The following is a 115,343-nucleotide window of genomic DNA, read 5'->3' as shown; positions in this document are numbered from 1 at the left end:
AGGTGGGCGCGGGCCTCCGCGGCGAGGGGCCGCACGGGGATCCCGACTGCGCCGCCCGGAGGAAGCGGTCGAGCACCCTCGGCGGTCACCACCCACGAGCCGAGCCGTGCCGGATGCACGATGTGCGTGGTGAGCCCGAGGTCGGAGACGAGCGCCTCGACGGCTCCCCCACGGGTTGCGAATGCCTCAGCGCCGACGTCGAACGGCGCGCCGCAGAGCGCCGCTCCGCGCACCCTCCCCCCGAGGTGCTCGTCGCGCTCGATGACCGTGACGGCCGCTCCCGCGCGCGCGAGCTCGCGTGCGGCGACGAGCCCCGAGACCCCTCCGCCGACGACGGCAACCCGCGGCTCGCGAAGGGTGCTACCGTGCATGCGCGAGCTGCACGATGCGGGTGAGCACATCGGGGTCGGTCTCGGGCGGCACCCCGTGGCCGAGATTCAGGATGTGGGCTGGGGCGTGCTCCCCGCGCTCCAAGACGTCTGCCACATGGGCCTCGAGCGCGGCAGCGGGAGCTCCGAGGAAAGCCGGATCGATGTTGCCCTGCAGCGGCATCCTGCCGCCGAGGCGCGCGCTCGCCTCGTCCAGCGGCGTGCGCCAGTCGACGCCGACGGCATCTGGATCCAGCGCCGTGAGTTCCTCGAGCAGGTGCCCGGAGCCGACAGCGAAGTGGATGACAGGGACACGCGCCTGCGCCCCGGCTTCCCACGGATGCGGGTATGCGAGCTCTCGCGCGAGCCGAAGCGCCTGCCTCGACGCGGGTGCAACGTGATCCCTGTACGCGGCGGCGCTCAGGGAACCGGCCCACGAGTCGAAGAGCTGCACGGCGCTTGCCCCGGCCTCGATCTGCGCTTCGAGAAACACGGCGCTGAGCTCAGCAGTCCACGCGAGCAGCTCCCGCCAGGTCTCCGGATCGGACTGCATGAGCGTTCGCGCACGGAGGTGTTCGCGCGACGGCCGCCCCTCGACGAGGTACGCGGCGAGCGTGAAGGGGGCGCCCGCGAAACCGATGAGCGGGGTCTCACCGAGCTCTGCGACCGTCAGACCGACGGCCTCGCGGATCGGCTCGAGTGCCTCTCGGAGCCGCTCGGGAGTGTACTCGGCACGGCACCGCGCCACATCCTCGGCGGTATGCACGGGTTCCGCAAAGACGGGCCCGACGCCGGCGACAAGGTCAACGTCGACGCCAGCGAGCAGCAGCGGAACCACAATGTCACTGAAGAACACCGCGGCATCGACGCCGTGCCGGCGCACAGGCTGCAGCGTGATCTCGCTCGCAAGTTCGGGGTTCAAACAGGCGTCGAGCATACGATGCTCGGAGCGGAGCGCGCGGTATTCGGGCAGCGAGCGCCCTGCCTGACGCATGAACCAGACTGGCACGCGTTCGGGCCGCTCGGCGCGGAGGGCCCGAACAAGTGAGGAGTTGCTTGTACGCCCGGCGACGAGCGGGTGGGTTTCACTGAGAAGTTTCATCGCCGAGATAGTAACCCATAGATCTGATGTGATAAATCTGATGTGCTCAGGTTCGCGTGATTTGCTTGCTTTTCGTCAGCCAGATCACCCACACGATCACAGAAACGCGCATGCTTCTTTCCCTTTCTTTCAGCCTCGAACGCGCGCCGTTCGAGCTCCTTGAGGCCCTCTCCAAGCGCTCCGAGGACATCGCGGCGGGGCTCGACGACCCCACGCTCACCGTTGGATCTGTCGTGCTCGCGACGTGCAACCGCTTCGAGGTGTACGCCGAGACGGGCCAAGGCAGGCCAGAGCCTGTGCTCGCGCGCATCGCTGCGGCCTCGGGGATCGAAGTTGCAGAACTTGCGGCCGCCGCAAGCAGCACCACCGATCACGACACCGCAGCGCACCTCTTCGCCGTCGCCGCCGGCCTGCAGTCAGCCGTGGTCGGCGAAAGCGAGATCGCGGGTCAGGTGAGGCGGGCCCACGATGACGCACGGGCACGCGGCACGCTCACCCACGACCTTGAGCACCTCTTCAGAACCGCAACACGTACCTCACGTGAGGTGGGGCACCGCACCGACATCCGCTCGGCTGGCAGGTCGCTCGTACGCCTCGCGCTGCGGATGGCGGAGGCCCGCGTGGCCGACTGGGGCTCCGCACGCGTGCTGCTCATCGGCACGGGCGCCTACGCTGGCGCGACGGTGGCCGCGCTGCGGGCGCGCGGGGCAGGCACGATTCGGGTGTACTCCCCCTCGGGCAGGGCCGAAACCTACGCCGCAGAGCACGACCTCGTCGTCGTACCCCAGGGCGGACTCGCGGAGGCGCTCAACGCCGCCGACGTCGTCATCGCTTGCACCCGCGCGGAGGAGCCCGTGCTCACGGCCGAGCTGCTGCGACAAGAAGCGGCCGCATCGAACGAGCGACTGCTCATCGACCTCGGGATGCCCCGGAACATCGAGCACGCAGTCGCCGAGCTCCCTGGGATCGAACTGCTCGACCTCGAGACGGTCTCAAAGCATGCCCCCGTCGAAGAGCTCAGCACCGCCGCCGAGGCCCACGAGATCGTGCGGCAGGCCGCCGACGAGTTCTCCGCTTCCCGGGCTGAACGGGACGCGCTGCCCGCGCTGCTTGCCCTCCGCAAGCACGTCATGGGCATCCTTGAAGACGAGCTCTGCCGGGCCCGGACCGCCTCGCAGGCGACTGCCGCTGCGGGGTCGAGCGTTGGCCCAGGATTGCCCGCGAGCACGGCCTCCGCCACTGTCGCCGGTTCAGTCGCTGGTGCGCGTGCGGATACTGGCGTGGACTCCGGCACTGCCGGCTCCGATGCTTCCTTCGTCACGGCCGACTACGAGGCCGCGCTGCGAAGGTTCACCGGCAAGCTGCTGCACACGCCAATGACGCGGATCCGCACACTCGGGCGTGAGGGCCGAGTGCCTGCCGCTGCCGAGGCACTCGAGACGCTCTTCGGCATCGAAACTGAGGCCGGCGGCCACACTCACGCGGAATGAGCACGGCACAGCCTCACGCCCCTCGCCCAACAGGGAGCTCCCCACCAAACAGGTAGTTCCCCACCAAACAGTCCCTTCCCACCAAAGAGTCCTTTTCCCGCCAAACAGGTAGTTCCCCACTGCGAGAAAAGTGCTGTCTTGCAGAGAAGTGCCTCGCTCGCGGTATCAACCGGCATCAACCGGCATCGACCCGTATCGACCGGCATCAACCCGTATCACCCTGCATCGACCCGTATCGACCGGCAGATAACGGAAGTCAGGCGGCGGCGAGGCGCTGCGCGACCCGGGCGCGAACGACGGCGTGGATCTCGTCTGGGGTTCCCGAGGCGTCGACCACAAGGAAACGCTCCGGCGATGCCGCAGCCAGCTGGTGATACGCCGCACGGACCGCGACATGGAACTCCTGCCGCTCCGACTCCAGCCTGTCGTCCTCGCGCGACGAGCGTCTGGCAGCCGCGATCTCTGGCGCGAGATCGAACAGCACCGTGACGTCTGGCCACAGCCCCCCGACCGCCCACTCGCTGATGCGGCGAACCTCATCAACATCGAGCACACGGCCGGCGCCCTGGTATGCGAGGGAGGAGTCGATGTACCGATCCTGCACGACGACCGCACCCCGCTCGATCGCGGGCAGAACGACCTTCGCGACGTGCTGTGCGCGGTCCGCCGCGTAGAGCAGCGCCTCGGCGCGCGGATCGACCGCGCCGATCTCGTCGCCGCCGTGCAGCAGCAGCCGGCGCACTTCGACTCCGAGCGGCGTGCCGCCGGGTTCCCGGGTGCGCACGACCTCACGGCCCTCGCCTGTCAGCCACGCGTCGAGCAGCGCCGCCTGCGTCGTCTTGCCGACGCTATCCCCGCCTTCGAGGGTAATGAACACGCCGGGCCTACTCTGCGGTCTCGGCCGCAGCGGCAGCCTCCGCTGCCTTCTTCGCGGCGTTGGCCTTGCGGGTCTCGGCTGCCTTCTTCGCCGCGGCGGAGCGGGCCGGATCCACGTCCTTCTTCGCTGCCGTGGACTTCTTCGCGGCTGGCTTCTTCGCGGCTGGCTTCTTCGCTGCAGGCTTCTTCGCTGGCGCCTTCTTCTTGGCCGGCGCTTTCTTCTTCGCCGGGCCCTTCGCGCGCTTGATCGCGAGCAGGTCGATCGCGCGCTCGAACGTGATCTCATCGACGGAGTCGCCGCGCGGGATCGTCGCGTTCGTCTCGCCGTCAGTGACGTACGGGCCGAACCTGCCGTCCTTCACCTTCACGGGCTTGCCGCTCACGGGGTCGGCGTCGAATTCCTTCAGCGCCGAGCTCGCCTTGCGTGCGCCGTACTTCGGCTGAGCAAGCACCTCGAGGGCGCCGGGGAGGTCGATCGAGAAGATCGAATCTTCGCTCGGCAGCGTGCGGGTCTCCGTGCCCTTCTTGAGGTAGGGGCCGTAGCGACCGTTCTGCGCGGTGATCGGGTCGCCAGACTCCGGGTCGTTGCCGACAATGCGGGGCAGGTCGAGAAGCGCCACGGCGGTATCGAGGTCGACAGTCGCAGGATCCATCGATTTGAAGAGCGACGCGGTACGAGGCTTCTCGCCCTTCGGTAGCTCCTCGTCGTCGTTCGGCAGCTCCTGCACGTACGGCCCGAAGCGGCCATTCTTCGCGATGACGCGCTTGCCAGTGACAGGGTGCAGGCCGACAACGCGATCCTCAGCGGGCTCGGCGTCAGCGAGCTCGTGGGCGCGTTCGGGGGTGAGCTCGTCGGGGGCCATCCCGTCGGGGATGTTCACGCTGCGGGGCTTCAGCTCACCGTTCTCGTCAACCTCGCTCTTCTCGTCGAAGACCTCGAGATACGGGCCGTACTTGCCATTGCGAAGCGAAATCTGGTCGTCGATTCGGATCGTGTTGATCGCGCGCGCATCGATCTCACCGAGATTGTCAACGACGCCGCGAAGACCCGGATGATTGTCGGTGCCGAAGTAGAACTCCTTCAGCCACTCCGAACGGTCAGTCTGGCCGGCGGCGATCTCGTCGAGGTCGCTCTCCATCTCGGCGGTGAAGTCGTAGTCGACGAGCGCCGCGAAGTGTTCTTCGAGCAGGCGCACCACTGAGAACGCGATCCAGCTCGGCACGAGCGCTTGGCCCTGCTTCGAGACGTAGCCGCGATCCATAATCGTTGAGATCGTCGACGAGTAGGTCGACGGTCGCCCGATCCCGAGCTCCTCGAAGCGCTTCGTGAGGCTCGCCTCGGTGTAGCGCGGCGGCGGGCTCGTCTCGTGCTGCTTAGCGAGCGGCTCGCTGATCCCGAGTGCCTGCCCCTCGGTGAGCTGCGGGAGCGACACGTTCGACTTCTCCGCGTCGCCGCGCTTCTCGTCCTTGCCCTCTTCGTATGCGAGGAGGAACCCTGGGAACGTAATCACAGTGCCGCTGGCGGTGAACTCGGCATCTGTCGCCGCAGACCCCTCGGCGACCGCGACGCCGAGGGTGACCGTGGCTGTCGAGCCCTTCGCGTCTGCCATCTGGCTCGCGACAGTGCGCTTCCAGATGAGGTCGTAGAGCGAGAACTCGCCCTGAGTGAGTTTGCCCTTGAGCTCGCTCGGCCGCACAAACGTGTCGCCAGCTGGACGGATCGCCTCGTGCGCCTCCTGCGCGCCCTTCGCCTTACCCGTGTAGACACGCGGCTTGTCGGGAACTGTCTCGGCGCCGTACAACGAGGCTGCCTGGCTGCGGGCCGCCTCAAGCGCCTGCTGCGAGAGCGTCGGCGAGTCGGTACGCATATACGTGATGTAGCCGTTCTCGTAGAGCGACTGCGCAAACGACATCGTCTGGCGCGAACTGAAGCGGAGCTTACGTGACGCCTCCTGCTGCAGCGTCGACGTCGTGAACGGCGCCGCAGGGCGGCGCGTGTGCGGCTTCGTTTCGAGCGCGCGCACGAGTGCAGCCGGCCCATCGCCGAGCGCTGCGGCGAGCGCATCTGCACGGGTACCGTCAAGCGCGATGACTCCCGCATCTGTCGCCTTCGCGGTCAGCTTGCCGGCGTCGTCAAAATCGCCGCCCGACGCGACACGGTTGCCATCGAGCCTCACAAGCTTTGCCTCGAACGGCACGCGATCAGGCGCATCTTCAGCCGGGCTGAAGCGTGCGGCGATGCTCCAATATTCTGCGGTCTTGAAGGCGAGACGCTCGCGCTCGCGATCAACGACGAGACGCGTCGCAGCCGACTGCACACGGCCTGCCGAGAGCTTCGGCGCGACCTTGCGCCAGAGCACCGGGGAAATGTCGTAGCCGTAGAGACGGTCGAGGATACGGCGGGTCTCCTGCGCGTCGACGAGAGCGGTGTCGAGCTCGCGGGTGTTCCGCTGCGCCTCTGCGATTGCGTCCTTGGTGATCTCGTGGAACACCATCCGGTGCACAGGAACTTTCGGCTTCAGCACCTCAAGCAGGTGCCACGCGATTGCCTCACCCTCGCGGTCCTCATCAGTTGCGAGGAAGAGCTCGTCGGCGCCCTTCAACGCCCGCTTGAGCTCAGCGACTGTCTTCTTCTTATTGTCGTTAACGACGTAGTAGGGGGCGAAACCGTTATCGACGTCGACACCGAACTTGCCGAATGGCCCCTTCTTGAGCTCGGCGGGGAGCTCGGACGGTTCGGCGAGATCGCGAACGTGTCCGACCGATGACAGCACCTCGTAATCATCACCGAGGTAACCACCAATCGTGCGCGCCTTTGTCGGCGACTCCACGATGACTAGCTTTTTCCCCACGGCACTCCAATTCTCGCCTTTGTATCCCGTACACGCGATTCGTCGCGCAGGGCTCCCTGCACCGCAACGATACACACAGTCACGTGAGAATCCGTCATTCCTAGCGACTTCCGTCTTCCCTTCGGGTTTCGTTCCCCGCACGGGTTATCCTGATTCTCAATTCGTTCCCCTTACATAGAGGCACCACACGTGAGCGCTAGTTTCTTCGCACTGCTTGACGATATTGCCGTGCTCGCCCGAGCTGCAGCGGCATCGATCGACGACGTCGTCGCCGGGGCCGCGAAGGCCTCCGCAAAGGCCGCGGGCGTCGTCATCGACGACGCGGCAGTATCGCCCCAGTACGTGCAGGGGCTTACCCCCAAGCGGGAACTCCCGGTCGTCTGGAAGATTACGCGCGGCTCATTACTCAACAAAGCAATCATCATCGTAGGGATCATGGTGCTGAGCGCGTGGGCTCCGTGGATCTTCCCGTGGCTTCTCATTCTCGGTGGAACGTACCTCGCATACGAGGGCACCGAAAAGGTGTGGCACTGGATTCGCCTGAGCCACGGCGACGCTGGGGGCGTCGAACAGGTCGTCGAACGCACGCAGACCGACGAAAAGCAGATGGTGTCAAGCGCGGTACGCACCGACCTCGTGCTCAGCATTGAGATCATGCTCATCTCCCTCGCAAACATCGAAGCCACCTCGTGGGGTCTTCGACTTGCGACGCTCATCGTCGTTGGTCTCCTCATGACAGTCGCCGTTTACGGGACCGTAGCGCTCCTCATCAGGATGGACGATGTCGGGTTCTGGCTCATCAAGCGTCCAGCGCGCTGGCTGCAGGCAACGGGCCGCGGCCTCGTGCGGGCAATGCCGTGGGTGTTTCGGGCACTCACAGTCGTCGGGGCGCTTGCCATGCTCTGGGTGGGCGGTCATATCCTCCTCGTCAATCTCGCAGAAGTGGGATTTAGCGCTCCCTACGACCTCGTGAGCTCGATCGTTCACGCCGCAACGCTTCCCGGCCTTGTCACCTGGTTCATCGACTCTGGCCTGTCAGCGGTGTTCGGCCTCGCCTGGGGCGCTGTCGTGATGCTCGGCCTCGGGCTGTTTGCGCGACTCAGGTTTCAAAAACCTGTCACGCACTAGGCTTTTGGCATGTCCAAGCACGATAGTGCCACCACGCCTCGGGTGCGCCCGCGTGACCGCAAGCAACGTATTGAGCACGCTGCCGCGACCGCGTTCTCGCGTCGCGGCTACCATGCAGTCAGCATGCAAGATATTGCTGACTCGGTCGGCATCTCGGCTCCCGCGCTGTATCGGCATTTCCCGAGCAAGTACGCGCTCTTCGTCAGCGCTGCCATGCTCCTCGTTGACCAACTCGCTGTGGTCACCGCAGATGCGGCGGAGCTTCCGTTGTCAACCGAAGACGAGGGCCGCGTCGCTCTCGGCGAACTCATCAGGGTCGTTACCGACCTTACGATCGAACTGCGCGCGACGAGCGGGATCTACAAGTGGGAAGGCCGCTACCTCGAGCAAGCTGACCGGGAGCGGTTGAACGCTGGGTTCGAGCTGAACGGCGACCGTTTCATCGCCGCGCACCGAAGCTACAGGCCCGATGTCGACGAGCTCGAACGGGCCTACATGGCGCTCGGCACGTTTGCGGTGTTCGGGAGCATCTCCGCACACGACACCATTCTCGCTCGGCCCCGACTGCGAGCACTTCTCACGGCTGCGGCGTGGGCTGTGCTGAACGTCGATGTCTCGACGTACTTGTCGCACATCTCGCCATCTGCTGACTCGGCAGGCGAAGGCGGTCCAGCGGGTGACGGCCCAGCGGTTCAGAGCTCCTCAGTTGAGGGCTCAACACCTGCGGGCTCTAAAGCTGCGGCCTCTACGGCTGCGGGCTCAACGCCGCCGTTCTCTCGGCGAGAGCAGCTCCTCGAGGCAAGCGTGCGACTCTTCGGGGAGCGCGGATACAACGAGACAACGATCGAGGAGATCGCAACCGAGGTCGACCTCACACCGTCAGGCGTGTACAGGCACTTTGACGGCAAACACGCACTGCTGCTCGCAGTGTACGAGCGTGCGACGCAATGGCTCTACCCACATCAGACCGAGGTCGAAGGGTCACCGCTCTCATCAGTTGATCTGCTGCGCTCGCTCATCCACACCTACATCGAGCACTCCTTTCGAAGCCCGGAACTCATGCGGGTGTTTTTTGCCGAGAAGGGCAATCTCACCCCGCAGGAATTGCGCGGAGTCCAGGCGTCACAGGCAGCCTCCCTCCAGGCCTGGGTCGATTGCCTGCTTGACCTCCGCCCGGAGCTGAACGCCCGCGAGGCGACAGTGTTGGTGCACGCTGCGCTGGGGCTCATCACAGACCAGCTTGCGATCCTGCCGCGGTTTGACGATGAAGCGATGGCTCGGCTCATCGCGTTTACCGACGCGCTGCTCGGGATCGGGCCGGCGGACGAGAGCCCCGACGCGCAGTGACGGCGGAGGCGCTCGGCCACTAGCCGCACTACCAGGTAAGCGATCCGTTAGCGACGTTCGTTCACTCCGGCGGGCCAGCCCTGGCATGCCGTTCGACCGCGAATAGCCCGACCCGTGACCTCACTGTCACCCGCACCTCGGCAACACCCGGCCCAACCGCACACTCGCCGAGCTCCGCACGGTTCTCCGCGGCGATTCGGTGTGCGAGTTCGCACGGCTCCTCACTCGTTCCGCCGTACACGAGTCCCACGACCGCATCAGCGGCGGCAAGGGCTGCCGCGTCAGCGGCGTTGGACGCCTGCACCCCAGCGACAAGCAACTGCGAGGCCGCGAGTATCGGGAGTGCGAGCACGACCGAGCCTGCGGCAATTGCGGCAGCAACCGGCACGCTCATGTCGACCCCGCACTCGCCGCCCTGTCTGAGAGCGCAGCGCATCCTCTCCCGCTCACCGAGAGTGGCGACAGCAGCCCCGTCCGTTGCCGAGACGTCACCACAATGCACAGCACCCCGCTTTCCACAGTCCTGTTGACGCTCGGGGAACCTCCGTGCTCGTCGAGACGCGCCTGCGCCACACCCATGTCTCCGCGCGCCTGCAGTCGGGCAAGGTCGCCCGCGAGCGCTGTCAGTGCAACACGTTCAGCCGACAGTTGGACAGTGCCGATCACGAGACCAAGCACGAGCAGAACTGCTGGCAGACCAACCGCGAACTCAGCGGTCACAGAGCCACGACGGTCTGCAATAAACGTGTGCACCATCAGCGTCTCACCCAGCTAGCCTGCGCTGCCGAGCGCGTTCTGCACGAGCCCAAGCAGCGCGCCACGGATCTCCTCTGAGCGCATAATGACAATCAGCAATCCCGCGAACGCGACCGCCGCCATGATGACAAGCGCATATTCGGCAGTGACCGCACCACGCTCGTCAGCGCGAAACCTGACGCGAAGTGAAGCACCACGGCGAGTCCAGCCGATACGGCGCCCACGGTTATTGCTTGTCCGTGAAGCTCCCTCTTCCGATCCGTTGAGTGGGGCGGGCTCCGAGCCCTCGAGTCTGGTCCGCTGATCGCGATCCGCCTCGCTCGCCGTATGCACGGCCTGGACCGGAAACCCCAAATCGTGGAGCACCTCGCGTTCGGTTCGCGCGTCATTCGCGCGCGCTTCTGCCCGCACAACTCCTTCTCTTGCTGTCGTAGTCATCCTTGCCTCCTTCTCAGTTGCGGGGCCGTGCGACGAATTGCCGCCTGCGACTTCCGCGGTGGTAGTTCCATGGTGAGCGTGGGGGCATCGTTGCGGCGGGCGCAGGGCAATCATGTGTAGAGATTGCCGCCTCGGACGCCTGCAAGGCGGGGTGTGGACGACGACGGAGCCTTGCTGAGAACGCGCGGCCCCTCACACAACGCAACGCGCCGCTCAGCGCCGCAGTCTGAGATGACTGAGCGGGTGTCTCGCCTGCGCGGGGTCACGACGGAAACAGGTCACCAACGAGCGCAACAACAATTGGCACGACTCCTACCGCGATGAATGCGGGCAACACACACGCGGCGAGGGGCAACAGAATGCGAACCCCGAGCTTTTCGGCCTCGCGTTCCAATGCGGCCTGCGTCTTCGCACGCTCGTCGCTCGCGACTTCAAGCAAGAGTCCGGAGGCTGGCACACCGGCGGCGGTCGCAACAGCCAGGGCGTGAGCGAGCGGCTCGCCCGCCCGAAGGCTGTCCAACTGCACCCATTCGGCGCGCGCTTCTGACACCGCATCGGCCACCCGCCTGAGCGCGAGCCTCGGCGGGGCCCCGCCTGCAAGGGCGACCCAAGCGAGCTCGCATTCAAGCCCAGCGACTCGGTCTTGCCGTTCTACCTGTGCGGTCAGCCTTGCCGTCCATTTCGCGCCGACGACCTGGAGGAGCACCCCGATACTGAGCAGTAGCGCTCCCACCGGGGAGAAGAACACCGGAACTGGGTTGAACCCGAGTATGAAGCTCACAGCCACGGAGGCAAGTGGGAGCCACATGACGAGCGTGGCAGTCATCTTCGGTCCTGCAAGCAGCACCGAACGTTTTCGAGCCCCGTCTGAGATGCTCTGCAACGCAGCAGCGATCCGCTCGAGCGCGGGCGCAAACGGGGCGCCGCTCGTCTCTGCGAGCTGCCAGGCAGCTCCAAGCACCCGCCAGTCAGGCCCATCAACCCCGGCAAATGCCGAACCGATGCTGGCGCCACCACGCACCGATTCCGCAATCTCCTGGATCGGTTCGCTGGAGAACTCATCGGCGATTGACCGCACGACTTGCGAAGGCGACATCCCTCCCCGGAGCAGCGCAGCACAGCGGCCTGCGACAACGGCCGAGCCAGCACCCTCGGCGGCGACAACATCTGTGCTCGCGCGGGACAGCACGCGATTCACACGGCCTCGGATCCGGCTCGCGAGGCGACTGTCCCCGCCCTGCGCGCCGAGCCTAGTACGCCTCGGCCGCACGGGTTGCCACCTCCAACGTGCCCCTACTTCCAACCCGCAACCTGCCGAGCTGGGAGACACGATGCACACCGCCCTCGCGGCTCACGTGCACGATGAGATCAAGCACAGTCGCTTGGCGGGCGAGCATCTCGGGGCTCAGCCCGGCAAGCGTTCCAAGCGCTTCAAGCCTCGCCGGCACATCCTCGATTCCATTCGCGTGAAGCGTCCCTGCGCCACCCTCATGCCCGGTATTGAGTGCCGCGAGCAATGTCGCAATCTCAGCGCCCCGACACTCTCCGAGCACGATCCGGTCGGGGCGCATCCTGAGCGCCTCCCGCAGTAGTCGGTCAAGGCTCACCTCGCCGGCGCCCTCAATGTTCGGCTGGCGCGACTCCAATGCAATGTGGTGCCGGTGGTCCGGGCGAAGCTCCGCCACATCTTCAATCGTCAGGAGCCTCTGATGCCCTGGGACAAGCGAAAGCAAAGCTGACAACAAGGTCGTCTTTCCGCTCCCTGCCCCGCCAGTGACAAGGAGGTTTCGTCGGCCGACAACGCTTTCAGTCAGCAGCCGCGCGACCCTGTGTGAACAGCTCCCTGACCTGACAAGGTCATCGAGGCTTTGCGCACGTTGCGCGGGCAATCGAATCGAGATTGCTGTGCCCGCCACCGCCACGGGAGCAAGCACCGCGTGCACACGTATCGCGTCCCCAAGGCGCACATCCGCGATGGGGTTGAGCTCGTCAAGGTGCCTACCGCCAGCGGCGATGAGCGCCACCGCGAGCTTTCGGAGCTCGGCAGCTGGGGATTCCCAGCCTTCCACAATCTCCGCACCCCGTCCCCTGTCCACCCATAACTCACCCTTTCCCGCGACCGCGTGCAACATAATGTCGCGCACGTCAGGATCGTCGATGAGCGGGATCAAGCCCCCAAACGATCGCCGGGCGTCAATTCCGAGCGCGGCCGACCTGGGTGAGTCACTGCGAGACGCTCCCGGGTTCATGCGTCACAGCGAACCCGCTGGAATCTCGTCACGCAAGACGCCGAGCCGAACTGTGGAGAGCCGATGCCGCTCCCCTCTTTCGGGGGGCCTGGGGACGAAGCCGCCGGGTCTACCATTGAGCGAGACAATGATGTTTCCTGATTGAAAGGGTAGCCATGAGCGACGATCACGGCACTATTGAAAGTCTTTCTGCCCTCGCCCACGACGCCGGTGAGAGCTACCCGCCTTCGCCGGAATTCCGCGAGCAAGCAAACCAGAACTCTTCAGAGATCTACCTTCGCGCCGCAGCCGATCCAGAAGCATACTGGGCTGAGCAGGCGCAGAATCGACTCGCCTGGAAGAAGCCGTTCACCGAGGTTCTCGACTGGACAAACCCACCGTTCGCCCGGTGGTTCGCAGACGGCGAGCTCAACGTTGCAGAGAACTGCCTCGACAGGCATGTAGCAAACGGCCTCGGTGACCGCGTCGCGATCCACTTTGAGGGCGAACCAGGCGACACCCGCACGCTCACCTACGCCGAGCTCACCCACGAGGTCAAGCGCGCAGCCAATATGCTCGCGAGCCTCGGGGTCACCGCAGGCGACCGCGTCGCGATCTACATGCCGATGATTCCAGAGACAGTCATCGCAATGCTGGCAGTGGTTCGACTCGGTGCGGCTCACTCGGTCGTCTTCGGCGGGTTCAGCGCCGAGAGCCTCCGGGCGCGCATTGATGACGTTGAGGCAGAGGTAGTTATTACCGCTGACGGTGGGTACCGGAAGGGACGAGTGTCACCGCTCAAGCCCGTCGTTGATCAGGCCCTCGAGCTCGACGACGCAGACGGCAAGCCGACCACCGTGAAGCACGTGCTCGTAGTCAACCGGGGTGGCAACGAGGTCAACATGGTCGACGGCCGAGACCTCTGGTGGCACGAAGAGATTACCGCGTACGACGGCGACCACACGGCGCAGGGTTTCCCCGCAGAGAACCCGCTCTTCATCCTCTACACCTCAGGCACGACAGGCAAGCCGAAGGGCATCCTGCACACCACGGGCGGCTACCTCACTCAGGCGACCACGACTTTCAGCGACGTCTTCGATATCAAGCCAGAGAGCGACGTCTTCTGGTGCACTGCAGACGTTGGCTGGGTGACAGGCCACTCCTACATCGTGTACGGCCCGCTCTCCAATGGCGCAACGCAGGTGATGTACGAAGGCACGCCCGACACCCCAGACTGGGGCCGCTGGTGGCGGATCATCGAGAAGTACAAGGTGTCAATCTTCTACACCGCGCCCACCGCAATTCGCTCGTGCATGAAGGTCGGACGCCAAGTACCCGAGCAGTATGACCTTTCAAGCCTCCGGCTGCTTGGCAGCGTCGGCGAGCCGATCAACCCCGAGGCGTGGCGCTGGTACCGCGACGTGATCGGCGCCGGCAAGACGCCAATCGTCGACACGTGGTGGCAGACAGAGACCGGCGCCATGATGGTCGCGCCGCTTCCCGGACTCACCTCGCTCAAGCCCGGCAGCTCGCAGATCGCTCAGCCAGGCATCTCGATCGCCGTCGTCGACGACGAGGGCAACCCCGTGGAGAATGGCCAGGGCGGCCTGCTCGTCGTCGAACGGCCATGGCCGTCGATGGTGCGAAACGTCTGGGGCGATCCGCAGCGATTCATCGACACCTACTGGGACAAGTTCGGCGACAAGTACTTCGCTGGCGACGGCGCACGCCTAGATGAGGATGGGGACATCTGGTTCCTCGGACGCGTCGACGACGTCATGAACGTCTCTGGCCACCGACTGTCCACGACAGAAATCGAGTCGGCACTCGTTGGCCATCACGCGGTCGCCGAGGCGGCAGTCGTCGGTGCCGATGACGAGACGACTGGCCAGGCGGTTGTCGCATTCGTGATCTTGAAGTCGCAGCAGCATCTCATCACCGAGGCAGAAGCTGAGCAAGAGCTCCGCTCGCATGTCGCGTCGCACATCGGCGCGATCGCTCGCCCGCGGAACGTCTATGTCGTGAACGAGCTGCCGAAGACTCGCTCGGGCAAGATCATGCGCCGGCTACTCAAAGACGCGGCCGAGGGACGGAAGATCGGCGACACCACCACCCTTGCAGACACGATGGTGATGCAGCTCATCTCTGACCGCGTGGTTGCAGAGCGCGGCGCGAAGTAACGCGCCACGACGAAACGGGGGCGGCGGATCCAAATCGGATCCGCCGCCCCCATCGCGTATCGCGAGACGCCGCGAAGGCGCTTAGTCGCGAACGCGGAAGATGAACTCCACCTCGACGGGTGCATCAAGCGGCAGTACTGCGACGCCAACCGCCGAGCGTGCGTGGATTCCCTGGTCAGCAAAGACCTTGCCGAGGAACACCGATGCGCCGTTTGCGACGATCGGCTGGCCGGTGAAGTTCGGCTCTGACGCGACGAACGCCGTTACCTTCACGACCTGCTCGACCTTGTCCAGCGAGCCGAGCACACCGCGGACCGCAGCGAGAGCGTTCAGCGCGCACAGCTGCGCGAGCTCCTGAGCCTGCTCAGGGCTCACGAGCCCCTCCCCTTCGCCGACCTTGCCTGTCGCGACGAGCGAGCCGTTCGCAATGGGAAGCTGGCCCGACGTGTACACGTAGTCGCCGTCGCGGACGGCGGGGACGTACGCCGCGACCGCCGGGACGATTTCAGGAATTTCAAATCCGAGCTCGTTGATGCGCTCTTCGATAACTGATGACATATCAGGCCTTCCTCTTGAGATATGCGACGTTCCCACCTGCAGGGCCCTCGATGATCTGCACGAGTTCCCAGCCCTGTGCTCCCCAGTTATTGAGGATCTGGGCTTCGTTGTGCAGCAACAGCGGAGTCACGAAGTACTCCCATTTCGGTGCTTCTGGGGCATCACTCACGTGAAACTCCTCCTTGGAATTAGCGGGTGAAAACGCCTGGATTGGGCGCGAGCGGCGCTGATTACCAGCTTTTTCGCCTACCCTTGAGTCTATGACCCCAAAGGCCCCAAAGTCTTCGCGCGTGCCCACAGCCAAACCTCGTTCGGTTGGTGGCGTCGTCGGCGGAATCCTCGGCGCAGTAGCAATGAGCGCTATTGCAGGCATTCTTGTCACCGCTGCAGTCACCCCGGTAGTCGCCCTCTCGGGTGCTGCCGCGACGTCCGCAGTGAGCATTTTCGAGAACCTTCCCAGCAACCTCAAGCCAGGACAGCTCGCCGAGCCGAGCACCCTGTATGCGAAGCAGGGCGACAAGAACGTCAAGATCGCCGAGTTCTACGAGCAGGATCGCATCCCGGTCGGCTGGGACGATATTTCCCCATACGCCAAGGACGCCCTCGTCGCCATTGAGGATCCGCGCTTCTACACCCACGGCGGAGTCGACGCGCTTGCAGCGTCGCGTGCCGTGCTGCAGAACGCCGCTGGCGGCAACATGTCCGGTGCCTCGACGATCACCATGCAGTACGTGCGCAACGTGCTCGTGCAGGAGTCGACGGCGGTGCCTGACCCCGAGGAGCAGAAGAAGGCGTACGAAGACGCCATGCAGCAGACCATGGATCGCAAGCTCAAGGAGATGAAGCTCGCGATCGGCGTCGAGAAGAAGTTCACGAAGGACGAGATCCTTACCGGCTACATGAACATCGCACTGTTCGGTCGCCAGGTGTACGGCATCGAGTCTGCCGCGCACTACTTCTACAACACCACGGCAAAAGACCTCACGCTCCCGCAGGCCGCGAGCCTCATCGCGATTGTGAACCAGCCGACCGCGTACCAGCTCGATATCGAGGAGAACATCGAGGCGAACAAGACCCGCCGCGACCTGATCCTGAATCAGATGTACAAGCACGGCAAGATCACCGAGGCGCAGCGTGACGAGGCGATCGCTACTCCCGTCGAGCCGAAGATCACCCCGCGCGTGCAGGGTTGCGCCGCTGCCGAGTCGACGTACGGCCTCGGCCACTTCTGCGACTTCGTGCAGAACCAGATGAAGAAGGACGAAAGCTTCGGCCCCGATGCCGAGACGCGCGACTTCAACATGCGCCGCGGTGGCTACGACATCTACACGACGATCGATCTCGACCTGCAGAAGGCAGCGACCGACGCGGTTCGCGCCGAGGTGCCGAAGACGATGGAGGGCATCGACGTCGGTGGTGCAACGGTCAGCACCGAGGTCGGCACCGGCCGCGTGCTCGCGATGGCGCAAAACCGGCCCTACAGCAACGATGAAGCGCTGATGAGCCAGGGCTACACGGCCATCAACTACAGCACGGACCAGAGCGACGGTGGCTCCTCGGGCTTCCAGGTCGGATCGACGTTCAAAGCGATCACGCTCGCAGAGTGGATTCGCTCGGGCCATTCGGTGCGCGACGTGGTGAACGTGAACGGCCGTACCGTGCAGCTGCAGAGCTTCGGTGCGAGCTGCATGGACGGTGGCGTTTATGACTACGGCTCGTGGGAGTTCAAGAACGACAACCTCGGAGTGCGCGGCAACCAGTCGGTACTGACCGCGGTCGCCCAGTCACTTAACGGTGGCTTCGTCTCGATGCAGCAGCAGATGGACCTCTGCGACACGTTCGCGCTCGCGAAGAAGCTCGGCCTCCACCGCGCGTCTCCCGCGACGCACCCCGATTTCCCGAACAATGGCACTCTCGAGCTCACGATGAACCCGTCGAACACGTTCGGCGGCACCGACGAGATGTCGCCGCTCACCATGTCGACCGCCTTCGGGGCCTTCGCAGGCAAGGGCAAGGTGTGCACCCCGGTCGCCATCGACTCGATCACGGGGCCAACCGGCGAGGCAGTGCCGTTCAAGAAGAGCGAGTGCTCTGAGGCGCTCTCCCCCGAGGTCGCAGCCGGCGTCGCGTACGCCCTCGAGTACACGATCAACAACGGCATCGCTGGCCACGCGCGCTCGCAGTTCGGCATCCCGCACCTCGCGAAGACGGGCACCACAGATGAGTACATCGACAACTGGACCGTCGGCGCCTCAAGCAAGGTTTCGACTGCCACCTGGGTCGGCAACGTCGGCCCGAACCCGCAGTGCCTCGGGCAGCCCGACTGCTCGCGCGTCGATACCCGCAACTTCGGCGGATACCAGGGTCTCACCGCGGCTGACAGCCGCATCTGGCCTGCAGTAATGTACGTCGCTGACGAGAAGTTCGGCGGCGAAGGCTTCGGCGACCCGGCAGCGACGGCACTGCGCCAGACCATGGTCAACGTACCCGACGTGACAGGCAAGTCGTTCGACGAGGCCGCAGGCATTCTTGAGAACGCCCGCTTCTCGTACCGCGATGGCGGCGAGGTCGACTCGTCAGTTCCGAAGGGCATGATCGCCCGGACCGATCCCGGCGCAGGCGCAGCAACTGGCCTCGGTACCGAGATCACCCTCTACCGTTCGCGCGGCAACGCCGCGAAGGTTCCGGGTGGCCTCGGCGGCATGACAGCGAAGGAAGCTGAGAGCGCGCTCAAGTCTGCGGGCTTCACCTCGGTGACCACGAGCTGCACGGGTGGCGGCAAGGTCGATGGGGGCAAGGACAAGGTTGAGTCGGTCTCCCCTGCAGCTGGCGAGGAAGTCGCACTGAACTCCCGCGTGACGCTCAGCGTGAAGTGCTCGTAACCTCATATGGCACGTAGCTCACGCTGTTGCTCTCCCGCTGCGGTCCTTGGATGGACCGCAGCGGGAGTGCTGCTCTGGTCAACCGTTGTCGAGCGCCGGCTCTTCACGATCCGCAGGCACGACATTCCGATCTTGCCCGAGGGCGCGGCACCGATTCGAGTGCTGCAGCTGTCAGACCTCCACCTCGCGCCCTGGCAGACGAACAAGATGAACTGGGTGCGCTCCCTCACCGAGCTGAAGCCCGACCTCGTCGTGCTCACTGGCGACCTCATGGGGCACGTCGGCGCGCGGCCGTCACTGCTGCATACGCTCAAAGCGTTCTCCGGAATTTCGACAGTGTTTGTGCACGGTTCGAACGACTACTACGGGCCGAGGCTCAAAAATCCACTGAAGTATCTTCGCGAACCGAGCAGGCTTGCTACACGCGAGCAGGACATTGACAACGCTCAGCTCACCGCGGGGATGACTGCCCTCGGGTTCACCGACCTGAACAACTCGGCGACCTCGCTCGAAGTGCGTGGCACGAAACTTCACTTCTTCGGCCTCAACGATCCACACATCAAACTCGACGACGGCGACGCGATGCGCGCGGCGATCGCATCAGCAGAGATCACCGATCCCGACCCCTCAGCCCCACGGATCGGCGTCGTTCACGCCCCCTACCAATCGGCGCTCGGCGAGCTGCTCGACGAGGGAGCCGACCTGATACTCGCGGGTCACACGCACGGCGGACAGGTTCGCGTGCCTGGCGTGGGCGCGCTCACCTCGAACAGCGACCTCCCGACGAACCAGGCTCGCGGTTTGAGCGTCTGGTACGACGCGCACCGCGCCGCATACCTCAACGTGAGTGCGGGCCTCGGGAACTCGATCTATGCGCCAGTCCGATTCGCCTGCCGGCCCGAGGCAAGTCTCATCACGCTAACGTCGCCCACGGCCTGATCTCCGTGCCGAGGGCTGCAGGTGCTGGCTGCCGCCCGGCCGAGAGCGCTGCCCTCAGACACACGAACTGTGATCTGCAGAAGATATGCCTGCTCCGCGAGGCGGAGGACATTCGAACTGCAGATCACAGTTCTAGCGTGTTGGACCTGGCGTAGGAGGTCCTAGGCACCCCCAAAGGATCCCCACGGGAAGCCCCAGGGGATCCTCAGAAAGCCCCAAGCAAGCCCCAGAGCCCCCAAAGGAGAGCCCAGCGGGGCCCGCCCCTATACGAGCGTCGGAAGCAGCTTTGAGAGCCGCTCAGCGGCCTCCCGGGTGGCCTCTGCCGTGTTGAATGCGCTCAGCCTGAAGTGGCCCGCACCCGTCGGGCCGAATCCGACCCCCGGAGTACCCACGATCTGCGCCCGCTCGAGCAGTGCATCGAAGAACGCCCACGAGTCCATTCCCCCAGGGCACCTGAACCAGACGTAGGGCGAGTGCTCGCCACCGACCGCGCTCACGCCGGCGTTCTCGAGTGTCGCGCGGATGAGGCGCGCGTTCTGCAGGTAGTAGTCGACGTCTGCCTGAACCTGTTCACGCCCGTCTGCGCTGTAGACGGCCTCGGCGGCCCGCTGCACGATGTACGGGGTGCCGTTGAACTTCGTCGACTGCCTGCGCAGCCACATCGCGTTCAGTGAGGCGCCGTCTCGCATGAGCTTCTTCGGCACCACTGTCCACGAGCACCTCAGGCCTGTGAAGCCAGCGGTCTTTGAGAACGAGCCCAGCTCGATTGCGACCTCGTCTGCGCCCTCGATCTCGTAGATCGACCGTGGGACGTCGTCGCCAGTGATGAACGCGCGATAGGCCACGTCAAAAAGAATCACCGCGCCAGTTCGCCGCGCGTACTGCACCCACTCCTCGAGCTCACCTCGGCTCATCGTCGTGCCTGTCGGGTTTCCGGGCGAGCACAGGTAGATGAGTTCAACTGGTTCGGACGGGAGCGGCGGCCGGTACTCGTTCGTGTCGTCACACGGCAGGTAGGTGAGACCCGTCCAGCGTTCGCCGTTGAACGAGCCAAGCCTGCCCGCCATCGCGTTCGAATCGACGTACACCGGGTACACGGGGTCGGTCACTGCGACGCGTGCGGCCTCAGAGAAGAGTTCTTGGATGTTCGCGGAGTCAGACTTCGAGCCGTCTCCAATGAAGATCTCGTCGGCAGCGACGCCTACACCGATTGCCGCGTACTCCCCCTCCGCGATCGCTTCCCGGAGAAACTCGTAGCCTGCCTCTGGGCCATATCCTTGGAACCCTTCGGCGGTTGCCTGCTCATCGACGGCCGCGTGCAGCGCCGCGATGACCGCGGGCGCGAGCGGCCTGGTCACGTCGCCGATACCGAGCCGCAAGACCCGCGCGTCAGGGTGCTGCTGTTCGAAGCGCCGCACGCGCTCGGCGACCTCGCTGAAAAGGTACGACTGGGGAATCTCCCCGAAGTGTGTGTTGATGATCATCGGGGAGATCCTGTCCGTTCCGTGTGTTAGTCGGTGAGCTTGGCTGCGACGACCTCGGCGAGCTGCACAGTGTTGAGTGCAGCGCCCTTGCGCAGGTTGTCGTTGGAGACGAAGAAAACGAGCCCGCGGCCCTCGGGGGCGGACTGGTCGGCGCGGATTCGACCAACGTAGCTGGGGTCGTTTCCTGCCGCTTCGAGCGGTGTGGGGACGTCGCTGAGCGCGACGCCGGGGGCTGAGCTGAGAACTTCGCGGGCCCGCTCAGGGGTGATGGGGTTCGCGAACTCTGCGTGGATCGCCAGTGAGTGTCCGGTGAACACGGGAACACGCACGCAGGTCCCCGCGACGAGCAGATCTGGCAGACCGAGAATCTTCCGGCTCTCGTTGCGCAGCTTCTTCTCTTCGTCGGTCTCGCCCTCGCCGTCTTCAACGATCGAGCCAGCGAGCGGGATCACATCGAACGCAATCGTCTTCGTGTAGACGGCCGGTTCGACAAAGTCGACAGCCTTGCCGTCGTGCACGAGTCCTTCGATGTTGCCGGTCTCCACCGCGGCCGTGACCTGACCCGCGAGTTCTGCAACACCGGCGAGGCCCGAGCCCGACACTGCCTGGAACGTCGTCACCTTCATCCGCTCGAGGCCTGCCTCGGCGTCGAGCACCTTCATCACAGGCATCGCGGCCATCGTGGTGCAGTTCGGGTTCGCAACGATTCCCTTGCGAGCCGCGACTGTCGCGTCAAGGTCGGCTGGGTTGACCTCACTCACGACGAGCGGGATCGCAGGATCCATGCGCCAGGCACTCGAGTTGTCGATGACGATCGCGCCGGCCTCGGCGAACTGCGGTGCGTATTCCTTGGAAGCGGCGCCGCCTGCCGAGAAGAGCACGATGTCGAGCCCGGCCTTGTCGGCTGTCGCTACATCTTCAACAGTGATGTCGGCGCCCCGGAAGCTTAACGTGCTCCCAGCTGATCGCGCGCTCGAGAAGAGGCGCAGTGAGGCGACGGGGAAGTCACGCTCCTGAAGGAGCGTACGAATCACAGCGCCGACCTGCCCCGTGGCGCCAACGATGGCGACGGCAAAACCCTGCTGTTCAGTCATGTGAATGGATCCTGTCTGAGTGCTTCAAGTATGTGTGTTTGCTAGCCGCGGCAGCGCTACCGGCCAGTGCCTGCGTAGACCGTTGCTGTCTCTTCAGCGTCGAGGCCGAACGCAGTGTGGAGCACGCGCACAGCCTTTTCCATGAGGTCGGCGCGGGTCACGACCGAGATTCGGATCTCAGATGTCGAGATCATCTCGATGTTGATGCCTGCCTCATACAGAGCTCGGAAGAGCTGCGCTGAGACTCCCGAGCTCGTGCGCATTCCCGCACCGACGACTGCGATCTTCGCGATCTGGTCGTCATACAGCAGGGTCTCGAATCCGAGATCGTCGCGCGCAGCCTCGAGCGCCTCAGTCACCTTGCGGCCCTCGCCCATCGGAACCGTGAACGAGATGTCGGTGCGGTTCGTGTCTACGGCGGAGATATTCTGCACGATGATGTCGATGTTGGCGTCGGTCTTCGCGACGACCTCGAAGATCTGCGCGGCCTTCCCTGGAATGTCTGGTACTCCGCCGACAGTAATCTTCGCTTCGCTTGCCTCGGCTGCGACGCCAGTGATGACCGAGTCTTCCACAAGATCTCCCTTCGGGTGCCCAGTTTTGGGCGTGTACACAACAGTTCCTGGTTCGCCGGAGAACGATGAGCGCACATGCAGCTCGACTCCGTGGCGGCGCGCGTATTCGACGGCGCGAAGGTGCAGCACCTTCGCGCCCGACGCGGCAAGCTCAAGCATTTCTTCGGACGAGATCGCGTCGATCTTCCGAGCGAGCGGGGCGACGCGAGGGTCGGTCGTGAAGACGCCGTCGACGTCAGTGTAGATCTCACACCGATCTGCGTTGAGTGCGGCCGCGAGCGCGACAGCGGTCGTGTCTGAGCCGCCGCGTCCGAGCGTCGTGATGTCTCGCGAGTCACGGCTGAAGCCCTGGAAGCCTGCAACAATTGCGACGGCGCCCTCGTCAAGCGCCTCGCGCACGCGGCCCGGGGTGACGTCGACGATCTTCGCCGAACCGTGGTCGGGCGTCGTGATCATGCCGGCCTGGCTGCCGGTGAACGACAGGGCTTCAACACCCATTCCCTTGATCGTCATCGCCAGCAACGCCATTGAGATGCGCTCACCCGAGGTGAGCAACATGTCAAGCTCGCGGGGTGCAGGGATCGGCGTGCAGTCAGCGGCAAGATCGAGAAGCTCGTCGGTGGTGTCACCCATCGCGCTCACGACGACAACGACCTCGTTGCCCGTGCGACGAGTCTCGACGATGCGCTTCGCGACGCGCTTAATGCTCTCTGCGTCCGCGACAGACGACCCCCCGAATTTCTGCACGATCAATGCCACGAGGGTCCTCCTTGGTTCTGGGCCAGCTTCTAGTCTAGCGCGAGGCGTATTCCCCGGCTTCGCGTGGCGCTGGCGTTACGTCGCGTTACTCGACGACGCGACGGCCCTCAAAGGCTCGGCCGAGCGTCACCTCGTCAGCGAATTCGAGATCTCCGCCGACGGGGAGCCCCGATGCGAGGCGCGAGACAGGCACGTCGATACTTGTGAGCAGGCGGGAGAGGTAGGCCGCCGTTGCCTCACCCTCGAGGTTCGGGTCGGTCGCGATGATCACCTCGCGGATCCTGTCCTCTCCCGTCGCTTCCCCGAGTCTGCGCATAAGCGCTGGGATGCTGAGATCGTCAGGGCCGATGCCGTCGATCGGGCTGATGGCCCCTCCAAGTACGTGGTAGAGGCCGCGGAACTGACGGGTGCGCTCGATGGCGACGACGTCTTTGGGCTCCTCGACAACGCAGATGAGGGTGTGGTCGCGCCTCGCATCAGAGCAGATGCTGCAGCGAGTCTGCTCAGTAATGTTGCCGCAGACCTCGCAGAAGCGGACGCGCTCGCGCACCTCAGTCAACAGCTCGGCGAGCTTGGACACGTCGAAGCTTTGCGTCTGCAGGATGTGAAATGCAATGCGCTGGGCCGACTTCGGCCCGATGCCAGGGAGCCTGCCAAACTCGTCGATCAGGTCTTGCACGATTCCGTCGTACATCGACTACCTCCTGGGCTCTGGGAGCGGTCGCTCCTCAACGAACACGGCGCCAAGCACCTCACGCACGACTGCTTCGCCGTAGCGGGTGAACTTCGGCGCTACCTTTGCTCCTCCTGCCGCGGACCCGCCGGCGTCAGCCGATGACTCTGCCGGCTGCGGTGCAGCTATCGGGGTGGGGCTCATCGGAGCCGCAGCGCTCGCCTGCGTCGCAGGGACCGCCGCGCTAGCGGACTCGGCCGGCCGGGTTGCCGCGGCCTGCTGTGCTGCCGGGTACTCCGGAGCGGGTGCCACCTTCTGCACTGCCGACCGGGCCTGCGGGACCGGTGCAGCGGCCTGGGCCTGTGGCGCGGGCGCGGGCCGTGATGCTGATGCTGCACTCGCGTATGGGTCGCCCTCTGGGTAGCCGTACTCGTCGTCGCTGTAGCTCGGTCCATCGCCGTACGGGGAGTTGTCGTCGTACCCGTCGTCGTCGCGCGTTCCGGCCCCGGAGCTGCTTGTTGCGGCAGGAGGATGTTCAGCCTGCATTGCCGCCTGAGGCGCAGGCTGCTGAGGCGCGGACTGCTGAGGCGCGGGCTGCTGGGGTGCAGGCTGCTGGGGTGCAGACGACTGGGACGCCGGCGGCTCCCCCACTGCATCCGGGCTCGGCTGTTGCGGCGTTTCGTGTGCGGCAGGCTGCCCGACAGGTGCGGGGTCGCTGGGTGTGACGGGCTCGGGAATGGGGTCTGCCCATGCTGGCGCCGCGAGCTTCGGGCCGAGTGAACTGAGTCGCGCTGCAGCCCGTTCCGCCAGGTCGTCGACCGGTGGTGTGGAGGCTTTGGGAGACCCTCGATGAGGCTCCTCTGAGTCGGCGGTGCCGACCGACGGCTGTGACTGCTCCTGCGACTCACGGGCGGCGGTCACCTGACGGGGGGCGTAGCGAACGCGAATGCCTGTCGCTTCGAGGATCGTCTCGCGGAGCGGCCCTGCACCCGTTGTCTTGAACGCGTCGAGGTCAGAACGGCTCGCCACCCCAACGATCAGTAGGTCGTCTTCGAGGCCGAGCGGCTCAATCGCGCGAACCGCGTTCCAGGCCTCCCGGTTTGATTCGAGTAGCTCCTCGAGCAGGTCGGGCCACATCTCGCGGAGGTCTTCAAACCCGGCGAGCTCCTCGCTCTGTTCTGCGGCGGTGCCCTCTGGCCCTGCGGCGGCTGCGGGTGAGGGAGTTGCTCCAGGGGCGGGCGTCTCTGACGGCTGCGGCCCGCCGGGCACAGACTGTTTCGCGGGGTGCTGCGCACCAGCGGGCTGCCCTGCAGGGGCGGCCTGGGCCTGAGCAGCCGGAGCGGGAGCAGCCGGAGCGGGAGTCGTCGGCTCTGTACCGATCGACGCAATCTGCGCTGCGCTCAACACGTCTGAAATTGGGCGGCCAAACCCGGCCGCGCCCTCGTTCGGGTGCGTGTCACGCTCGCCATCCGTGCGCTGGCTCTGCACCGGGGGTGTGGCCGGCCCCGCGTCCTCATTGCGGAGGAACTCGCGAATCGACGCGGCAGTCTCCGCCGCGTTTGCCACGCGTTCGGGCTTCGGCGCTGCGGGCGCCGGGGCTCCTGGGTTGTGGTCTGGGGCGGGCGGCATCTGCTTCGGGGCGCCCTGCCCGGCTGGAGCCTGCGACACCGGGTGCGGCGCAGCGGCCTGAACAGGCATCGGGCCGCCTGCACGGGGAGGCTGGGCACCGGGAACAGCGCTCTGGTACGGAACCCCACCGGGGGCCTCAGCCGCCGTCGCCCCCTGAGGCGACTGCAGCATGCCGAGCCCAGGCACGAGGGCCTGCATGTCGTGCGCTGCACTCCCAGACAGCTCAACGAGCGCGCGCGCGATCATGAGTTCGAGGTGCAGCCTCGGCGGCGTCGCACCTGTCATTTGATCGAGCGCCTCGCTCACGGTGTCGGCCGTGCGGGAGAGCTCGCGGGCCCCAAACGCACGTGCCTGCTCGAACATGCGGTCGAGCTGGTCTTGCGGGACCCCTCGGAGTACTGCGGCAGCGCCGTCGATTGACGTCGCGTTGACGATGATGAGGTCGCGGAGCCGTTCGAGCAGGTCCTCAACGAACCTCCGAGGATCTTGCCCCGTCTGGATCACCCGATCAGTCGCGGTGAATGCGGCTGCAGGATCGCCAGACCCAAGCGCCACGACAACGTCGTCGAGCAGTTCCGTGTGGGTAAAGCCAAGCAGCCCGGCAGCACGTTCGGCTGAGACACTGTTGCCCTCTGAACCGGCAATGAGCTGGTCGAGGATTGAGAGCGTGTCACGCGCCGACCCACCACCCGAGCGCACGACGAGCGGAAGCACGCCTGGTTCGACTACGACGCCCTCGCTGTCGCACAGCTGCTGCACATAATCGATCAGAGCGGCAGGCGGGATCAGGCGGAACGGGTAGTGGTGGGTGCGGGAGCGGATGGTGCCGATGACCTTCTCTGGCTCGGTCGTCGCGAAGATGAACTTCACGTGAGGCGGCGGTTCTTCCACGATCTTCAGCAGGGCGTTGAAGCCGCCAGCTGTGACCATGTGCGCCTCATCAATAATGAAGATCTTGAAACGGTCGCGAGCGGGGGCGAACACTGCCCGCTCACGCAGGTCGCGGGCGTCATCGACACCACCGTGGCTCGCAGCGTCAATCTCGACAACGTCAAGCGAGCCGCCACCGGCGCGGCTCAGCTCGACGCAGCTCGGGCAGGTGCCGCACGGAGTGTCGGTTGGCCCCTCAACACAGTTGAGGCACCGTGCAAGGATTCGGGCGCTTGTGGTCTTGCCGCAGCCGCGTGGGCCGCTGAACAGGTACGCGTGCCCGGCCCTGCCTGTGCGCAACGCAGTCATGAGCGGATCGGTCACTTGAGACTGCCCAATCATTTCCGAGAATGACTCTGGCCGATACCGCCGATACAGTGCTGCTACCACGACACCAATGCTACCGCCGGGCACCGACATTTGCGTGGGCGTTACCCAGGCTGGGGATAACTCACCCGAGTTCGTAGGTGAGCCCGATGCGTCGGTTCTCGAGAGCTGGGAGCACGCCGCGCGCCCGAGCGACCGCTGCCGGGTCGACGTCGGCGATCGCGATCCCCTCGCCGCGCGGGCCGAGGCCGGCGACGACGGCACCGAGCGGGTCAACGATCCTGCTGAGACCCGTCGTCGCCGCGTCGCGCGGCCCCCCGCCGACGGCCGCGCTCGCGACGAGCCAGCTCACACTTTCAAGCGCGCGTGCGCGAGTCAGGATCGACCAGTGGTCTTCCTTCCCAGGCCCCGATGCCCACGCCGCGACGACAACGAGCGTGTCCGCTCCCCGATCCACGAGCGAGCGGAAGAGCTCGGGGAAACGGAGGTCGTAGCAGTTCGCGAGGCCGAGGTTCAGGCTCTCACCGTCCGCCTCCACGTTGAATACTGGCGGGAGCTCATCGCCAGGTTGGGTGTGCGCGAACTCGCTCTGCGCAAACGCCTCGTAGAGGTGGAGCTTACGGTAGCGGGCGAGCTCTGATCCATCAGGCCCGACGGCGAGCACAGTGTTGAACGGGAGACCGTCGGGCGAGGGTTCAAACCCCGCCGAGATCACGACGACACGGTGCTCGACGGCAAGCTCTGCAGTCAGTGCCGCAAACGCATCCCACCACTTCGCAGCAATACCTGTCAGCCCGTCGACTGTCACCGACTGCAAAAGCACCATCGCCTGCTCTGGGAACACGATCACTCTGGCCCCATCGGCGGCCGCCTCAGCCGCGCGCGCTCGCATCGCCTGAAAGTTCTCGCTCGGCTCGACCGACGGGGTGAACTGGATGGCTGCGATTTTCACGGTGAGTCTCCTGTCGTCTCTAGCTGGACGCTATCAGGGCAATCGACTGCTGCGCGATCTCGGCTTCCTCGTCAGTCGGGACAACGAGCACAGTAATCGCCGAGTCGTCGGCGCTAATAACCCTGGCGCCCGAGCCTGTAGCCGCGTTGCGCGACGGGTCGAGTTTCAGACCGCACCATTCAAAGCCAGCGCAGATGAGCTCGCGCAAATCGGGCCCGTTTTCTCCGAGGCCTGCCGTGAACACGACTGTGTCCGTGCCGCCAAGTACCGCGAGATAGGCGCCAAGGTAGTGCCTGGCGCGATGCACGTACACCTCGATCGCGAGGTTCGCCGCCTCGTCACCGCTCGCCGCCGCAGCGCGGACGTCGCGGAAGTCGTTCGACCCGGTCATGCCGAGAAAACCCGCGCGCTTGTTGAGTTGCTCGTCGACCTCGTCGACGCTCACGCCACGGCGCAGCAGGTGAAAGATTGCCCCGGCGTCAATGTTTCCGGATCGGGTTCCCATCACGAGCCCCTCAAGCGGCGTCAGCCCCATCGAGGTGTCCACGGATCTGCCACCATCGATGGCACAGATTGAGGCCCCATTTCCAAGGTGCAGCACGATCTGCTTGAGCGATTCGAGTGGCATGCCGAGGTGGCTGGCGGCGCGCCGCGAGACGACCTGATGTGAGATCCCGTGGAACCCGTACCGCCGAATGCCATGGTCGGCCGCGAGGTCTCGGTCGAGCGCATACGTGTATGCGCGTTCGGGCATGCTCTGGTGAAACGCGGTGTCGAAGACGGCGATGTGTGGAAGCTCGGGGAACACTGCGCGTGCCGCGACGATGGCAGCGTAGTGCCCTGGGTTGTGCAGCGGCGCGAGCTCCGCGAGCTCAAGAATCCGCTCGGCGACGGCATCATCGATGAGTGTCGGCGCAATGAAGTCTCTGCCTCCGTGCACGACACGGTGACCGACAGCCACGATGCCAAGCTCATCAATCGGCGTGCCGGCGGCCCTGAACTCCTCGACGATCGCCGCGAATGCCGCAGAGTGGTCGGGAATGTCTTGCTCAGTCGCCGAGTCACCGGCAGTACCCTTGTAGACCACCCGGCCGCGACCGCTCTCGCCGATACGCTCGACGAGCCCCTGAGCGAGCCTGGCTCCGCTCCGCTCGTCGATCACCTGGTATTTGATTGACGATGAACCAGAGTTCACCACGAGTACGGCGTTCATCGTTCTCCCGCCTGCACTGCCGTGATGGCAACCGTGTTCAAGATGTCTTGAACTGTCGCCCCACGGGAGAGGTCGTTGACTGGCTTGTTTAGGCCCTGAAGCACGGGCCCGACGGCGACCGCCCCGGCTGAGCGCTGCACGGCCTTATACGTGTTGTTTCCCGTATTCAGGTCTGGGAATATGAATACGGTTGCGTGCCCAGCAACCTGCGAACCAGGGAGCTTGGAGGCGCCAGTCTCGGGGTCAATTGCAGCGTCGTACTGCAGCGGCCCCTCAACGAGCAGCTCGGGATGGGCATCCCGCACGAGCGCGGTTGCCTCACGTACCTTGTCGACCTCAGCGCCAGATCCTGATTCGCCAGTCGAATACGAGAGCATCGCGATTCGCGGGTCGACACCGAACTGCGCTGCCGTCTCAGCTGACGAGGCGGCGATGTCGGCGAGCTGCGCGGCGTTCGGATCCGGGTTCACTGCACAGTCGCCGTAGACGAGTACCCTGTCTGCAAGCGCCATGAAGAACACGCTCGACACAACTGAGACACCCGGCTTCGTCTTGATGAACTCGAGGCTCGGTCGGATCGTGTGCGCAGTCGTGTTGGCGGCGCCCGAGACCATTCCGTCGGCGAGGCCGAGGTGCACGAGCATCGTGCCGAAGTAGCTCACGTCGACCATGCGATCCCGCGCATCCTCGAGCGTGACTCCCTTGTGGGCGCGGAGCTTCGCATACTCCGCAGCGAACTCCTCGAGCAGCGGCGATGTCGCCGGATCGATGACTGTCGCGCCGTCGATGGCCAGGCCAAGCTCTGCTCCGCGCTTGCGGATCGCGCTCTCCTCACCAAGCAGGGTGAGCCTTGCGATCCCGCGGGCGAGCAGGGTGCTCGTCGCACGGAGAATTCGATCGTCGTGTCCTTCGGGAAGCACGATGTGTGCGTTCGCCTGCGCCGCCCGTGCGAACAGATCGTAGGCAAACATCGCCGGCGTCCGCACACTCCCACGATGCAGCCGCAGCCGCTCACGCAGGTCGGCGGTGTCGACGTGGGCGTGAAAAAGCGCGAGAGCAGTATCGAACTTGACTGGCGACTCCTCAGTGAGCAGCCCACGCGCGTGCACCACCCGCTGGGCGGTCTCAAATGTGCCGTGCGGGGTGCGGATCACGGGAAGTACCGCACCCACACCGTCAAGCAGTCGCTCAACGTCTGCTGACATCTCGAAGTCGCCGTTCAGCACCACGGCGCCAAGCGTCGGGAACCCCTCAGCCTCGTGTGCGATTGAAACAGCGAGCAGCGTCTCTGCGCGGTCCGCGGCGATGATCACGACCGCGCCCTCCAACAGCCGCGGCAGCACGTTTGTCATAGACATGCCTGCCACCACGATCTGGCTCACCTCGCGGCTCAGCAGCTCTTCGCTCCCTCGAACCAGCTGGCCGTCAACGGCGCGCATCACCTCGGCGACAGGCGGGGCGACGAGCATCGGCTCCTCAGGGATTGCCCACACCGCGCTGCCGTCAGGTACCACCGCCGAGACCGCACCAACAATCGCCTCAAGCTCGTCGCTGTCTGCGCGGTTGATGAGGGTCGCGAGCACGCTTGCATGTTCTTCGTGCAGTTCAGCGACGCTCAACTCGACGACCTTCGCAAGCTCAATTGCCGACCGGGCACTCGATTGCCCGAGCACCTCCTGCTCAGCCATGTCTCGACCGCCGACCACAAGAAGCACCGGAGAATCTAGGTTCGCGGCGATCCGCGCATTCGTGGCGAGCTCGGTCGGAGCGGCAACATCGGTGTAGTCGGACCCCACGACGACAATGGCGTCGCACTCCTCACGAAGCGCACGGTAGGCGCTGACGATACTCGCCATTGCCTCTTCTGAATTTCGCGACAGCTCTTCGTATGTGGCGCCGATGCAGGCGTCGTACGACGCGTGAGCTGTCGCCCTGCCTCGCAGCATCTCAAGCACGCGGTCACGCTCGTCGCGAGACCTGATCACAGGGCGGAATACACCCACACGCGGGACGTCGGCCTTCAACGCATCTAGCACGCCGAGCGCCACAGCGCTCTTGCCCGTGCGACCTTCGGGGGACGTGAGATAGATACTTACTGCCACACCCTCAGTGTATTCCTCGGCCCCTCCCGACGGGCCTCGGATGTACAAGCTGCAGCATTCTCCTGGAAATACCGAAGGGCCGGCCTCCCCGCTCGGGGAAACCGGCCCGGTTGCGGGTGGTTGTGCGCCACAATGCGCACGCACAACCACCCGCGGATCACGCTAGTCGCGCGAACGCGCAGCCATCACGCCCGCAGTGAAGCCGCGTTCAAACCCGCTAACTCGTCCATGCCCGTGTGCATGCCCGCGGCCGTATCCGCGGCCGTCATGCCGGTCGCGGCCGCGACCGGAGTCCGCACCAGCGCCTGGGCCGAAGCCGCGTTCCATATGGAAGCTGCGTTCGCCACCCTTGCCGCGCCCGTGGTCGCGACAGTGATCCTGGTCGTGTCCATATCCGCGCCCGTGGCCGTGGCCGTGTCCATACCCATGCCCATGCCCATGCCCATGCCCATGTCCATGTCCATGTCCACGGCCACGCCGCGGGTCCCACGCCCTTCGGCCTCCCCGTCGGCGAGCGCGCAACTCCTCGGTCCAGCCGAGTTCGTTGGCAATTGCCTCAAGAGAGTCGGTCGTTATCGAGAGGTCTTCGTCGGAGACTGAGCTCTCGATCCGATCCTGAACGTCCTTGGCGATCTGCTGCAGGCGCTCTCGCGCCGCCTCGCCGGCTCCGGTGAGAATCCAGCCTGTGGGCGACACAGCGCCCTCGGCTCGCCTGTCTCTCGTGATCCACCCGCGGTCAGCGAGGGCCCAGAGGCGCGGGCTGCGGCGGTCGAGACGGGCGCGCTGCTTGTCAGACAGTTTGCTGCCAGACGAGATCAGGCTCAGCATTCGAAGATCACGCCGGGAGGCGCCAGCCTCTGCGAACCGGGCATCGACCTCTCGAGTGACGAGCGTGTCGACGGCGCGCAGCCAGTATCGAATCGAGCGAACCTGGCCTACCTCCTGGTTGGGAGCCGACTCTGCCGAAGCCTTCGCGTCGGCGTTCTGTGCGTCTGATGGGTTGAAGTCTTGAGTGTTACTCATGGTGAAGTCCTTTCGTGCGGGATCAGACCCGCTCAGCATGCCTCGTTCGTGAGCCGTAACTTTCCATGTCACCTTGCATGCATATGTATAGTGACATGCATTTCATTCCATGTCAAGAGACATGTAAACTTTTCTCATGACTTCCCCGCCCGGCTCACAGCCGAACCAACCGAACCAGCCCGGGCTCCCAACCACGGCAGACGCGGATGCACTCATCGATGCCCTCGCACGCATGCGTGGACGGCGAGGGAGGCGAGGGGGCCACCGACCCGGCGGACCCGGCGGACCCGGGGATAGGCACGGCGACTTCGCAGACTGGGGCGGCCACGAGGCCCGCGGTGTCAACGAGCACGCCCCACCTGGCGACGCGGAACGCACCGGGCTCCACCCTGGCGGCGCCGCACATCGGGAGCACTGGGGTGGCCACGGCGGCCCACCCAGCGAGGGTCGGCGCGGCCGCGGTGGGCCGGGTGGGCGCGCAGGCGGCGCAGCGCTCATGCGAATGCTCGGCGTGCTTGCGCATTCCCCCGAACCGCTGTCAATCAGCGAACTCGCTGAGCACATTGGCGTCGACCAGCCCCGCGCCTCCCGCCTCGTTCAACAGGCAGTGGCGCTCGGGCATGCTGAACGCGAAGCCGATCCGGCGGACGCCAGGCGCACGAGGGTGCGGCTGACTGGCGCTGGGGAACAGCTCGTACATGGCATACGGAACCGACAGCGCGACGAGGCGACCACAGCGCTCGCCGCACTTGACGACGCCGAACGGGTAGAGCTCCTCAGGTTGGTCCAGAAACTCGCTGACGCCTGGCCCACGCCCTAGCGACCCGCCGCCAGAAACGAAAGCGCCCCCCACGCACCCGATAGAGCTCCGCTACCCTTGCTCCGTTTCCGGCCTGGGGGAGTTCACAAAGATATCGCCACGTGAGGGGCACCAACTAGTCTAGCGGATTACGAAGCACCCTTCGAGCCATCCTCGGCGACCGCATCGGCAGCGGCCGACGAGTCCCCAGCACCAGCACCGGGCACTGGGATCGCGCCTGTCGCAGCGACAGGCTCACCCGTCAACAGCTCTTCGGCGTGTTCCTCGTCGACCTCGCCCGCGAACTGCGACTGGTAGAGGTCGTAGTACGCTCCGCGCTGCTCGAGGAGTTCAACGTGCAACCCCTGCTCGACGATGCGGCCTGCCTCCATCATGAGGATGGTGTCTGCGTCGCGAATCGTCGAGAGCCGGTGCGCGATGACGAACGACGTGCGGTCGCTACGGAGCGCCCGCATTGCCTGCTGCACGAGCACCTCGGTACGCGTATCGACAGACGAGGTTGCCTCGTCGAGGATGAGCAGCGAGGGGTTCGCAATGAAGGCGCGTGCAATGGTGAGCAGCTGACGCTCGCCCGCCGAAAGCGACGACGCGTTCTCTGAGATTACGGTGTCGTAGCCCTCAGGAAGCTGGCGCACGAAGCGATCCACCATCGTCGCCTTGGCCGCCTCGACGACCTCCTCATCGGTTGCGTCGAGTCTGCCGTAGCGGATGTTCTCACGGATGGTGCCGTCGAACAGCCACGCATCCTGGAGCACCATACCGACGTGGGAGCGGAGCTCCTCACGCGACAGCCGAGTGATGTCGGCGTCGTCAAGCAGAATCCGGCCGCCGTCGATCTCGTAGAACCGCATGATGAGGTTCACGAGGGTCGTCTTGCCAGCGCCCGTCGGGCCGACGATCGCGATCGTGTGGCCGGGGCGAGCCTCGAGCGACAGGTTCTCGATGAGCGGCTTCTCGGGGTCGTAGCTGAACGAGACCCCTTCGAAACGGACGTGACCATCGGTTCGGTCAGGCAGGTCGAGTTCGGCGTTCTCGGGCTCCTGCTCGTCGGCATCGAGAAGCTCAAACGTGCGTTCGGCCGAGGCGACACCAGACTGCAGCATGTTCGCCATGCTGGCGATTTCGCCGACAGGCTGCGCGAACTCTCGCGAGTACTGGATGAAGGCGGTCACGTCGCCGAGCGTCATCGTGCCGCTCGTCACCCGGAGCGCACCGACGACAGCGATGAGCACGTAGATGAGCGACTGCACGAAGTTCATCGACGGCATGATCGCACCCGAGAGCGCCTGCGCCTTGAACGATGCGGTAAACAGGCCGTCGTTGCGGCGGTCGAACTCCTGAGCCATCTCCGCGTCACGGTTGAAGATACGAACGAGCTCGTGGCCGGTGAACGACTCCTCAATGTGCCCATTGAGTTCACCCGTGTGCTTCCATTGGGCCGCGAACAGCTTCTGCGCGCGCACGCCAACGATACCGACGATCACGCCGGACAGGGGCAGGGCGATGAGCGCGATCAGTGCGAGCTGCCACGACACAACGAACATCATGGCCATAATGCCGACGATCATGAGGAACGACTGCACGAGCTGCGAGAACGCCTGCTGGAGTGCCTGCTGGATGTTGTCGACGTCGTTCGTGACGCGCGAGAGCACGTCACCACGCTGGCGACCGTCGAAGTACGACAGCGGGAGACGGTTGATCTTCGCTTCGATGTCGGCACGGAGCTTGTAGACGACGCGCATCACAAGCTTGTTGAGGATGAACCCTTGCAACCACATAAGGAGCGACGACACGAGGTACAGCCCGAGGACGACGAGGATCAGCATGCCGAGGAGGCCGAAGTCGATTCCCTGCCCGGGTACGACGTCCGCGCCCTGCAGCATGTCTGCGAACTGGGTGTTGCCCTCGGCTCGAAGCTGAGCAATGATCTGGTCGAGCGGCACGCCAGCGGGGAGCTGCTTGCCGAGGATGCCGTTGAAGATAACGTCAGTCGCGCGACCCAGCACCTTTGGCGCAATGACGGACAGGATGACCGAGCCGACCACGAGCACGACAACGAAGGCGAACTTGCCTTTCTCAGGCGCAAGCAGCCCGACGAGTCGCTTCGCAGACGGCCAGAATGCCTTCGCCTTGCGCGGCGGGGCGCCCTCGCCGAACATGTCGCCCCCGTTTCCGGGCTCGAAGTTCTCCCAGTCCTCTTCTACTTCTTCGACCGGGGTGTTCTTGGCCTTCACGGCCTTCTCTCGTTTTGCCATTACGCGGCCTCCGCTTCCTCAAGCTGCGAGCGGACGATTTCTTGGTAGACCTCGTTATCGGCGAGCAGTTCGTCGTGCGTCCCGCGGCCGACGATTTCACCGCCTTCCATGACGAGGATCTGGTCTGCTTCGGTGATTGTCGATACGCGCTGGGCGACGATGATCGTAGTCGCTCCCTCAGTCGCATCGGGCAGCGCGGCCCGCAGCCGCGCATCGGTTGCAACGTCGAGCGCCGAAAACGAGTCGTCGAAGAGGTAGACGAGCGGCTTGGCAACGAGCGCACGCGCGATCGAGAGCCGCTGACGCTGACCGCCCGAAACGTTGGTGCCACCCTGCGACACCGGTTCTTCAAGCCCGAGCTCCTTGTCGCGCACAAAGTCTTCACCCTGTGCGATACGCAGCGCCTCCCAGAGTTCCTCATCAGTCGCCTCGGTGCGACCAAAACGCAGGTTCGAGGCGATCGTTCCCCCGAACAGGTACGGGCGCTGCGGCACGAGGCTGATCGAATCTGCGAGCTGCGCCCGGGTGAGCTTGTCAACCGGGGCGCCGTCAATCGTCACCGAGCCCTGCTGCGGGTCGTAGAGACGGAGCATAAGGTTCAAAAGCACGGTCTTGCCTGCCCCGGTCGACCCGATGATCGCAGTCGTCTTACCGGGCTCGGCAACGAAGCTCGCGTTGTTGATTACGGGAGCTTCGGCACCAGGGAAGCCGAATGTGACGTTCGCGAATTCGATCCTGCCAGCTGCCGGCGTCTGAACTGTCTCGCGGTCGGGGAAGGCCTGCGATGACTTCGTGTCAAGGAGCTCCTTGATGCGCTCCGCACACACGACGGCGCGCGGAATCATCATTGTCATGAAGACGCCCATCATCACTGCCATGAGGATCTGCATGAGGTACTGGAGGAACGCGGTGAGCGAGCCGACCTGGATGTCGCCGGCTTCAACGCGGTACCCGCCGAACCACAGCACGGCGGCGGTTGCGAGGTGCAGCACCATCATGATGATTGGGAACATGAGCACAAAGATGTTGCCGACCTTCACCGAGACGTCGGTGATATCGCGGTTCGCGACGTCGTAGCGCTTCGCTTCGAACGGTTCGCGCACGAACGCGCGCACGACGCGGATGCCCATGATCTGCTCGCGCAGTACGCCGTTGATATTGTCGACCTTCTCCTGCATCACGCGGAAGAGGGGCAACAGGCGCCACACGAGCAGGCTCACGATGACCGCGAGCACAGCGACGGACACCCACACGAGCCAGGCGAGGCCTGCGTCCTCGCGGAGCGCCATGACGATGCCGCCGATCATCATGATGGGTGCAGAGACCATGAAGTTCAGCGTCATGAGGACGAGCATCTGGATCTGCTGCACGTCATTCGTGCCGCGGGTGATGAGCGTTCCCGCGCCGAACTTCGTGGCTTCGAGGGTCGAGAGCGAATCAACCTTGCGGTAGACCTCGCGGCGAAGGTCGCGACCAACGCCCATCGCGGTGCGCGCGCCGAAGTAGACGGCAGCCACTGCGACGAGCACCTGGCCGAAGGCGGCGAGCAGCATGATGCCACCCGTTCGCCAGATGAAGTCGGTGTCGCCGACGGCGATGCCTTGGTCGATGATTTGCGCGTTCAGGCTTGGCAGCCAGAGTGTCGCGATTGTCGAGAGTGTCTGCAGCACGAGTACTGCAACGATGAACACCCAGTACTTTTTGGCATGTCTGAGTGCGAGAGAAATGAGGGCCACGGGATTCCTTCCGTCGCTAAAACTGCAGAAAGCCAGGGGATGGATTTCCCACAGCAGATGGCAGAATCAGCCGGACAAACGTAGCAGGAACCGCGCGCAAATGCCAGAGCCCCTGGTACCGTTCCTCGTGAATCAGTAGCCCAGGCCAAGATTTCGGTGCTGACTTGGAATTTCTGAGGGCTAGAAGTTCTCCGTCAACTCATGTACTACTTGATAGGTCAGGGTGTTCGCATGCGCCGGTCTGAACGAACAGATCAGTGTGCTGCGCCGCCAGGCATTCGTCGCACACCGTTACGGGACCCGTTTCGGTGCACCCCCTCCGCAGCGCGCTACCCAAGTTTGGTGGCACCTGGCGCGCGGGACCAGTTCGAAAGGAAATAGCCCTATCTCCGTCTTGCAACGCTTTGGCGCAGCATCGACTCCCTCGCGCACACCGTCCAGTTCCCCGTTCTACATATTCCGCTTCCCCACCTAGCTGCTTTCTTCCGCATTCGGTCTCCCGGCCTCGGCCGATCCGCAATCTGAAAGGAAGCACAATTGCAAGAACAGCTCCAGCAACTCTCGGGCCCCATCGTTGTCGCCCTCTTTCTCGCATTCTTTGGAGCGAGTCTCATCATTTCCCTCCGCATCAGCAAGAAGCGTGAGAACGCCGACGGCTACATGACGGGTGGCGGCCGAATCGGTTTCGGCATTTCCGCAGCGTCAATGACTGCGACATGGATTTGGGCAGCGTCAATGTATGCCTCTGCCACCTCGGGCTACACCTACGGCTTATCTGGCCCCATCCATTACGGACTCTGGGGCGCCCTCATGATCCTGCTCATCTATCCGTTCGGGCGCAGGATCAGGCAGGTGGCACCCCGGGCTCACACGATCGCAGAGGTAATGTTCGCCCGCCACGGCCGCTCGAGCCAGCTCATGCTCGCTGGCTCCAACGTGCTCGGCTCAATCATCAGCCTGACCTCGAACCTCATCGCGGGTGGAGCGCTCATCTCGATGCTCTCTCCGTTCACTTTCGGTCAGGGCGTCCTTGCGATCGGCGCAGGTGTGCTGCTCTACACGCTCTGGTCAGGGTTCAGAGCGTCAGTACTCACCGACTTCATGCAGGTCCTCTTCATGCTCGGCGCGGTGATCATCATCATCCCCGTCGTGTTTTTCGCGGCCGGCGGGCCTGACCTCTTTGTGTCGGGCGCAGACAATCTCACTGCCCAGCAGTCGAACTTCTTCTCATCCGACGCGTTCTTCAATCAGGGAGCGCCATACATTGCTGCCGTGCTCGCCTACGCGATCGGAAATCAGACGATCGCGCAGCGGCTCTTCGCGGTGCGAGAGGATCTCATCAAGAAGACCTTTGTCACTGCAACCTTCGGGTACGGCGCGACGATCATCGGTGTCGGCATGCTCGGAGTCATCGCGTTGTATGCCGGGATCGACCCGATCGGCGGCGACGTGAACAATCTCATCCCGCAGATGGCAGCAACCTATCTGCCGCCCGCCCTCCTCGCCCTGTTCTTCATCATGATCATCGGCTCACTGTCGTCGACGGCAGACGCCGACCTCACTGCGCTCTCGTCGATCGTGATGGCCGACATTTACGGCCAGAACATTGCGAAGGGCAAGCCCAACCCGCGCACGATGGTGCTTGTTGGGCGCATCACGATGGTTGTCGCCATGACCGCGGGGATGTACTTCGCGGGCTCGCAGCTCAACATCCTCGACCTGCTCGTTTTTGTCGGCGCGCTCTGGGGCGCACTCGTGTTCCCCGTGATCGCGAGCTTCTATTGGAACCGGGTGACGAACCTCGCTTTCAGTGTGTCCGTCGTTGTCGCGCTCGCAGCGTTCCTGCCCGTGCGGTTTGAGTGGCTCCCGATGACGGGCTGGGTAGCGATTGCGTTCGACGTGCTCGCGACGATCGGGATCGGCGTGGTGCTCGGGCTCATGGCGTTCGGGTTCTTCGGCAAGCGCGTCGCCTACTGGGTTGGTGGGATCGCGATAGTCGCGGCAGCCCCGTTCGCGATCGGCTTCCTGCACACCTACCCGGTGCTGTCGGGCTCCCTCGTTGCCTACTCGGTGTCGACGATCCTGTGCACGCTCATCACGCTCGGCTCAAACAAGCGCTTCGACTTCGACCTCATCAAACTGCGCACTGGCGATTTTGATCCTGTCGAGGAGATCGCGGCGAGGGCCACCGTGTCGTCAGATTCGGCAGACTCGGCAGAGACTGCGTCGTCAGCCACGCGACCGAGCACCAAATAGCAGGTCAAGGTAGGAAAGGAATACCAATGAACCTCGGAGTTGTTCTCTTAACCGCGTACGTACTCGTGTGGCCGGTCATCGTCACCGGCACGCTGTTCGTCATCGTGCGGGCCTTCATCAGGGACTCGCGTGAGGCCAAGCGCGAAGGGCGCCAGATCATCTAGGGCGCGGGGTGGGCGGTGCTGCAGCTACAGCAGGTCGAGCTGCTGCACCGTCTCCTCGATCCGCGCCATCCGCTCGCGGGCTGGGCTGCCGATCTTCGCAACGAGCCCTTCGAATAGCGCCTCGATGAGCGCCATCACAGGCACGACCGAATCGAATGGGCCGCGCTCGGCCGCGACGCTCGTGAGCACCGTGTCAGCATCCGATGCGCACGGCGACACCCATTTGTCGGTGATGAGTACGACGAAGGCCTTGCGCGACTTCGCGAATCGAACGAGGTCGCGCGTCGCGTCCTCGTATCGCCTGAAGTCGAACGCGATGAGCACGTCTTTCGGGCCGAAGTCTGCCATCGCGGCACCGCGCACACTCGCCATGTTCGGCACCATCTGCACTGCCGGCCTGAGCTGCTGCAGACTTGCCCCGAGGTATTCAGCGAGGAAGTGGCTGTAGCGCCCCCCGGTGATCCACACCCGCCGCTTGTCTTGCGCGAGCGTCGCTATTGTGGTCTCGAAGTCGTGAGCCGGAACACCGGCGAAGGTCGCACGCACGTCTTCAGCGGGGGCCTCACCGAGTGCCGCGAGGTCGTCGGGGGACGCGGCCCTGCGGCTCCTACTCGTCCGCTCGTAGAGCGACATCGGGGAGGCGCTGCGATGCTCGAACTCGTCGCGAAGGGCACGTTGAAAGTCGGGGAAGCCGAGGTAACCGAGCTTCGTCGCGAACCTCACGACTGTCGCCCCGCTCACACCGGCGATGTCTGCGAGTCCAGCGACGGTCTCGAACCCCGCGACGGGGTAGGCGGCAAGGAGCGCTCGGGCGACCTTGCGCTCCCCGGGAGTGCACTCTCCCATTCGCTCGCGGATTCGAGTCGCGGGCGAGTCCTCAGTGCGCCGTTCGTGCTGGGCATCGCCTGACCGCGGCGAGTCGGGCTCGGCACCGTCGCGTTGCACGTGGTGTTCAGTCGGCACTCGGCCCACCTCCCGTCGGCGTTGATGACTGTCTACGAACACTATCGACAGGGCCCCGATCAGACAACGCTGCTAGTCCGATCCACCGATGTCGTCGATGAGCGCGGCCAGGAGGCTCACCCTGTCAGGCACTGAGGCGAGGTCGAGCCACTCGTTTTCTGAATGGTCGCCGCCGCCAACTGGCCCGAGCCCGTCGAGTGTGACGATACCGCGCGCCGCGATCCTGTTCGAGTCCGACACCCCGCCCGTGCGGGCGAGACCCGGCGTAAACCCGAGCTCTCGCGCGATGGCGAGCGCGCGCTGTGCGAGTGCCGAACCGGCGGCTGTCTCTTCCATGGGCGGGCAGTGGTCGATTGCGGCGAGCGTGAGCTCTGTGCCGCCGGTCACCGGCGCCTCGAGCCGCTCGCGAATCTTGTCGAGCGTTGAATCGAGCGCAACCGCCGTGATTGCGCGTACCTCGACGTGCAGCACTGCGCGGTCGGGCACGATGTTCAGCCGTTCCCCTGCACGCAGCATTCCGACGTTCACGGTGACGCCTGTCACTGGGTCGGCGAGCCCCTGGAGAAACAGGGTGAGGTGCGCTGCCTCAAGGCCCGCGTGAGCTCCCCGCTCGGGCTCGATGCCCGAGTGTGCCGCTTTGCCCTTCACCGCAATCTCTAGGTCTGCGACGCCCTTGCGCGAGGTGACGAGGTCGCCGTTCTCTCGAGCGCACTCCATGCAGAGGGCGACGTCGATCCCTGCGGTCGCGTCGCGAAGCACCGACGCGCCAAACGGCGAGCCGATTTCTTCGTCGGGCGTGAAGATGAGGATGAGCTCGCCGAAGCGTTCGGCACCAGCTGCGCGGAGATGTGCGGCCGCGTGCAGGCTCGCGATGACTCCGGCCTTGTCGTCAGTGACGCCGGGGCCGCGGCCATACCCACGCTCGTCAACGCGAAATGGGCGGCGGGTCGCGTCGCCGGCTTCGAAGACAGTGTCCATGTGGGCGAATAGGGCGATTCGTTTGGTGCCGGTTCCGCGTCGACGGCCGATGACGGCGTCGCCTGTCTGCCCGTCTGGCGATGCGACGCGCTCGACGGCGAATCCGTCGCTCGCGAGTCGGGCGCTCACCCAGTCGGCGACCCTGTTCACTCCGGCAGGATCGTATGAGCCTGAGTCGAGTGCGACAACCTCAGACAGGTCGCGCTCGTACGCGGGCCCTGCCTCGAGTGCCAGCGCGTGCAGCTGCGTGATGAGCGCCGCCGAAACGTCGCGTACAGAGGTGTTCATTTCAGTTCCTGTTCCAGATGCACAGTTGTGAACTCAAGGTTTCAGCCTGATGGCCCGTAACGCGGGAGTTGTTGCCGTGTGGGACCCTGCGTGAAGCCTGTCGTCTCAACGATGAGATGCGACCTGGCGTCAGCCGGGAGCCGGTACCGAAACCCTACCCACATTTCGAGAGATTGTGAAATATTCATTTCAGACTTGCACCAGGATTTGATCCATGAAATGATTTCGACACTTCATTGACGAGGCCTCGGGAGGGGAACGTGAACGCACACTCACCAGCTATGCCACGCCCCGCAGCGCCCAGCGCGACGCACTCCGCAGACGCAACCGGGGCACGCGCGGGAACGCTCGTGCTCATCGGCGGCGCACTCGACGAACACCCTGAGATCATTCGCAAGATCGTCGCGCTCGCGGGCGAGCGCCGAAGGACTGGGGCGCCCCGCATCGCGATCCTCACGACGGCCTCGGAGCCCGCAGGGTCGCAGACACTTGCCCAGGACCCGACAGCCGAGAACGACGAGGCAGACGGCCGCTACTACGCCGAGCTCTTCGCTCGCCACGGCGCCGTGGGCGTCCCCATCCCGATTGGGGTCAGCGAGGCCCCGGCCTACCCTGGCTCCAGCTACTCCAGGGCGCAGGCCGACGCCGCCGACACCGCCGAACTCATTCGGAGCACCGATGGCGTCTTTCTCGGCGGCGGGGACCAGACCCACTACGTGTTGGCGCTGTTTCGCGCGACGACGCCGGGAGCACAGCCCTTCACCTCGCGCACAGCAACACCCGCGCTCACGGCGATCCTCGACGTACTCGGGCGCGGTGGCGTCGTCGCTGGAACAAGTGCCGGCCTAGCGATCCAGCAAGCCGAAGACATGGTGAGCGGCGGGGCAGACATTCACAACGCGTGGAAGTTTGGCGCCTTCGCGGGCTACGATCTCGCGCGCGACGGCCGTGACGCGCTCACGCACATCCCCGCCGGCGGGCTTGGGATCTTCCCAGAGGCGCTCCTCGACTCGCACTTCTCCGAGTGGGGCAGGCACGCACGTGCGATCCGGCTCGCCCATTCCCTCGGCCGCAGCCTCGCCGTCGGTGTCGACGAGCACACCGCGCTCGTTTACGACCGCGATACTCGGGTGGCGGAGGTAATTGGCGACCGCGGAGTCTCCATCCTCAACCTCGATGGCTGCGAGGTCCCCGACGCAGACGAGTCGGCCGCAGGCTCCCAGGCCGCAATCCTCGGCACGCGGTGGAGCTACCTCGTTCCTGGCGACACGCACGACTTCGCATCTGCCGCCACCACCCGGGGCACCAGAGTCGCAGACCTCGCGTTCGGCTCCGACGTCGAGGATTCACGCGCCCGCGACATCTGGTCAGACGACGGCTCTCGCCCGCTCCTCGCGCTCGCCGAGCGCCTGCTCGACTCAGACTCCCTCAGCGCGAGCGGGGAGAGCTCGGCAGACAGGCAGCCCCGCTACCGCACGAGCCTGCACCGCGACGAGCGCACACACGCGCTCGCCACTGGCGGGTTCTCAGACCTCATCATCTCGATCACTCCAACCCCAACCAACCACTGAGGAGCCATTCAATGACCACTCAAGCACCAAGATCGTGGCGCGCCGGCGCGCTTCGACGCGTTGGCAGCGCGACCGCCGCGATCGCCATTGGCGCACTTGTCCTCTCGGGTTGCTCGCCGTCGAGCAGCTCCGAGGGCGGCAGCGACGCGGCGAAGGACACGGTGAACCTCGTGACTCCGGCGCAGCCCGAGAGCCTCGACCCGCAGATCTCGACTGACTCGATCATGGGCGAGATCACCGGCCCCGTCTTCGAGACCCTCGTCACTGCAGACGCCGATCTCAAGGTGCAGCCGATGCTCGCCGAGTCGTTCGAGCAGAGCGCAGACGCGCTCGAGTACACGTTCACCCTCCGCGAGGGCGTGAAGTTCCAAGACGGCAGCGACCTCGACGCAGACGACGTCGTCGACTCGATGAACCGCTGGACGCGTGTGTCTGTTGCAGCGCAGGAGGCATTTGCCGGCTCGGAGTGGACGAAGGTCGACGACCGCACAGTCAAGCTCAACGTCACGAACCCGAGCTTCCTGCACCTGCTCTACCTCTCGCAGGTGTCGACAGCGTACCCGGCGATCCTGCCGAGCGAGGTCATCGCGAAGGTCGGCGACCAGCCGATCGAGGCGCTTGAGGATCTCGTGGGCACCGGCCCGTTCAAGCTCGCCGAGTGGGACGCTGACCAGAAGATCGTGATCGAGAAGTGGGACGACTACGTGCCTGTCGACGCGCCGTCGAGCGGCCGCGCGGGCGCGAAGGACGCGACCCTCAGCGAGGTCGTGTTCAACTTCGTGCCCGACGCTTCAACCCGCACACTCGGCCTGCAGTCGGGCCAGTACGACGCAACGACCGAGCTGCCGTTTGACAGCCTCGACCAGTTCAAGGACGACGAGAACCTGCAGCTCGACACCTACATGGTTGGCCCGATCAACCTCGTCTACTCAGACGCAGAGACGAGCCCGTTCTCGAAGGTCGAGAACCGCCAGGCGATCAACACCGGCCTCGACCGCGACCCGATCATGCTCGCGGCTGTCGGTTCGAAGGATCTCTACGACCTCGTGCACCACAACATGACGCTCGGCCAGAAGTCGATCTGGGACACCGAGGTTGGCAAGGCCGACTTCAACCAGGCTGACCCTGCCAAGGCGAAGGAAATGCTGGCTGCCGGCGGCTACACCGGCCAGCCCGTCATCGTGCTCGCAAACAAGGACTACTCCGAGGCATACAACTCGGCCGTCGTCGTCGTCGAGCAGCTCAAGGGCATGGGCGTTGACGCCACCCTCGACGCGTACGAGTGGGGCGCGTTCAGCGAAAAGTACCGCGAGCGCCGCGACGAGTGGGATCTTGTAGTGTTCCCGTTCGGCACCGAGCTCGACCCGACGCAAACAATCGGCTTCCTGCCGACCCGCGCCGGCTACTTCGACGGCCCAGAACTGCAAAAGCTGCTCGCAGACTTCCGCAGCGCACCCACCCAGGCAGACGCAAGCGCACTGTTCAGCGACATGCAGCAGTGGATCGAAGATACCCGCCCGATGAGCCGCATCGGCGACGCGCACAACGTCTACGCTGCGAACAAGGATCTCGATCTCGCTTGGTTCGACGGCCACTTTGTGTGGTGGAACGCCAAGTGGAAGAACTAACCGGGGCAGCGTAGCGCAATCACGCCCCACCGGATTGGGCCGGTCGCCTCGCGCGGCCGGCCCTGATCCACCCCGCTTCACCGCTTTTCTCACCCCGCTCACCCCGACCCCGGAACGCAGATGCTTAGATTTATCTTTCGCAGGCTCCTGAGCCTCATCCCAGTGTTGTTCGTGGTGTCGGTGGTGATCTTCTCGCTCATTCACCTCACTCCTGGCGACCCAGCCCGCCGCATCCTCGGCGAGAAGGCCGCAGACGACCAGGTCGCTGCGCTCCGCGAGAGCATGGGCCTGAACGAGCCGATCGTCATGCAGTACCTCAATTGGGTCGGCGGTATCTTCCGCGGCGACCTCGGCGACTCCTACTTCCTGCGCAAGAGCGTTGTAGAGGCGATCGGTGACAACGCAGTGCCAACGATCCAGCTCGCCGTTATCGCGATCATCGTCGCGGTCGTGCTCTCGGTACCGTTTGGCACCATCGCCGCCCGGTTCCGCGGACGAGCCTTCGACAAGATGGTCACCGGCTTCACACTTCTCGGTATGACTGTGCCAAGCTTCGTGCTTGCGATCGGCATGATGCTGCTCTTCGGCCTCACGCTGCGCTGGCTGCCAATCTCGGGCTACGTGAACCCGTTCGAAAGCTTCGGCGACGGCATCAAGACGCTGCTCATGCCTGGCATCGCGCTCGGTGCGATCACCGCGGCGCTCATCACCCGCACGACCCGCGCCGCCGTGCTTGATGTGCTCTCAGCCGACTACATCGACGCGGCCCGCTCGCGCGGCGTCGCCGAGCGCAGGCTGCTCTTCAGCCACACCCTGAAGAACGCGAGCCTCCCGATCCTCACGATCGTCGGCCTCTCGCTCGGCGGCCTCGTCACCGGCGCAGCCGTCACCGAGACGATCTTCAACATCCCGGGTCTCGGTCAACTGCTCGTCACCTCAATCTCGCGCCGCGACTACCCGGTGATCCAGGGCGTCATCCTGTTTGTCACCCTCATCTACCTCCTCACCAACCTGCTCATCGACCTGCTCTACGGCATCGTCGACCCGCGGGTTCGCGTCGGAAAGGCCTGAGCGTCATGACCGCACCCAACACGCACAACCTGCCAGTCCCGAACACGACCGTGCTCTCAATGCGCCCAGAGGCACCGAAGAACACGCTGTGGCGCCGGGCGCTCTCGAACACCGGGTTCATGGCAGGCATCATCATCATCCTCGCGATCTTCGTGATCTCGTACGTGCTGCCGCCTGTGCTCGGACTCGACCCCTACGCGGTCGACCCGGTGAACCGCCTCGCAGAGCCGTCTGCAGAGCACATCTTCGGCACCGACAACTTCGGCCGTGACCTCTTCACGCGCATCATCTCCGGCGCTTCGACGTCGCTGCTCGTCGGCTTCGTTGTTGCCCTCGTGAGTGGCGTGATCGGCGCGCTCATCGGCATCCTCGCGGTGTTCAACCCGGTGCTCGACGCGATCCTCATGCGCATCTGCGACGGCCTCATGGCGATCCCCGCCATCCTGCTCGCTGTCGCCCTCGCTGCGGCGCTCGGCCCGAGCGTCACGAACCTCATCATCGCCCTCGCGATCGTCTACACGCCGGGCATTGCACGCCTCGTGCGCGCACGAGCGCTCGCTGTCACCTCCGAGACCTTTGTGACCGCCGCGACGATGCAGGGCGCGGGCATGTTCCACATCATGATCCGCCACATTCTTCCCAACGTGCTCTCGGTGCTCGTGGTGCAGGCGACATTCACTTTCGCGGAGTCGGTCATCACCGAGGCCGCGATGAGCTTCCTCGGTGCTGGCGTGCCTGCACCCCACGCGAGCTGGGGCAACATCCTCTACGACGGCAAGGCAGTCATCATGCAGGCACCGCAGATGATCATCATCACGAGCGCGTTCCTCATCATCACGGTGCTCGCCCTCAACCTCGTGGGCGACGGCCTGCGCGACCTCGTCGACCAGCGCTCACGCGAGTTCACCGGCCGCCCGGGCATCTTCGCCCGCGCCGTCGCAGTGTTCGCGCCGGGCCGCATGAAGAAGGAGTTCAACGGATGAGCACCGCGACAACCGCACCCCAGGCGCACACCGCAGCGCCGCTCGCGATCGAGCAGCTCACGCTGAACATCGACACCGCCCACGGCACCGTGCACGCGGTGAACAACGTGTCGCTCGAACTTACGCAGGGCGAGATCCTTGCAATCGTCGGCGAATCGGGCTCGGGCAAGACCCTCACCGCGCGCGCCGCCCTCGGGCTGTTCCCGCCGCGCACCAGGCGCTCAGGCGTTGTGCTGCTCTCGGGCACCGATGTGCTCAGCGCGTCTGACGCTGAGCTGCGCGAGATCCGCGGCGGCAAGGCCGCGATGATCTTCCAGGAGCCGTCAACTGCACTCAACCCTGTCTTCACTATCGGCTGGCAGATCGAGGAGGGCCTGCGGGCCCACGGCATGAGCGACGGCCGCGAGCGCAAGGAGCGCGCGCTCGCGATGCTCCGCGCGGTCGGCATTCCCGACCCCGAGCGCCGCTACAGCGACTACCCGCACCAGTTCTCCGGCGGACAGAAGCAGCGAATCATCATCGCGATGGCGCTCGCGCTACGCCCGTCGGTGATCATCGCCGACGAGCCCACAACCGCGCTCGACGTCACCGTGCAGGCCGAGATTCTCGACCTGCTGCGCGAGTGCCGCGACGAGTTTGGTGCGTCGATCGTGCTCATCACGCACAACATGGGCGTCGTCGCTGACCTCGCAGACCGTGTCGCCGTGATGTACCGCGGTGACCTCGTCGAGGAGGCGCCGGTCGAGGAGCTCTTCGCAAACCCGAAGCAGGAGTACACGCGCCAGCTACTCGCCGCGGTGCCGAGGCTCGGCAGCGGATCCCGCGTCAGCTCGGCGACGATTGCCGATGCGGCCGTCGCGACACACTCAGCGGAACAGTTCGACACCGCGGATTCGGCGACTGCTGCGGCAGACGCCGTTTCAGCAAGCGCAGTTTCAGCAAGCGCCGTCGAGCTCCGCGGCGTCGATATCGTCTACAAGAGCGGCTTTGGCACGAACCCGGTGAAGGCTGTGCACGCGGTCGACCTCACGATCGCGCGCGGCGAGGTCGTTGGCCTCGTTGGTGAGTCGGGATCGGGCAAGTCGACGATCGGGCGCGCGATTGGCGGCCTCGAGCAGATCGCCGCAGGGTCGCTGACTGTGTTTGGCAGCGAACTCAAGCGCCTGAAGCGCCGCGAGCTGCGCGAACTGCGCCGCCGCGTCGGCTTCGTGTTCCAAGACCCTGCAGCCTCGTTCAACTCGTTCATGACTGTTGAGCAGTGCATCACCGAGCCGATGCGGATCCACCGCGCGCCCGGCGGCGCACGCGCGCATCGAGCCCGCGCGCTCGAGCTGCTTGACGCAGTCGAACTGCCTGCCACGTTTGCAGAGCGGCAGCCGTTCGAGCTCTCGGGCGGCCAGCGCCAGCGCATCGGTCTCGCCCGCGCGCTCGCGCTGCAGCCCGAGCTCGTGATCGCAGACGAGCCGACGAGCGCCCTCGATGTGTCTGTGCAGGCGAAGGTGCTCGACATTTTCACGGGCCTGCAGCGCGAGCTCGGCTTTGCGTCGCTGTTCATCAGCCACGACCTCGCGATCGTCGAGCTGCTCGCCCACCGCGTTGGCGTACTGCAGCGGGGCAGGCTCGTCGAGATCGGCGAGACCGAGCAGGTGCTGCACCACCCGCAGCACGAGTACACGCAGCGGCTCATTGCCGCGGTTCCCGTGCCCGACCCCGCGGTGCAGCGGCTGCGCCGAGCGCAAACTACAGACTTGGCTCAACCGATCCTCTCGGTCGAGCAGGAAGGACCCGCGACATGATGTCTGAGCCGCAGATCTCATCAGGCGCGATTGCCGCTTCCGTCACTGGATCAGGATCCGGGTCGACGACCCAGCTTCGTGCCGACCTCGTCGTGCTCGGCGGGCGCGTGCACACGGGAGCGCCTGCAGAGCCGCTGTCGTCGGTGAACGGGCCGCGTGCAGACGCCGTCGCGATCACCGATGGGGTCATCGTTGCGGTCGGGTCGCGGGCAGACGCCACCGCCTGGGATGTGGCTGCCGGGGAGACGATCGACCTCGGCGACGCGACAATCACCGCTGGCTTCGTCGACGCTCACGTGCACCCGCTCTCGGGTGCCGAGTCGCGACACGAGGCGCTCATGCTTCACGGCTGCACCTCAATCGCGGAGGTCGCCGACCGCATCGCCGAGTTCGCCGCGTCCCGCGGGGAAGACGAGTGGATTCGCGGGTTCGGTCTCTCATTCGACATGTTTGTCGGGGGCGAACTCACGAACGCGCCGTTCGCCGAGGCGTTCGGTGGCCGCCCGGGGTACCTGCTGCTGTTCGACGGCCACTCAGTGATCGCCAGCCCGCGCGCCCTTGAGCTCGCCGGCATCGACGGCCCCCGAGACTTTGGCAACAACGCTTCCATAGAGGTGTACGAGGACGGCACCCCGACCGGCTACCTCATCGAGTCAGACGCCGAGCTCCTCGTCACCGACCTCTACCCGCGAATGCCGTTCGCAGAACGCGTCGCCGCGGTCAGAGCGAAGCTCGCCGACTTCGCGGCCACCGGATACACGTCGCTTCACCAGATGAACATGGAAGAGGGCGACATCGAGGTGCTGCGGGCGATTGAGGAGACCGGGGAGCTCGCAACCCGCGTGCGCGTCTCACCGCTCTGGCGGGCGAGCGACCCGTGGGATGAGACGCTTGAGCGCATCGTCGCACTGCAGGGCACGGGCGGCCGCCGCTGGCACGTCGAAGGCGTGAAGTTCATGCTCGACGGCAGCATCGACAACGGCTCAGCCTGGCTGTTCGAGGCAGATACCAGAGGCGGCGGGCTCGAACCGTACTGGTCGCCGACCGAGCTGTTCACCCGCACGATACACACGCTGTCTGCGCGCGGAATCCAGACCGCAACGCACGCGATCGGCGACCGCGCCGTCGAGTTCGTGCTCGACGCCGTCGCCTCACTGCCAGCAGACGCCCGCGGTGTAACGCATCGTATCGAACACGTTGAGACGATCCCCGATCACCTCGTGCCACGGTTCGCTGAGCTCGGTGTGCCCGCGAGCATGCAGCCGATTCACGCGTTCTGCAAGCGCCCCGACGGGCTCGACATGTGGACGACCCTGCTGGGCGCTGGATCTGAGCGCGCACACAACGCCTGGCGCGTTGCCGACCTCGACAACGCCGGGGCAATCGTCGCCCTCGGCTCGGATTGGCCCGTCGAGGAGTTCGACGCGCGCCGCGTCTTCGCGGCAGCGGTGAATCGGAAGCGGCACGGGGCCGGTACCCCAGCCGTCGACGAGCACCAGGCGCTCACGCCGGAGCGCGCGCTCGCCGCCATCACCCACAACTGCTGGGCAGCGATCGATAGGCCAGCCGATGGCTTCGTGCGGGTCGGCGCTGTCGCGGATCTCGCTGCGTTCGGGCTTGACCCGCTCACCGCAGACGCCGCTGAGTTCGCCGAAGCCCCCGTCCTGCTCACCGTGCTCGGCGGCGCAGTCGCGCACCGCGCGACGACGTAGGCTTACCTGATGCATGACGCCGCAATCCAGCTCATCCAAGGGGCTCGCTTCCCTGGGTCGAGCACGGTCACTGACGTCTGGATCGGAGGCGATGGCGTCATCTCGGCCGTCACCCCAGCCGGGGCCCTCACCGAGCTCGACGGAGTGAGCGCTGCGTCGGCGCGGACGCTCCGCGCCGACGGCCGGGTGCTGACGTCGGGGCTGTGGGACGAGCACGTGCACCTCGGGCAGTGGGCCCAGCAGTCGAGCCGCCCAGACTTTGTCACTGCGGACTCGCCGGCGGCCGCACTCGAGCTCGCGGCGGGCTACCTTGCTCCTGACCTGTCGGGAAGCGCGCCGACCGAGCTCATCGGCATGCGCGTGCGAGGCGGCGACTGGGGCGGGCTCTCCCGCGAGCAGCTCGACTCCGTGAGCAGCCGTGTGCCCATCGTGCTCGTCGGGCTCGATCTCCACGGTGCCTGGCTCAACAGCGCGGCGCTTGCCAAGTACGGCTTTTCTCCCGACCACTCTGCGCACGTCGTTGAAGACGAGTGCTTTGGGCTTGTCGCCGAGCTCGACCGCACCACCGATGAGGCGCTCGACGCAGCGGTGGATCTCGCGGCACGACGTGCAGCGGCGCTCGGCGTCGTCGGGGTTGTCGACTTTGAGATCAGGTGGAGCTTCGACGACTGGACGCGGCGAGAGCTCGGCGGCTTTCGCGCGCTGCGCGTCGAGAGCGCAATCTACCCAGAGCACCTTGATCGCGCCATCGACTGCGGTCTGGGCTCGGGCTCGCCGATTGGAACAAACGGGCTCGTCTCCGTCGGGCCACTCAAAGTGATCACCGATGGGTCCCTCGGAACTCGCACTGCGCTCTGCTGCGAGCCCTACGACGGCGGCGGGCACGGTCGCGAGCTTGTTGCGCCAGCGGAGCTCTCCTCGCTCCTCGCGCGGGCGAAACGGGCAGGGTATTGGGCCGCGGTACACGCGATCGGTGACCGCGCGAACGCGCAGGCGCTCGACTCCTTCGGGGCAACCGGGGCGGCTGGCAGGATCGAGCACGCCCAGCTGCTTCGCAGCTCGGACATTGCTCGCTTCGCCGCGCTTGGCGTGGGCGCGAGCGTTCAGCCAGCGCACCTCATCGACGACGTCCCAAGCATGCGTGCCGAGTGGGCTGACCGGGCGGATCGCGCGTTCCCGCTCGCGTCCCTCCTCGCAAGTGGGGCGAACGTCGTGCTGGGGTCTGACGCCCCTGTCGCGCCGCTTGACCCATGGCACGCGATCGCCGCCGCCGTCACGCGCGCCAGCGCAGGAAGCCCGGCCTGGGTTCCCGAGGAGCGCATCTCGGTAGCTGCAGCTCTCACGTGTTCGATGCGCGGTCCGCTCGCTCCGGGCGTGGGCGATCACGCCGATCTCGTGCTGCTCGACTCAGATCCACTCACCGCTGCACTCCCAATAGGCCCGGCCGGGTTCCGGCCGCCGGGCGTCGCTGCGACACTGCTCGGCGGCGTTCCAACGCATCTCACCGCCGACCTCGCGCACACGGCGACGGGAGAGCTCGCATAGGGATCTCGCGCGGTTTCCCTCGCGCGTGCACGCGCGTTGCACAACTGCATCATTCCTTTTTTACGCTTCATCGGGCAAGGTAGGGGCTAAGGATCCCACGGGAGTTTCCCACAGGGATTCTCTCACGTGGGGCGCGAACCCGCTGTCCCGCGACGACGTTGAAGGGGGATCGCCCATGCACACCGATATTCCGCTCCGTTCAGAGATCGAGCAGCTCGCTGCGGTTGAGCGCCCGAACCTCATCACCATCGTGCTACGAACGTCACCGGTGACGACAGATGCCGAGGCGAACCGAATAAGCTTCGGAAACCTCGTGAGCGAAGCCGTCGCAGAACACACCGCGCACGGTGGAGACGCTGCGGAAATCGCTGCAACCGAGGCCGGGCTACGCGCCCTGCTTGAAGACACCCAGCTCTGGCGATACCTATCGCACAGCCTCGTCGTCTTCGCGAGCCCCGAGCGCACCGTCGCCTACAGGCTCCCCAACGAGCTCGAGTCTGAGTGGTTTTCCGGTAACCACTTCAGGGTCGTGCCGCTTCTTCGCACGATCACGTTCGCCCACGACGCGACAGTGCTCGCGCTCAGCCAAAAAGACGTGAGGCTCATCGTCATCGGGCCAGACCATCGCGGCTCCGAGCTGCCAGTCCCCGAGCTGCCAAGCGACCTCCTCGACACGTTCAACGTCGAAGACCCTGGAGTGGACTCTCACCGCCGCCGGCTGCACGGGCCAGAGGGCCACGACGCACGTCTCCTCGGCTACGCACGGGCAGTCGACCGCGCGATCGCGCCCGTGCTTCGAAGCACGCGCGGCCCACTGATCCTGGCGGCGGCGCAACCCCTCGACAGCGTCTTCAGGTCAGTGACCCGCAACGCGAAACTGCTTGACGCTGGCATCTCGGGAAACCCCGACAACCTGAGCTCCACGGAGATCGACACTGCCGCGCGTGAGATCCTCGACGCCTACTACGCCGACGAGCTTGCTGAGCGCCAGGAAAAGTTCGGAAACCTCCAGTCTGCCGGCCGCGCGGTGATCGACCTGACCGACATCTCCCGCGCAGCCGTGGCGGGCGCCATCTCAACGCTCTACGTCGACATGGATGCCCACCCCGAAGGCACACTCGACGACCAGGTTGGCGGACTCGTGGCCGACAGCACCCCGGGGTACAGCCTCGTCGACCAGCTCGCCTCGAAGGTGCTCGCGAGCGGCGGGCGCGTCCTCGCGCTGCGCGGCAGCGAGGTGCCTGGCGGAGCACAGCTCGCGGCCGAGGTACGGTTCAGCGTCTAACGAACCCCGCTCCACAAACACAGGTGGGCCGCCCCAATCGGGACGGCCCACCTTCAGTTCGCTAGAGCGAAAACTTACGCAAGCTTTACGCCAGCGCCAGCTTCCTCGAGCTTAGCCTTTGCCTCTTCAGCTGCGTCCTTCTTTGCAGCCTCGAGAACGGTCTTCGGTGCCTCTTCGACGAGAGCCTTAGCCTCGCCGAGGCCCAGGCCGGTGAGCTCGCGCACAACCTTGATGACCTGGATCTTCTTGTCGCCAGCCGACTCGAGGACGACGTCGAACTCGTCCTTCTCCTCGACAGCCTCAGCTGCGCCAGCAGCCGGAGCAGCAGCAACTGCAACCGGAGCAGCAGCCGAAACGTCGAACTCTTCCTCGAACGCCTTGACGAACTCCGAGAGCTCGATGAGGGTCAGGCCCTTGAACTGCTCAAGCAGCTCTTCAGTCGAAAGCTTAGCCATGATGATTCTCCTTGATGTTTGCCCTGCACATCGCGCAGGAACAGATTGTTTGCGGTCGGCGAATGCCGATCCTTAAGCGTTCTGCTTCTCCTGCAGCGCACCGAAGCCGCGAGCGGCCTTGGCGGGCAGAGCGTTGAACAGCTGTGCAGCACCGATCAGCGAAGCCTTCATGGCGCCGGCAGCCTTGGCCAGCAGCACCTCGCGGCTCTCGAGATCGGCAAGCTTGCCTACCTCAGCGGCGGTCAGAGGCTTGCCATCGAAGTAGCCAGCCTTGATCACCAAAAGAGGGTTTGCCTTGGCGAAGTCACGCAGCGCCTTCGCGACGGCGACAGTGTCACCGTGCACGAATGCGAGTGCCGACGGGCCAGCAAGCTCGTCGTCAAACGCAGTGATTCCGGCCTTGTTGGCCGCAATCTTGGTCAGCGTGTTCTTCGCCACAGCGTACGTCGCGTGCTCGCGGATGCTGTTGCGGAGTTCCTGCAACTGAGCAACCGTGAGACCGCGGTACTCAGTCAGCAGAACGGCGCCCGACTCTTCAAACTGCTTCTGAAGATCGGCGACCGTAGCGTCCTTCGTAGCCATGGCGCTCCCTTGATTGTCGTAGCCGTGAAGCGAGTGCCTCACGGGTGGCCGTGCCGCACGAAGCGATTCCCAGAAACTGAAAAAGCTCCGGCGCGCACGCACGGAGCTTCAAATCCATGGAACAAGTTCGCATGTCAAGGAGTTCTGTACCTGCGCTGGTCCTCGCACTTTCCATTACTGGAGGCTGCGAGCGTTCCGGAGTTCTTGCGAACTCTACCGGCGGTCTTGGGCCAGCTAGAAGAATAGCACACCCTTACGGGTAGCAAAAATCAGCGCAACAGTGGGCCGTTCTCCCAGGAAGCCAGGCGAGGGTGGAGATGGCGCGAACTCCCCGCCACACTCCCGGAGCAAAGGAGCTTCCCATGCACGCACCAACGAGCAGTGCCGCAACAATCGAGATCAACGGCGCAGTCGCCACGCTCACACTCAACCGCCCAAACAAGCGAAACTCGTTCAGCGACGACCTCGTGAGCGATGTGCGCTCTGCGCTCGAGCACCTCACCGATTCAACAGAAGTTCGCGTGCTCGTGCTTACCGGCGCTGGCGCCCACTTCAGCGTCGGGGGCGATCTCGACAAGTTCTCGGCAGGAGGATTCACGAAGGGCGGCGCCGCGCGCGAGACGAGCGTTCGCGAACTGCTCGGCGCGACGCAGATCTCAGTGCTCCTGCGCGAGAGCCCACTCATCACCATCGCCGCCATCCGCGGCGCCTGCGCAGGCGCTGGTCTCTCGATCGCCGCGGCCTGCGATCTGCGACTCGCGTCAGACACAGCAGTGTTCCGCACCGCGTTCCTTGACGCTGGCCTCTCGGGCGACTTCGGAGGCACTTGGCTCCTGACCCGCCTGCTCGGTGAGGCGAAAGCGAAGGAGCTGTTCTTCCTCAACGAGAAAGTGGGTGCGCGCGAAGCGCTCCGGATCGGCCTCGTTACCCGCGTCGTTGCCGACGATGAACTTCACACTGAGGCACACGTTATGGCCGAGGGGCTCGCAGCGAAGCCCCCGATTGCCCTGCGGAACGTGAAGGCAAACCTCACCGAGACCACCCCTGAGTTCCAGCTCGCGATCGCGCGCGAGGCTCGGAGAAACATCGCGAGTGGGCGCACGAGCGACGCCATCGAAGCAGCGTCAGCCTTCCTCGAGAAGCGGCGCCCGGTTTTTATCGGACACTAACGCCCTAATCGGCAGGCTTCAGGCCCTAGTCGGCAGGCTTCAGCATGTATCCGGCACCGCGCACGGTGTGGATCATGGCCGGACGCCCGGCGTCGATCTTTCGCCTGAGGTACGAGATGTACAACTCGACGACAGTCGGCTTCCCGTCGAAGTCGTAGCTCCACACACGGTCAAGGATCTGCGCCTTCGACAGCACACGCCCAGAGTTGCGCATGAGGTAGCGCAGCAGCTCGAACTCGGTATTCGTCAGCTGCATCAGCTCGCCGCCACGCGACACCTCATAGCTATCTTCGTTGAGCTCGAGGTCGCCGACCCGGAGAATTGGGTTGGGTTGCGACGCGAGACGTAGTTGCGAGCGGCGCACAAGGCCGCGAAGCCTGGCGAGGAGCTCTTCGAGGCTGAACGGCTTGACGACGTAGTCGTCGCCGCCAGCGGTGAGGCCGGCGACCCGCTCTTCGACAGAGTCGAGGGCAGTCAAGAAGAGGACCGGGAAGATCTCACCTTTCGCGCGCACCTGAGAGAGGAGCCGCATTCCATCGAAATCGGGGAGCATGATGTCAAAGACAGCAACATCTGGCTGAAACTCTGCGACTGCCTGAAGCGCTTCTTCTCCGGATGCGGCAGAGCGCACCTCCCACCCCTCGTAGCGAAGTGCCATCGCAATGAGTTGGGTTATCGACTCCTCATCGTCCACGACGAGGGCGCGCACCATTGTTCCATCTTGTCTCGTGAGCGTCTCGGCAGTCATACATATATAGTGCCTGGCGCGTCTGGGGGCACGCTGGGGGCGAACTTTTGCAAACACATGTATACTCTTGAGCCGACATAAGCTTAAGCTTTGGCACACGCGCGCCATTTGGTCGACTACGCGGCTCGCCTCCACAGAAGCTTCGGGGGTCGTGCGACAATGATTCGGTGCTTATCTCCGAGTCAGAACGCCCCACGGCCCGCTCTGGAGCACACCTCTCGCGCATCGTCACCGACGGCTCCGATCGGGCCGCGTGGATGCGCGCGCGGGCCCGCGGCATTACCGCGACCGACGTCGCAAAGCTTTCGACTCCTCGCTCAATCGAAACTGCGGCGCGCGAAAAGATGTACGGCAGCAGCTTCATCGGCAACGCCTACACGGAGCACGGCAAGGCGCGCGAGCCCGAGATCGCTGCGTGGGTCGAGCGTGAGCACGGGATCCGCCCAAGCTCGGCGCTCTTCCACGCGGCGACAGATCTCCGCCATCTTGCGACGCCTGATGGCCTAGTCGAGCGCGCGACTGGCGCCCTTGAACTTGCCGAGATCAAGACGACGAACAAGGAATGGCGAGTCATTCCTCGAAACTACCTACGGCAGATCTGGTGGCAGCAGTACGTGCTTGGGGCTGAACGAACGCTCATGGTCTGGGAGCGCCACGAGAACTTTGTTCCCGTTGGCGACCCGGAGTTCAGGTGGATCGACCGCGACGAATCAGAGATCGAACGCCTCGTGAAGCTCGCGAGTGAGCTCATAGACGTACTCATCGCGCGCACAACCTAGGTGTTGCGGCTGCGGCTACATTCCGAAGGCTGTCGCCCGCACCTGCTCGTCGTAGCTTCGCTCGGAGAGTTCCTGGAGCGCAACGTGCAGCAGTTTCACACCAGGAGCGTCAGGGATCCGGGTGGCCTCGGCCCCGACGAGCAGATCGATGTCGCCAGACCCCCAGATGCGCTGGACTGGGTTCTGCTTTGACCGAACCTCACGCACGCGAGCGAGCGAAATCTCGCTGCGATGCCTGACGAAGAAGCCGTGATGCAAGATCACGCGCCTCGTCGTCACGACCGCACGCCGCGCGAGCCAGCCGAGAAGCGGACCAATCACGCCGAACGCGATGAGCACGGCTGCCCCGCCCGCGGCGGCGAGATTCATCCACGCTTCAGGAAGCGTGCCGATAAAAAACCCACCGAACCCGGCCACCACGAACAACAGCAGCACGGGAATGGTGAGATGCCTGCCATGCCGCCGCACGCGCACGACAATCTCCTCAGGTTGCTGCGGCGCCGCTCCTGCCTGGTGGCTGGCTCCCGCAGGGTGGCCCGGGAGTGTCCCGGGATCACCCGCGCCCCTGAGCACCTGCTCGGCCCCCTGCGAGGGGAGCACCGTGGTCTCCTGAGTATTTCGGGTACGCCGCATACCCCTATTCTGCCCTGTCAGCCTGCGCCTCGTCGGTGCAGCTTTAGCGAGTCGGCTCCTCGTCGGCGTTGGCGACGCCAGTCGCCCCATCGCTCGCGGGTCGCTCGTCAACCGCAGCTGTCAGGTCGGCACCCGAGGTCTCCTCCTCGGCGCCGCGCTCAGCGACGGCGAAGGCGGGCTCGTCAGAGCTCGAGGACGACGCAGCGCGCCCGGCTGCGGCTCCTGCCGCGCTACCCGTGACGACGCCGTTGAGCATGCCGACGAGGTCGACCCCAACCGTTTCTCGCGCCATCTCCAGGAGGCCCTTCAGGTTGCCCATAGCGTCGCCCGCGACCCGCGAAGTGCCGTCGGCTGAAACGACAGTCATGCTGTCGATGCCGGCGATAGCCTGCGCGTACTCGCCCGCGATCTCCGGGAGCCTGTGGATGAGCTCCTGGGCAAGCACAGCCTGCGACTGGGTCTCGAGGGCGCGTGCGCGGGCCTCGACCGCGATCGCCTCTGCCGTTCCCTTCGCCTGGATGGCCTCGGCCTCTGCCCGGCCCTCGGCCGCGACAGCCTCAGACGCGGCGATACGCGCCGCACGAGCTGCAAGACCCTCGCGCTCAACAGCCTGCGCACGACCGTCCGCCGCCGACACCGCGGCAGCGGCTTCGGCCTTCGCGAGCGCCTCGACCTTGTACGCCTCGGCCTCGGCGACCGCGCGAACGTCTGCGTTCAGCTTCTCGGTGCGCAGCGCGACCTCGCGCTGAGCCGTGATCTGCTGCTGTTCAACAATTGCTTGCTGCTGGATTGCCTGCTCGAGCGGATCCGCCGCCTGCGCCTGCGCGTTCGCCTTGTCAGTCTCGGCCTGAATCTCAGCCTGGCGGAGCTTCAGCTCTCGGTTGCGGTCAAGCAGGACCTTCTCTGCAGCAATCTTTGCTTCTTCAGAAGCCTGGTAGGCATTGGTCTCGGCGATGTCTGCCGCCTGGCGAACCTTCGCTGCCTCCGGGCGGCCAATATTTGCGATGTAGTCGGCGCCGTCGCGGATCTCTTGGATCTGCAACGTGTCGACAACGAGGCCCTGCTTCGTCAGTGCCTCCTCTGCAGCCTCGAGCACGCTCTGCGCAACAACGGCGCGGTCGCGAATGATCTGCAGGACTGTCAGCCCACCGATAATCGAGCGAAGCGAGCCCGAGAGTACTTCCTGGGTCGACTCGTCAATTTCGTCAGAGTTTGACAGGAATCGCTGCGCTGCGGCGCGGATCATCTCCTGCGTCCCGCCGACTTTCACAACCGCCACTGCCTGCGCCTGCATCGTGATGCCGTCGGTCGTCTGCGCCTCGGTGGTGATTGAGAGGCGGCGCGAGCGCAGCGAGATTGTGAACGACTTCTGCACGAACGGCAGCACAAAGACACCGCCGCCCGTCACAACCTTCTGGCCAGACATGTCGCGAACTGTCGCGCCGTCAGCCGACTTGATCTCTTTCCCCTTGCCTCCGGTGACGATGATCGCCTCGTCAGGCTTCGCAATGCGGTAGCGCTTGATAATGACAAGCGCGATAAGCACGAGCGCAACCACCGCGCCGAACACGCCGACGATTGCTGGGGTAATGAAGAACATTTTCCCTCCCGGGGAAGTTCAGTTGTGAATGAAGCCGACACCAATGCCGGCACGGACGAGTTAGGTGGGCTGTGCGCTCGGGTCAGCCGTCGCGGCGACGGGTTCAACCCGCACCGATGTCGCGGTGATTGTCTGGGCGATGCGCACCTGCGTGCCCCGCGCGATGGCGGTGTCTGCGGTCGCCGAGAGCGAGACGCGCTCACCGTGCCGCACGAGCGCGACCTCGCCGAGACCACCGGCAGGGATCGCAAGCACCACGCCTGCGACTGAGCCGACAAGCTCATCGCCACTCACCGCCGTTGACGATTCAGCGCTTCTGATGACCTTGCTCAACCACCACGCAGCTGCGCCGCCGAGCACGCCCGCGAGCGCACCGAGGAGCCCCGCGAGCGGGGTGGGGAGGCCCGCGCCAACAAGCGCAAAAGCCGTAAAGCCGAAGATCGCGGTAAACGCTGCGATTGTCGTGAGGCTCAGCGGGCCATCGCCGAAATCGAATGCATCGAAGATTCCGTCGAGCACGAGCGAAAGCAGCAGGAGGATGCCGCCGACGACGCCAATGATGAGAAAGATGCCGCCCGCGATGAGCGACCCGTCGAGCAGGCCATTCAGCCAGTCCATGATCGCTCCCATAGCGCACCTCGTTCAACAGTTGTCGGGATCCCCTCCAGCGTAGCAAGGCCACGCACGCCCCGAAAGGACGCCGTTGCGAGCTCGAGGTGGCGGAGGGCGACTACGAGATGAGTCGCGAGCGGATGAGGAACCGCTTGCCTTCCGGGGCCTCGAGCGAGAATCCCGACCCTCGCCCTGGCACTGCATCGATCGTCAGATGCGTGTGCGCCCACACTGCGAACTGCTCACGAGACATCCAGAACCCGATCTCGCGCGGCGCGTTCTCACCGGCGCTTGGCGGCAGCTCGAGCGTGCCGAGTTTCAGATCCTGCCCGCCCGTCTTGAACTCGCCTTCCTGGTAACACATGGGGGCACTGCCATCACAGCACCCGCCGGACTGGTGGAACATGAGGGGGCCGTGCATCGCCCAGAGCCGCTCGATGAGCTCGATCGCGGCTGGTGTGAAAGCGAGCCTGCTCGCATGCTCACCCGCGATCTCCGGGCGCGCATCGACGACGCCGAGAATCGAAGCTGTGTCTTCTGGCCCAGGCGCGACAGCGCCGCCCACCTCACACGCGTCGACGGCCCCACGGGTTTCGTCCCCAAGCACTTCGGCCGGATCGGGCGTTGACTCCGGTGTCATCATCGTCTCCATCCTGAAAACTGAGTTGGCCTCGGGAGGCGGTGAGCCGCCTCCCGAGGCCTATGAGTTAGGCGCTCGCGAGCCTGAGAACGACGCGGCCGTCAATCTTGCCTGCACGCATCTCGTCGAGCACATCGTTGACGTCGTCGAGCGGGCGCTCGGAGACTGTCGGGTGGATAAGGCCCCTCGCGTAGAAGTCAAGTGCCTCGATCATGTCTTGCCTGGTGCCGACGATTGACCCCCTGATCGTCAGGCCCTTGAGCACGATGTCAAAGATCGGCGCGGGGAAGTCCCCGGGAGGTAGGCCGTTGAAGACGATCGTGCCGCCGCGCCTCGTCATACCGATCGCCTGCCCGAACGCCGACGGGTGCACGGCTGTCACGAGCACACCGTGCGCTCCACCTGTCTCGCGCTGGATGGCTTCGACCGGATCCTCACTCAACGCGTTCACAGTCACCTCAGCGCCGTGCTTCTTCGCAAGCGCAAGCTTGTCGTCGGCAATATCGACGGCGGCGACGCGCATCCCCATCGCAACCGCGTACTGCACTGCGATGTGGCCGAGGCCACCGATTCCCGAGATCACTACCCACTGCCCGGGAAGCACGCCAGTCACCTTCAGGCCCTTGTACACAGTGACCCCTGCGCAGAGCACGGGCGCAACCTCGACAGGGTCTGACCCCGCGGGCACAACGGCGGCGTAGGTCGCGTCGACGAGCATGTACTCAGCGAAAGAGCCGTCGACCGAGTAGCCACCGTTCTGCTGCTGCTCGCAGAGCGTCTCCCAGCCTGTGCGGCAGAACTCGCAGTGCCCGCATGCGGACCACAGCCACGCATTACCGACGAGATCTCCGACTGCGACGTTTGTGACGCCCTCGCCGACGGCCTCGACAAGTCCGACGCCCTCGTGGCCCGGAATGAACGGTGGGCTCGGCTTCACAGGCCAGTCGCCCTCGACGGCGTGCAGATCTGTGTGGCAGACGCCAGTAGTGAGCACCCGAACGAGCGCCTGCCCGGGACCGGGCGTCGGGACGCTCTGGTCGCCGACGTCGAGCGGCTTGCCGAATGCCGGCACGGAGGCGGCACGCATAGTGGTTGTTGTCATTGTCGTATTCCTTTCGTGGGCTGCCACGCTGCAACCCGTTGTGAATCTGGGGTGTGTGTTCGGGAGGTCGAACGAGCTGACCTAGGGAGGGCCTAGAAGAAGCCCTGCGCGTTCTGGCTGTAGCTCACGAGCAGGTTCTTGGTCTGCTGGTAGTGGTCGAGCATCATGAGGTGGTTCTCGCGCCCGATGCCGCTCGACTTGTAGCCACCGAACGCCGCATGCGCCGGGTACGCGTGATAGTTATTCACCCAGACACGACCCGCCTCAATCGCCCGGCCCGCACGGTACGCGGTGTTACCATCGCGGCTCCAGACACCGGCCCCCAGGCCGTACAGTGTGTCGTTCGCGATGCGAATCGCGTCGTCGAAGTCGGTGAATGTTGTCGCCGAGACCACAGGGCCGAAGATCTCTTCCTGGAAGATGCGCATCGAGTTGTCGCCGCGGAAGATTGTCGGCTGAATGTAGAAGCCGCCGGAGAGATCCCCGCCGAGGTCGTCGACTCCCCCACCCGTCAGCACCTTCGCACCCTCTTGGCGGCCGATGTCGAGGTACGACTTAATCTTCTCGAACTGGTCGTTCGATGCCTGCGCACCCATCATCGTGTCGGTGTCGAGCGGGTTGCCGCGCTTGATGAGCTCGGTACGCGCGACAACTGCGTCGAGGAAGTCGTCGGCGAACGATTCCTGAATGAGGGCGCGTGACGGGCACGTGCACACCTCGCCCTGGTTGAGGGCGAACATCGTGAACCCCTCTTTTGCCTTGTCGAAGTACGCGTCGTCTTTCGCCGCAACGTCATCGAAGAAGATGTTGGGGCTCTTACCGCCGAGCTCGAGCGTCACCGGGATGATGTTCTCTGAGGCGTACTGCATGATGAGCCGACCAGTGGTCGTCTCGCCTGTAAACGCGATCTTGCGGATACGTTTGTTCGACGCGAGGGGCTTCCCTGCCTCCGCGCCGAAGCCGTTAACGATGTTCACCACGCCGGCCGGCAGCAGGTCACCGATGAGTTCAAACAGCACGAGAATCGACGCCGGGGTCTGCTCGGCAGGCTTCAAGACGACCACGTTGCCTGCGGCGAGCGCAGGGGCAAGTTTCCACACCGCCATGAGGATGGGGAAGTTCCACGGGATGATCTGGCCGACAACCCCGAGTGGCTCGTGGAAATGGTAGGCGACAGTGTCGTCGTCGATCTGGGAGAGGCCGCCCTCTTGCGCGCGGATCGCGCCGGCGAAGTAGCGGAAGTGGTCGATCGCGAGTGGGATGTCGGCGTTCAGCGTCTCGCGCACAGCCTTTCCGTTGTCCCACGTCTCGGCGACGGCGATCATCTCGAGGTTCGCCTCCATACGGTCGGCGATCTTGTTCAAGATCACGGCACGCTCGGCCGGGCTCGTCTTTCCCCACGCGGGAGCTGCCGCGTGTGCCGCGTCGAGGGCCACCTCAATGTCTTCAGCGGTGCCACGGGCGACCTCGCAGAACGCCTGCCCGGTCACCGGGGTGATGTTCTCGAAGTATTGGCCTTTCACAGGCGGGACCCACTCGCCCCCGATGTAGTGCTCGTAGCGGCCTTTGAAGGTCACGAGCGAATCGGGCTGTCCTGGGAATGCGTAGACAGTCATGGTGCTACCTCTCTCTGACGTCGTTGTCGAAGTGCCGAAGCCGGGAGTACCCGCGCTTCGTGGTGTCAGAGTAGGTCTGCGAAGGTTGCATTTAGGTTGCGCCGGGTCCGCAGCACCGCCGTCATCGCCCGGCTTCGATGGTCTCGAGCCTCGCAACTACGCGCGTGCGTTTCGGCGAGAGCGGGGGGAGCGCGTGCAGCAGCGCCTCCCACACCTGCGCGTCATCGACCGCCCAGTTCTGGGCGTACTCGAAGAGCAGCGGAGCGGCCGCTGTTTGCAGCATTGACTCGCGCAGCGTCGAGTCCACCTCGTGTCGCAGCCGCTCGATGACGGGCGCATCTGAGGATGGCAACACGGGCCCCTCGTACGCTGCGAGTGCGAGCCTGTGCGCGCCCCGCTCGAGCGCTTCAAGTGTTTCAAGCGCGTCGAGCCTGAGCGGGCCGCTCAGCCGGTATGGGCGAGACAGCAGTTCGAAACCGACTCTGTGTTGAATCAACCATTTGCGAAGACGAACGACCTCGGGTCTGAGGCTGTGCTCCGCACCAGGCTCGCCGTAGACCTGATCCGCGAGCGCCGCGGCAGACAGCCCGTTCGGCGCCTCAGCAAGTGCCGCGAGGATCTCGGCATGGCGTCTACTGACGCTCACGAACCCGCCGCTGTGTTCAAACAGCGCAGGGTCGCGCCCGAGGAGCATGAGCCGCGGCGTTGCCTGCTTCGGCTCGCGTTTGGGCGGTGGATGAGCAGTCGACGTGACGCGTCGCTCGCTCGAACGTTCGTGACTGCGCTCAAGTGCCGCGCGCATGGCGACAAGTTTGAGCTCGGCCTCGACCGCAGCCCGCGTGGCTTCCACGAGCGGCAGGATGTGCGGCGAGGCTGCAGCGTCATTGCCTGTCACGTCAATGACACCGATGATCGCGCCGCTCTCGGGCTCGTGTACCGGGACCGCGGTGCAGCTCCACTGGTGCACGGCGCGGTTGTAGTGCTCAGCGCCGAGCACCTGGATCGAGTCGCCGAGCAGCAGCGCCGAGCCCGGCGCCGACGTGCCGACAGCATTCTCAGACCAGTCGGCGCCAGCGGCGAACCCCATCTCCTCGGCTTCCGACCGCAGCCGCCTGTCGCCATCGACCCACAGCAGCCTGCCCGCGGCGTCGCCGATGGCAACGACGAATCCAGCCTGAGTCGCCTCGTCGAGCAGGAGCCTGTTCACGACTGGAAGTACTCGTGCGATCGGATGGAGGCGCTGCAGCTCCTCGAGCTCGTCAGGCGACAGTGGCCTCGCGCCCGGGGTCACGTTCGGGTCGATCGAGTGCCGCTTCGAGCGCACCCACGATTCGAGCACGACCGGGCGAAGATCGCTCTGAGCAGCGAAGGTGCGCCGGGAGTCCGGGTCCTCGGCGAGCGAATGGTCGGCAACGAAGCGCTCGTGCGCACGCTCGAGCAGCAGGCGGCGCTGCCTCACTGATTCGCCGCGCTGGAGTGCGTGTCGACTGTTGCGCACCTGGGACCTCCCTTGGCTCAGGTGATCCGAGAGTACAGGATCTGGCTAGGAGGAGCCATCGAACGATCCGGCAGGCAGCTGCACGACCGCGTCGAGCAGTTCTCGCGTGTAGGCCTGCTGCGGGTCAAGGAGGGCCCGCGGCCCCTGCTCGACAATGGCGCCGGCGCGCAGCACGACGACATCGTCGCACAGCGCGTGGACAACGGCGAGGTCGTGGGAGATCACGATGAGGGCGAGGCCGCGCTCCCTGCGAAGCCGCGCGAGCAGGTCGAGAATTGCGGCCTGCACTGACACATCGAGCGCGCTTGTCGCCTCGTCAGCGACGAGCACTTTCGGCTCGGCGGCAAGCGCCCTCGCGATCGCGACACGTTGCCGTTGCCCGCCCGAGAGCTCGTGCGGGTAGCGCCTCGCGTGTTCAGGGGCGAGGCCGACTTCCGAGAGGAGCGCCGCGACGCGTCCCTCGGTCGAGCCGCGCGGGGAGCGCGCGAGATCGCCTCCTCTGGCTCGAGCGCGGCGATCGTGTGCGCGCACAACCTCGCCGAGCGTCGCACCGACTGTGCGGCGCGGGTTGAGTGACGACGAGGGATCCTGTGGGATGAGCTGGATCTCCTCCCGCTCGCCCGCGAAGCTGAATGCTCCGTGCGCGCGCGGTAGCTCCCCGACGATCGCACGCGCGATCGTCGTCTTTCCCGAACCCGACTCGCCGATGATGCCCAGCGCGCCGCGTACGTCGAAGGAGACGCCACCAACCGCCTCGCGGCCGCCATACCTCACGCGCAGGTCCTTGACGGCGAGCACGGGCGCGCCGTCAGACGTCGCTGCCGCTGGCGCGGCGGCCGTCTCGATGCTGGGCGGGGCGGTCTTCTCGACGCCGGGCGCACCCGTCGTGTGTATGCTGATCGCGCCTGCGCTTGGCGCGAGGGCAACGCGATCGTTGATCCTTTCCGCGGGGCGGGGGGCACGAGGGATCGCGCTGAGCAGCTCCCGAGTGTACGGGTGTTCTGGTCGGGCGAGGACCGCGGCCGTTGCCCCTTCCTCGACGACGCACCCTCCGCGCATGACCGCGATCCGCTCGCACATTGCGGCGACAACAGCGACGTCATGGCTCACGAACACGAGAGTCAGGCCGCGTTCCCGCCGGAGGGCTTTCAGCAGCTCGAGTACCTCACGCTGCACTGTCGCATCCAGCGCCGTCGTCGGCTCGTCAGCGAGCAGAATCGCCGGCCTCCCAGCGAGCGCCATCGCGATCACGATGCGCTGGCGCTGTCCACCCGAGAGTTCATGCGGGTACGCGCGGGCGATGCGTTCTGGGTCACCGAGCCGGACAGCACCGAGTAGCTCGCGCACCCGTGCCACCGGGTCTGGCTCCCCCGCCGCGACGCACGCTTCGCGCAGCTGGGTGCCAACTCGCGTCAGCGGATCGAGTGCGCTCAGTGGATCCTGGAACACCATGCCAACGGCGCCCCCGATGGCGACTTCGCCGTGAGTGTGCACCACACCGTTCGGGAGCAGGCCGGCGATGGCGCGGAGGGTGAGGCTCTTGCCCGATCCTGATTCGCCGACAATGCCGAGTGCCTCGCCTGGGGTGAGATCGAAACTCACGCCCTGGGCGCTGTGCCCCTCGCTGCCACCCGGCGCCCTGCCCTCTGCCCTGCCCGGCGCCCTGCCCGGCGCCCCGCCGACAAGCGCGGGAGCTGGCAGTTGTTGTCGCTTGGGCGCACGCGAAGCGACAACAGCTGCCAACTCGAGGGTGAGCCCGCGGACGTGGAGCGACCCGAGAGGCACCCCCGCAGTCGCCGGGCGTGGGCCCCGACGCCCGCCGCGGGCCCTGCCGGTTTTGCGCGGCTCACCCGTCACTCGCAGCGTGTCACCGATGCCGTCGCCAAGCAGCGAGAGTGCGACGCCAGTCACCACGACGGCAAGTCCCGGCAACGCCGAGAGCCACCAGTGACTCGTCACGAACGCCTGTCCATCGGCGATCATCGTGCCCCAGTCTGGCGTTGGCGGCTGGATGCCGAGCCCGAGAAACCCGAGAGTGACGATCGCAACCATGATGAGCACAATCTCAGTCGCGAGCAGCACGACAGCCTGCGGCAGCACGTTGGGCAGGAGGTGCCTGACAAGGATCTGCCCGTGCGACAGGCCCGCCCCTCGCGCCGCGCGCACCCAGCCATGATCGCGCATCGACGCGGTAAGAGCGCGGATCACCCGGGCATACCCGACCCACCCGACGAGCGCGAACGCGGCGATGATGCCCGGTCCCCCCGCCCCGACCGCGAACACGATTGCGATGACGAGCACATAAAACGGGAACGCGATGACAGTGTCGGTGACACGCGAGATCGCCCAGTCGGTGCCGCGTCCGAAGTAGCCAGCGACGAGGCCAAGCGTCACGCCAACGACGAACGGGGTGATCGCCGCGATGGCAGCGATCCCGAGATCAGTGCGCGCTGCAAAGAGCACCCGTGAGAACACGTCACGACCGAGCTGGTCCGTACCAAACGGGTGCGCGAACGAGGGAGGGAGCAGGCCGGCCGACAAATCCTGCGCGGTCGGCGAGTACGGCGCGAGCGCGGGGGCGAGCACCGCGACAAACACGATCACCGAGAGAAGCAGCGCGCCTGCGACAAAGCTCCGCGACCCGAGCGCGCGCCGCGCACCACTCATCGCGCACCCCGCAACCTCGGGTCGATGAGCGCCGACAGCAGCTGGGCCACGAGCGTCACGAGTACGACAAGGATCGCGCAGTACAACGCGATCGTCTGCACCACAGGAAAGTCTCGGGTCGAGATCGACTGGAACAGGAGCGTGCCAAGGCCGTTGATGCCAAACACCTTCTCGACAACCAGCGTCCCGCCGATGAGGTATGCAAGGTTCACGCTCAGAAGATTCAGCGTCGGCAACGCCGCGCCGCGCAGCACGTGGCGCCAACGAATCTGCCGCTCCGGGATGCGCGCAGCCCGCAACGTCGTCACGAACTCGGCCTCCGTCACCTCGAGCAGTTGAGCCCGAAGCGAGCGGATAAGCGGCGGCGCCATACCCAGGGCGACCGCAAGCGCAGGCAACACCAGCGAACGCACCGGCTCGAACGGGGCCGACCCCGCCGCGCCGACACCCCCGACCGGAAACCACCCAAGGTTCACGGCGAACACGATGATGAGCAGGAGTCCGATCCAGAACAGCGGCATTCCGAGCGTGATCGTCGGCACGATGCGCACAAGCTGATCCACGAAGCCATCGGGTCGATTCGCCGCCGCGAGCGCAAGCGGCACGGCAATCGCAAGCACAAGCATGAGCGCGAGCGCGACGATGCCGAGGCTCACAGGCGCGCGAGACAGTACAAGCTCTGCGGTTGGCACGCCAGTCACGAGCGAGTCGCCAGTATCACCGCGCGTGAGCACCCCTGAGACAAAGTCGGTGTACTGCTGCCAGAGCGGGGCGTCGAGCCCAAGCTTGGCGCGGAGCTCGGCGAGCGCCTGCGGCGTCGCGCGATCCCCGAGGATCATCACGGCAGGATCGCCGGGCACCAGGCGCAGCAGAAAGAACACAGCTGTGACGACGCCGAGCATGACCGGCAGCACCGTTCCCGCGACGCGCAGGGCCTGGCGCAGCACCTGGCGCGGGAGGGATCGCAGAGCCGCTGACACTCGCCTACTCTATCCGCTGCGCAGGCGCGCCCCGCCAGACCCTGTTGGGCCCCGCAGGGCGTGCCCGCGGACGCGCGGTTCTTCCGCCGGCTACTTTGCTTCGACCCACGCGTCCTGGAACCTGACGCTCCCGTTCGGCAGCGATTCGAGGCCGTGCACCTTCGCCGTCGTGCCGTGCAGGTTCGGCGAGTAGTAGACGGGAATGTAGGGCACGTCGCCAGCAAGGATCCGCTGGATGTCTGTGTAGATCTGCTCCCGCTCGGGCCCGTCTGCGGTCGTGCGGCCCTCGTGCATGAGCTTCGTGACCTCGGGGTTCGTGTAGTGGGTCCAGAACGAGTTGCTGAAGCCCTCGGGATCGGCCTGGAACGTCACGAGCCCGTTGGGGTCGGGGGCGTCGGACTGCCCCGAGTTGATCATGAAGTCGTAGTCGAACGCCTTGAAGCGCTCGCGGAATGAGGCGAGGTCGATGGACTCGATCTGCACGTCGATGCCGAGGGGCGCGAGCGATTCCTGCACAACCTGGGCGATCTGGGCGCGAGCTGAGTTCCCGCTCGGGATGAGCATCGTCGCCTCGAAGCCGTCCGCGAAGTCCGACTTCGCGAGCTCCTGCTTCGCCGCGTCGACGTCGTGTGTGAGCACCGGCTTCGCGTCGAACGCGTCGGCCGCGCTGTACTCGATCGCCGGCGGAATGAGCGAGGACGCCGCACGGGCGGTGCCAAACGTGGTCGCCTGCGTGATGCCGGGCAGGTCGAGCGCCTGCGCGACCGCGCGGCGGACGTGCACGTCTGCGAACTCGGGCTTCTGCGTGTTGAAGAAGACCTGCTCGATCGCCCACGAATCGCTCTTCAAAAGCTTCGTTGCTTCCCCGTTCTCGACCGCGTCTGCGTTCGCCGCAGGCACCTGCTCGACAGCGTCGATCTGGCCAGCGTTCAGCCGCTGGAGCAGCTGGTTGTCGTCGGCAACGAAGACGTAGTCGAGGCCGTCAAGGAGCGGCTTCCCGTCCTGCCAGTAGTGCTCGTTCTTCACGAAATTCAGGTCACCCGCAGGGTCCCACTCGCTGACCGCGAACGGCCCGGTACCAACCGGGGCCTTGAAGAAGTCCTCCTCGTTCTTGCCGCCGAAGTCCGTGGGCAGAACGCCCGCGGAGAAGCTCGTGAGCTCCGACAGGAACGGCGTGTACGCCTCACCGAGCGTGATGACGACGGTACCGGCAGCGTCATCGGTCACGATTTCCGAGATCGGGGCGGTGAGAGTGAGGGGCCCCTGCTTCGCGAGGTTGCGTTCGAGCGAAAATTTCACGTCAGAGGCCTGCACGTCAGACCCATCGGAGTACTTGAGCCCCTCGCGCAGCGTAAATGTATAGGTCAGTCCGTCTGCCGAGATCTCGTGGCTCTTCGCCAACCAGTCGATGATCTTGCCGTGCTCATCGAACGAGACGAGCGACTCGAAGATCTTGTCAATCGCGAATGCGTTGTTCGCGGTGATCTGCGTGTGCAGGTCGAGATCGTTCGCGCTCGCGAGCCTGCCATAGGTGAGCGTGCCGCCGGCGGTCGGCGCTGGCTCGGAGCCCCCGCCCTGTGCAGCGGGGGCGCAGCCCGCAAGTCCGAGCGTTGCGGCGAGCGCGAGTGCGACAAGTGCTCGCTGTGAGTTCGGGGTCATTGGTTCCTCTCGGCAGCGGGGTGGCAGCGGCGGCAGGTGCCGCGCGCTCCGGCTGGTCTATGTAGTTAGGCTACGATCTGGCCGCGTAGTGGACCACATTGTCGACGCTGGGGTGAACCACAGGCTGGGGTGGGGCTGGCTGCGAGCTTCAGGACTGCGGGATCCGGGCATCGCTCCTCGGGACTCCGGGGTGGGCCGCCACACCGACGCACCTCGCACCCACGAGACCGGGAATCGGCCGCCCGGGGAGGGCCGGGTAGACTTGACCGAGTGACTAGCCCTACTCCATCAGACTCGCAGGCCCGCTCTCAGACGATCCAGCAGGCGGTGCGCGGACTCTTCCATCTCATCGCAATCATCGCGATCACTGTGTGGGGCTTCATGAGCTGGGAAATGCCATTTCCTGGCATCTTCGCGGGCCTCGGTTTGCTCGCGCTGAGCTTGCTGCTCTGGGCACTCTTCCTGTCACCCAAGCCCGTGCTCGCGACCGACCGCTTCGGGCGCGCGCTGATCGAGCTTCTGCTACTCGCCGCCGGTGTCGGAGCCATGCTCGGACTCGGCATCAACTGGATCGTCGCTGTCGTCTTCGGACTCGCTGGCGCGACGCTCGGCTTCGTCACCTCGCTTCGCAGCAAGTAGTCGGTGGCGCGGCGTCTGTGAATCGCTGAGCTGCCAAATCTGCGGCTGCGGTCCAGTAGTACGCGCCTCTCAGCACACCCCCGCTCCGCTGCACGCAGTAGGCCCGGGATCAACAGAACCAATGCCACCAACCTAAGGATCCGGGCATATCTTCTGCCGATCACATTGGAAGCGCCGGCAGCGCGGCTCGTCGCCGGCAGCGAGGGTCACCGGCAGCGAGGCACGTCACCGGCGGCCAGGCTCCTCACCGGCAGCCAGGCTCGGCATCGGCGCAGAGCCAACCCCAGGAATAGCCACCCTAGGGCCGCTGTTGCATAGAGCATGACCACATCACAGCACAGCGGCGGCACAGCCGGCAGCAATGTAGCCCTGGGGCTCGACACGTTTGGCGACATCTCCCAGCAGCCCGATGGCAGCCGCACTCACCCCGCACAGGTGCTGCGTGACGTCGTCGAGCAGGCGAGGCTCGCTGACTCCCTCGGCGTAGACGCGATCACTCTCGGCGAGCATCACCGAGACGACTTCGCGATCTCGTCACCTGAGATCGTGCTCGGCGCAATCGCCGGCGCAACCGAGCAGATCCTGCTCGGCACTGGCGTGACAGTGCTCTCAAGCGATGACCCAGTCAGGGTGTACGAGCGCTTCGCGACACTCGACGGCGTGAGCAGCGGCCGCGCCGAGGTGATTCTGGGTCGAGGGTCCTTCACCGAGTCCTTTCCACTTTTCGGATACGACCTGAACGACTACGACGCTCTCTTCAGCGAGAAGCTCGACCTGTTTGCAAAGCTTCGCAGCGAGGGCCCAGTCACCTGGGCGGGCAAACACCGCACGCCGCTCGTCAACCAAGAGGTGCACCCCAAGACCGAGCACCCGGGCGGCGTCCCCGCCTGGATCGGTGTCGGCGGCAGCCCCCAGTCAGTCGTGCGGTCAGTTCAGGTCGGCATCCCCATGATGCTCGCAATCATCGGCGGCGACCCGGCGAGATTTCTCCCATTCGCTGACCTATACCGCAGCGCCCAGCAGGAACTCGAGCGTGACCCGATGCCGCTCGGCGTCCACTCGCCCGGGCACGTGGCGGCGACCGACGAGCTCGCCCGCGAAGAACTCTGGGAGCACTTCGCGGCGAACCGCAACCGCATCGGGCGTGAGCGCGGCTGGCCCGAGGCGTCACGCGCCGAGTTTGACGCCGAGGTCGAGTCAGGATCCCTCTACGTCGGATCTCCCGAGACCGTCGCACGGAAGATCGCGAACACCGTGCGCACACTCAGCGCTGACCGATTCGATCTCAAGTATGCGAACGGCACGATGCCACACGACATGCTCATGACGAGCATTGAACTCTACGGCCGCGACGTGATCCCACGGGTCCGCGAACTACTCAGCGAGTAGGCCAGGCGCGGGCCCGAGCACTGGGCCCGCGAGAGGCGGAAGCGTCGCCTCTGAACCACGTCCCAGGGGCGGCAGCGCCCGCGGGACGTGGTTCTCTGCTGGGCTCACCGCTTGTTCTTGAAGAACCTATCGACGAGTTCGAGCGTTGTGCCGTCAGAAAGGGCGCCCTCGCTCAGCTCGGGCTCGCCGACGAGAATGTCACCAACGTTCACCGCAGCGGCAGCCTGCGCGATCCGCTTCGTAATTCGCAGCGATCTAAAGTCTTTTCCGCGTAGTTCGTTCACCTGCGCGAGCGCGGCCTCCATGAGTTCGCCCCGCGGGGAGACAGCGTTCACGAGCCCGTGTCGCAGCGCGTCGGCCGCGGGCATGTCACGCGCAAACATCACGAACTCTTTCGCAGCGCTCGCCCCCATGACCGACACGAGTCGCGGTGTCGCGCCGTAGGTGAGAAACATTCCGAGGTTCGTCTCTGGCAGATTCAGCACCGCATCTGCCTCCATAAGCCGAAAGTCGGCGGTCATTGCGATCGCGACACCGGCCCCGTAGGCAGATCCTTGAATCACCGCGAACGCAATCTGCTCGAGACCCTCGAGCTTGTGCATCACCTCCTGCGCGAGCCGCTGCAGTGCGCGCATTGCCGCGCGTGTCTGAGACTCGTCCGAGAGCGGTTCGCGCATCTCTTGCAGGTCTTGTCCGGCGGCGAAGATCGGACCGTCACCGGTGAGGATCAGGAATCGCACCGCCTCATTGCCGTCGAGCCAGTCGGCAAGCTCGATGAGCTCACGAAGCATCTGCCGGCTCACCGCGTTGGCTCGGCTCGGTCGCGAGAGCGTCGCGATGAGCAGGTCACCGTCAAGCTCGAAGCGTATCGTGTCGAGTGCTGGCACGTCTGTCATGAAGCGGCTCTCCCTTCACGGGCGGCGGCTCCGCCGCGCGCGTATCCTGGCCAGGCTACGCACATGTGCGACATTCGTCAACCAATACGCCACGAACGATGCGCAAATCCTTGCGTTGCAGATCAGCGGCGCGGCAGCCATATGCCCCTCCGCGCTCAGGCGTCGCGTGTCCGCCAGAGCAACCACACGAAGTACGGGGCGCCGAGCAGCGCGACCATGAGGCCGGCGGGGAGCTGCGCGGGCGCGATGACCGTGCGCCCGACGGCATCGGCCACCCCGACAAGGACCGCACCGAGCACGGCGGCTGTTGGCAGGAACCGAGCTGTCCGAGCGCCCACCAGCGCTCGGGCTGCGTGCGGGGCGAGGAGACCAACGAACCCGACGACGCCGACCGCTGTGACGCTCGCAGCGGCGAGTACTGCGGCGAGCGCGAGCAGGCCAAGCCGCGTGCGCTCGAGGCGCACCCCGAGCGCACGCGGGGTGTCTTCGTCAAGCGCAATGAGGTCGACCTCGCGGCGAGCGGCGAGCACGAGCGGTAGCCCAATCGCGAGCACAATGAGCACTGGAAGCACCTGTGCGAAGCTGCGCCCGTAGGTCGTGCCTGAAAGCCAGGTATAGATCGCCGGCGTATTCCACGGGTCGGCGCGCAGCAGGAAGAATGTCGTGAGCGCTGTTGCACCGGCCGAGACACCGATGCCGATGAGCACGAGCCTGTCTGCGCTCAGGCCGCCGCGCCAGCTCAGGCCGTAAACGAGGGCGAACGCGAGCAGGGATCCGACGGTCGCGGCCACCGTGATCCCGACAGTGTTTGCAAGCCCGCCAGTGACGACGAGCACCGCGCCGAGGCCGGCACCGCCTGTGATGCCCAGTAGGCCCGGATCGGCGAGGGGGTTTCGGCTGATCGACTGTGTGATGCCACCGGCAACCGCGAGCGCCGCGCCCGCGAGGATGGCCGCGATCACGCGAGGCGCGCGCTCGTCGAGGGCGAGCGCGATTGGGGGCGGCGCGGCCCCCTGAAGCCACAGCGCGAGGTCGCCTGTGCGCAACAGTGTGTTGCCGGAGAGCGCGCCAAGCACAACGACCGCGACGAGCGCAGCGGCGAGGATGACGATCGTAATCCAGAACCTGCGCGCGCTCCTCGCCGCCGCACGCACCCGTGCGGCCTGTGTGGAGCCACCGCGCAGTCCCCGCGCGAGAATCACGAGCACGATTGCGCCGGCGAGCGTCGTCGCGACGCCAGTTGGTACCGACACTGCCGCCGCCGCGCCGAGCACTGCCCTGAGCACGGCGTCTGCACCGAGCACGAGCACGGCGCCAATGAGCCCGGCGGCTGGCAGCCTGAACGCGTGCCGTTCGAGCGCGGGAACCCAGCGAGCGAGCAGTCGCGCGAGCACCGGGGCGCAGAGGCCGACAAAGCCGATGGGCCCGGCAAGCGTGACGGCGGTCGCGGAGAGCGTGACGGCGATCAGGATCCCGGATACCCGAGTCGCGCGAAGCGGAACGCCGAGGCTTTTCGCGAGATCGTCGCCAAGACTGAACACGTCAAGGCGGTGCGACAGCAGGAGGCCGGCCACAACCGCGACCGCAATGAGCGGCAGCGCGCGCAGCGCAGCATCGAGGTTGAGCTGGGCGAGGCTCCCACTCCCCCACGCAAGGAGACCCTTCGTCTCCTCTTGGAAGAGGATCAGGAGCGCAGACGTGAGCGCCTGAAAGGCGAGCGCAAGTGCGGAGCCAGCGAGCACGAGCCTGGTACTTGAGGTGCCGGCGCCGCCTGCGAGGCCGAGCACGAGGACCGCGGCGGCGAGCCCGCCGGCGAAGGCGAGCAGTCCCGAAGCCCACAGGGGCACGGCGATCCCGAACGCTGCGACAGCAGTCACCGCGAGATACGACCCCGCCGTGACGCCGAGGGTGTCGGGCGAGGCGAGTGGGTTCCGGGCAAGCGTCTGCATGAGCACGCCCGCGACGCCGAGAGCAACACCGACGGCGACGCCGGCCGCGAGGCGCGGGAGCCGGGAACCCCACAGCACGTTGCTGGCGTCGTCAGTACCGCCGCCGGTAAGCACCTGGAGCAGTTCACCCGCACCGACGCCAGACGTTCCCTGCGAGAGATGCCAAGCCGCAACGACGGCGAGCGAGGCGGCGATGACCGCGATCGCGGCCCCGCCCCCGAACGCGCGGGCGCGGGGGCGCGCCTCGGCGCCCGCGACGGCGAGCTCGGAGGCGGTGCGGGTCACTCGCCCGCGCCGGGTTCAGCCAGCACCGACACGTAGGCGTCGATGATCTGCTGCGCCGACCGGGGGCCACCAAACGTCCAGATGCCAGTCGGGAACGCGTACAGGCGACCGTCGGCGACGGCAGGCAGCGCCGCCCATACCGGGTTCGTCTCGAGCGCAGTCGCGAACTCGTCTTCCGACTTCTCTTCTGTCGCGGTGTGCAGCAGCGTCGCGTCACCGACGGCCTTCATTCCCTCGATGTCGGTCTGGCCGAGGCCATAAGCGGGGTCGACCTCGCCCGTCCAGGCGTTCGTGAGGCCCAGCTCTTCGCCGATCTCACCGACGAGCGATCCTTGCCCGAAGGGACGCAGCGCGACGTTGCCGCCGTCGATCCAGCCGTCGAAGTAGACGAAATCGGTCGTCTTCAGGCCAGCATCGGCGAGGCTGCCCTTCGCCTCAGCGAGGTGCGCGTCGAACTCGTCGAGCACCACGGCGGCGCGCTCCTCGCGGCCTGTCGCGTCGGCGATGAGCGAGAATGTGTTCTTCATGTTCGCGATCGGATCTGCGGCGTCTGCGCCCTTCGTCGCGAGCACAGGGACGCCGTACTTCTCGAGCTTGCCGATGATCTCATCGTCCGCTGTGTATGCCTCCACAATCACGAGGTCGGGGTTCGTTCCGAAGAGGGCGTCGAGGTTCGGCTCCTGCCTGGATCCGACGTCGGTCGCGCCCTCGGGAAGCTCAACCGCGGTGTCCCAGGTGGTGAATCCGTCGGCGTCAGCAACGGCGACCGGGGCGACGCACAGGGTGATCACGTCTTCAATCTGCTGCCATTCGAGCACGGCGACTCGCTTCGCTGGCGCGTCAAGGCTGACGGTGCGCCCAAACGAGTCGGTGAGTTCGACTGCGCCAGTGCTCGTCGTTGTCGAGTCGTTCTCACAGCCAGCGATCGACGAGGCCGGGGCGGTCTCGGTCTCACCTGTAGGCGCTGCGGTCGTGCCGCACCCCGAGAGCGCGAGCGCGAGAGCGGCGGCTGGGGCGGCGATCGCCGCGAGGCGGGACGTACGACGACGAGTGGTCGAGGGGCTGATACTCATGCGGTGCAGACTTCCGGTTCAAGGCGGCGCTGGCGCTGCCGGTGGCGTGCGCGCGGGAACACCCGAACGCGTTTCGTTTCCTCGTCGACGGTCGTGTCGATGGGAAGTCCGTAGACAGCCGAGAGATGCTCGCCAGTGAGCACCTCTTCGGGGGCACCGCAGGCGAGCACGCTCCCGCCCGCGAGCAGCACAACCTCGTCAGCGACGCCCGCGGCCTGGTCGAGGTCGTGCAGCACGACGCCGACAGCTGTGCCTCGGGCGGCGAGGTCGCAGATCAGGTCGAGCGTATCCATCTGGTGCTTGAGATCAAGGTGGTTCGTTGGCTCGTCGAGCAGCAGCACACCGGTGTCCTGCGCGAGCGCCGTGCCCAGCCAGACTCGCTGGAGTTCGCCGCCCGAGAGCTGGTCTGCTGAACGGTCGGCCATCTGCGTGAGACCGGTGAGCTCGAGGGCTGTGTCGACGGCCGCGCGATCCTGATCTTGCAGGCCCGAAAACCGTCCGCGATGCGGGTGACGACCGTAGGTGACGATGTCGCGCACCGAGAGGCCCGACGGGTGCGGCCGCGACTGCGACAGCATCGCGACTTCGCGGGCAAACTCTTTGGCGCTCAGCGCGCTCGCTCTCCTCGGCTCAGCGTTCGCCGAGGAGAGCGTCACATCGCCGGAGTTTGTGTCGTGGAGACGGGCGATCGCCCTCAGCAGCGTCGACTTGCCGCTGCCGTTCGGGCCAACGAGCGCGGTCACCCTGCCGGGCCGCAGCGTGAGGCTCGCGCAGTGCACGACCTCGGTGCCCCGATAGCCCAGGCACAGTTCTGTTCCGCAAAGAGTCGATGCTTTCACAGTTAAGTAAGCCTAGCCTAACATTGATCTGATGAATAGAGTGGGTGTGGATTCGCGCCGTTCTCCCAGCTCGCGCAAGCCGCGCAACACCGATCACCTAGCGCATCGTGCGCGCCAGACCGGCACGAACGCCCACCCGCCACCTACCGCCCCAAAGGAGCCCTTCCGAATGACCTCCCGCCAGCCGTACGACGCCTTCCTCACCCGGGTACTGCGCATCACGCAGCTCTCACCCCACTTCACGCGGATCACGTTCGGCGGCGACGACCTTCAGCACTTTGGCATCGACGGCCTCGATCAGCGCATCAAGCTGCTCCTGCCCCTCCCTGACGGCACGTTCCCCGAGCTCGGGCTCTTCAGCGATGAGAGCCCCGCGATGCTCGATTGGTACCGCAAGTGGCGGGAGCTACCCGACGACGAGCGCAACCCGATCCGCACCTATACGATCCGCGCTGTACGCCCAGAGCTCGCGGAGATCGACGTCGACTTCGTGCTGCATGGCACCGAAGGACCCGCTTCCGCCTGGGCACAGGCAGCCACGCCCGGAGACGAGCTCATCATCGTCGGCCCGGACTCGCGTGCCCAGGAACCAGCGGGCGGCATCGAGTGGAACCCGGGCCCCGCCCGACGCGTCCTCCTCGCAGGCGACGAGACCGCGGCGCCGGCGATCTGCGCCATCCTCGAGTCTCTCCCCAGCGACTTCACCGGGGAAGCGTTCATCGAGGTGCCCGAGGCCGGCGACGCACTCGAACTCTCGCACCCGAGCGGCGTCACCGTGACCTGGCTCGGACGCGACGGCGCCCCGCACGGCACGTTCCTTGAGCCCGCCATCGCGGAGTGGGGCGCGCGGCGACTTCCGGGGGCGGGCGCGCGGGCGGGCGATCCAGAGCAGGGGGTCGTCGCTGGCGCCAGAACCGACTCTGGCGCCAATGCCGACGCCGATGCCAGTACCGACGCCGAGGCGGTCGATTCAGACGAGGTCCTGTGGGACGTTCCTGAGCACGTCGTCGGCGAAGACTACGCCTGGCTCGCCGGCGAAGCGGGCGTCGTTACGCGCATGCGCCGCCACCTAGTGCGCGACCTCGGGATCGACCGCAAGGCCGTCGCGTTCATGGGTTACTGGCGAATCGGGCGCGCAGAGGGCTAGGCGCCCGCGACGCCACCCTTCCGGTTGCGGTTTGTGCACTCTTCGGCCGGCGAGGGCACCCCTCCAGGCTCGAGACCGCCTACGACCGCCGAGACCGCACGCCCTGTCACAACAGGGGATGCGGTCTCGGCGGAAAGGTGCGGTCTCGGCCGGCGCCGGCGACGGATCGGGTGCGCAGAGGGCTAGGCGCCTGCGACGCCGCCCTCGTACGCCGCGATAACGAGCTGCGCACGATCACGGGCATGCAGTTTCGACAACAGACTGCCAATGTGGGTTTTCACTGTCTTCACCGAGATCGTGAACTCCGAAGCAATTTCATCGTTGGACAGGCCCCGCGCCACGAGCGCGAGCACTTCCCGCTCCCGCGAAGTGAGGCGGTCAAGTGCGCCCGTAGCCACCGTATTGGTTCTCCCACCGGCGGCCCCAAGGTAGTATGCGACGAGGCCCGCAAGGATGCTTGGGGCGAAGAGCGACTCACCATGATGTGTGCGTCGGATCGCCTCGCGGAGTTCGTCGGGGTGCGCGTCTTTCAGGAGGAAGCCACTTGCGCCTGCGCGGAGCGCCCCGTAGACGTACTCGTCGAGTTCAAACATCGAGAGCACGAGAACCCTGGTGGCGGCGAGAGCCGGGTCTGCGGTGATCGCCGCCGTCGCCTCGATACCATCGCCGCCAGGCATGCGGATGTCCATAAGTACGACGTCGGGGGCGAGCTCACGGGAGCGTGCGATGACTTCAGCCCCTGTTGCAGCCAAGCCGACGACATCGATGTCTGCCGCGCCGCCGAGGATCAACTCGAGGCTGCTACGCAGCAGCGCCTGGTCGTCGGCGATGAGCACTCGTATCGCACTGGCACCGGCGTGCGGTTCGACAGTCATGACACCTCCTGGTCTGGGATGCGAGCGACGACCTGAAACCCCGTGCCGATCGGCCCGGCATCAAGTTGCCCGCCGAGCGCGGCTACCCGTTCACGTAGCCCGCTGAGCCCATGCCCGGCGCCCGGCGCGGCCCGCCATTGCACTCGCGGCCCCTCGTCTTGCACACTGATGTTGAGAGCATCGCGGTCGCGGCGAACACTGACAGTCACGGGGCAGGGACCCGCATGGCGCAGCGTGTTTGCAAGCGCCTCACGCACGACAGCGCAGACAGTCAGCTGGGCACCCTGCGATGCCAGCGCCAGCGCCTCCGCCTCGTAGCGCTCGATGCCGTCGGACGCGAAGTCGACGCTCAATCCTGCCGCCCGCGCCTCGGCAATAATCTCGGGGAGATCAGCGAGTGTCTCAGCGGGGCGGAGTGGGGCGGTGCCAGGCTCACGCAGCACCGTGAGCATCCGACGGAGCTCGGTCGTGGTCTCACGGCTCACCTTCTCGATGTCAACAAGCGCCCGCTCGCGTTCGGCGAGCGCCATCTGTTCGGCGACGTCGACGCTTTGGGCCGCGGCCGCGCGAACGGTGATCGCGCCGAGGCCGTGCGAGACCAGGTCGTGCAGGTCTGCCGCGATCCTGAGCCGCTCGGCCTGCGCGGCTCGCTCGGTTGCCCAGTCCGCGAGCTCCTGCTCGTAGACGCGGCGCTGCATCCGTACGCGAGCGATCGTCACTCCGAGGCCGCCCACTATCACTGCGAGAGTCGCATATCCGATGCCAGTTTTCACGGCTTCGTCCTCAGAAGACAACGTCGCAAGCAAGATCGCCACGAGAAGAAACACGACCCCCGCGTCGAGCCACGCGCGCGTTCGCCACTTCGGCCGAGCTGTCTCCATGAGCCAAGTCTAGGTTCCAGCTGTGCGCCCCGCATCGGACCGAGGTCGGAGGGCCAGGGGCTGACACCCGTGCGATAGTTCCGCCCCCAAGCCGAGGCCTCATGTCTGCCGAACCTGTGTGCTTGAAACATGCTGACATTTGACTCGATCACCAAGAGCCGGGGAAACCGGTCGATTCTTACAAACGTCTCGTTCGAGGCTCGGCCTGGCCGCGTCACTGGGTTTCTCGGGCCGAACGGCGCAGGGAAGTCATCGACGCTCAGGATTCTCCTCGGCCTCGACCGTCCAACCTCAGGGACAGCACTCATCGATGGGCTGCCGTACAGCAAGATCCCTCGCCCGCTACTCACTGTCGGGTCGATGCTCGACGGCTCGGGCGCACACCGCAGCCGCAGCGCTCGAAGCCATCTCGCCTGGGTCGCCACGAGCAACGGCATCCCACGCAGGCGGGTCTCCGAGGCACTCGACGTCGTTGGGCTTGCGTGGGCGGGCCGCACCCGAGTCGGCCGATTCTCCCTCGGCATGGGCCAGCGACTCGGTATCGCGACGGCGCTCCTCGGCAGCCCGCCAGTGCTCGTGCTCGACGAGCCTGTGAACGGCCTCGATCCAGAGGGAATTCGTTGGATCCGCGGGCTCCTCCGCGACCACGCTGACCGCGGCGGCACCGTGCTGCTCTCGAGCCATCTAATGAGCGAGGTCGCCGAGATCGCCGACGATCTCGTCGTCATCGCTGCAGGCCGAATTGTTCGGACTGGCACCGTGGCGAGCGTCACCGCAGGATACGACTCCCTCGAGGACGCATTCTTCGGTCTCACCGGCGGGGAGCCTCGCGACGGAGGGGCTGAGCAATGAGGGCCTTCGCAGGCGCGCTCGCTTCGGAAGCGCGCAAGCTCCTCGCGCTGCCTGGGATCTGGATCGCGATTGCCATCGCGACAATTGGCTCAGCGTGTATCACCGCATTCAACGCGATGACTGTCAGAAGCGCTGTGGAAGCTGGAGACACGTCCAGCCTCGCAGACACGTCGGCGTTCGAGGCCGGGTTTGCTGCCGTTCCCATCATCGGCGTCGTCGGCGCGATCGTCATTGGTTCCCTTGCGATTGGTAGCGAGTACACAACCGACCGCGCGGAGGCAGGGGGCGGGCGCCAGATCGCGACGACACTCGCCGCAACACCGCGCCGGGTGGGGCTGTACATCGCGAAAGCCCTCAACGTCTGTGCGCTCACCGCAGCGCTCGCAGTTGTCTCGATCCCTGGGAACTATGCGCTCGCCCGCGAGCTTGTCGGCGACGCGGGTGTAGAGACAGTGACCCTCGAATCTGGGATCTCGCGGGCGGGCGGCGCCGCACTCTACTGGGCACTCATGGCGCTCATCGCCTTCGCGATCACAGGGCTCGCACGGAGCGTGATGGTGCCGCTCACCGTGCTCATCGCGAACGGATCGCTCGTTTCCTTCTCGCTGCTCATGCGGGGCGTCACCCCACTCGCCGACTACTTGCCTGACATGGCCGGCAGAAACCTTTTCGGGTTTCCGCCCGAGTTCACCGTGGAAGGAGGGCTCGCACCCATCCCCGGCGCGATCGTGATGGCCTGCTGGGCGCTCGGGTTGCTCCTCATTGGCGGTATCGCGTTCCAACGGAGAGACGCGTGAGTCGCGTGTCTTGGGCTGGGCCGCTTCGAGCTGCTGTCGCAGCGGAGGTCGCGAAATTGTGCTCCCTGCCAGCGGCGATCGTGTGCGCCGCCGCGTCGCTGCTCGTGGGCACCGCCATCGCAGGGGCGCTCGCGTGGGGCGGATCAGGTCAGTCAGTTACACCCATCGGAGCCGTAACCGCAGCGGTCCCGCTTGCGCAGGTATGTGTCATCGCGCTCGGTGTGCTGCCGATGGCGCACGAGAGCGACGGCTCCCAGCTCCGCACATCACTCACCGCCGTGCCTGGCAGGGCGCGCTTCGTGGCGGCGAAGAGCGTCGCCGCGCTGCTTGCCACGTCAGTGGTCGGCGTGCTGACGGTTGCCGCGAGCTTCGCGGCGAGCCTCGCGGGGTGGGCATTCGGCGGGCACGTCGGGGCACCTCCACATCAGGATCCTGACCCCGTGGTCATGCCGCTCGCAGGCGCAGCTATCTATCTCGCTCTCATTGGGCTGTTCGCGCATACGATCTCGCTGCTCTGGGCACGGCTCGCTCCCGCGCTCGGCGTGAGCCTCGGACTCGTGCTGCTCGCACCGCCGCTCCTCGGGGCGAGCGAACACGCACGCTGGCTACCAAGCCGCGCCGGTGAACTGCTGTACACAGGCGCGACCGACCACGTACTCACCGCCGGGACAGGCGCTGCCGTGCTCGCGGCCTGGGCCGTTGCGGTCGCCGCCACGGGGCTGTGCGTGCTGCGGCGACGAGACATTTGAGCCGGGTTCGGCGAGGGCACCCCACCAGGCTCGAGACCGCCTACGACCGCCGAGACCGCACGCCCTGTCACAACAGGGGATGCGGTCTCGGATGAGAGATGCGGTCTCGGCCGGGCGCGGCGCCAACTCACTGGCCAGAGCCGGCGCACAGGCTAGCCGCGGGGCTGCAGGATCGACTTCGGCACGTGGTGGGTCGTGATCGACCCTGCCGCGAGCGGCGATCCCGCGGGGACCTCGGCCGAGCCGGCTGGCCCACCAAGCGCCGAGTTCACCATCGCACTCATGACAGTGAACGCGTCACCGCGGCTGAAGCCGTGCTGCGTCGTCAGGAAGCGGAAGGCGCGCTGGTAGCCGTTCGCGAGCGACTCCTGGATCGTGTCCCCGAGCCCCACAAAGATCACCTCGGTTGCGGTCTCGATCGCTGGCCCCGAGACAGAGAACTCCTTTGTCAGCGACACGGTCGCGGTGATCGTGCCGGCAGCTTCGATAGCGACGTCAGAGGCTTCGCCCTCCGCCATAACAGCGTGGATGTCGCCCAGGCCGAGGAATGCGCCAGCGACACGCACGGGCAGGTACAGTCGGCTACCGATGCCAGCGTAGGTGAGGTCAAGGTTGCCGCCCTCGGAGTAGACGGGCGCCATCGACGAGTTGCGGCCAGACGCTGGTGCCGTGCCGAAACACCCAACCATCGGACGGGCCGGCACCGAGATGGTGTCGGTGAGGTGCACCATGCCATCAGAAATCGGCACCGTGCGCATGTACGGCTCGTCGCCCATGACGCCGGCGAGGGCACCAGCGCCGTGGAAGTAGCCCGACCAGCCGTGGTCTCCGAGCGTGATGTCGACAATGTCAACGATGAGCGTGTCGCCCGGCTCGGCGCCGTTCACGTAGACGGGCCCGGTGATCGGGTTCAAGAGCGACTCGAGGTCGTCGCTGCTTCCCTTCGCGGCACTCTCCGCATACGAGTAGTCAGACGTCTCAAACTGGATGTGCTCACCGGTGCCCGGATCGATCCTCAGCGCCGGCTCGTCCGCTGCCGAGAAACCTGAGTGCGCCTGATCCTTACCGATGAAATAGCTCACCAGAAACTCCTAACTATGCGTTCTGACCGCGGGCAGCGTCACGCCGCCGTGGGGCGGGTGCCCCGCGCGGGCTGCTCTGCCGCGTGCGCCAGGACGGCCCGTTACGGTCAGGCGTTTCGCCACCCGTGACCAGCCTGGTCGCGTTGCTCACTCAACTATAGTGACCGGGCACCCGCCCGATTGAGCACCGTGGCAAGACGCCATCCGCGCCCCAGCTATCGCCCGCGCTCGCCGATGCGCGCCGCAAGCGCTGGCGGGGCGATGCGCGCGGCCGCGGTCAACAGTTTGTACTTCACGGACGGGATCGAGACTGCCTTCCCCCGTTCGAGGTCCCTCAGCGAATCGGCGACAACTCGCGGCGCACTCAGCCACATCCAGCGCGGGATCCCTTCCTCGCCCGGAGGGAGCCCGAGCCGCTCGTGGAAGTTCGTGTGCGTATAGCCGGGGCAGACCGCGGAGACAGTCACGCCGCGCGAACGGTACCGCCCATTCGCCCAGCGCGAGAACGTCACAAGCCACTGCTTGACCGCCGAATAGGTACTGCGCGGAATGAACGCCGCGACCGAGGCGACGTTCACGATGCGGCCGCTCCCCCGCTCAAGCATTCCAGGCAGCGCCGCATGCATGAGCCGCATCGGCACCTCATTGTGGATGCGCAAGTGGCGCGCCTCCGCTTCAATATCGTTCAGCTCAAACGCGAGCGGCAGACCAAAACCCGCGTTATTGACCAGGGTGCTGACGGGGTTTGTGCGAGATTCAAGACGCGCGACAACCCTGCGCACACCCTCCGGGTCGAGGAGGTCGACAGCGAGCACCTCGACGTCGACTCCGCACTTCGCGCGCAGCGTCGCGGCGAGCGCCTCAAGCGCCTCTCCGTCACGAGCGACGACCACGAGGTGCTCACCGCGCTCAGCAAGCTGAGTCGCATATTCGGCCCCGAGCCCTGAGCTCGCACCAGTGATGAGAGCGGTGCGCGGGCCATCTTTCTGTATGCGGGCCGCCGCCTGTAAGGCCAGCTCGGCCCGCTGGTCTCGGTTCAGAGGATCGTCTTGCTGGTGCGTCGTCGCTGACATGCCTTGATGGTAGCCCGGAGGCCCGGGCGTTTGGGGTGGGTCGTCATCCGCCAGAGCCGGAGGGGTGCGGATCCAGCGGCATCTTGCCGTCGGTCCCGCTGCTTTGAAAATCCGAAGTAATCACCCTACCTAGCCCTTGTTTCCTAAGTTTTCCTGCTGTGAGCGGGCAATTTCACGTGCGGTCAGAACGAACTGCGGTTCCCTGGACAAGCACGATATCCCGCTGAAAGACTGACCACGCACCCCGGAACAACCGGGGCAGTGTTTCGCCGCAGATCAGTGTCGAGCGTGGCGAAACGCTCGGCTACGACGCAAAGAGGCGGTGCACATGTTCAATCTTCCAACCTTTACGTTGGTCTCGATCGCGAGCGTGACAGGCTTTTGGGTGCTGTACACGGTCGTGTTCCTGTGGGTCTCCAGATCCTGGTCGCGCGACGACAGTGAGGTGACCCATGAAGATTGAGCTCTGGTTCCTCATCATCTACTTCGTCGCTATGGCCGGGATCGGCGTCTGGGCCATGCGCCGCAGCTCGAAGAACGCAGAGGGGTTCCTGCTCGCGGGGCGAAGCCTCGGGCCCGGGGTGACGGCACTGAGACTGCAGAGCTCGTCTATGTCGGGCTACATGTTCCTCGGCGCGGGCTCGCTCGGGTACACGCAGGGCTACTTCGGCATGTGGTACGCGCTCGGCGACATCGGCGGTGGCGTACTCAACCTGTCAGTGCTCGGCAGGCGGATGCGAAAACTCTCGCAGATCCTCGGTTCGATCACCTCTATTGAATACCTCGAACACCGGTACCCCTCGAAGTGGGTGCGGATGATCGCGGCTCCAGTCGCCCTGTTCTGCATGTTCTTTTACGTGATGGCCCAGTTCATCGCGGGTGGGCGCGGCCTCGAGATGGTCTCGGGAATCAGCTACCCGATCGCGCTCGCGGTGGCGATCGGGGTCATCGTGCTGTACACATTCCTCGGCGGGTACCTCGCGGTCGCGTACACGGACTTCGTACAGGCAATCATCATGCTCGTTGGAATGGTGTGGATCCTCATCGGCACCCTCACCGCCATCGGCGGCTTTTCTGCCGGCAACGCGAAGGTCGGAGCGATCGACGAGACCCTGCTTGGCATGTTCGGCAGTGGTGGTGTCTACGACGGCCAGTGGGGCATCATCTTGGGCGCGCTGCTCATCTTCTCGATCGGGTACATGGGGTGGCCGCACGTCGTCGTCAGCCACATGGCGATGAAACGGCCGAGCGTCGCGCGCCGAGCGGGTCTCTACTCGACACTATTCAATCTCGTCTTCATTCCCGCGCCCTACATCGTCGGCATCTTTGCGATCGTACTGCTCCCAAACCTCGTGAACCCCGAGCTCGCAATCTTCGAAATGGCGTCAAATGTGCTGCCCTCTTTCGCCGTCGGGATAGTGATGGCGGCAATCATGGCGGCAATCATGTCGACAGCCGACGCGCTGCTGCTGCAGTCGGGAACCGTCGCGAGCCAGGACATTTACGCGCGGTTCTTCAACAAGAACATGAGCGACAAGCAGATGGTGCTCGTCTCCCGCGTCATCGTGCTCACGCTCGCCATCGTCGGCTATCTCATTGCCGTCGTCGAGCCGCCCGCAGTTGCGGCTATCGTTATTTTCTCGACGACCGTGCTCGGCAGCGCTTTCGTGCCCTCCTACGTCTGCGCGGTGTGGTGGAAGAAGGCAAACACCGTCGGAGCGATCTCCTCGATGATCACGGGGACCGTACTCGCCGTCGGGTGGGAGCTCGCTGGCTTCGCCGGATTCACCGGGCTCGACCCGATGGTCGTTGGCATCCTAGGCTCCACTGTCGCAATGATCGTCGGTAGCCTCGCCACGCAGCGCAGCCACCCTGTGCCCGAGCACATCGCTCGCGCACTCGACGAGACCAAGAAGGTTGGCCCGATCCCAGCAAAGCTATTGCTCGGGCAAGATAGCAAGCTGTCGGCCCAGGCCGAGATCGCGAGTCAGTGACATGCCTGCGGACACGAAGAGCTTTCAGGCGCTTCCGGCGCAACTCACCTCCGCACACGCGTGGTCAGTTGTACTGGACCGCGCACCTGGAATCGCCATGGTGAGCGAGCGGCTCCGCTGGCACCCATTCTCAGGGTTCGAGTACAAGATCACGCACCCACTGAACATGGGCGGCTCACCGCAGCGTGCCTTCGCAATCGTGGATCGGCTCACGGGTCAGGCCACACTCACCGACCCGTGGCCTGACCTCGTGCAACTCGACGAGCGGCAGCGCACAAGCCTCGTCACGGATCCTGGCTGGAACACGACGAGTTTCACAGAGGCGGGAAGCCGCGCGCACCGTCTCGTAGCCACCGCGGCCATCCGAAAACACCGCCTCTCCACGCCCTCGACAGTCACCGGGGTACGGACCATCAACACACTCTGGAAGCCGAACTGGCTGCTCGAGGCGCGGCTAGCGGGCCGCAGGCTGCAGATCCTTGTCGACGCGATCACAGGCGGGTACTACGTCGTTGGGACGTAAGGTTTCCTCGGAACGGCGAAGGGCCGGTGGAGAGATACTCTCCACCGGCCCTTCAGCGTTTGGCGGCGAACCGCTGCGCATTTTGCCCATGCCAACTCGCGCAGTAGCGCGACCAGCGTTTGGCGGCGAAACGCTGCGCGTTTTGCCCATGCCAACTCGCGCAGTAGCGCGACCAGCGTTTGGCGGCGAAACGCTGCGCGTTTCGCTCTATGCCAAACGCTGCTGCAGGTTCTCGTCGATCGACGCGAGGAACTCCTCGGTCGTCTGGTAGCCCTGCTCAGGGCCAACGAGGAGCGCGAGATCCTTCGTCATCTTGCCCGACTCAACGGTCTTGATGACAACGTCCTCGAGCGTGTGCGAGAACTCGATGAGCTCCTGGTTGTTGTCGAGCTTGCCACGGTGTGCGAGACCACGGGTCCACGCGAAGATCGACGCAATCGGGTTCGTCGAGGTCGGCTTCCCCTGCTGGTGCTGACGGTAGTGACGGGTCACGGTGCCGTGAGCAGCCTCAGCCTCGACAACCTTTCCGTCCGGTGTCGCGAGCACGGAGGTCATGAGGCCGAGCGAGCCGAAGCCCTGCGCGACGGTGTCAGACTGCACGTCGCCGTCGTAGTTCTTGCATGCCCAGACGTAGCCGCCCTCCCACTTCATAGCGGAAGCGACCATGTCGTCGATGAGGCGGTGCTCGTAGGTCAGGCCCGCAGCCTCGAACTGCTCCTTGAACTCGGTGTCAAAGATCTCCTGGAAGATGTCCTTGAAGCGGCCGTCGTACGCCTTGAGGATGGTGTTCTTCGTCGAGAGGTACACCGGGTAGTTACGCGAGAGGCCGTAGTTCAGCGATGCGCGTGCGAAGTCAACGATCGACGCGTCGAGGTTGTACTGCACCTGCGCGATGCCGTCGCCCGGGGCCTGGTAGACCTCGAACTTCTGGGGCTCGCCGCCGTCCTTGGGCGCGAACTCGACGGTGAGGGTGCCCTCACCCGCGAAGCGGAAGTCGGTTGCGCGGTACTGGTCGCCGAACGCGTGGCGGCCGATGATGATCGGCTTGTTCCATCCCGGCACGAGGCGGGGGATGTTCGAGATGATGATCGGCTCGCGGAAGATCACGCCGCCAAGGATGTTGCGGATCGTGCCGTTCGGGCTCTTCCACATCTTCTTCAGGCCGAACTCTTCGACGCGCGCCTCATCAGGCGTGATTGTCGCGCACTTCACGCCGACGCCGTGCTTCTGGATCGCGTGCGCGGCGTCGATCGTGACCTGATCGTCGGTTGCGTCGCGGTGCTCCATACCGAGGTCGTAGTACTCGAGCGTGACGTCGAGGTACGGGTGGATCAGCCGATCCTTGATGAACTGCCAGATGATTCGTGTCATCTCGTCGCCGTCGAGCTCAACGACGGTGCCTTCAACCTTGATCTTCGCCAACGTAACTCCCTGTTTCAACGATCAAATTTCCGCCTTCTAGTCTAGCCGATGCGGCCTAGATTTATCTCGACGTCAAGATATCGGGGTGATCGGGTGCGAAGATCGCCGCCGGTTGGGCAGCAAGCTAGGCGTCGCCCGCTTCGCCGCCGCCGGCCCCGCCGGGATCCGCGCCGCCGGTATCACCGTCACCGGCGCCCGGAGCAGGGGGCGTCGTGACTGGCGGCGAGGTGGCTGGCGGGCTCGGCTGCCCTCCCGTGCCGGCCTGCGGCTCAGGGTTCGTCGCGCCCGGATCGGCGGGCGTCTCCGGCGCTGGTGTTTCAGCGTCTTGCTGCTGCTGGGCCTCGGCGGCAGCAGCGTTCTCGGCTGCCTCTTCCACCGCTTTGCGCTCGGCCTCGTACGAACCGATGAGCTTTTGGAACTTCGGCATGATGTAGCGCATCTGCACGACTGGCCCACCAGGGATGCGCATTGCCCCTTCGGGAGCCTCAGCCCCCTCAGGGAGGCCGCTTACCTTGCCGTCGCCGTCGACGACGAAAAAGGCGGCGTTCGCACGTGCCTGCAAGTCCGTCGCATCGGCGAGCAGCTGCTTCGTCTCTTCGAGCTTCTCGACTTCAGGATCAAGCCCGGCGGCCTCCGCCTCGGCGTCGCGCTCCGCGAGTTCATCGATGATCTGCTTCGCCACCCGCTGAGCTTCAGTCGTGGTAAGTTCCTGGACTTCAGTCAGCGCGGCCTTTAGCGCCGTGTTGTCCGCCGAAAGCCCATCTACTGTCACCGCGAAGTCTTCAGCGAGCTTCTGGTTCGTCGCATGCAGCCGCTTCGTCTGTTGCACGCGCTCGAGGGTGACTGTTCCTGTGGTATCAACGTGCTCGACACCCTCCGGCGTGATGTCTGCGTAAAAGGCGAGAAGGTCTGCGTCAACGTCGAACCAGTTCTGCGGGTCTGGCTGCTCGGCCTCACGGGCCGTCAACGCTTTCTTCGCCGCGCTCGAGTGGTTCTTCGGGACTGCGTCGACGGCGATGGCAGCTGAGAGCGCAGTCGTGGCCTCGGCGAGTGCCCGCTTGAACTCGGGGCTCAGCGGCCCGTCCGCGGGTTTTGTAAACGCAGTGAGTTTCGCGGGGAGCCCGTGTACTTCAGCAGAACGCAGCTCAAGCAACAACTGTTCAGAGCCCGCCTGCATCTCGAGTTGCGTAAGGGCTTCGGCCTGGGCGTTCACCTGTTCGGCGAGCTCGTGGAAAGTTGCAGCCTCGCGGGCGTAGAGCACCTGCGGTGCGGCAATTCCGCCAGTCGTGAGCAGCACGGCGACGACAGCAAGCGATGTCGTGAGCGCTTTCGAGGTCACCCTGCGTCGGCGCGCAACAACTCTCGGCGACTCGGCGGTTGCGCCGTCGTCGCCGTGGGCGTTGCCTCGTCGCGCCAGTTCCGTCACCTTCTTCGTTGCACTACTGCAATCCTCGACCTCGCATACGCAAAGTGTGAGCAATTTTACTATACCTGTCCAGCTGGTTAAGCTGTGGGAAACATCTAGTACCGAACGATGGCGGTTTGCAGGTATGCGGCCTTCCGCCGCTCAGCCAGAGGACGTCGTTGATTGAGTGTGACCGCGAGTACGCGTTCCGGGGCCGTCGCGCCCTCATGGGAGCTGCGGTACTCGCGAAAACTCATCTGGACTGACGCAGCAGTCGTCACCGCTGCAGTCGCTGTCGGGATCATCGCCGCGTCGTCGGTGTATCGCAGCAACCCTGTTGGCACGCCCTTCACCGAGGACACCTACGCGCTTGGTTCGTTCGCACTCGGGGTGACGTACTGGCTCGTCTGGATCCTCGCCCTCGGCGTGCATGACTCACGTCGACCGGCAGTGTTCGGCACGGGAGCCGACGAATACAACCGTGTGCTCGCTGCGAGCCTGTCGACGCTTGGGCTCCTCACGCTCCTGCTCTACCTTGTCGATCTGGCGCCGCAACGAACGTTCCTTCTTGTCGCGGGCGGAGTTGGCATCCCGCTCTTGCTGATTGGACGTTGGGCCTGGCGCAAACGGCTGCACCAGCAGCGCCGCCGCAAACGCAATTCCTACCGAACCCTACTCATCGGTGAGCGTCGCAAGTCTGCCGATGTGGCCCGGCTGCTGCGCTCGAACACGCTTGCGGGGTTCAACATTGTCGGAGTCGTCACCACTGATCCAGAAGAACCAGATCTGCTGCCTGGAGTTCCAGTGGTTGCCTCTTACGACAACCTCCTCTCAACAGTTGAGCGGTTCGAGACCGACACGCTCATCGTCACAAGCGCCGACGCGCTCACCCCGCGAAGGCTTCGCAGGCTGGGCTGGGAGCTCGAGCCGACGGGTGTGAAGCTCATCGTCGCGACGGCGCTCACCGATGTCGCTGGCCCACGGATCCACACCCGCCCGGTCGCGGGGCTCCCCCTCATCCACGTCGAGTCCCCACAGTTCCAGGGGTGGCGCTACCTCGCGAAGCGCGCGCTCGATATCTTCGGATCCATTGTCGGAATCGTCATCACGAGCCCGCTTCTGATCCTGATCCCGATCCTAATTCGCGTCGACAGCGCCGGGCCAGTCTTCTTCCCGCAGCAGCGACTCGGCCTGCGCGGCCGGGCATTCACCATGGTGAAATTCCGCTCGATGCACGTCGACGCCGAGCAGGAGCGCATCGGGCTGCTCGATCAAAGCGACGGCAACGGCGTGCTCTTCAAAATGCGCGATGATCCGCGCGTGACGAAGTTCGGCAAGTTCATTCGCCGTCACAGCCTCGACGAGCTTCCGCAGCTGTTCAACGTGCTGAAGGGCGATATGTCGCTCGTCGGGCCGCGACCGCCCCTGCCGCAGGAGGCAGAGGGGTACGAGGAGTGGATGCACAGACGCATGTTCGTTCGCCCCGGGATCAGCGGCCTGTGGCAGGTCAGTGGCCGGAGCAACCTCAGCTGGGATGAGAGCGTTCGCCTCGACCTCTACTACGTCGAGAACTGGTCAATGATGGGCGACCTGCTCATTCTGTGGCGCACGATCCGTGCCGTTGCCAAGGGCGATGGTGCGTACTGATGAGCGAGTTGCGATCTGCCCCCTTCTCAAGCTTCGGTGTCGAACGCCCTCGGCTGTTGCTCGCGGCGTCAACCGGCGGGCATCTCACCCAGCTCAGCAGGTTCGCCCGTGCGGCCGGAGTCGCCGGCGACGCGACCTGGGTGACGTTTGACTCTCCGCAGAGCCGCAGCATGCTCGCCGGCGAGCGCGTCGTGTGGGTCGACTACGTAGCGCCGCGCGACGTCCCTGGGACCCTGCGCGCTCGCCGAGCACTCGGTGAGCAGCTTGACCCGGGCGCCTTCGACGGCGTCGTCTCGACAGGCGCTGCAGTCGCGCTGTCCGCGTTCCTCTGGGGCCGAGCCAATCGTGTGCCAGGCAGGTATATCGAGAGCGTCTCGCGCACAGACGGGCCGTCGCTCACCGGTCGCCTCGTCAGGCTCATGCGGCTCGCGGACACCTACACGCAACATGGGGCGTGGGCGTCGCGCGCGTGGCCGCAGACCGCGTCGGTGATGCGCGGTTTCGCCAGGGAGCTCGACGCAGCACGGGCCGCCGATGGCGGGGCCGGGGGAACTGACAGGCCGCTGCGCGTCTTCGTCACGCTCGGCACCATCCGCCCCTACCGCTTCGACCGCCTCGTCGATCGCGTGCTCAACATCACCCGCGACGGCGACGAGATCGTCTGGCAGCTCGGCGAAACTGCCCGCGACGACCTCCCAGGGACGACGCACTCGCTCATGGACACGAGCGCGCTGCTTGCGGAGGCCCGCTCCGCCGACGTCGTCATCACGCATTCGGGTGTCGGGACGATCCTGCAAATGCTCGGCGAGGGAATCTCGCCGGTTGTCGTGCCGCGCAGGCGCCAGCACCGCGAGCACGTCGACGACCATCAGCTGCAGATCTGGCAGCTGCTCAAGGACTCGGGCGTCGCCGACCCGTATGCGGTGGAGGAGCTCACTCGCGACGGCCTGCTTGCGGCGGCCGCGCACCGCACGCGGCTTTCGGAGGGCGGACTGTGACAGGCGTCTTCATCAGCTGGACGCGGCAGAACGGTCGCACAGCTGATCTCGCACTCGCGCTTGGGCTCACGCCCGAGTACGTGTACCTTGAGTCAGCCTTGGGCCTGCCAGGCAGATACGCCAGGCAACTGCGCGCCACCCGCACACGCCTCAGGCGCACCGCGCCCGCTCGCGCGGTGCTCATGCTGCCGCCGGCCCCAGCGCTCCTCTCCTTCCTCGGATCGCGGCGGCATCGACCCGAGCGCCTCGTTTTCGATCTGCACACGGGGTTCTTCCTTGACCCCAAGTGGGCGTGGTCGGCGAGACCCGCGCTGCGGCTCATGCGGCGCCTCGGTGGCACGGCGATCGTCACCGGTGACGCACTTCGTCGCGAGTGCGAGCGTGCGGGCGTGCCAGCGGTCGTGCTCCACGACGCCATCGGCGAGGCCGAGCCTCCGCGGGAGCATTCAGGCTTCCTGCTGTGCCCGCTGAGCTACGCGAACGACGAGCCTGTCGCCGAGATCCTTGCCGCAGCCGAGCTCACCCCCGACATCGAGTGGCGCCTCACGGGCAGGGCGCCCGAGTCTGTCGTTGCAGCCGCCCCGCTAAACGTGACGTTCACCGGGTTCGTCTCCGACGTTGAGTACTCGGAGCTCGTGCGCGCGAGTCTTGCCGTCGTCGCGCTCACAACCCGCGCGCACACGATGCAGCGCGCAGGCTACGAGGCGTTCAGCGCCGGAGTCCCCCACATCACAAGCGACTTCCCGGAGCTTCGCGAGTTCTACGCGGAGAGCGGCGTGTTCACCGCACCCGCCGCTCACGCGATCGCGGCAGCTGTGCGCGATCTTGCCGAGCGTCGAGCGGCGCTTGTCACCGCGCTCGTTCGGGTCCGTGCGATCAGGATCGGGGAACAGCGGCGAGACCTCGACGCTGTGCGGGCAGCGCTCGGGCTTGAGCCCCGGTTCGAGGGCGGGAACGGGGTTGGGGACGGGCTTGACCGGCCAGCACACGACCAACCGATGAGCGGAGACGCATGACAGGCACGGCTGTACCCCTCAGAATCTCAGTCATCGGCTGCGGCTACCTCGGCACCGTGCACGCGGTGGCGATGGCGGCGCTTGGGCACGACGTTGTCGGAATCGACGTCGACGCCGACCGTATCGCCCTCCTGGCCGCAGGGCAGGCGCCGTTCTTCGAGCCCGGGCTCCCCGAGCGCCTCGAGTCGGGTCTCGCCTCGGGTCGCCTCCGGTTCTCGGCTGACATGGGTGAGGCGGCGGCAGCCGACCTGCACTTCGTCTGCGTCGGCACCCCGCAATCTGCAGACGGCGACGCGGCAGACCTCACCGCGATATTCGCGGCGACCGAGGCTCTTGCGACGCACCTGCGCCCGGGCAGCATCGTCGCAGGGAAGTCGACAGTGCCCGTCGGCACGGCCGCACGCATTGCAGACATGCTCGAGACCGCTGGGGCGGCGCTCGTCTGGAACCCCGAGTTCCTTCGTGAGGGACGCGCAATCGCCGACAGCCTTTCGCCAGATCGGATCGTGATCGGCGTTGGCCGTACGGGCGAGGAGCAGGGTCGGGGCGAGGCGCATGGTCATGGCCGTCGCCCGGGCCAGGGTGCTGACGTGATTGGCATACTCCGAACGGCATACGCGCCGATGCTCGAGCTCGGGACACCGCTCGTCGTCACCGACCTTGCAACCGCCGAGCTCGTAAAGGGCGCCGCGAACGCATACCTTGCGACAAGAATCTCGTTCATGAACGCGATGGCCGACGTCGCCGAACGCGCAGGCGCAGACATCTCAGGTCTCGCCGAGGCGCTCGGGCACGACGAACGAATCGGGCCCCACTACCTGCGCGCTGGAATCGGTTTCGGCGGCGGCTGCCTCCCCAAAGACATTCGAGCATTCGCGGCGCGCGCAACCGAGCTCGGTGCCAAGGCTCCAGCGGCGCTCCTCGCGACAGTCGACGACATCAACCTCAGTCAGCGCTCAGGGCTCGTTGTCTCGATCACGGATCACTTCGGCGGCGCGGTCGCCGGTCGAAAGATCGCAGTACTCGGCGCCGCGTTCAAGCCCGATTCAGACGACATCCGCGACTCCCCCGCGATCGACATCGCACTCGAACTGCACAGACTCGGCGCGAATGTCACAGTCACCGACCCGGCTGCCCTGGCGAACGTTGCGGGCAGGTATCCTGAATTGAGCCTCACTGGCGACCTGACCGACGCGGTGCGCGGCGCAGCGTGCCTCGTGATCGCGACAGAATGGGCCGAATACCGTGAGATTGACCCCGTGGCTGCGGCCGAGCTCGTCGCCGAGCAGACAGTATTTGATGGCCGCAACTGCCTCGACCGGGCCTCATGGGCGGCCGCCGGTTGGCACTACCGTGGAATTGGGAGACGCTGAATGACGCTTGACGACACACAGCCTGTGCGCATCGTGGGCGGAGGCGAACGTCGGCAGACTGGGCGCCGAGCCGCTCCGCGCCTCTCTCCGCTCGACGATGCGCGCTACCGCGCCCCCGGTGACAGCCGCTGGCTACTCGATACATTCCGCTACCCGCATCTGTTGAGCATGCTGCTCAAGAAGGGCACATCGACACGCTATTACGGCTCGGTGATGGGCTGGGGCTGGTCGTACGTGAAGCCCGCGATGCAGTTCTTCATGTACTTCTTCGTCATGGGAGTCGTACTCGGACTCACCCGCGGCCTAGAGCTCTTCCCGCTGTACCTGCTCTCGGGTATCGTGCTCATCAACTTCTACACCGAGGCCACCCGCGCCGCGACAAACTCGATCACAGGCAACGCCGCGCTGATCAAAAAGATCTACCTCCCCCGCGAACTCTTTCCAGTATCGGCGGTCGGCTCAGCCTTCATCCACTTCCTCCCGCAGTTGGTCGTGTTGCTCGCGGTCAGCCTGATCTACGGCAACTTCGCTTTCTCGTTCCTCGCGGTCGTCAAGGTCGTCGTGGCCCTCATCATCCTGTTGGCGTTCACGCTCGGCCTCGGCCTGCTGTTCGGTGCGCTCAACGTCGCCTACCGCGACGCAAAGAACATCATCGACGTGTTCTTGATGTTCGCGGTGTGGATGTCGCCCGTCATTTACTCGCACGAAATGCTTCGCAGCGTCGTGCCAGCATGGGTCTACCAGGTCTACATGGTGAACCCCGTGACCGTCGCGGTCGAGCTCTTCCACGAAGTGTTCTGGGCGCCAATTGTGTCCGAGCCACAGATTCCCGACTTCGCACTGACAAACACGATTGGCGGTATCGGCATCGCACTCGGGACACTGCTGATCGGTCAGGTCGTATTCCGCAAACTGGAGGGTGAATTTGCCCAGAATCTCTGACGACCAAGACCCGATGATCGTCTTCGAAGACGTCTCAAAACGCTTCAGACTGCGCCACGCACGGTCGCTCAAGCGCACTGTGATGGATGCAGTTCAACGGCGCACCATCGCGGAGGAGTTCACCGCCGTAAACGGGCTCAGCTTCGAGGTGCGCCCTGGCGAATCGGTCGCGTTGATGGGCAAGAACGGCTCTGGCAAGTCGACAACGCTCAAGCTTCTCTCTGGGGTGCTCCGTCCGAGCGACGGCTGGATTCGAGTGCGCGGCCGCATTGCCGGTCTGCTTGAGGTCGGCGCGGGTTTCCACCCCGAACTCACCGGCCGCGAAAACATCTATATGAATGCGTCGATTCTCGGCATGACGAAGAAGGAGACCGACGAACGATTCGACCAGATCGTTGAATTCTCGGAGCTCGCCGGCTTCATCGATACCGAAGTCAAGCGCTACTCGTCGGGTATGTACGCCAGACTCGGCTTCTCCGTCGCGATCCACACCGAACTCGACGTGCTGCTCGTCGATGAGGTCTTATCTGTTGGCGACGCCGAGTTCCAGGCGAAGTGCAACGCGAAACTCAAGGAGCTTCGCGAGCAGGGCAAGACCATGTTCATCGTGAGCCACAGTGCCGCGCAGCTCAAGAAGCTCTGCGACCGGGGAATTGTGCTCGAACGTGGCCGCAAGATCCATGACGGCCCACTCGAAGAGGCGCTGAAGCTCATCGCGCCGAAGAAGAAGTAGCTGGTCCGTTTTGGCCGAGTCGTTCATCGCCAGGTTGCGCCGAGGCCACCTCCTCTCTCGGGGGTGGGGCCGCGCTGTGCGCGAGCTGCGTTCGGTGATAACCACGGCGACGCTGTCGACCACCCGCCCCCATCCCAGGCACGCCACCGTCGTCACGTTGAACGCAGACGAGGAAAACGCGACAGTTCAGGCGGTCTTCCTCGGTGACTCCGGTGACTTTGACCGCATCGTGCTCGTGACTCCGTCACCTGAGGTCTCACGCATCGCTGTCGGCATGGCAGCACGCAGGCTCGAGCTCGAGGTGCCGCCTCAACTCGAGTACCGCAAGCTCAGCTACGGCGCACTCCTCGGTGAATACCGACGGAGCCGCGAGACGTACTCGACACACGTCTTGCTGCCCGGGCGTGACTTCTCAAAGCGGAGGCGCCACGTGCACCTTACGCACGGCAGCGGCCCGAAGCCTGACACAACCTTCCGCGCCCCGACCAACGTGCTCGCGTCAATCACGCCTCAGTGGGTCGAACAACAGCTGAAGGAATACAAGCTACCCCCGGACACCGAGGTCATCGAGTACATGCCGCGCCTCGAGATCATGAAACGCTCCGTGGGCGACACCTCGATCCTTGAGAAGCTCGGCTTGGACCCGACGAAGCCCCTCGTGGTGTGGGCTCCGACCTACCGGGTGACACGACGGGGGCGCGAGCTGCGGGTGAGTGGGGAGTCACCGAACGAAGCTGCGCTTGAATCGCTGGTTAAAGGACTAGCTCAGGAAAACGACGATGCCCGAACGCTCATAGTGAAAGTCCATCCCCACGATTTGGGCTTGAACAGCGAGCTAGGCGTAGGTGTATTCACAAACCTGGACTTGCGCAACTACGGCGTTACTCCATACGAGCTTTTCGGCGCTGCCGAAGTCATTGTTTCCGATTATTCAAGCATACTCTCAGAGAGAGAGGCGATGGGATTGAAACATGTTCTCTTCGCGTATGACAAAGATAAGTTCGACCAGAGTTACCGGGCACTTCGCGTGAACTAGTGTGCTTCGCTATCCGATCACCCGGGACACGGCCGTCAATGACCATACCGTCGAGCATTGTTGCAATCACAAGTCTCCAAGGCCCGCCCGTCACGGCGGCAGCAGACAACGTTTCAAATCGAAAGGCCTCGTGAACATGAGCATTTCTTCCGGGACCCACACCAGCCATGGGATTGAAGTAAAGTACATATTTCGACCGGCGCAAAAGGACTGTCGCCATCTGATTGTACTTTTCTCCGGGTTTCGTTCACTGGGGAGCGTGGACTTTGCGGGCTCCACTGTGAAGAACCTTCGCGCAAATGTCCTTTGGTTAGTCGATGAGTTCGACGGGCACAGGAGCTACTATGTGCGGGGTTACGGTGGAGACGATGTGGCAAACGCGGTGCGAGGAACCATTGAGTATTTCCGCTCTTCGCTAGGTCTCCCCAAAAGCCAGGTCTCGCTTGCCGGCTTCTCAAAGGGGGGATCGGCGGCCCTCTTTCATGCCATCACGGGTGACTACGACAGAGTCCTGGCCACAGCTCCCCAGCTTCGAATCGGAACATACGTCGCGAACCACTGGGAAGAAGACCTGGACGCCATGGGCGGCCGCAGAGCCATTGAATTCCTCGACTCTCTCCTTGAATCAGCCATACGGGCCGACGAGAACACGAGTCGCAACATCTATCTGATCACAGCGACTGCCGACGAACAGTACGCCAGTGAGGCACGACCCCTAGCTGAACTACTGGAACGGTACGAAAATCTAACTGTAATTGTTTCAGAGACCCCCTTTATCACCACCCACGTGGATGTCACTCGCTACAACGTTCCATTAGTTCTATCGCTACTGACACTATTCAGCGAGGGGTTCACACCACAACTGACACAAGCCGAGGGCACCCAAAATGCTGACGCTCGGGCGAACGTGACAGGGCAAGCTCTCACGCCAACACTTGCGCTTAGGAACGGATCGCTCGCCCACCCCCCACTTGCTAAGTATTGTGAACCAACCCACACTTTCCGGGCAGCAATCTCGATGGTGACCCTAGAGGGGGGTGTTCTCAATTTTGAGGGTTTCGCATACTTTCAGGGAGTCCCTGTAGACGCCTACGGACAAATCGCGACCTCACTCATTATCCTAGGCGCAGACAAGAGGTGGACGATAAGACTTGGCGGCACCAATGATCCAAAACTGAGCCTTCAGGAGTTCTGTCAAAGACACATTGACTATTCCCACGCCGCAATCACGACCATCTCCCACACTGGTATTCCTCTGCACGACCTACCCACGGGCCGGTACTCCTTGTCGTTGGAATCGATCCAAAACACTCTTTCGGCCACCTCCGACAATGTGAAGGTTGCCGAACATTCTACTTGGACTCTTTTCGACAAAACCATTGCCGGAACTTACCAGAATGCTGCTGGAACCTGGGAGCTACTGGTCTTACCCGCGGTTGGACGGGAAGCGGTAGATTCTTACTTCGAGGAGCGAGTTTGTGAGTTAATAGACGGAAGGCTCTTTCTCGAAGGCTATTTTGTTCCTCGCGGACTTACTCTCTCACGGTGGCAAGATATTAGGTTCTCTTTAACAATTGTGGAGCCTGGGACCGGCGATCCAAATCATCGCATCCTTTGCTCAATGCCGCTTGCGACGGGCTCGAAAGCGGATGCGAGCTCGAGGTCAGGAGAAGGCTGGCGCGACCAGAGCAAGGGCTACTACGCGACGCCTCACTACAGAGGAGTCCAGCTGGGTGATCTGCCAGGGGGAAACTATGAGCTTTTCGTTACTGCCAGGACCGGCGATAACACACAATCTGCTCGGCTTCAAAAGACCCTCAAAGTAAGCGGCCAGTGGCGAATCGGGGAGATGCCCCGATTCGGGGTCATTGGCTCCTGTGTCACCCGGGACAACTTTAGTTCAAGGATTGTACCCGGCTGGAAGAAAGACTACACGCTCCATGGCGCGAACTATCAAATGTCACTCGTGTCTCTGATGTCCGGTGCTGTTCATTTTGACGACAAGAAGTTTAGCGATCTCGATCCCCACGCCTTTGAAGCGACGAAACGCGACTTTACAAAAGAATACTTGGACGAGATCGCTGACGACAGGCCTCACTACCTATTGCTCGACACCTTCGCGGACGCACGTTTCGGGGTGGTTGCCGACGGCGACTCTTGGGTCACTGACAATGTCTGGAAACTTGGGCAATCAGCGGCATACGAGGACTTCGCTGACTCCAGAAGAGTATCGCCTGCGCTCGACCTGCCCCAGTTCTCTCAGTTATTCCGTTCAGCCTGTGCTCGGCTGCGACTATTCCTCGATGCGAATTCTCCGGAGACACAGGTCATAGTGGTTCGCTCGCGGAACGCCTCAGCATTTCGCGGGCTTTCTTCAACTGGATCCTTCTCGACGGACCCCGGTCGCCAACTCGACCTTGCGAGAGGCCACTTAGAAGACATAGCGCTGCAAGAATTGGATGCAGCCTCAATCGACCTTTCCACAGAGAGCGAATTCGCTTCGAGTGACCACCCGTGGGGACGTGGGCCAGTACACTACGAGCGAACTTACTACAAGCAGTTCCGCGAAAAGCTCCTGCGTCTAATTGGTTATGAAGCTCAGTTCTCACTCAATTGATTTGTTTCGTTGCCCGAACCTGATTCACTGTTGAGCACTCGTCCAGGTTCTAGCTTCCCATTGCCCCTCGAGTAAAGCGTTTGACAACTCATCCCGATGTAGCTTCCCAATCGCTCCATGAAGAAGCTCCGTATACGGGTAGCTGTGCCCGGTCCGGAAGCTGGTCGGGCACTGATCGTGCCCGTCCGTCCAGCATCGAGCGTACAGCCGACACGACTCGAGCGGAGTTACTGTCGTCCCGCTTATAGAAGGTCCTATCCGCACGAACAGCGAACTCTGGATCAACTTCGCAGTTGCTATCGATCATGGAAAGCACCCAGTCCGCAGCAGCTTCTGAACTGTGGTGGACTGGGCCCAATCCCATTGTGTGGTAGTTAAAGTAACCCGGCACCCAAGAGTGGCTTCCCGACCCAAGCGTTTCCTTGTCAAACTGGAAATAACTAGCCGGCTTACCCAAGTAAGCAACTTCAAATACAAGGGATGAGTAATCAGTCATAAAGAGATCACAATCTAAAAGCATTTCTTGGAAGGGTTTCTCTCCATGCTGCAAGAATCTCACGCCTTCGGGAGCATTGACTCCCGTCAATCCATCTCCAAAGTTTGGATGAAGAAGGAAATCCACGTTTAGTTTCCCCGCTTTGATCTCCTCAAGGAGTCTCGGGTCCTCGAGGAATTGCCACCAGGCAACGCCGAACTGCGAGGTCTTGAAGACTTCATTGGCTGACTCGCTGTTCGGTGCGGCGTCGATCATGGCTTTCAAGTCTCGGCGCCAAGTTGGAATCACTAGAAGCTTTGGGGTTCGAACTCCTACTATCTGCGAGCCACGCCTCGCCAACGACTTACGGAGTAAGGCGTCGTGCCGGGGGAATCCGGTCAATGCCAGCTGAGACTCTTTAAACTCATACGGGGAGTCTTTCCAGGCAAAGGCGTTGAATTCGTCAATAGTCGAGCAGATGCACAGGTCGATTTTCTTCCCACGAAGCCATGAGGAGATGTCTTTCTCGGAGATTCCATGTTGGAGAAACACGAATTTGTGCTTTGCTGGGCCAAATATCTTTCTAGGTGCAGGATACATGCACGCTTCGACAGCGTCGGATGAAAGCACCACGTCAGCGGCCAAGGCCGCAGCCGTGGACTCTGGGCTGCCGTAGTCCACCAGTTTAAACCCGTCCCGCTCGAGCCTTTCCCAGTCCGGGCTTGTCTGTTCTAGCCCGAAGACTGCATTGATCTCCGGATGGTGCTGAAGTACGTGGCGATAAAGATGCTCGGCGTTGTCATCCGCTCTGTCGGGATGATCCAGGAAATACCAGCATCCCTCATAGTTGAAGTCGGCCGAAAATCCACTTGGAATCTGGACTGCCGTCTTAAACTGGCTGAGCTTTGCGCTAGGAACGCGCTTCGACGGCTTGAGCCGTGCAAGAAGTTTCCGGGCAAGGATCTTTACAGGGTGCACCTGGAGAATCGAAGACTCAACCCGCACACGCTCAACCCTACGGTCGCCTTTGCTCCATTCAAAGGCATTTCGCCGCGCAAGCTTTGTCATCTCAGCCAACTGCTTTTTGTTTACTAGGTTTGGTTCGGTGCGGTTTGGCTTCTCGCCCTCCCCCTGCGGACATAGCATCCCATCAACGATTAACGCGGCGTCACCCTCGGGCAGCGAGAAGACGATCTCTTCTACCAGCGGTCTGCCAAAATAGGCGTGGGTCTTCTGGCCCTCAACTCGGACGGAGACCGGAGACCCATTGCTAAATAGCTGGAGATTCTCTGATCCCGTTCGATACATCGCAGTGAAGTTGAACCTCCCATCGGGCCGCCGCCCCCACCTGTAGAGCCTGCCAGGTGATTGATCTCCGCCAAAGGCGATACGCAACGTCTGCAACAAGTTCCAATTCGGCGAATTCAGCTCCAGCAAACGTAGCTGGTCTATCGAGATGAACTCGAAGATCTGATAACAGTACCCGAGGAACGCCTCTCCAGTTTCGTCGCCGACCCATCGCGTTTTAGAGTTGTATTTAGTGTATTCCTTGAAGTAATACATCAGGTCATAGCACACTGCAAGGGCGAGCCAATCTGGGGTGTGTCCAAGGTGGTGGCGCGCATACGCTAAAGCGCCAAGGTAACCCCACCGAACCTGATCGATATACTTCTCAGCGCGCCCCCATCCTCCTTGTACAGCTGAGCTTCCGCCTTCCACTTTTCGGTACATATAGTGCGCCGATGCCACGATACCTAGGACTGGTTCACTGCAGCGTGCGAGGTACTTAAGGATGAGGTTTCCATCCTCAAATGAGGGGGCGATGCGCTCATCGAACCTCAAATTGGCAGTTGTCAAGATTTGCCGCCTCAAGAAGGTGGTGGCCCCGATCGCGAACGCATTCGGTTCATCTCTAAGATCAACAAAACGATTGCCGGACTTGAATTTACGATCCAATGGGTGCTTGGAATTGAACTTTCCGTTCTCGTTCTTGGTGATTAGAACACGAGTACTGAAAAGCGCGACTCGCTGATCCTTGTCAAGCGCCATCATCTTCAAGACTTCAGAGAAGTACCGACGTTCAACAATGTCATCAGGGTCGACCGATGTCACCCATGTTCCTCGCGCCATAGAAAGCGCAACGTTGCGTGTCGAGGCGATCCCAGAGTTCGGTGTACTTACAACTACTACGTTCCGGCGTCGCTCTGCCCATCTTAAGGCGATCTCAAGTGATCTATCATCGGATCCATCGTTTACGATGAGATATTCCATCTCACCCTGTTGTAGCGTCTGCGAGTCAAATGAATCGAGAGTCGCAGAAACAGTGAGTTCCGAGTTGAACAAGGCCACAATTACCGAAAAGTGAGGCGTATGCTCCTCTGCTCGGTTATCGAGATGGACCTTCATGTCCTTATCCATGCCTATGCACCTCCAGAAACTGAGGTCAACGCCCGAAGATCCTGCTGCAGGAACTCTTCGAACGGGGATTCACCCGCAAACTGGTAAGACTCAATTGACTTCACGTATCGACAAACTCTCAGCGCCCATTTGAAGTGACCGCGCAGCATCAACGCATGCGCTTGAAAAACTCGGAGAGCATGCCCCACCGCGCGTTCAAATTTTGACCCTTCCAGTAGCGTGTCGGCGACATCACCAAGTTCAGCCAAGGCGCTGGGGCCGGTACAATTGCGGTTTGCTTCAATAGCCACAGCAGCTTCATACAAAGGGTTTGGCGTTTCCCCTGGTGACCCAAAAGAGGCCTCCAGGGCATCTAGAACAGCCATAGGCTCATTTCCATTCACCATGGCCCGTTGCAAAAGGTTGAGGAGAGCCATCGGCCCATCAGAGTGAGATACCTCTTCGAGAGTACCCAGTTCGTGCTGGTTCTCTGAACTCAATCGCAGCTGCACTCGGCAGAAATCTCCCACCTGTTTAACCGTCGACCAATCTTTGGCGTCTAGCCTTGGGTCGGCCGCGAGCCTTTCCAAGCAAACCATGCCAAGCCGCCATTCTCCTGCCGAAACCCAATCAAGCGCCTTTCGCAGCTGTACCTCCCCAAATACGGCTGAAATCCCTCCAATTACGGATGAGACTTCGGGACTGCAAACGTCCACCTGTCTGCGGCCCGCGAGGTGATCGTATCGCGAGCCCACCCTTAGTAGTTCCAGAATTCTTAACAGTTCGCCGAGCTGGATCTCGTCAAGTCCCAAGAGCTGACTTAACCCTTGTGACCTCCCTGAAGTCTGTAAATGCATAAAACTGCGCACTTCAGAGCCCACCAAGTCCGACGCGTGGGAATCGTGTAATCGCCAAATATCGCTCAGGAAGCACACGGCACTCTCATCCACCACCTGAACTAGGGTTCGTTCCGATCCGGTTTCCTGCAAGTAATCTGAAACAATCCGCTGTAGCAATTGATAGTTCAAATGCTCACATAGAAGCCACAAGCCAAGGATCAGCTGCGGGTCGCTTTTGTCGGCAGTTCCGACCAGGCGGGCGACGAGGGGGAGCCGCTGTCCGGCGGCCGCCTGGACAAGATTCTTGAGCAAGTCTCGGTCTTGCGAAGATTTCGGGAGACGTGAATCCCCAACCAAACTATGGAATTCGCCCTCATGCCGTCCGTCGGCAAGCTCGTATAGCTCCGCAAGTTCCGCGATGATAGCGGAAGGATACTGGTCTGCCCGCTTCGAGCCGAAGCTAGACACTTTCAGTTCTGCCTGAGCATTTGGGGTACGTTCCCCCGGGTCGATATTTGCAACAAACTTCATTGGATCATTTACCTCAGACACTCGTTCTTACATCCAGACCATTCGAGTTCATAGCGTTCTCGTACACGTGGAGCCAGCCCAAACTTTGGTCGAGTGCGTGCTCAACAGTCAAAGCGCGAACTCCCGAGAAAAGAACAGTCTCTTTCGACCCAGTCGGGGCACCAACGCGACGCGGCCGACAGCCCCGCCTGATGCTGCTCTGGGTAGGAGCCCGGCAAGGCGGCCCGATCTACCTGGTATTTTGAGTGCCATCATCACAGGCCTCTACCGGATCAATTCTTGGACTTGGTGCAGTTGATCAGCAAGGCTTGCCAAGTGACGGCTTTGCTCAAGCGGGATAATCTCTCCGTTATCCCATTTCAACATACGGTGAATACGCAAAGCAATATGCTCGGCATCTTCATCAGAACTAATCTCTGGCCAAGGCGCTCCGCCGAGGTAAGTTCCTCTGCTTTGATCAAACCCGTGGCGGTCATGGATTATCCGAAGAATGGGAATACCCAGAGCACTAGCGTCGAACATCATCGACGAGAAATCACTTACGACAATGCTGGCGGCTGGGAGGAGGTCTGAGATGTCGACATTGTCTACCCACAAAACGCGTGGGTGACGAACAAGACCTGTCTGGAGGAGATAAGGATGGTTCTTAGCGAGAATTACCCAAGGTTCACCTAACGCATCAGCTATCGCAGCGAGGTCCGTCTGAGAGTCCTGGGGACCATTGCGTGACCGGATCCCATACAGCTTGTCCCGCCAAGTAGGGGCATAAAGTAAGACCCGCGAATCCGAGCTCAGCCTTGTAGTTTCAAGCTCCGGCAGCGACCGGGTTCCATTCTCAAACAACTTCATTTGTGTCACACGTGGATATTCGGAGACAAGCAAGCGTTCGGGGGTCAGTAAGAAGGCCGTCGAAAACCGCTCAGCAGCAAGCTCCCCATCAACGACGAAATAGTCCCACCGCTGGATGTCCTTGTACTTGTTGACCTTATGCGCCGGTCGAGCCTTAGTGATTTCCCGTTCATGCGAGTCAAAGAGCATCCGCTTGATCGGTGTACCGTGCCACAGCTGAACCCATGTAGAGCCCGCGCTCTTTGGAACGGACGCAGGAACCCAGGTCTCGGCAATGACCAGCTCGGAGCGTTCGGCTGCACGCGTAAACGCAATCGATTCTGGTCGAATCCGGTGCCTGGATGGCACACGTGCATCCGTCGTTGCAAAACGGATGTCACGATCTCGGAAGCGTTCGTCGGCGAGCAGTTCCTCGAAAAGCGCTCGCGAGTTCCCTGTGTAACGGTAGTCGAACCCAAGGAAAAGAATCGTACCCGGAGCAACCTCAGGAGATCTGCCAGAGACGACCGTGTTGATGGTCCGCAACGGATGCCGTAGCCGCCGCTTCGTCTTTTTACCTGCGGATACAAGCTTCTTCGCGGGGGGCGTCGCGAAGTCCTTCCAAGCGATCAGGCGCTGGAGAGTCTGTGGTTTGTCATCCTCGAAGACACGAAGATTGAGGCACGCCTTCGTGAGCCAGCTGGTCTTTCTACCAAAGGTCGTGAATTGGAGGTCTTGCGCGGCGAGAATCTCGACGAACTCTCGCGCATAATCTGCTCGCAAATGCTTGGGCACCCGGCGTCCGTAGTAGGTGGAAAACTTCTCGAGGTGATATTCGGCGAGGTCACCAAGCGTTGCGGGGGTTCGTGGCGAAATTGTGGCGAAACTCTTTCGTACTGCAGAGAGGTGGTCTCTCATATGTCTGGGAGTATCAGTTCCCGATTTCGTTGATGAGTTTGGGCTTGCCTGGATTATGTATAGGGGCGAGTGAACCAGCGAGACACGCTCAACCAGAGAAAACACCCGCGCGAGGAAGGGATTGTCTTCGTAAATCTGCCCTTCCTCATAGCGCAGGTCGTGCCTTTCAAGAAACGAGCGCCGATAGAGGTTGGTGACGCTGAAGTAGCTGTGCATGCGAAACAGCTGCTCGCATTCAGCCCCCTCAAGCATCCGTTGGTGCCAGAAGGGCTCGATGTTGTAGTAGTCGTACTTGCCCAAGTGGTCGGGCTTTGGCCGGATGAACTTCCAATCAAAGTGCACGAGATCAGACTCGTCCTCGAGCGCCCGCTCCGTCGTCACCTGGAGTGTGACGCGTTCGATGAAGTCGTCAGCGTCCACGAAGAGCACGAACTCGCCGCGCGCTAGGTCGAGGGCCCGGTTGCGCGCCGCACCCTGACCCGCGTTCGCCTGTTCCAGAACGACGAGCTGTTGGTGGCGTGCCGCATAGTCAGCGAGGATACTCGCGGTGCCGTCGGTCGACCCGTCGTTGACGACGAGCACCTCGAAATCGGGCATTGTCTGCGCGAATATCGAGTCCAGACAACGCGACAAGAACTGCTCGCCGTTGAAAACAGGCACGATCACGCTCACCAGTGGGCTGGTGCGAGATTTTTCCAACATGCTCTGTTGTATGTCTCCGGGTAGAGTCGAGGCGCCTATGCCGAGCAAAAAACCCAACAGGCGTAGCCTACTCCGTTCACGGGCGGAATTGCACTCCACGTGACACGGAGCTTCTGCGCTTGGTCCTTAGCCAATCATAGCTTTACCCACAGGAACCATATGCCAGACCGTGCGGCCCGACCGAGAATAGGCGTGCAAGCCTGTGCGGTTACGCGTGCGTGCCGCTCCGCACCTACGCGTGGCACCCGCAATCACACACGGCGCAGCCTGCGTGCAGTCCGTGGCGGCAATCGAGTGTGCGGTAGGCGGGTGCATCACTGCGCAGGTCAAGCAAGCGGTGCAGCAGTTTCCTCATGACTTCATTACGTCAGAGCCAGGTTACGAGAAGCCTACGAAGCGCTGAACGACTCCTGAGCAGCGCCTGAAACGCGCCTGCCTGGCAAGATGGCAGCGATCGTGACCCCGATCCAGCCGCCTATCGTGTTCGCGATGATGTCAGATACATCTGCAAAGCGCTCGGGCAGAAACATGAGCTGCGCTAACTCGATGCCGCACGAGAGCGCAAACGGGAAGAGGATCGCCGCGACCCACCACCTGCGTCCAGCCCCGAGCAAAGCAAAGAAGAGACCGAGCGGCACGAACATGATGACGTTCGCCGTGAACTCAAGCTGCAAGTAACCAAACGACTCTGGAACACCAAACCCATGCAGCACGTTAAGGAAGGCGCGGATGTCATCGCCGCGCCCACGATCTACCGGGGTCGGGTTGAGCGTGATCGCGAGTGCAACGAGAAGAACCAACCCGAGGCCGACGATCCCAACCCGCTGACGGGCTGAGAGGCGCCTGCGCGAACCCTTAATCCCGTGCGGTGAATCGGTCACTGTGGGCCTCCCTAGTGCGTACGCGTACCGCGCAAACACGCAGTCTAGCCGTTTGGAGCCTGGCAATACTCTCGATGATTGGCGAACGCGAGACGCCTCGGTTACCCTGAAAGCTGCCGAATCTACGTTGCTCCCGCCGTTGGCCGAGCGTCGTCGCGCCACACCTACCCCGAGGGAGCACCGCATGGGTGACAACCTAACCGAGTTCGAAAAGATGCTGTCTGAAGCCTCCGAGGAGTCGAAGAATCAAGCACCAAAGAAGCGGCACGGTCTGCGCAACACCCTCATCGTTATCGGGTCGATCCTCGCCCTCATCGGCATCGGCGCGGGTGTCGCCTACGCCCTGTTGAACAACGCGTACAACGAGATCGAACGCGTCGACACAGTCGACCCGACCCTCGAACGCCCCGCGGCCGTCGAGCCTCCCGCAGGCAAGAATGCACCGATCAACGTGCTGCTACTCGGCTCCGACTCGCGCGACACCACAGACCCGAATGCGAGCGCCGAAGATCTAAAAGGTTTCCGCAGCGACGCGATCATGGTCGCGCAGATCTCACCGAACCGCGACCACGTCACGGTCATGTCGATCATGCGCGATAACTGGGTCGAGATCCAAGGCCACGGCGAGGCGAAGATCAACGCCGCTGTCGCCTTCGGCGGCATCCCGCTCGCGGTGAATACGGTTGAGAACTTCATCGACGCGCGCATCGACCATGTCGCGCTCGTCGACTTCGACTCATTCAAAGGCCTCACCGACGCCGTCGGCGGCGTAACAGTCGACAACCCGATCGCGTTCACCTCGCACCACGGCAGCTTCGACTTCGCGCAGGGCAAGATCACTCTCAGCGGCGAGGAAGCGCTCGGGTTCGTGCGCGAGCGTTACGCGTTCGACGATGGCGACTACCAGCGTGCCCGTAACCAGCAGATCTATCTGAAGGGCCTGCTCTCGCAGATGCTCAGCAAGGAGACGCTGACGAACCCGGGCAAGATCACGGCAACCTTCGATGCGCTGAAGCCGTACCTCATCGTCGATCAAGATCTCACGCTCACGAAGGCCGCAAGCCTCGGCTACGACATGCGAAACATCCGCAAGGGCGATATCTCGTTCTTCACGAGCCCGACCCTCGGCACCGGCACGTCGGGCGACGGGCAGTCAATCGTGCTGCCCGACTGGGCCGAGATTGAGTTGCTCCGCGAAGCGATGCGAGACGGCACACTCGACCACTACGCGGAGACACGCCAGCCGGGCTCGGAGCAGCCCGGCTAGGGCAGCAGGCAGCCCGGGCCGGACTCAGCCTGCCCGGAGTTGGCAGTTGTTGTCGCCAACCGACAGCCCATGCGACAACAACTGTCAACTCGAGCACGGGAGAACCGCGTCACCAGGCCCCCGGCACCCCAGTCACCCAGGCCCCAGGGGCCCAGTCACCCAGGCCCCAGGCACCCAGGGCCCCAGGCACCCAGGGCCCCAGGCACCCAGGGCCCCAGGCACCCCAGGCCCCAGGGCCCCAGGCACCCCGGCACCGCCTACACGCCCTCGCTTCGGTGCACGACGCGCCCGTCAACGACGGTGAGCAGCACTGGCAGGCCGGGCAGCGCCTCAGGCGTCGCCGTCACGGGATCGCCACCGAACAGTGTGACGTCGCCGACAGCCCCCACCGAGAGGTGCCCCCTGTCGCTGTGGCCGCGGGCAAGGGCAGGCCACAGCGTGTACGCGAGGAGGGTGTCTTCGCCGGTCAGCCGTTCGCCTGGCTCGAAGGGCGCCTGCTCGGCAGACGGGTCGTGGCGTCCGCGTGCCCATGCCATTCCGACGCGGGGGTCGTAGTCGGCGACGGGCCAATCAGATCCGAGTGTGAGCCGCGCACCGGCGTCGAGTACGCTCTGGGCCCGGTAGCCTGTGCCCCAGCGATCCTCGCCAAGGCGCTGCGACCAGTTGTCTGAGTTGTCTTCCCTGCGCCACTGCATGTGCAGGGGCTGCATGGATGCGGTGATGCCTGAGCCGCCGAGCTTCGCAACGTCTGCGTCGCTCATCACCTCGAGATGTTCGATCGAGTGCGCGGGCAGCCCGGCTGCCCGCGCCGGCAGGTCTGCGTAGGCGTCGAGCACGTCGTTCACCGCCCGGTCTCCGACAGCGTGCGTCGCGACGAGCATCCCCGCGTCGTGGTAGCGGCCGAGCACCCGCAGATATTCGGGCCATTCCGGCCACGCCGCGCGCAGACCCTCCCCCTGCGTGTCGAGCTCGTGCAGCAGCGCTGTCCCAGTGTCGATCACTCCGTCTGAGAAGAGTTTTACTGCGCCGCCCTCCCACAGGCGGCCGCGTTCGTCTTTCGCGGCGATGATCCGATCCTGATCCGCATCCGTGAAATGCACCCTGTGCCATTCGTGCACGACGATGCGCTGCGGGAGCCTGCCGCGCGATTCGAGTTCGCGAAGCATCTCGCGGGTGCGCGGGCCGCCGTCCATGATGGCGCAGCCTGTGAGTCCGGCGGCTGCGAACCGCAGCAGCACGGCTTCGAGCCTGTCGAGCTCGGCCTCGAGGTCGGCCATCGGTACGGCCTCGGTCATGAAGCTCAGCACCGACATCTCGCAGAGCTCGCCAGTGAAGCGGCCCGTCTCGTCGACGACGGTCTCGCTGCCGTCTGGGTAGCGGATCGGCTCCTCGACCCCGGCTGCGGCGAGCGCCGCCCCCGAGGCGAGACCTGTGTGCCCGTCGTAGAACCTGAGGAAGACTGGGCGGTCGCCAGTCACTTCCTCAAACGCCGAGCGGTCGATGCCGCCCACCTCGAACATCTCGTACTCGAGGTTCCACCCCTCGAGCCACTCGCCCGGGGCGAGCCTCGCGTGCTCGGCGGCAAGGCGGTCACGCAGCTCGGCGATCGTGCTCACACCGCCGAGGTCGATACCTCGGGTCGACACTGCCCCGGAGTCTGGGTGGGCGTGCGAATCCCAGAGGCCTGGCGTGAGCGTGCCGCCGCGAGCGTCGATGATCTCGATGCCGGCGGGCGCCGCCTGACGGATCTCGTCGTCGGTGCCGACAGCGGTGATGACGCCGCCCTCGATAAGGATCGCTGTCGCAGCACCTTCACCGCTTTCCGCGACGTTCCGCCGCAGGCGGGCACCCACGACGGCGAGGGAGCCTCCGGAACCGAACGCCGCAGCGCTTCCCGTTCCGGTATCGGCCGCTACTCCGGCCCCTGCGCCAGCCAGTGCGCCTTGGTCAGTCGCCTCGCTCATTCGATCTCCTCCCCGAGGGCGGGCGCGGCCGCGGTGCGTGTGCTCACCTGCGCGCCAGCGTCGCCGCGCTCGGCGCCGTCGATGTCAAGCCCGGGAGCCGGCCTGCGGAAGCCCTTCGTGAGGAACGCGAGGTAGACGACTCCTGCCGCGAGCCAGAGGCCTCCGACAGTCAGGGCGAGCGGGCCGAGGCTGAAGAGCAGGAACAGGTCGACTGCCGCGCCGAGCACGGGGATGAGGATGAACCCGAAGAAGTGGGTGCGAATCGGCATCCTGTCGCGGTTTTTGAACCAGAGCACGAAGACGCAGACGTTCGCGACGGTGAAGGCGAGGAACGCGCCAAAGTTGATGAGCGAGGTCGCGTCGCCGACGGTGAGGAACTGTCCGATGAGGCCGATCGCGGCGATGAGCAGGAGGTTGAAGACCGGTGTGCGGAACTTGTCGTGCAAGAACGCGAACGCCTTCCGCGGGAAGACGCCGTCGCGGCCCATCACGAAGAGCAGTCGGCTCCCGCTCGCTTGTACGGCGACGCAGGAGGCGATCCCGCCGATCAGGATCGTCGAGTTCACGAGCCCAGCGAACACCGGCCCGCCAATGAGGTTCAGCACTTCAAAGCCGGCGGTGTCGGTGTTTGCGAACTCGGTGCCGGGGTGGGACCACTGCATGACGAACGAGGTGAGCACGAAGATCACGCCACCTGCAAGTACCACGTAGACGATGCCGCGCGGAACGTTGCGCTTCGGGTCTTTGACTTCCTCGCTGAGCGTGCTCACCGCGTCAAACCCGAGGAAGGAGTAGGCGGCGACTGCCGCGCCCGCAGCGACCGCGGAGATCGTCGCGCCCTCGGGCCAGATCGCGACACCCACTTCGTTCGTGGTTCCCGAGGCGAACGCGATGCCGAAGCCGATGAGCGCGAGCACACCGACGAGGGTGAGCAGGAGCAGCACCCTGTTGAACCTGTCGGCGAGTTTTAGCCCGACGACGTTCACGAGGGTGCAGAACGCGATAAGGATCAGGCCCCACGCCCACGGCGGCAGGAAGGGGAACTGCGCTGAGAAGTAGAGCGCGGTGATGAGCCAGGCGACCATCGGGAGGAACATGTAGTCGAGCAGGATCACCCAGCCCGACAGAAACCCGACTTTGCCGCCGAGCGTGCGCCTCGCGTACGTGTAAATTGAGCCGGCCGCAGGGAACGCCCGCGCGAGCTTTCCGTAGCTCAGGGCCGTGAGCACCATCGCGAGGGTCGCGAAGACGTATGCGAGCGCTGAAGCGCCGTGCGACAGCGTCGCGATGACCCCGAAGGTCGCGATGACGACGGCTGGCGCCATGTATGAGAGGCCGAAGACCACCAGGCCTGTGAGCCCCAATTGGGGAATGAGTTTCTTCACCTGTTCTGACATTGCTGATCGCTCCTTTGAGATCGGGTGGCTGGGTTGGTGTTAGTGGGAAGCGGGGCGCCAGGTTGCTGGCGTGATCCGGCCCCCGTAGATGGGAAGGTCGATGGCGGCGCCGTCTTCGATGCCGTCGAACTGCTGCCAGACTCGGTTGAGCCCGGCAGTGCCCGACGTGCGGACCTCGCAGGCGGTGCCGAGCCTCAGCACGTCGGTCATGACGCAGGGCTCCGCGCCGACCGCACGGCTGCGCACTCGGCCCTCGGGGTCGACGATGAGGCTCTGGCCGACGCCCGCCGGGGTCGCAGCGTTCACGCTCGCGATGAAGACCTGGTTGACTATCGCGTTCGCGCGGGCGAGCACGAGCTCCTGCTCTCGGTCGATCGTCGGCGTGAGCACGACGTTGATGATCGCCTCGCAGCCGTCCCAGGCGAGTTGTCGGTGGATCTCGGGGAACCAGGCGTCGTAACAAATGGTGAGCCCGATCCGCCCTCTGCCCGGGATGTCGAATGAGACGATCTGGTTGCCTGGCGTGCAGGTTTCGTAGGGCCGCCACGGAAAAATCTTGCGGTAGCTTGCGACGAGTTCGCCGGCCGGCGAGTAGACGGGCATCGTGTTGAAGCGCGCGTCGCCGTCTGCCTCGACGACGCTGCCGGGAATGAGCCAGACGCCGTGCGTCCGTGCGATCTCAGCGAGTCGCGCGGATCGGGGGCCGTCGATCGGCTCGGCGTTGTCCGCGAGCGCGTCGCTACCTGTGAAGCCCTCCGAGGGGTTCGTGAGGTGCAGCTCCGGGAACACGATGAGTTCTGTCGCAGGGTAGGAGGCGAGCACCCGGGAGACCTCCGCCTCAAGCGCGTCGAGCGACGGCGACGAGCTCAGCTGCATGAGCGCGATGGGGAGCGCGCGGGAGCCGCTCCCTCCGGTCACGGCTTCCTCGCCGTTCACAGGCTCGGCCACCAGTCAGCTCCGGTCCAGAGCGAAAGCTCGGCCTCAAGCGCTGCGCCGATACTGAACACAGTCTGGTCGTCGTACGTGCGCCCGACAATCTGCACGCCGGTGGGCACCCCGTTTGAGGCGCGGCCCGACGGAACTGCGAGCACAGGCACCCTGCCGATGATGTTGAACGGCATCGTCAGCATGGTGCTGAATACCTCGTCGATGTTGTCGGCTGGGGCGTCGGCCGCGAGGTCGGTGCTCGCGACCGTCGGGCAGACAAGAGCGTCGTAGCTCTCGAGCAGCTCACCGAGCGGGCGGTAGAACCGCGTTTCCCCCTCGAGCCCCTCCGCGTAGCTCAGCGAGCTGCCGGCGCGGTCAACGAACGCGCGGGTGTACGGCATCATGAGCTCGCGGCGGCTCTCATCGCCGTGCAGCGTGTCCTCGATCGAGGTGCCCATGATCGCGCCGAAGTGGGTCCACATGAGCTCGAAGATCTCGTGCTTCGTCCATGGCACCTCGACCTCGTCGACAGTGGCTCCCGCTGCCCGCAGCGCTTCGCCGACGGTGAGGGTGTTCGCGCGGACCGCGGGGTCGAGCTCGTAGTCGCCGAGCGTGAGGCAGAGCGCGACCCGCGTTCCTGCGAGTGCGCCAGGGTGAGCGGTGAGCGTGAGCCGTTCGCGGAGCGAGGCCTGGTCCCCCGACCACGCGCCAGCCATCACGTTCTGCAACCGCGCGACGTCTGCAACCGATCGCGCCATCGGCCCGTCTGCGCAGTAGGTGTCACTGTTGAACGGGGCAAGGCCTGGGATTCGGCCGAATGGCGGCTTGAAGCCGACGACGCCGCAGAAGGAGGAGGGAATGCGGATCGATCCACCGATGTCTGAGCCCGTGGCGAGCAGAGTCGATCCTGCGGCGAGCACCGCACCAGAGCCGCCCGAGGAGCCACCGGGCGTGATGTCGGTGTTGTGCGGGTTGCGGGTCACGCCCCACAGCTTCGAGTGCGTCACCGAGGAGCAACAGAACTCGGGGTTGGTCGCGCGCGCGTGGATGACGGCGCCCGCCGCGGCGATGCGCTCGACGAGTGGGTGTGTGACGTCGGCGCGCTCCCCTTTGAGCAGCAGGGAGCCGTCCTGTGCAAGATGTCCTTTGATCGGCTGCTCGTCCTTGAGGATCAGTGGGATCCCTTCGAGCGGCCGAGCGGTGCCGTCCCTGAAACGCTGCTCGGACTCCTTCGCGGCAGCGTATGCCGACTCACGCAGGTCTTCGCTGACTGCGTTGATCGCGGGCTCCGCGTGGTCAAGCCGCGCGAGCGTCTGGGTGAGGAGCTCGACTGGCGAGAGCTCCCCCGACTCGAACAGTGCCGTCGCCTCTGTGGCTGTCAGGTGGGTGATTGACATACTTCTCCCTTAGTATCGGACGCTTCGTTGCGTCGCCGTACACTGTACGGTGCGCGATGTATGGCTAGTAAAGTGAAGAAATGTCCGAGTGTCAAGAGTTTCAGTCGAACGCCGATCAGGGAGCCGAACAGCCAGCCCCCCTGAGCCGGGCCTCAATCACCGACGCGGCAATCACCTTCATCGAGGAGAACGGGCTGACGAAGCTGTCGATGCGAACACTCGCATCGACGCTTGGCTGCGGCACGATGAGCCTGTACTCGCATGTGAAGAACCGCGACGACCTCATCGCAGCCATCGTGCAGGAGCTTCTTGAGCGCAGCAGGCTCCTGCTGGTGACCGGCACCACCTACCCCACCTGGCAAGAGCAGATCCGCGCTTCGCTCTTCGCGTACCGCGACCTCGCCGCCGCCTACCCGGCGTCGTTCGAGCTCCTCGCGCTCGCGCCCTACGGGGCCGCCGCCGTCGCCGAGCACCTCGAGGGCATCGTCGAGTCGCTGCGCCGCGCGGGCGTTCCAGCCGATCGAGCATACGAGGTGCTCGGCGCCCTCGACGCGTACGCGACCGGCTTCCTGATGGTGTGGGCCCGCACGCTACCCCTCGACGAGGCCGCTGAGCCTGCCGACGATTCGCCACTCACCGCGCTCCGCACGCTCACGGCGTTTGACCACGGCCTCGATGTGTTCATCGCCGGGTTCGAGCGCGAGTTCACGCCCTAGCGGCATCCCAGGCTCAGCCCAGCCTAGCCCGGCCATGCCTCGCCCAGTCCCGCCAAAGAGCACGTTTCTCGCCAAAACGCCCGGGCGGGTTCAGGTTGCTAGTGCAACACCCTGAACCTTGAATGGAATCAACATGGGTGTACACCATCCCTGGGAAACCCGACTCGCGGTCTACG

Annotated in this window: 93 protein-coding genes and 1 other RNA gene (1 of these 94 running past the window's edge); 38 read left to right on the top strand and 56 right to left on the bottom strand. The window is 64.5% G+C overall.

Annotated features, from left to right (window positions below):
• Positions 1 to 371, bottom strand: partial view of a protoporphyrinogen/coproporphyrinogen oxidase gene (locus ACF07D_RS13310; RefSeq protein WP_391505222.1) — the 5' end (the start) only. Its footprint begins 1,072 nt before the window's first position; only the first 371 of its 1,443 coding nucleotides appear in the window; the start codon lies at positions 369 to 371; its stop codon lies off the left edge, out of view.
• A complete protein-coding gene (gene hemE, locus ACF07D_RS13305; RefSeq protein ID WP_391505221.1) occupies positions 361 to 1,470 on the bottom strand; it encodes a uroporphyrinogen decarboxylase in 1,110 nt (369 codons plus the stop codon). Before hemE ends, ACF07D_RS13310 begins: the two co-directional genes overlap by 11 nt.
• Positions 1,471 to 1,580: 110 nt before the next feature.
• Between hemE and ACF07D_RS13300 the strand changes: the two genes are divergently transcribed.
• Complete coding sequence (locus ACF07D_RS13300; protein ID WP_391505220.1) at positions 1,581 to 2,960, top strand: glutamyl-tRNA reductase; 1,380 nt, start codon at positions 1,581 to 1,583, stop codon at positions 2,958 to 2,960.
• Between the two features lie 256 nt (positions 2,961 to 3,216).
• Here the strand turns inward: ACF07D_RS13300 and tmk are convergent, their stop codons facing one another.
• The gene (tmk, locus tag ACF07D_RS13295) at positions 3,217 to 3,837 is read right to left on the bottom strand and encodes a dTMP kinase (RefSeq protein WP_391505219.1); all 621 of its coding nucleotides are present in this window, start codon (positions 3,835 to 3,837) and stop codon (positions 3,217 to 3,219) included.
• A 7-nt stretch (positions 3,838 to 3,844) separates the two neighbouring features.
• The gene (gene topA / locus ACF07D_RS13290) at positions 3,845 to 6,688 is read right to left on the bottom strand and encodes a type I DNA topoisomerase (RefSeq protein ID WP_391505218.1); all 2,844 of its coding nucleotides are present in this window, start codon (positions 6,686 to 6,688) and stop codon (positions 3,845 to 3,847) included.
• Positions 6,689 to 6,877: 189 nt separating this feature from the next.
• On the opposite strand from topA, the gene ACF07D_RS13285 reads away from it, so the two are divergent.
• Positions 6,878 to 7,816: a DUF808 domain-containing protein gene (locus tag ACF07D_RS13285; RefSeq protein WP_391505217.1), complete on the top strand. Its 939-nt coding sequence runs from the start codon at positions 6,878 to 6,880 to the stop codon at positions 7,814 to 7,816.
• A 9-nt stretch (positions 7,817 to 7,825) separates the two neighbouring features.
• Entirely contained in the window at positions 7,826 to 9,163 is a 1,338-nt protein-coding gene (locus tag ACF07D_RS13280) for a TetR/AcrR family transcriptional regulator (RefSeq protein ID WP_391505216.1), read from the top strand.
• A gap of 61 nt (positions 9,164 to 9,224) precedes the next feature.
• Here the strand turns inward: ACF07D_RS13280 and ACF07D_RS13275 are convergent, their stop codons facing one another.
• From ACF07D_RS13275 to ACF07D_RS13255, 5 genes are all read right to left on the bottom strand, one after another.
• Positions 9,225 to 9,557, bottom strand: coding sequence for an Rv3654c family TadE-like protein (locus ACF07D_RS13275; RefSeq protein WP_391505215.1), 333 nt, complete (start codon positions 9,555 to 9,557; stop codon positions 9,225 to 9,227).
• Positions 9,554 to 9,919: a TadE/TadG family type IV pilus assembly protein gene (locus ACF07D_RS13270; RefSeq protein ID WP_391505214.1), complete on the bottom strand. Its 366-nt coding sequence runs from the start codon at positions 9,917 to 9,919 to the stop codon at positions 9,554 to 9,556. The genes ACF07D_RS13275 and ACF07D_RS13270 overlap by 4 nt, the downstream gene beginning before the upstream one ends.
• A gap of 15 nt (positions 9,920 to 9,934) precedes the next feature.
• The gene (locus tag ACF07D_RS13265; protein WP_391505262.1) at positions 9,935 to 10,132 is read right to left on the bottom strand and encodes a DUF4244 domain-containing protein; all 198 of its coding nucleotides are present in this window, start codon (positions 10,130 to 10,132) and stop codon (positions 9,935 to 9,937) included.
• Between the two features lie 487 nt (positions 10,133 to 10,619).
• Positions 10,620 to 11,555: a type II secretion system F family protein gene (locus ACF07D_RS13260; RefSeq protein ID WP_391505213.1), complete on the bottom strand. Its 936-nt coding sequence runs from the start codon at positions 11,553 to 11,555 to the stop codon at positions 10,620 to 10,622.
• Positions 11,556 to 11,607: 52 nt separating this feature from the next.
• Positions 11,608 to 12,606: a CpaF family protein gene (locus ACF07D_RS13255; RefSeq protein ID WP_391505212.1), complete on the bottom strand. Its 999-nt coding sequence runs from the start codon at positions 12,604 to 12,606 to the stop codon at positions 11,608 to 11,610.
• A 155-nt stretch (positions 12,607 to 12,761) separates the two neighbouring features.
• Between ACF07D_RS13255 and acs the strand changes: the two genes are divergently transcribed.
• Positions 12,762 to 14,765, top strand: coding sequence for an acetate--CoA ligase (acs, locus tag ACF07D_RS13250; RefSeq protein ID WP_119281359.1), 2,004 nt, complete (start codon positions 12,762 to 12,764; stop codon positions 14,763 to 14,765).
• Between the two features lie 81 nt (positions 14,766 to 14,846).
• Here the strand turns inward: acs and ACF07D_RS13245 are convergent, their stop codons facing one another.
• Both ACF07D_RS13245 and ACF07D_RS13240 read right to left on the bottom strand, forming a co-directional pair.
• A complete protein-coding gene (locus tag ACF07D_RS13245; protein ID WP_119281605.1) occupies positions 14,847 to 15,323 on the bottom strand; it encodes a RidA family protein in 477 nt (158 codons plus the stop codon).
• Between the two features lies 1 nt (position 15,324).
• On the bottom strand, positions 15,325 to 15,492 hold the full coding sequence (locus ACF07D_RS13240) for a DUF4177 domain-containing protein (RefSeq protein WP_119281866.1): 168 nt from the start codon (positions 15,490 to 15,492) through the stop codon (positions 15,325 to 15,327).
• A 91-nt stretch (positions 15,493 to 15,583) separates the two neighbouring features.
• Between ACF07D_RS13240 and ACF07D_RS13235 the strand changes: the two genes are divergently transcribed.
• Both ACF07D_RS13235 and ACF07D_RS13230 read left to right on the top strand, forming a co-directional pair.
• Entirely contained in the window at positions 15,584 to 18,205 is a 2,622-nt protein-coding gene (locus ACF07D_RS13235; RefSeq protein ID WP_391505211.1) for a transglycosylase domain-containing protein, read from the top strand.
• Positions 18,206 to 18,211: 6 nt separating this feature from the next.
• A complete protein-coding gene (locus ACF07D_RS13230; RefSeq protein WP_391505210.1) occupies positions 18,212 to 19,144 on the top strand; it encodes a metallophosphoesterase in 933 nt (310 codons plus the stop codon).
• A 263-nt stretch (positions 19,145 to 19,407) separates the two neighbouring features.
• On the opposite strand, the gene ACF07D_RS13225 is transcribed toward ACF07D_RS13230, so the two are convergent.
• The 9 genes from ACF07D_RS13225 to ACF07D_RS13185 all read right to left on the bottom strand — a co-directional run bounded on the left by ACF07D_RS13225 (position 19,408) and on the right by ACF07D_RS13185 (position 31,905).
• Positions 19,408 to 20,628 carry an LL-diaminopimelate aminotransferase gene (locus ACF07D_RS13225; RefSeq protein WP_391505209.1) on the bottom strand — a complete coding sequence of 407 codons (1,221 nt, stop codon included), beginning with the start codon at positions 20,626 to 20,628 and terminating at the stop codon, positions 19,408 to 19,410.
• 26 nt (positions 20,629 to 20,654) lie between these two features.
• Positions 20,655 to 21,722, bottom strand: a complete 1,068-nt coding sequence (locus ACF07D_RS13220) for an aspartate-semialdehyde dehydrogenase (protein WP_255808969.1) — start codon at positions 21,720 to 21,722, stop codon at positions 20,655 to 20,657.
• A 56-nt stretch (positions 21,723 to 21,778) separates the two neighbouring features.
• Positions 21,779 to 23,056 carry an aspartate kinase gene (locus tag ACF07D_RS13215; protein ID WP_391505208.1) on the bottom strand — a complete coding sequence of 426 codons (1,278 nt, stop codon included), beginning with the start codon at positions 23,054 to 23,056 and terminating at the stop codon, positions 21,779 to 21,781.
• Positions 23,057 to 23,141: 85 nt separating this feature from the next.
• Positions 23,142 to 23,750, bottom strand: a complete 609-nt coding sequence (recR, locus tag ACF07D_RS13210) for a recombination mediator RecR (protein ID WP_391505207.1) — start codon at positions 23,748 to 23,750, stop codon at positions 23,142 to 23,144.
• A gap of 3 nt (positions 23,751 to 23,753) precedes the next feature.
• Complete coding sequence (locus ACF07D_RS13205) at positions 23,754 to 26,678, bottom strand: DNA polymerase III subunit gamma and tau (RefSeq protein WP_391505206.1); 2,925 nt, start codon at positions 26,676 to 26,678, stop codon at positions 23,754 to 23,756.
• A gap of 61 nt (positions 26,679 to 26,739) precedes the next feature.
• Positions 26,740 to 27,567, bottom strand: coding sequence for a nitrilase-related carbon-nitrogen hydrolase (locus tag ACF07D_RS13200; RefSeq protein WP_391505205.1), 828 nt, complete (start codon positions 27,565 to 27,567; stop codon positions 26,740 to 26,742).
• A gap of 19 nt (positions 27,568 to 27,586) precedes the next feature.
• Positions 27,587 to 28,780: an acetate/propionate family kinase gene (locus ACF07D_RS13195; RefSeq protein WP_391505204.1), complete on the bottom strand. Its 1,194-nt coding sequence runs from the start codon at positions 28,778 to 28,780 to the stop codon at positions 27,587 to 27,589.
• Complete coding sequence (gene pta / locus ACF07D_RS13190) at positions 28,777 to 30,882, bottom strand: phosphate acetyltransferase (protein ID WP_119281615.1); 2,106 nt, start codon at positions 30,880 to 30,882, stop codon at positions 28,777 to 28,779. Before pta ends, ACF07D_RS13195 begins: the two co-directional genes overlap by 4 nt.
• Positions 30,883 to 31,044: 162 nt before the next feature.
• On the bottom strand, positions 31,045 to 31,905 hold the full coding sequence (locus ACF07D_RS13185; protein WP_391505203.1) for a hypothetical protein: 861 nt from the start codon (positions 31,903 to 31,905) through the stop codon (positions 31,045 to 31,047).
• Between the two features lie 136 nt (positions 31,906 to 32,041).
• Here ACF07D_RS13185 and ACF07D_RS13180 point away from each other — a divergent pair, with 136 nt between their 5' ends.
• On the top strand, positions 32,042 to 32,725 hold the full coding sequence (locus ACF07D_RS13180; protein ID WP_391505202.1) for a MarR family winged helix-turn-helix transcriptional regulator: 684 nt from the start codon (positions 32,042 to 32,044) through the stop codon (positions 32,723 to 32,725).
• A 17-nt stretch (positions 32,726 to 32,742) separates the two neighbouring features.
• Here ACF07D_RS13180 and ffs read toward each other — a convergent pair.
• From ffs to ACF07D_RS13165, 3 genes are all read right to left on the bottom strand, one after another.
• Positions 32,743 to 32,839: signal recognition particle sRNA small type (ffs, locus tag ACF07D_RS13175), an RNA gene on the bottom strand.
• Between the two features lie 14 nt (positions 32,840 to 32,853).
• On the bottom strand, positions 32,854 to 34,980 hold the full coding sequence (locus tag ACF07D_RS13170) for an ABC transporter ATP-binding protein (RefSeq protein WP_391505201.1): 2,127 nt from the start codon (positions 34,978 to 34,980) through the stop codon (positions 32,854 to 32,856).
• Entirely contained in the window at positions 34,980 to 36,716 is a 1,737-nt protein-coding gene (locus ACF07D_RS13165; RefSeq protein ID WP_119281619.1) for an ABC transporter ATP-binding protein, read from the bottom strand. Before ACF07D_RS13165 ends, ACF07D_RS13170 begins: the two co-directional genes overlap by 1 nt.
• Before the next feature lie 537 nt (positions 36,717 to 37,253).
• On the opposite strand from ACF07D_RS13165, the gene ACF07D_RS13160 reads away from it, so the two are divergent.
• Together ACF07D_RS13160 and ACF07D_RS13155 are read left to right on the top strand one after the other, a co-directional pair.
• Positions 37,254 to 38,972: a sodium:solute symporter family protein gene (locus ACF07D_RS13160; protein ID WP_119281620.1), complete on the top strand. Its 1,719-nt coding sequence runs from the start codon at positions 37,254 to 37,256 to the stop codon at positions 38,970 to 38,972.
• Positions 38,973 to 38,998: 26 nt separating this feature from the next.
• Positions 38,999 to 39,136, top strand: coding sequence for a putative transporter small subunit (locus ACF07D_RS13155; protein WP_391505200.1), 138 nt, complete (start codon positions 38,999 to 39,001; stop codon positions 39,134 to 39,136).
• 24 nt (positions 39,137 to 39,160) lie between these two features.
• Here the strand turns inward: ACF07D_RS13155 and ACF07D_RS13150 are convergent, their stop codons facing one another.
• Together ACF07D_RS13150 and ACF07D_RS13145 are read right to left on the bottom strand one after the other, a co-directional pair.
• A complete protein-coding gene (locus tag ACF07D_RS13150; RefSeq protein ID WP_255808962.1) occupies positions 39,161 to 40,099 on the bottom strand; it encodes a MurR/RpiR family transcriptional regulator in 939 nt (312 codons plus the stop codon).
• A gap of 72 nt (positions 40,100 to 40,171) precedes the next feature.
• Complete coding sequence (locus ACF07D_RS13145; RefSeq protein WP_255808961.1) at positions 40,172 to 41,365, bottom strand: M20/M25/M40 family metallo-hydrolase; 1,194 nt, start codon at positions 41,363 to 41,365, stop codon at positions 40,172 to 40,174.
• A gap of 281 nt (positions 41,366 to 41,646) precedes the next feature.
• On the opposite strand from ACF07D_RS13145, the gene ACF07D_RS13140 reads away from it, so the two are divergent.
• From ACF07D_RS13140 to ACF07D_RS13105, 8 genes are all read left to right on the top strand, one after another.
• A complete protein-coding gene (locus tag ACF07D_RS13140) occupies positions 41,647 to 42,936 on the top strand; it encodes a cyanophycinase (RefSeq protein ID WP_119281622.1) in 1,290 nt (429 codons plus the stop codon).
• 11 nt (positions 42,937 to 42,947) lie between these two features.
• A complete protein-coding gene (locus ACF07D_RS13135; protein WP_119281623.1) occupies positions 42,948 to 44,564 on the top strand; it encodes an ABC transporter substrate-binding protein in 1,617 nt (538 codons plus the stop codon).
• A gap of 120 nt (positions 44,565 to 44,684) precedes the next feature.
• Positions 44,685 to 45,635 carry an ABC transporter permease gene (locus ACF07D_RS13130; RefSeq protein ID WP_119281624.1) on the top strand — a complete coding sequence of 317 codons (951 nt, stop codon included), beginning with the start codon at positions 44,685 to 44,687 and terminating at the stop codon, positions 45,633 to 45,635.
• 5 nt (positions 45,636 to 45,640) lie between these two features.
• A complete protein-coding gene (locus tag ACF07D_RS13125; RefSeq protein ID WP_391505199.1) occupies positions 45,641 to 46,618 on the top strand; it encodes an ABC transporter permease in 978 nt (325 codons plus the stop codon).
• Positions 46,615 to 48,414 carry a dipeptide ABC transporter ATP-binding protein gene (locus ACF07D_RS13120; RefSeq protein WP_391505198.1) on the top strand — a complete coding sequence of 600 codons (1,800 nt, stop codon included), beginning with the start codon at positions 46,615 to 46,617 and terminating at the stop codon, positions 48,412 to 48,414. The genes ACF07D_RS13125 and ACF07D_RS13120 overlap by 4 nt, the downstream gene beginning before the upstream one ends.
• Positions 48,411 to 50,126 (top strand): amidohydrolase, encoded by a 1,716-nt coding sequence (locus ACF07D_RS13115; protein WP_391505197.1) that lies wholly within the window; start codon positions 48,411 to 48,413, stop codon positions 50,124 to 50,126. The genes ACF07D_RS13120 and ACF07D_RS13115 overlap by 4 nt, the downstream gene beginning before the upstream one ends.
• 9 nt (positions 50,127 to 50,135) lie before the next feature.
• Entirely contained in the window at positions 50,136 to 51,671 is a 1,536-nt protein-coding gene (locus ACF07D_RS13110; RefSeq protein ID WP_391505196.1) for an amidohydrolase, read from the top strand.
• A 175-nt stretch (positions 51,672 to 51,846) separates the two neighbouring features.
• Complete coding sequence (locus tag ACF07D_RS13105; RefSeq protein ID WP_119281628.1) at positions 51,847 to 52,956, top strand: hypothetical protein; 1,110 nt, start codon at positions 51,847 to 51,849, stop codon at positions 52,954 to 52,956.
• A gap of 74 nt (positions 52,957 to 53,030) precedes the next feature.
• Here the strand turns inward: ACF07D_RS13105 and rplL are convergent, their stop codons facing one another.
• Together rplL and rplJ are read right to left on the bottom strand one after the other, a co-directional pair.
• Positions 53,031 to 53,411 carry a 50S ribosomal protein L7/L12 gene (gene rplL / locus ACF07D_RS13100; RefSeq protein WP_119281629.1) on the bottom strand — a complete coding sequence of 127 codons (381 nt, stop codon included), beginning with the start codon at positions 53,409 to 53,411 and terminating at the stop codon, positions 53,031 to 53,033.
• Between the two features lie 72 nt (positions 53,412 to 53,483).
• A complete protein-coding gene (gene rplJ / locus ACF07D_RS13095; RefSeq protein WP_119281630.1) occupies positions 53,484 to 53,993 on the bottom strand; it encodes a 50S ribosomal protein L10 in 510 nt (169 codons plus the stop codon).
• 362 nt (positions 53,994 to 54,355) lie between these two features.
• Between rplJ and ACF07D_RS13090 the strand changes: the two genes are divergently transcribed.
• The gene (locus ACF07D_RS13090; protein WP_255808953.1) at positions 54,356 to 55,162 is read left to right on the top strand and encodes an enoyl-CoA hydratase-related protein; all 807 of its coding nucleotides are present in this window, start codon (positions 54,356 to 54,358) and stop codon (positions 55,160 to 55,162) included.
• A gap of 25 nt (positions 55,163 to 55,187) precedes the next feature.
• Here the strand turns inward: ACF07D_RS13090 and ACF07D_RS13085 are convergent, their stop codons facing one another.
• On the bottom strand, positions 55,188 to 55,910 hold the full coding sequence (locus ACF07D_RS13085; RefSeq protein WP_119281632.1) for a response regulator transcription factor: 723 nt from the start codon (positions 55,908 to 55,910) through the stop codon (positions 55,188 to 55,190).
• Between the two features lie 257 nt (positions 55,911 to 56,167).
• Between ACF07D_RS13085 and ACF07D_RS13080 the strand changes: the two genes are divergently transcribed.
• The gene (locus ACF07D_RS13080) at positions 56,168 to 56,689 is read left to right on the top strand and encodes a YqaJ viral recombinase family protein (protein ID WP_119281869.1); all 522 of its coding nucleotides are present in this window, start codon (positions 56,168 to 56,170) and stop codon (positions 56,687 to 56,689) included.
• Positions 56,690 to 56,704: 15 nt separating this feature from the next.
• On the opposite strand, the gene ACF07D_RS13075 is transcribed toward ACF07D_RS13080, so the two are convergent.
• The 10 genes from ACF07D_RS13075 to ACF07D_RS13030 form a co-directional block, all read right to left on the bottom strand.
• On the bottom strand, positions 56,705 to 57,322 hold the full coding sequence (locus ACF07D_RS13075) for a PH domain-containing protein (protein WP_162921004.1): 618 nt from the start codon (positions 57,320 to 57,322) through the stop codon (positions 56,705 to 56,707).
• Positions 57,323 to 57,365: 43 nt separating this feature from the next.
• Positions 57,366 to 58,922 (bottom strand): flotillin family protein, encoded by a 1,557-nt coding sequence (locus ACF07D_RS13070; RefSeq protein ID WP_119281634.1) that lies wholly within the window; start codon positions 58,920 to 58,922, stop codon positions 57,366 to 57,368.
• 60 nt (positions 58,923 to 58,982) lie between these two features.
• Positions 58,983 to 59,540 carry a hypothetical protein gene (locus tag ACF07D_RS13065; protein WP_255808952.1) on the bottom strand — a complete coding sequence of 186 codons (558 nt, stop codon included), beginning with the start codon at positions 59,538 to 59,540 and terminating at the stop codon, positions 58,983 to 58,985.
• A 112-nt stretch (positions 59,541 to 59,652) separates the two neighbouring features.
• Positions 59,653 to 60,057 (bottom strand): DUF779 domain-containing protein, encoded by a 405-nt coding sequence (locus ACF07D_RS13060; protein WP_391505261.1) that lies wholly within the window; start codon positions 60,055 to 60,057, stop codon positions 59,653 to 59,655.
• 184 nt (positions 60,058 to 60,241) lie between these two features.
• Entirely contained in the window at positions 60,242 to 61,261 is a 1,020-nt protein-coding gene (adhP, locus tag ACF07D_RS13055) for an alcohol dehydrogenase AdhP (protein WP_255809801.1), read from the bottom strand.
• Positions 61,262 to 61,368: 107 nt separating this feature from the next.
• Positions 61,369 to 62,892 (bottom strand): aldehyde dehydrogenase, encoded by a 1,524-nt coding sequence (gene adh, locus ACF07D_RS13050; RefSeq protein ID WP_391505195.1) that lies wholly within the window; start codon positions 62,890 to 62,892, stop codon positions 61,369 to 61,371.
• Positions 62,893 to 63,013: 121 nt separating this feature from the next.
• Complete coding sequence (locus ACF07D_RS13045; protein WP_255808950.1) at positions 63,014 to 64,390, bottom strand: transcriptional regulator; 1,377 nt, start codon at positions 64,388 to 64,390, stop codon at positions 63,014 to 63,016.
• Positions 64,391 to 64,435: 45 nt separating this feature from the next.
• Complete coding sequence (locus tag ACF07D_RS13040) at positions 64,436 to 67,057, bottom strand: ATP-binding cassette domain-containing protein (RefSeq protein WP_391505194.1); 2,622 nt, start codon at positions 67,055 to 67,057, stop codon at positions 64,436 to 64,438.
• Entirely contained in the window at positions 67,054 to 68,037 is a 984-nt protein-coding gene (locus tag ACF07D_RS13035; protein ID WP_255808948.1) for an ABC transporter permease, read from the bottom strand. Before ACF07D_RS13035 ends, ACF07D_RS13040 begins: the two co-directional genes overlap by 4 nt.
• Positions 68,038 to 68,127: 90 nt before the next feature.
• Positions 68,128 to 69,696, bottom strand: a complete 1,569-nt coding sequence (locus ACF07D_RS13030) for an ABC transporter substrate-binding protein (RefSeq protein WP_391505193.1) — start codon at positions 69,694 to 69,696, stop codon at positions 68,128 to 68,130.
• A gap of 270 nt (positions 69,697 to 69,966) precedes the next feature.
• Between ACF07D_RS13030 and ACF07D_RS13025 the strand changes: the two genes are divergently transcribed.
• Positions 69,967 to 70,335, top strand: a complete 369-nt coding sequence (locus tag ACF07D_RS13025; RefSeq protein ID WP_391505192.1) for a DUF2568 domain-containing protein — start codon at positions 69,967 to 69,969, stop codon at positions 70,333 to 70,335.
• A 321-nt stretch (positions 70,336 to 70,656) separates the two neighbouring features.
• Entirely contained in the window at positions 70,657 to 71,724 is a 1,068-nt protein-coding gene (locus tag ACF07D_RS13020) for an LLM class flavin-dependent oxidoreductase (RefSeq protein ID WP_391505191.1), read from the top strand.
• 104 nt (positions 71,725 to 71,828) lie between these two features.
• On the opposite strand, the gene ACF07D_RS13015 is transcribed toward ACF07D_RS13020, so the two are convergent.
• The 4 genes from ACF07D_RS13015 to ACF07D_RS13000 form a co-directional block, all read right to left on the bottom strand.
• Positions 71,829 to 72,620 carry an enoyl-CoA hydratase/isomerase family protein gene (locus ACF07D_RS13015; RefSeq protein ID WP_391505190.1) on the bottom strand — a complete coding sequence of 264 codons (792 nt, stop codon included), beginning with the start codon at positions 72,618 to 72,620 and terminating at the stop codon, positions 71,829 to 71,831.
• A gap of 155 nt (positions 72,621 to 72,775) precedes the next feature.
• On the bottom strand, positions 72,776 to 74,854 hold the full coding sequence (locus ACF07D_RS13010) for an iron ABC transporter permease (RefSeq protein WP_391505189.1): 2,079 nt from the start codon (positions 74,852 to 74,854) through the stop codon (positions 72,776 to 72,778).
• Positions 74,851 to 75,927 carry an iron-siderophore ABC transporter substrate-binding protein gene (locus tag ACF07D_RS13005; RefSeq protein ID WP_119281645.1) on the bottom strand — a complete coding sequence of 359 codons (1,077 nt, stop codon included), beginning with the start codon at positions 75,925 to 75,927 and terminating at the stop codon, positions 74,851 to 74,853. Before ACF07D_RS13005 ends, ACF07D_RS13010 begins: the two co-directional genes overlap by 4 nt.
• Complete coding sequence (locus ACF07D_RS13000; RefSeq protein ID WP_255808942.1) at positions 75,924 to 76,766, bottom strand: ABC transporter ATP-binding protein; 843 nt, start codon at positions 76,764 to 76,766, stop codon at positions 75,924 to 75,926. The genes ACF07D_RS13005 and ACF07D_RS13000 overlap by 4 nt, the downstream gene beginning before the upstream one ends.
• 169 nt (positions 76,767 to 76,935) lie before the next feature.
• On the opposite strand from ACF07D_RS13000, the gene ACF07D_RS12995 reads away from it, so the two are divergent.
• Positions 76,936 to 77,913 (top strand): siderophore-interacting protein, encoded by a 978-nt coding sequence (locus ACF07D_RS12995; RefSeq protein WP_391505188.1) that lies wholly within the window; start codon positions 76,936 to 76,938, stop codon positions 77,911 to 77,913.
• Between the two features lie 182 nt (positions 77,914 to 78,095).
• On the opposite strand, the gene ACF07D_RS12990 is transcribed toward ACF07D_RS12995, so the two are convergent.
• Both ACF07D_RS12990 and ACF07D_RS12985 read right to left on the bottom strand, forming a co-directional pair.
• Positions 78,096 to 78,788: a response regulator gene (locus ACF07D_RS12990; protein ID WP_391505187.1), complete on the bottom strand. Its 693-nt coding sequence runs from the start codon at positions 78,786 to 78,788 to the stop codon at positions 78,096 to 78,098.
• Entirely contained in the window at positions 78,785 to 79,669 is an 885-nt protein-coding gene (locus tag ACF07D_RS12985; RefSeq protein ID WP_391505186.1) for a sensor histidine kinase, read from the bottom strand. The genes ACF07D_RS12990 and ACF07D_RS12985 overlap by 4 nt, the downstream gene beginning before the upstream one ends.
• Before the next feature lie 129 nt (positions 79,670 to 79,798).
• Here ACF07D_RS12985 and ACF07D_RS12980 point away from each other — a divergent pair, with 129 nt between their 5' ends.
• From ACF07D_RS12980 to ACF07D_RS12970, 3 genes are read left to right on the top strand one after another with little or no spacing between them, the layout of a single operon-like run.
• Positions 79,799 to 80,521, top strand: a complete 723-nt coding sequence (locus ACF07D_RS12980) for an ABC transporter ATP-binding protein (protein ID WP_391505185.1) — start codon at positions 79,799 to 79,801, stop codon at positions 80,519 to 80,521.
• Complete coding sequence (locus tag ACF07D_RS12975; protein WP_391505184.1) at positions 80,518 to 81,318, top strand: ABC transporter permease; 801 nt, start codon at positions 80,518 to 80,520, stop codon at positions 81,316 to 81,318. The genes ACF07D_RS12980 and ACF07D_RS12975 overlap by 4 nt, the downstream gene beginning before the upstream one ends.
• Positions 81,315 to 82,067 (top strand): hypothetical protein, encoded by a 753-nt coding sequence (locus tag ACF07D_RS12970; RefSeq protein ID WP_391505183.1) that lies wholly within the window; start codon positions 81,315 to 81,317, stop codon positions 82,065 to 82,067. The genes ACF07D_RS12975 and ACF07D_RS12970 overlap by 4 nt, the downstream gene beginning before the upstream one ends.
• Before the next feature lie 152 nt (positions 82,068 to 82,219).
• Here ACF07D_RS12970 and ACF07D_RS12965 read toward each other — a convergent pair whose 3' ends face one another.
• Both ACF07D_RS12965 and ACF07D_RS12960 read right to left on the bottom strand, forming a co-directional pair.
• Positions 82,220 to 83,149 carry an acetamidase/formamidase family protein gene (locus ACF07D_RS12965; protein WP_391505182.1) on the bottom strand — a complete coding sequence of 310 codons (930 nt, stop codon included), beginning with the start codon at positions 83,147 to 83,149 and terminating at the stop codon, positions 82,220 to 82,222.
• Between the two features lie 215 nt (positions 83,150 to 83,364).
• Positions 83,365 to 84,222 carry an SDR family NAD(P)-dependent oxidoreductase gene (locus tag ACF07D_RS12960; protein WP_391505181.1) on the bottom strand — a complete coding sequence of 286 codons (858 nt, stop codon included), beginning with the start codon at positions 84,220 to 84,222 and terminating at the stop codon, positions 83,365 to 83,367.
• Positions 84,223 to 84,550: 328 nt separating this feature from the next.
• On the opposite strand from ACF07D_RS12960, the gene ACF07D_RS12955 reads away from it, so the two are divergent.
• Genes ACF07D_RS12955 through ACF07D_RS12945 form a run of 3 tightly spaced genes read left to right on the top strand, consistent with a single transcriptional unit; the run spans position 84,551 to position 86,739 of the window.
• Positions 84,551 to 84,685 (top strand): hypothetical protein, encoded by a 135-nt coding sequence (locus tag ACF07D_RS12955; protein ID WP_255808938.1) that lies wholly within the window; start codon positions 84,551 to 84,553, stop codon positions 84,683 to 84,685.
• On the top strand, positions 84,675 to 86,216 hold the full coding sequence (locus ACF07D_RS12950; RefSeq protein WP_391505180.1) for a sodium/proline symporter: 1,542 nt from the start codon (positions 84,675 to 84,677) through the stop codon (positions 86,214 to 86,216). The genes ACF07D_RS12955 and ACF07D_RS12950 overlap by 11 nt, the downstream gene beginning before the upstream one ends.
• Position 86,217: 1 nt before the next feature.
• On the top strand, positions 86,218 to 86,739 hold the full coding sequence (locus ACF07D_RS12945) for a hypothetical protein (RefSeq protein ID WP_391505179.1): 522 nt from the start codon (positions 86,218 to 86,220) through the stop codon (positions 86,737 to 86,739).
• 207 nt (positions 86,740 to 86,946) lie between these two features.
• Here ACF07D_RS12945 and ACF07D_RS12940 read toward each other — a convergent pair whose 3' ends face one another.
• Positions 86,947 to 88,161, bottom strand: coding sequence for an NADP-dependent isocitrate dehydrogenase (locus tag ACF07D_RS12940; protein WP_119281651.1), 1,215 nt, complete (start codon positions 88,159 to 88,161; stop codon positions 86,947 to 86,949).
• 124 nt (positions 88,162 to 88,285) lie between these two features.
• On the bottom strand, positions 88,286 to 89,587 hold the full coding sequence (locus ACF07D_RS12935; protein ID WP_391505178.1) for a hypothetical protein: 1,302 nt from the start codon (positions 89,585 to 89,587) through the stop codon (positions 88,286 to 88,288).
• A 168-nt stretch (positions 89,588 to 89,755) separates the two neighbouring features.
• Between ACF07D_RS12935 and ACF07D_RS12930 the strand changes: the two genes are divergently transcribed.
• From ACF07D_RS12930 to ACF07D_RS12895, 8 genes are all read left to right on the top strand, one after another.
• Positions 89,756 to 91,213: a sugar transferase gene (locus ACF07D_RS12930; protein ID WP_391505177.1), complete on the top strand. Its 1,458-nt coding sequence runs from the start codon at positions 89,756 to 89,758 to the stop codon at positions 91,211 to 91,213.
• Positions 91,213 to 92,211, top strand: a complete 999-nt coding sequence (locus tag ACF07D_RS12925) for a glycosyltransferase (RefSeq protein ID WP_391505176.1) — start codon at positions 91,213 to 91,215, stop codon at positions 92,209 to 92,211. The genes ACF07D_RS12930 and ACF07D_RS12925 overlap by 1 nt, the downstream gene beginning before the upstream one ends.
• Positions 92,208 to 93,227, top strand: coding sequence for a glycosyltransferase (locus ACF07D_RS12920; RefSeq protein WP_391505175.1), 1,020 nt, complete (start codon positions 92,208 to 92,210; stop codon positions 93,225 to 93,227). The genes ACF07D_RS12925 and ACF07D_RS12920 overlap by 4 nt, the downstream gene beginning before the upstream one ends.
• On the top strand, positions 93,224 to 94,600 hold the full coding sequence (locus ACF07D_RS12915) for a UDP-glucose dehydrogenase family protein (protein WP_391505174.1): 1,377 nt from the start codon (positions 93,224 to 93,226) through the stop codon (positions 94,598 to 94,600). The genes ACF07D_RS12920 and ACF07D_RS12915 overlap by 4 nt, the downstream gene beginning before the upstream one ends.
• Entirely contained in the window at positions 94,601 to 95,542 is a 942-nt protein-coding gene (locus ACF07D_RS12910) for an ABC transporter permease (protein WP_391505173.1), read from the top strand.
• 13 nt (positions 95,543 to 95,555) lie between these two features.
• Complete coding sequence (locus ACF07D_RS12905) at positions 95,556 to 96,275, top strand: ABC transporter ATP-binding protein (RefSeq protein WP_391505172.1); 720 nt, start codon at positions 95,556 to 95,558, stop codon at positions 96,273 to 96,275.
• A 76-nt stretch (positions 96,276 to 96,351) separates the two neighbouring features.
• On the top strand, positions 96,352 to 97,311 hold the full coding sequence (locus ACF07D_RS12900) for a CDP-glycerol glycerophosphotransferase family protein (RefSeq protein WP_391505171.1): 960 nt from the start codon (positions 96,352 to 96,354) through the stop codon (positions 97,309 to 97,311).
• 136 nt (positions 97,312 to 97,447) lie between these two features.
• Entirely contained in the window at positions 97,448 to 99,928 is a 2,481-nt protein-coding gene (locus ACF07D_RS12895; protein WP_391505260.1) for a DUF6270 domain-containing protein, read from the top strand.
• Positions 99,929 to 100,016: 88 nt separating this feature from the next.
• On the opposite strand, the gene ACF07D_RS12890 is transcribed toward ACF07D_RS12895, so the two are convergent.
• The 4 genes from ACF07D_RS12890 to ACF07D_RS12875 all read right to left on the bottom strand — a co-directional run bounded on the left by ACF07D_RS12890 (position 100,017) and on the right by ACF07D_RS12875 (position 107,499).
• Positions 100,017 to 102,821 (bottom strand): CDP-glycerol glycerophosphotransferase family protein, encoded by a 2,805-nt coding sequence (locus tag ACF07D_RS12890; RefSeq protein WP_391505170.1) that lies wholly within the window; start codon positions 102,819 to 102,821, stop codon positions 100,017 to 100,019.
• Positions 102,822 to 102,823: 2 nt separating this feature from the next.
• Positions 102,824 to 104,170: a hypothetical protein gene (locus ACF07D_RS12885; RefSeq protein WP_391505169.1), complete on the bottom strand. Its 1,347-nt coding sequence runs from the start codon at positions 104,168 to 104,170 to the stop codon at positions 102,824 to 102,826.
• Between the two features lie 264 nt (positions 104,171 to 104,434).
• Positions 104,435 to 106,675 (bottom strand): CDP-glycerol glycerophosphotransferase family protein, encoded by a 2,241-nt coding sequence (locus ACF07D_RS12880; RefSeq protein ID WP_391505168.1) that lies wholly within the window; start codon positions 106,673 to 106,675, stop codon positions 104,435 to 104,437.
• Between the two features lie 332 nt (positions 106,676 to 107,007).
• A complete protein-coding gene (locus ACF07D_RS12875) occupies positions 107,008 to 107,499 on the bottom strand; it encodes a VanZ family protein (RefSeq protein ID WP_391505167.1) in 492 nt (163 codons plus the stop codon).
• 184 nt (positions 107,500 to 107,683) lie between these two features.
• On the opposite strand from ACF07D_RS12875, the gene ACF07D_RS12870 reads away from it, so the two are divergent.
• Positions 107,684 to 108,766, top strand: a complete 1,083-nt coding sequence (locus ACF07D_RS12870; RefSeq protein ID WP_391505166.1) for an LCP family protein — start codon at positions 107,684 to 107,686, stop codon at positions 108,764 to 108,766.
• A 257-nt stretch (positions 108,767 to 109,023) separates the two neighbouring features.
• On the opposite strand, the gene ACF07D_RS12865 is transcribed toward ACF07D_RS12870, so the two are convergent.
• From ACF07D_RS12865 to ACF07D_RS12850, 4 genes are read right to left on the bottom strand one after another with little or no spacing between them, the layout of a single operon-like run.
• Positions 109,024 to 110,730: an amidohydrolase gene (locus tag ACF07D_RS12865; RefSeq protein WP_391505165.1), complete on the bottom strand. Its 1,707-nt coding sequence runs from the start codon at positions 110,728 to 110,730 to the stop codon at positions 109,024 to 109,026.
• Positions 110,727 to 112,127: an APC family permease gene (locus ACF07D_RS12860; RefSeq protein WP_391505164.1), complete on the bottom strand. Its 1,401-nt coding sequence runs from the start codon at positions 112,125 to 112,127 to the stop codon at positions 110,727 to 110,729. Before ACF07D_RS12860 ends, ACF07D_RS12865 begins: the two co-directional genes overlap by 4 nt.
• A gap of 39 nt (positions 112,128 to 112,166) precedes the next feature.
• Entirely contained in the window at positions 112,167 to 113,075 is a 909-nt protein-coding gene (locus ACF07D_RS12855) for a carbon-nitrogen hydrolase family protein (protein ID WP_391505163.1), read from the bottom strand.
• Positions 113,060 to 114,451: an amidase gene (locus ACF07D_RS12850; protein ID WP_391505162.1), complete on the bottom strand. Its 1,392-nt coding sequence runs from the start codon at positions 114,449 to 114,451 to the stop codon at positions 113,060 to 113,062. The genes ACF07D_RS12855 and ACF07D_RS12850 overlap by 16 nt, the downstream gene beginning before the upstream one ends.
• An 80-nt stretch (positions 114,452 to 114,531) precedes the next feature.
• On the opposite strand from ACF07D_RS12850, the gene ACF07D_RS12845 reads away from it, so the two are divergent.
• Entirely contained in the window at positions 114,532 to 115,167 is a 636-nt protein-coding gene (locus ACF07D_RS12845) for a TetR/AcrR family transcriptional regulator (RefSeq protein ID WP_255808918.1), read from the top strand.
• Positions 115,168 to 115,343: the final 176 nt, after the last annotated feature.

It is taken from the genome of Leucobacter sp. NPDC015123 (genome assembly GCF_043080205.1).
In the GTDB taxonomy this organism is placed as follows: domain Bacteria; phylum Actinomycetota; class Actinomycetes; order Actinomycetales; family Microbacteriaceae; genus Leucobacter; species Leucobacter aridicollis_A.
The sequence above is the reverse complement of the archived record's forward strand: the minus strand, read 5'-3'. Positions and strand labels throughout refer to the sequence as shown.

Excerpts from the sequence above, each read along its gene's own strand:
- hemE (WP_391505221.1), bottom strand. The coding sequence starts at position 1,470 with ATGAAACTTCTCAGTGAAACCCACCCGCTCGTCGCCGGGCGTACAAGC.
- ACF07D_RS13300 (WP_391505220.1), top strand. The coding sequence starts at position 1,581 with ATGCTTCTTTCCCTTTCTTTCAGCCTCGAACGCGCGCCGTTCGAGCTC.
- ACF07D_RS13280 (WP_391505216.1), top strand. The coding sequence starts at position 7,826 with ATGTCCAAGCACGATAGTGCCACCACGCCTCGGGTGCGCCCGCGTGAC.
- ACF07D_RS13275 (WP_391505215.1), bottom strand. The coding sequence starts at position 9,557 with ATGAGCGTGCCGGTTGCTGCCGCAATTGCCGCAGGCTCGGTCGTGCTC.
- ACF07D_RS13270 (WP_391505214.1), bottom strand. The coding sequence starts at position 9,919 with ATGGTGCACACGTTTATTGCAGACCGTCGTGGCTCTGTGACCGCTGAG.
- ACF07D_RS13255 (WP_391505212.1), bottom strand. The coding sequence starts at position 12,606 with ATGAACCCGGGAGCGTCTCGCAGTGACTCACCCAGGTCGGCCGCGCTC.
- acs (WP_119281359.1), top strand. The coding sequence starts at position 12,762 with ATGAGCGACGATCACGGCACTATTGAAAGTCTTTCTGCCCTCGCCCAC.
- ACF07D_RS13245 (WP_119281605.1), bottom strand. The coding sequence starts at position 15,323 with ATGTCATCAGTTATCGAAGAGCGCATCAACGAGCTCGGATTTGAAATT.
- ACF07D_RS13235 (WP_391505211.1), top strand. The coding sequence starts at position 15,584 with ATGACCCCAAAGGCCCCAAAGTCTTCGCGCGTGCCCACAGCCAAACCT.
- ACF07D_RS13230 (WP_391505210.1), top strand. The coding sequence starts at position 18,212 with ATGGCACGTAGCTCACGCTGTTGCTCTCCCGCTGCGGTCCTTGGATGG.
- ACF07D_RS13225 (WP_391505209.1), bottom strand. The coding sequence starts at position 20,628 with ATGATCATCAACACACACTTCGGGGAGATTCCCCAGTCGTACCTTTTC.
- ACF07D_RS13220 (WP_255808969.1), bottom strand. The coding sequence starts at position 21,722 with ATGACTGAACAGCAGGGTTTTGCCGTCGCCATCGTTGGCGCCACGGGG.
- recR (WP_391505207.1), bottom strand. The coding sequence starts at position 23,750 with ATGTACGACGGAATCGTGCAAGACCTGATCGACGAGTTTGGCAGGCTC.
- ACF07D_RS13195 (WP_391505204.1), bottom strand. The coding sequence starts at position 28,780 with ATGAACGCCGTACTCGTGGTGAACTCTGGTTCATCGTCAATCAAATAC.
- ACF07D_RS13185 (WP_391505203.1), bottom strand. The coding sequence starts at position 31,905 with ATGAGTAACACTCAAGACTTCAACCCATCAGACGCACAGAACGCCGAC.
- ACF07D_RS13180 (WP_391505202.1), top strand. The coding sequence starts at position 32,042 with ATGACTTCCCCGCCCGGCTCACAGCCGAACCAACCGAACCAGCCCGGG.
- ACF07D_RS13170 (WP_391505201.1), bottom strand. The coding sequence starts at position 34,980 with ATGGCAAAACGAGAGAAGGCCGTGAAGGCCAAGAACACCCCGGTCGAA.
- ACF07D_RS13155 (WP_391505200.1), top strand. The coding sequence starts at position 38,999 with ATGAACCTCGGAGTTGTTCTCTTAACCGCGTACGTACTCGTGTGGCCG.
- ACF07D_RS13145 (WP_255808961.1), bottom strand. The coding sequence starts at position 41,365 with ATGAACACCTCTGTACGCGACGTTTCGGCGGCGCTCATCACGCAGCTG.
- ACF07D_RS13140 (WP_119281622.1), top strand. The coding sequence starts at position 41,647 with ATGCCACGCCCCGCAGCGCCCAGCGCGACGCACTCCGCAGACGCAACC.
- ACF07D_RS13135 (WP_119281623.1), top strand. The coding sequence starts at position 42,948 with ATGACCACTCAAGCACCAAGATCGTGGCGCGCCGGCGCGCTTCGACGC.
- ACF07D_RS13130 (WP_119281624.1), top strand. The coding sequence starts at position 44,685 with ATGCTTAGATTTATCTTTCGCAGGCTCCTGAGCCTCATCCCAGTGTTG.
- ACF07D_RS13125 (WP_391505199.1), top strand. The coding sequence starts at position 45,641 with ATGACCGCACCCAACACGCACAACCTGCCAGTCCCGAACACGACCGTG.
- ACF07D_RS13120 (WP_391505198.1), top strand. The coding sequence starts at position 46,615 with ATGAGCACCGCGACAACCGCACCCCAGGCGCACACCGCAGCGCCGCTC.
- ACF07D_RS13115 (WP_391505197.1), top strand. The coding sequence starts at position 48,411 with ATGATGTCTGAGCCGCAGATCTCATCAGGCGCGATTGCCGCTTCCGTC.
- ACF07D_RS13110 (WP_391505196.1), top strand. The coding sequence starts at position 50,136 with ATGCATGACGCCGCAATCCAGCTCATCCAAGGGGCTCGCTTCCCTGGG.
- ACF07D_RS13105 (WP_119281628.1), top strand. The coding sequence starts at position 51,847 with ATGCACACCGATATTCCGCTCCGTTCAGAGATCGAGCAGCTCGCTGCG.
- rplL (WP_119281629.1), bottom strand. The coding sequence starts at position 53,411 with ATGGCTAAGCTTTCGACTGAAGAGCTGCTTGAGCAGTTCAAGGGCCTG.
- rplJ (WP_119281630.1), bottom strand. The coding sequence starts at position 53,993 with ATGGCTACGAAGGACGCTACGGTCGCCGATCTTCAGAAGCAGTTTGAA.
- ACF07D_RS13090 (WP_255808953.1), top strand. The coding sequence starts at position 54,356 with ATGCACGCACCAACGAGCAGTGCCGCAACAATCGAGATCAACGGCGCA.
- ACF07D_RS13085 (WP_119281632.1), bottom strand. The coding sequence starts at position 55,910 with ATGACTGCCGAGACGCTCACGAGACAAGATGGAACAATGGTGCGCGCC.
- ACF07D_RS13080 (WP_119281869.1), top strand. The coding sequence starts at position 56,168 with ATGCGCGCGCGGGCCCGCGGCATTACCGCGACCGACGTCGCAAAGCTT.
- ACF07D_RS13075 (WP_162921004.1), bottom strand. The coding sequence starts at position 57,322 with ATGCGGCGTACCCGAAATACTCAGGAGACCACGGTGCTCCCCTCGCAG.
- ACF07D_RS13070 (WP_119281634.1), bottom strand. The coding sequence starts at position 58,922 with ATGTTCTTCATTACCCCAGCAATCGTCGGCGTGTTCGGCGCGGTGGTT.
- ACF07D_RS13065 (WP_255808952.1), bottom strand. The coding sequence starts at position 59,540 with ATGGACTGGCTGAATGGCCTGCTCGACGGGTCGCTCATCGCGGGCGGC.
- adhP (WP_255809801.1), bottom strand. The coding sequence starts at position 61,261 with ATGCGTGCCGCCTCCGTGCCGGCATTCGGCAAGCCGCTCGACGTCGGC.
- adh (WP_391505195.1), bottom strand. The coding sequence starts at position 62,892 with ATGACTGTCTACGCATTCCCAGGACAGCCCGATTCGCTCGTGACCTTC.
- ACF07D_RS13040 (WP_391505194.1), bottom strand. The coding sequence starts at position 67,057 with ATGAGTGGTGCGCGGCGCGCGCTCGGGTCGCGGAGCTTTGTCGCAGGC.
- ACF07D_RS13030 (WP_391505193.1), bottom strand. The coding sequence starts at position 69,696 with ATGACCCCGAACTCACAGCGAGCACTTGTCGCACTCGCGCTCGCCGCA.
- ACF07D_RS13020 (WP_391505191.1), top strand. The coding sequence starts at position 70,657 with ATGACCACATCACAGCACAGCGGCGGCACAGCCGGCAGCAATGTAGCC.
- ACF07D_RS13015 (WP_391505190.1), bottom strand. The coding sequence starts at position 72,620 with ATGACAGACGTGCCAGCACTCGACACGATACGCTTCGAGCTTGACGGT.
- ACF07D_RS13005 (WP_119281645.1), bottom strand. The coding sequence starts at position 75,927 with ATGAGTATCAGCCCCTCGACCACTCGTCGTCGTACGTCCCGCCTCGCG.
- ACF07D_RS12995 (WP_391505188.1), top strand. The coding sequence starts at position 76,936 with ATGACCTCCCGCCAGCCGTACGACGCCTTCCTCACCCGGGTACTGCGC.
- ACF07D_RS12990 (WP_391505187.1), bottom strand. The coding sequence starts at position 78,788 with ATGACTGTCGAACCGCACGCCGGTGCCAGTGCGATACGAGTGCTCATC.
- ACF07D_RS12985 (WP_391505186.1), bottom strand. The coding sequence starts at position 79,669 with ATGGAGACAGCTCGGCCGAAGTGGCGAACGCGCGCGTGGCTCGACGCG.
- ACF07D_RS12980 (WP_391505185.1), top strand. The coding sequence starts at position 79,799 with ATGCTGACATTTGACTCGATCACCAAGAGCCGGGGAAACCGGTCGATT.
- ACF07D_RS12975 (WP_391505184.1), top strand. The coding sequence starts at position 80,518 with ATGAGGGCCTTCGCAGGCGCGCTCGCTTCGGAAGCGCGCAAGCTCCTC.
- ACF07D_RS12960 (WP_391505181.1), bottom strand. The coding sequence starts at position 84,222 with ATGTCAGCGACGACGCACCAGCAAGACGATCCTCTGAACCGAGACCAG.
- ACF07D_RS12955 (WP_255808938.1), top strand. The coding sequence starts at position 84,551 with ATGTTCAATCTTCCAACCTTTACGTTGGTCTCGATCGCGAGCGTGACA.
- ACF07D_RS12950 (WP_391505180.1), top strand. The coding sequence starts at position 84,675 with ATGAAGATTGAGCTCTGGTTCCTCATCATCTACTTCGTCGCTATGGCC.
- ACF07D_RS12945 (WP_391505179.1), top strand. The coding sequence starts at position 86,218 with ATGCCTGCGGACACGAAGAGCTTTCAGGCGCTTCCGGCGCAACTCACC.
- ACF07D_RS12925 (WP_391505176.1), top strand. The coding sequence starts at position 91,213 with ATGAGCGAGTTGCGATCTGCCCCCTTCTCAAGCTTCGGTGTCGAACGC.
- ACF07D_RS12915 (WP_391505174.1), top strand. The coding sequence starts at position 93,224 with ATGACAGGCACGGCTGTACCCCTCAGAATCTCAGTCATCGGCTGCGGC.
- ACF07D_RS12910 (WP_391505173.1), top strand. The coding sequence starts at position 94,601 with ATGACGCTTGACGACACACAGCCTGTGCGCATCGTGGGCGGAGGCGAA.
- ACF07D_RS12905 (WP_391505172.1), top strand. The coding sequence starts at position 95,556 with ATGATCGTCTTCGAAGACGTCTCAAAACGCTTCAGACTGCGCCACGCA.
- ACF07D_RS12895 (WP_391505260.1), top strand. The coding sequence starts at position 97,448 with ATGAGCATTTCTTCCGGGACCCACACCAGCCATGGGATTGAAGTAAAG.
- ACF07D_RS12890 (WP_391505170.1), bottom strand. The coding sequence starts at position 102,821 with ATGGATAAGGACATGAAGGTCCATCTCGATAACCGAGCAGAGGAGCAT.
- ACF07D_RS12885 (WP_391505169.1), bottom strand. The coding sequence starts at position 104,170 with ATGAAGTTTGTTGCAAATATCGACCCGGGGGAACGTACCCCAAATGCT.
- ACF07D_RS12870 (WP_391505166.1), top strand. The coding sequence starts at position 107,684 with ATGGGTGACAACCTAACCGAGTTCGAAAAGATGCTGTCTGAAGCCTCC.
- ACF07D_RS12865 (WP_391505165.1), bottom strand. The coding sequence starts at position 110,730 with ATGAGCGAGGCGACTGACCAAGGCGCACTGGCTGGCGCAGGGGCCGGA.
- ACF07D_RS12860 (WP_391505164.1), bottom strand. The coding sequence starts at position 112,127 with ATGTCAGAACAGGTGAAGAAACTCATTCCCCAATTGGGGCTCACAGGC.
- ACF07D_RS12850 (WP_391505162.1), bottom strand. The coding sequence starts at position 114,451 with ATGTCAATCACCCACCTGACAGCCACAGAGGCGACGGCACTGTTCGAG.
- ACF07D_RS12845 (WP_255808918.1), top strand. The coding sequence starts at position 114,532 with ATGTCCGAGTGTCAAGAGTTTCAGTCGAACGCCGATCAGGGAGCCGAA.